Below are 113,310 nucleotides of genomic sequence, written 5' to 3' on the forward strand. Positions count from 1 at the left end.
GCATCTAAGTGGGAAACACGCCGCAAGACGAGTGCTCTCACAGCGTCAGGCTGGTAAGCCCCCCGGGAGATGACCGGGAGCAGCGGCCGGAGCTGGAGGCGGGGCGACCCGTAGAGGCGACCGGTGCGCAGGGGCGAGGGCTTCCCTCCGTCGTGACGAACGCGGGGCTAGACGGGAGAACTATCGCGTGAGGGGTGAAGGGACGACCGGGGTTGTCCCTTCAGCCACTGGGTGTGTGCAACGCGCGGCGGACCCACCCCGTCCCATCCCGAACCGGGTCGTGAAACGTCGCAGCGCCGATCCTACTGGCGGCAAACCGCTGGGAACCTAGGTCCACGCACCCCCCAACCGAAATCCACGCGAGGGCAGTCGCACGACTGCCCTCGTGGTGTGTTTGGGAAGGGTAGGGACAAGCCACCCGCAAGCGTCATGGCCGGTACGGCGGATTGTGCCAGGCTCTGTGGTTTGTGGTTTCTGTGGTAAACGCTATCACCTTTGTTAGTGCCCACCGGCTCATTACATAACCCAAGCACGCTTCGTATGTCGATCCGAGTAGATCTAGCCTGAGCACGCATTAGAGTATAGGTGTCATTGCGCTTTTGTTTTTGCGGCTACGAAGTGGGAAGTTTCTCGGCGTTTCAGAGCGTGTCATTATTCTCTTTCCTATTAAGGGCATGGCGGGGATACGGTAGTTTCTGCACTCTCGGTAGGGAGACTTACCACACTTATTGACACCTCCCGTTCAACTGTGGTATCATCGATGACGCAGCGTGTTATAACTTCACTATGAGGCGGGGCAGCACATGCGCTGGATCGGATGGTCTCTGGCAGGGGCGAGTGTAGCAGCGGCATCTGTCTTTACTGCTCGTCGTACATTATTAGCGCGCTTGCTCGGTTTGCGCCCTGCCGAACATCGTGTGACCGTGACCCGCGATGTGCCTATTCGTATGCCCGATGGGGTAGTGCTCTACGCCGATCACTATGCACCGCAAACCGGTGGCCCATATCCGACCATCCTCATCCGCACGCCGTATGGTCGCCCCAGTGAGCTAGGACCATTAGGGGTTTTTGAGCATACCGGCTGTCTACTTTTTGCCGAACGTGGTTACAACGTTATCGTGCAGAGTGTGCGCGGGCGTTATCGTTCGGGAGGTGTCTTTGAGCCGTTTGTTAACGAAGCAGCGGATGGGCGAGCTACTGTGGCTTGGATCGCCGAACAGCCGTGGTTTGAAGGAAACCTTGGCTTGTGGGGACCAAGTTACGTGGGATATGTTCAGTGGGGTCCGGCCATCGATGGTCCTCCCTATCTTAAAGCGATTGTGCCGGTGGTGACAAGCGCACGCTTTTCTTCCCTCTTTTACCCTGGTGGCGCCTTCGCGTTCGAGTCAACGCTGCGTTGGGTCTTTTTGATCGATGCGACTAATCGCCACCGTCAGTCCTTGAATCTGGCAGCGTTATGGCGGTTAATAGTGTTGCGCGAACGGATTTTGACTCGTGCATTGCGTCATCAACCTTACGCCGATGCTGATCGGATCGCTACCGGTGCGTCCGTTCCCTTTTTTCAACGTTGGCTGAACGAGACTGATCCACACGGTTCGTATTGGTCACAGGTTGATCAACATCGTGCTTTGCACCGGATCAATGCCGCGGTACATTTGGTGGCCGGTTGGTACGACATCTTTTTGCCCGGTCAGTTGGCCGATTACACGGCGCTGGTTGCTGCCGGTAAGCGCCCATACCTTACCGTGTTGCCCCGGACTCACACCGATCTGGCGCTCGTCTTTGAAGGGATGCGCGAGGGGTTGTGGTGGTTTGATGCCCATCTGAAGGGGCGCCGTGAGCTGCTCGCCCGTCGTCCGGTACGAATTGCGTTGATGGGGAGCAACGAGTGGCACGAGATGGATTTTTGGCCACCACCGGCAGTAATGACGCGCTATTTTTTGCAGCCTGCAGGTCGATTGACCCGTGAGATGCCGCCTGCCGATTGTGTCCCCAGCGTGTTTCGGTATCATCTCGCCGATCCTACACCTGCCATCGGGGGGGCAGTGTTGAGTGCAAAGGCCGGCCCACGCGATCAGCGTCCGCTTGAATCTCGTTCAGATGTTTTAACCTTTACCAGTGCTCCGTTGGCGAACGATCTTGATGTGATCGGGCCGATTCGTCTCTGTCTCTACGTATGTAGTGAACATGAGCATTTTGATCTTGTCGGTCGACTCTGTGATGTCTATCCCGATGGGCGGAGTATCAATATTTGTGACGGTATTGTGCGGGTACGGCCCGATGTAGGTGAAGTGCAGCCCGATGGTTCACGTCGGATCGAGATAGATCTGACGGCGACGGCTCAGCGCTTTCGTGTCGGTCATCGTCTGCGTGTGCAAGTTGCCGGTGGTGGCAGTCCACGGTGGGGGCCGCACCCCGGAGATGATCGTCCGTATGGGCAGGGATGCGGGGGGCCGATTTTGCTCCATCGGATTTGTCACGATGCCAACCACCCGTCGGCAATCATTTTGCCGGTGGTTGATGCCGCTGTGCGTTGGGCTGCATAGCTCACACAGGTTATTGGCAGTGGGCAGTGCCGAATCTTGGTGTGGAGTTTGGTAAATCGCACAGCCGTACCAGGGGAAGGTGGTGCCGTAGCGGTTGGAATGGGGCAAGTTAACTGTCGCACTCCAGATCGCATCGTGGTGTCGGTTAGGTTTCCGTATCTATTACAGCAAAGGAGCAGCACGACAATGGAGTACGAACACAGTCCAGAGATCAAGATGTTGCGCCAGACGGTGCGTGAGTTCGTTGACAAAGAGATCCGGCCTATCGCACGCGCTATTGATGAAGAGGAGCGTGTTCCCTTCGAGACACTGAAGAAAGCGGCTGAACTTGGCCTGCTTGGGGTACCGTTTCCCGAACGCTACGGTGGTCTCGATCTGGGCATTACCGGCTACTGTGTGTTGATGGAAGAGCTAAACCGAGCTTGCGCCAGCCATGCGACGATCATCGGGGCACATGCCCAGTTGGCTGCAATGAGTATTTATTTGGGCGGTAATGAGCAGCAAAAGGAGACCTATCTGCGGGCGTTGATCGAAGGCCGGATGTGGGGAGCTTGGGCATTAACCGAGCCAAATGCCGGCTCAGATGCGGCTCATATTCAGACCAGCGCCGAGCGGCGTGGCGATGAATGGGTTCTTAATGGGCAAAAGATGTGGATTACCAACGGAAGCTTCGCCGATGTGATCGTCGTGTTTGCCGTGACCGATAAGAATCTCGGTGCGCGCGGTGGGATTACCGCGTTCATTGTCGAGAAGACGATGCCCGGCTTCCGTGTTGGCAAAATTGAAGATAAGATGGGCTTGCGCGCTTCCCATACTGCCAGCCTCTACTTCGAGGACTGCCGGGTGCCGGCGGAAAATGTGTTGGGGCAAGTAGGGATGGGCTTTCCACTGGCGATGCGAACGCTCGACATTGGTCGTTGCGGTCTGGGTGCGAGTAGTATCGGCTCGGCCAAAGAGGCATTTGAACTGAGCCGTAAGTACATGATCACGCGCCACCAATTTGGTCGGCCCATTGCCGAGTTTCAGGCGCTACAGTTCAAGCTGGCCGATATGGCGGTGAAGCTCTATACCATGGAACAGATCGTCTACGATTGCGCCCGTCGTGTTGATGCCGGTCAGCAGGCGACACTCGAGAGCAGTATTGTCAAGTATTACTGCACCGAGATGGCGAGTCAGATTATCGATGAAGCGATCCAGATCCACGGTGGCATGGGCTTCTCGCGCGAATTGCCATTGGAGCGCATGTATCGCGACGCACGTGTAACGCGTATTTTCGAGGGTACGAACGAGATTCAGAAACACGTGATCGCCAGTGAATTGTTGAAACAGGTTGGATACAAAATCCGGTTATATTAATAACTGTCTCCCATCCCTCGATCAAGGCACCGCACAGTTGTGCGGTGCCTTACTTTACAGCGCTGTGATACCGATGATCATCGCTCGCGTGGATCGAGCGCATCGCGTAAGCCATCACCAAGGAAGGTAAACGAGAGCATTAGCCCCGCAATGAGGATCACCGGGAAACTCAGCAACCACGGTCCCGACGACAAATTGTTGTATCCCTCGGTCAGCATTACCCCTAGACTCGTCGGAAACGGATTGTCAGGATCGAGCGAGGGGCGCATTCCCACACCGAGAATAGTCAGCACTGCTTCCGCACTGATCAGGGCTGGAATACTGAACGATGTGGCGACAATAATGGGAGCCAGTGTATTCGGCAAAATATGTCGCCACAGGATCGTGGCGGTGGGAACCCCGATGGCCCGTGCCGCTTCGATAAACTCCTTCTCTTTCAGTGACAACACTTGTCCGCGCACGAGGCGGGCAATTCCCGTCCAACTCACCAGCGAGACGGCGATAAAGATGAGGAGTAGGCCATTAAATGTTCGGCCCAACCATGTTTCGCGGAAAGCGGTCGAGAGTGCAATGATGAAGAGTAAATCGGGAAATGAAGCAACGATCTCGGTAAAACGCATCAGCAGGTTATCGAGCCAGCTACCGGCAAATCCTGAGATCAAACCGATAGTGACACCGATCAGTAAAATTGCCACTTGTGGCACAATGCCGACGATGAGTGACACGCGGATAGCGTACATAAGGCGGGATAACACATCGCGGCCAAGTGTGTCGGTGCCGAGGAGGTGTTCAGGAACGCCCATGCGGTCCGGATTATCGGTTATCCACGCAGGTGGACGCAGGCTATTATTCGGGATTTGTTGCACCGGATTATACGGCGCCAACCAGGGTGCGGCTACTGCTACTATCACATACAGGATAATGACCACCAACCCAACCATGGCGGCCCGATTGCGTCGCAGCCGACGCAATGCGTCTGACCACAGACTGCGTGGTTTGGTATGCAGTGCTTGTAGATCAATCGGATTAGTCAAGGTGTTTGCCGGTGAGGTCACGGCTAGTCCTCACTACTATTTATAACTAATACGCGGGTCGAGAATCCCATACGCAATATCAACGAGCAAATTAGCAATTCCCAAGAAGAAGACGTAAATTAATGAACCGGCCATAATCATCGAATAATCGCGTTTGCCAATTGCATCAACAAAAGTGCGACCCATACCGGGTACTTGAAAGATCGTCTCCACAAAGAGGGTACCGGTAATCAGGCCGGCCAGCGCCGGCCCCAGAACGGTCACGACCGGTAGTAACGAGTTCTTCAACATATGTCGCCAGACAATGACCTGGCCGGATAGTCCTTTCGCTTGGGCGGTGCGAATATAATCTTGCCGTTTCACTTCAAGGACGCTCGCACGGGTTAAGCGAGCAATAAAGGCCATACTTGTCGAGCCGAGGGCTACGGTTGGTAAAATCCACGGCTTCACAGGATCGTTCCAGTCAGGGATGACGGTAAACCAGTTCAGGATAACGGCAAAAACGATGACGAGTATCAGACTAGTAATGAGCGTGCCAAGGGCAACAAAAATAGTTGAAGACAGTGATAAGAGATAATCAAGCCATGTATTTTGGCGCAAAGCAGCCAAAATGCCGAGAGGAATACCAAACACGACGGCGAAGATTAATGCTTGAATACCGAGGCGCGCTGAATAATAAAACTTACTAGGACGATTTGCCGTGCCCTCAAACAATTCCTGCTGTACGGTACGCGCTCCACGTGATGAATAGGTCGGGCCGAGGTTGCCGGCAATCGCGCCCCACTGAATCTTCCATTCACCAGTTTTGGGGTCGGGCACCACATCAAAAAACATATAGCGAGTAAATTGTCGCCAGAACGGTAAATCCATACCAAATCGTTCGCGCAAAATTGCCTCAACGCGCGGTGACAGTTGCCGGCGTTCGGGTTGGGTATCGAAGGGGCCGCCCGGTGTGAGTTTCGCAATCCCAAAGGTAATGAAGCCGACAATCACTAATACCGGAATATTCCACAGAACGCGCCGAATAATGTAAGCAGTCATAGTGGGTTAGTTTCGTGGGATATTGGGATAAACCGATAGATACCTTCAATAGGTCTTCTGGACAGTAGCTTGGGAGGGGCGGGTATCTTTCCCGCCCCTTGCTATGTCTAAGGCTGGACATCAACGTTTGGTAGGTTGAAGAAGCCGAGCCAGTAGTCGATTGGGGTGATCGTATCTGGCGTTACCCCCTTAACATACGGCTTCACCAACACCGGACCGCTATTGTTCATCATGAAGACAACCGGTGCATCTTCTACCAGAATCTTCTGCGCTTGGGCGTAGAGTTCGGCACGGCGGACCGGATCTTGCTCGACGTCTGCCTGCCGTACCAACTCATCGAGTTGTGGGTTCGAGTAGTTGACGCGAGCGCTAAGCAGACCATTAGTCTGGAAGAGCGAGATCCAGTTTTGCGGATCGGGGTAGTCGGCGCACCAGCCGAGTGAGAACATTTGCGGCGGATTGTCTTTAGTAGCCGCAGCAAAAGCTGTGGGATCGATTGGATCAAGAATCACATCGATACCGAGGTTCTGCTTAAACTGGTTCGCCACCCACTCGAAGCGGGCATTGTTGCGGGCCGTACCCGAATAAGTCAGCTTGATTTCCGGTAGTCCTTCGCCGTTCGGATAGCCGGCCTCGGCCAAGGTCTGCTTCGCCTTTTCAGGGTTGAGCTCCCATAGCTTCAGATCAGGTTGGTAGCCGGGGAAGCCGGGTGGGATAAAGCTATACGTGGGGGTTCCTAAACCTTGGAAAACATCACGCACGTAAGCCTCACGGTCGAGGGCTTGGGCAAAGGCTTGTCGCACCAGCTTGTTGTCGAACGGCGGCTTGGCGAGGTTGAAGCCGAAGTAGAAAGTGCAGGAGCCGGGAACATCAATCGTTTGCTTGCTTAGAACAGGATCAGACTTGACGGTTGCGAGGTCTTCGGCACCAACACCAAGCATGTCAATCTCGCCGTTCTGGTAAGCTTGGAACGCCACCTGACCATCGGTGATCATGTAGTACTCGACTCGCTTAAGCTTGACCGGCCCGAGTGGTCCGACGTAGTTGGGATTGGGTTCCCAGATCGCTTTGCTGTCATGTTCCCACTCTTTCAGAACAAAGGGACCATTTCCAACATAGTTTTCGGGGTAGTACCACCAGTCATCACCCTTTGCCACATCCTCTTCGCGTACTGGGGCGCCGATCCAGAGTGCAGCCATGCTAAGGAAGTAGGGCGCCGGCGCAACTAGTTCGATCTGGAGCGTGTAATCGTCAATTGCCTTGACCCCAAAATCGTTGCGGAGCTGCTCGAGATCGAGCTTCATCACCTCTTCCATCGACAAGCCTTGGCAGGCAGCAGCGCTGTATTCACTGTAGCCTTTAATAATGCCGCAGGGCAGCGACTGATACTCACCTGCCGTTTCCGGATCGGCCAGCCGTTTCCAGGCATACTCGAAATTGCGGGCAGTGACCGGTGTGCCGTCGCTATACTTGCCATCGCGGCGCAGAGTGAAGGTGTAGACAGTACCATCTGCCGAAACATCGACTTTTTCGGCAGCAGCCGGAATCGGGTTCATATCGAGATCAAACGTCATCAGGGCTTGATAGGCCATCATGATGAACTGGATCTCGTTGACAAAGCTGGCCTTCTGTGGATCGATATTGTCCGGCTCAGAACCGGTAACGAGCCGCAATACACCTGGTTGAGCAGTACCGGTGGTGACCGGTGCCGTCGTAGGTTGTGCGGCGGGCGCCGTTGTGGGTTGTGCGGCGGGCGCCGTTGTGGGTTGTACGGCGGGTGCACTAGTTGGCTCGGCGCTCGGTGTCGAACCGCCGGTACATGCTGCCAAGATGGGCAACAGTAATCCAAACAGTAGCGTGAGCGCGAGTGAGTGACGCCAGCGCGTGAAGTTCATCGCGACACTCCTTGTTGTATCTGTTAGCGAGGACACGATCAAACCGGGGAGAAACCAAATATGGATTTATGTGAGGATAGATTCTATGACTGCTATGGAGAGCAGTATCGGGCAAGTGTCGGTAAACTGACCTCCTTTCTAAATCATGCAACGCAGCATCCGATGTGTGGAAAATTCCCCGGTTGATGGCGGAATCGTAGCATGAGCAAAGATCATTGTCAAGGCAACTAATTGAGACAGGTGGCAGGGTTGTGGTTACGAAGCTAACACGGCAACAGCCGCAATGATGAAGAAGATCTGCGCGCCTAACGAAAAACTCTGCCAGAGGCGTGCAGCTAAGGCACTGCGTCGGTAGACGATGAGACCGCCGATTAAGTTGAAAAGGGCAATGAACGTGGCGGCTATTGGTAAGAAAAAGATCCGAAAGCGAGGGGCGAGTTCAGCCGAGGCGCCAATCTGATCACCACGCCATTCGATCTGCAACGGGAGTGAGGGATACATCACGGCGATCACTCCGAAGAGCAGCAGGTTGAGAAGCAAAGTACCAATCAGGATCTGGCGGTTAATCGGGTCGGCCCAGAAGTCGTAGACCAAAAAGCGGGCAACGTCAATTCCCGGTGTCAGCGACTGAATATGGCCTAACCGTCGTCGTTGTTCAAGTTCTTGGATAAAACCGGTTGGGTCGTGTGGCGAGATAGCGTAGGCTTCGCTACCCGCATACACGACTAGCGATTCGGCCAATGGGCGTGTCGTAAAACGATGAATGACAGTACCGTCAATCGCCGTTACACGGCCGTGATAATAGCCAATACTGGCAAGCGCCGTGCGCCAACCGCCGATAGCCAATGCCCCTTGCTCGATACGATCGATGAGGTTGAGTGGGATAACCGCTCGACTTCCTAGCCACTGGATGTATAAACCATTGCGGTCGATGGTGTAGCGAAGCGTGAGCGCAGCCGCAGTCCGATAAAGTAAGACACCGGCGATAATAATCAAGCTTAACGCCAGCACTGCTTGAAGGTACAGCCAACCATCAATCGGCCAGAATTCGGGAGGCCCGACGAGGACTGTGCTCAGGTGGAAGATCAACCTGCCGGCCACCGCCAGACTCAGCGTGGCGAGTATGAGACCAAGCCAGCGGCGGGTTGTACGGATGGGACGCCATTGTTGCATAGCGCGTAATCTAGTGAGTCAAGGTGGTTTGTGAGGTGCGCCGGAGTACTCATCCCCGGCGCACCGGCGAGGTTACGGTGTTGCGGTAGCAGTTGGTGTTGCCGTTGGTTCTGGCATCGTTTCCGGCGTTATTACAATCGTCGGCGCCAACGTCGGTGTTGGGAAGGGCGTCGGTGGGCCGGGTAGGTACGTTGGAACCGGCGTCGGGACCGACTCCGTTGGAACGAGTGTTGGTGTTGGCGTTGGTTCAGGGAAGCGTCGAATATCGGCTCTTGCCCGCTGTTCGGCGATCCATTCATCAAAAGCTTTCGTCCGCGCCTCTCGTAGCTGGTCGGCTTCAGATGGAACGATTCGGTTGGTTACTTCAAGGATATGCCAACCGAACTGCGTGCGCACCGGATCGCTGATCTGGTTGACCGGTAAAGCGAAAGCGGCTGCGACCAGTTCTGGTGGGTATGTGGCACCATTGTCGGCAAAGCCATTGCGATCGAAGGCACCAATGTCGCCACCATTATCACGTGAACCGGGATCGTCGGAATGTTCCGCGGCCAGCGCCGCAAAATCGGCGCCGTTGCGTAATTGGGTGACTAGCTCTTGCGCAGTGGGTAAGGCAGCAGCGAAAGCAGCTTCAATCTGTTCAGGTGTTGCTTCTGTCGGTGGTGTCACCGCGATCAAAATTTGTCGTGCCGTTACTCGTTCTGGCTCGGTACTGTACGTAAAACCATCTTCAGGCACGAGCTGAGCTTGAATCCGTTCGGTGAGAAGGCGGTCGCGGTACTGTTCCATCATTGCCATACGGAACTCTTCCTTGCTCAACTCCGGCTTTGTCTCGGTAACGATCAATTCAAGCTCGTAGCGACGGTAGATCTCGTCAATAATCTGATCGAACTGCACTCGTGCCTCTTCCGGCAGTGGTGTCGGTTCGGGGGTATTCGTTGGAATCGGCGTTGGCGAAGGCTCCGGCGTTAGTGTTGGACCACCGGGTGTTGGCGATGGAGTGGCCGTTGGTTCAGAAGTGGCCGTCGCCGAGGGATCGACGGTTGGTACCGGCGTCGCGTTGGCGTCAGGAGTTGGAGTGGGTTCAGGGAGCGCAGGGAGGAAGATAAATGCCAGATCGGCGACGGCTGTTTGCATTATTTCGTCATCGCTGATCGTAATCCCAAATTCAGTACTAGCACGTTGTTTGATCTGGCGATCGATCCATTCCGAAACCGTTTGTTCATTGATTTCGGCACGGCGCAAGGCACGGATCTGCTGGTCGATCACAATGCTACGGCCCTGAAATTGCTGAGCAATTTGGGGATTGTTACCAAACAGATCGAGCAGTTGAAAATTTTGGGAGATTTGGCGGGCGTAAGCAAGCCGTTGTTCACGCCAGTAATCGCTGCGCGTAAGCGTGCTGGAGCCAATTTGTGCTACCGGTCGGCTTGGGATCCAAACCTGTTCGTACATAACGCCGATTACTACGGCGAGCAATGCGATCGCTAATGCACTCGCCGTAGCAATAATCACAATACGCTGACGGCGTTCTTCTTCAAGACGGCGGCGCGATGGACGGCGCGGCGCAGGGGATTGGGCCGGCGTTGGCGCGCTCCGGGGCGACTTCGGTGTTTGTGACATAAGCTAAAACGGAATATCATCATCGCCGATATCTGGCGGCGGTTCACGACGTGGTGGGCGCGGTGGATCGTCAGATCGCGACTCACGTGATTCGAGCAAGATTATATCTTGGGCAATGACTTCGACTCGTGAGCGTTGTTGTCCACTCTGAGCGTCTTCCCATGTGCGTGTTTGCAAGCGACCCTCGATATAAACCCGCGCTCCACGACTAAGGTATTGATGACAGATTTCGGCTAATCGATTCCAAGCCACAACGTGAAACCATTCGGTTTCCTCGTGCAGATGACCATTCGGATCTCGCCACTGGCGGCTGGTAGCTACCCGAAATGTGGCAACCGGGGTACCGGCGGCGGTGTAACGAAATTCTGGGTCGGCGCCAAGGCGACCAATGATCGATACCTTATTTAAGTCTCGCGCCATGGCTTACTCCAATCCAACTGTGTGCCGCCGGCAACGTTTATCCAGTCGTACAGTGGCTGTTGGGCGAATGAGGACGAGTAACTGGTTTACTCGTCACTCAGCGCTGGTTCTGCTTCTGCCGCTGACTCTTCTGGCTCGATCGGTGCAGCTTGTGTCGTCGCATTCTCGACTAATACCAGCAAGTGACGCAGGATGTTATCGTTCAAGCGAATAGCACGGTCAAGCTCGGCGACTTTGGATGCATTGAGGGTGAGGGTAAAGAAGACGTAATACCCTTCAGTGAATTTACGCCGGCTCGCTTCACCAACGACGTACTCGCGGATCGGGTAAGCAAATTTGCGCCGACCCCACGGTGACGATTGGCTTACCGTATTGACCTGCCCACCGAGTTGCTCGACCGTCTGCTTAATCCGGTCGATGTTGGCGGTAATGCCCTCTTCGTTGGCATACAACGGGTTAATAATGATGACAAGCTCGTACTCTCGACGACGATCGCGCACACTATCCTCCTCTGGTGATGTTTCGCTCGTTGCTCGTCCGGTGCGCGTTCCGGGCGTAACGTCGAAACAGAAAGACTATCGGGAGCGTGTTCCATGGTACGCTCCCACGTGACATCACGAGATTATACCATAACCTCGTACCTAGGGATGCAGTGCTTGCCACGCTTCTGGGGTGTCGGCGTCGATAATAATAGCCGGATCGTTGGTTTGATACCAGATAATCTGGTCGGTGTAGCGTTGGAAGACGGTGCGTGCGCCGGTGTCGCCTTGGAGCGTTTGTAATTCAGCAAAGAGTGGTGCGCCGACAATGACCGGGTTGCCGCGTTGGCCTTGATACATTGGAACGAGCGCAAGAGCTGTAGGTGTAGCCCGATAGGCAGCGATAAGATCGTTGATGAGACGGCTGGTGACGAGAGGTTGATCGACGAGCAAGATCATCGCTGCCGTTGTGTCGGAGGGTAAAGCGCGGAGACCGGCTGCGAGTGATGTACTGATTCCTGCAGCGTAGGCCGGATTGGAGACAATCGTTACCGGTAGATCGCGTAGCGCAGCTTGTACATGTTCGCCGGCTGCACCGATCACTACGGTTAGTCCATCGAGTTGACTGTTGAGCGCTTCGTGAGCGATGTGGGCAACCAATGGCCGGTTTTTCCACAGTAATAACTGTTTCGGTTGCCCCATCCGTGACGATTGGCCGGCAGCAAGCAAGAGACCGACGATCTTCATCACAAGACCTCCACTGCAATGTTGCGTCACATGTTTCAAATCGCGTCGGCCACCGATGATCCCGGCTTGTGATCTTACAAGCGGCTTGTCGCTAACACGTGACTAAATCGGCGCCGGCAGCTCCACGCGCTTGGACAGTTGGCTCAGCCGGCAGGTCAAATTGCTACACAGAGACGAACAGTGTTGGTGTGAACCTGTAAGATCAGAGCGGCACGGTCGTGGTATAGATACGGTAGGTCGTGTCGGCTAAAAATGAATGTTTCACCGGCGTGTAGCACATCGTGGAGCCGAAAACTATCACCGATTTCAACCATCATGTACCGATACAACCGTGCTGCATTGCGCACCAAGTTGTGCGGATCGGCACGTACCGCATAGATGAGTGTATCAACGCCCGGTGAGTGGCGGAACGAACATGGTTCATCCTAACCCATCACGACTCGATTGGGTTAGCTCGAACGCTTTGCGTAATACATGTTCATAACTCGGAGTGAGTTCACGTTTCCGGCGGGCCATCACGATTCGTGCGACACTGATCATCGTATCGATACGGTATTCGCGAAACACCTCGCCACCCCATGTAAAATGGGGAACATTTTTTGGAGCGCTATGCATACCAAAGACGTTTGAACCGGTTCCGATCATAGTACCACCGGTTAGATGTAGGCCAATGCCTAGTTTGACGTGATCGGCGAGAAAGCAGCCCAACTTGAGAATCCCGGTGTCGATTTGGCCGATCCCTTCAAGGAAGACCCGCACTGAACCGTAATTATTCTTCAGATCGGAGTTGGTAGTCATAGCCCCGATATTCACCCATTCTCCCAGCCAGCTATGGCCGAGAAAGCCATCGTGATGCTTATTAGAATAGCCTTGAATAATTGAGGCTTCAACCTCGCCACCAACCCGACAGACCGGACCGAGGCAGGTTTCGGCACGAATACGGGCACTAGCGATGAGGGTACCTGATCCGATGTAGGCCGGACCTTGAATGTAGCTAAACGGCTCAATCTGGGCTGCCTCGATGAACACCGGCCCATCGCGACTATCGAGCACGACCGGCCCGATTAACTGTGCTGCCGGATCGACATAGACGCGCCGCCCATGGGTGATGACGTGCGGCTGATCGGCGGTGAAGAGTGGTAAGCGGCGGGCTAAGATCGGCTCGTCGCGGAGAAGTTGCTCACCGGCTTTGGTGATTAAATCCCACGGATATTCAAGTAATGCGTCAGTTACCTGTGGCTCGACGATACGGGCAAAGCGAAAGAGTTCGTCACGAGCGGCAGCAGCTTGCTGTTCACGCAGGTAGTAGATAATCGCACTGGCTAACGCAGGTGATACCTTAGCGCCGAGCAACGTCTCGCCTAAGATATATGCGGTATTGATCGGCTCACACTCAAGCGCCGTTACCCATTCGAGATTGAGGGATCGTCCATTCACAACCAGGATCGGATCACTGGTGGCAAGCAGTTCGGCTAAACCGCCTGCTGGTCCGAAGTGTGGCATCAGATGGGAACGGGCTAGACCATAGGCTGGTCGGCCAAGCAGGGCTACGACCCGTTCACGGGTGGTGAATGCGCCGCAGCGTAGCTCGAAGATCGGGCGGGCCTGCACGAGTGTAGCGAAATAGGGCCAACGTTCGTCTTCAAATAGGATGATGGTCATAGCTCTGTCGATGGTAAACCCGGCGTACTACCGGTGAGTTCAACTCAAGCATAGCACAGAATTGCGGTCAATTGAATGGTTGGTTGCAGCGTAGTGTTCTCTCATGTTGTCATCAACTTGTAATCCACCGATATGCAAAAGTTATCCACAACATTCACCGAGTTATCCACATTACGATGGTTGATTGTGGAAAAGTGTGGATTAAAAGAGAGGGGTACGGTGTGACGTACCCCTCTTGCGTGTGATCTGCTCGTGCCTACGATAGCATTGGAGACTCGGCGTGGTTTATGGTGCCACAAAGCGGCCCTGCCACGTCTTAATTTGGGCAATGGTATCTTGGGCACGCAAATACGACAATCGCGGACTCCAGTCAGGGTTGAGGATGGCAAACGCAGCTTGCTCGTGATTAGGATTACCCTGTTCTCCCCAGAGCACGGCAAAGTTAATGTTCCAGAGGAACATATTACCGACAAACGGATAATTATCGTACACCCGTAGCATTGCCGAGCGAATGTACTCGGCCTGCTGTTCCGGCGTCACATAGTTCCCAAACTCATAGCCCGGCGTATTGTTCGGTGTTGCCCAACCATACTCGGTAATCCAAATCTCCTTATCACCCATCCCGTACTCTTCCATCCACTTACGCACATTTTCGACGTGGCGGAAGTAGTGCGTTTCGTGGTCGTTCCAACAGCGATCAGGTGCCGGTTTGCAGCCGGGGATGTAGCTTGGGTTATCCGGCCAGAGTGTATCGGGTGGGTTAGCTGCACCACCGGGATGGACGGCTTGCACGTCGAAATAGTTACGTACTTCGCCGTTGTTGTAGGTGTACATCAAGCGGTAAAACTCTTGATCGGAGAGCGCGATGGCCGGGTTGGTTACCCCACTTGATGACGAAGCTGCAGCGAGCACAACAGCATTCGGATTGATTGATTTGATCCGGGTATACGCCGCTTTGAGGATCTCAACATAGTGACCAACATCCTCTGGGATAATTTCACCGCCATTCTCAACAGCGAGATTCGGTTCGTTCCAGATCTCATACGCCTTAATCTTATCGCCGTAACGGCGGACCATAAGCTCGAGAAAGTTGGCTAACGTCTCTGGATCATCAGGCAGACCATTGGTAGCATTGTAGGCCGTTGGGGAGCGTACTACGTTAACCAACAGTTTGATGCCGAAGCGGTCTACGGCTTCCACTATCCGATCCAGCTCATCCCAGCCATAAATACCCTTTACCGGGTCCTCAATGTCCATCCAGACTACCTGCTGGCGGAACCAGTCGAAGCCGGCATTCCTTGCCAGTTGTAATACGCGGTCACGGTCGGTGTAATACAAGTGACCGACGATCCCGAACTCAAGGTAGTCGGGGTTTATCGGGACGGGGGTCGGCTCCGGTGGAGCTGCCGTTGGTTCAGTCGTTGGGACGGCAGTCGGCTCGGCAGGGGCGGTGGTTGGGACGGTGGTTGGTGGGGTCGTGGTATCTGGAGTTGCAACGACGGCTGCCGTTGGGACGTTACTAACCGGCGTAGTTGTCGGTTCTCCGCCACATGCAGCGAGGATGGCGGCGATGATCATCATAATCAGCATCAATGCGGGCCAGCGTCGAGAATAGAGTTGTTTCATACAAACCTCGATGTAGTGTAATGTTATCGCCTGATTTAGAGCACCACAGTAGTCGTATCAAACTGTAAGCATCTATCGTGTGCTAAACCGGTACCGATCTCCACAAAGCCGACGTCGTAGGTACCACAAGGTTGGTCGGTGTGGCGAGTAGCTGCCCACCGAGTTTGCAGGTGGGCCTGCTCGCCGTGCAGGCCTGCACGCCGTGCGGGCCTACTAGTTTTTGGGCATTGCTTGGATTGCGTACCATGCCGGACGTGGGCTCCAATCGCCGTTGATCACACCGAATGATGCCTGTTCGTGTAACTCATTACCTTGCGCTCGCCACGGTACGGCAAAGTTTAGGTTCCAAAGGAACATTGCCCCAACCCATGGTGCATACTCACGGCGACCGATCTGGAAGGCCCGCACGATCCACTCGGCCTGTTGCTCGAACGAGATTGAATTACCGTACTCGTAGCCGGGGGTGTTGTTGCGTGTTGCCCACCCAAACTCGGTAATCCAGATCTGCTTGTCGGCTAAGCCGTTCTCAACCAGCACGTTGCGAATGTCCTCGATGCGGCGGAAGTAGAACTCACGGCTGGTTCGCCATTGGGGGCCGGGGCCAGGCCGGTCGGGCCAGAGTGTGTCAGGCGGATTGTAGTGCCCTCCCGGATGTACACCAATTGCATCGACATTGGTGCGGAACTTGGGATTGGACGCCATCGAGCGCATGTACGACGTATCGCTCAGTGCAATATTGGGGTTGTTGGTCTCGGTGCTCGTTGGTGCACCACTGACGACTATCGCCATTGGATCGTTAGCCTTGATCGCTTTATAAGCAACTTCAAGCAGATCGACGTAGTAACTCGCATCGGCTACGCGGCCGCCAACCCCACCATCGCGTGCGCAGTCGCCACCGTTTTCGCAGGCGCGGTTTTGCTCGTTCCAAATTTGGTACGCCTGTACTCGTCCTTTGTAGCGTTTGGCCATCTCACCCATAAAATAGGCGAAATCCTTGAAGTTCTCGCGTCGTGGCATGCCGTTGCTACCGTTTGCTGTTGCCCAACTGGGTGCGGCTACCACGCTGAGCAAGAGATTGACGCCCTGTCGGTTGGCGTCGGCCACAATGTTGTCGAGTTCAGCCCAGTAAATTGCGCCCGAACGGTCGTGCAAATCCATCCAACGTACCTGCTGGCGAATCCAGTAGATGCCGGCGTCGCGGCTCATCTGCAAAACCCGGTTGCGATCTTGCCATGCTGTGCCCTGACCATAGAGATGAGCGTTGAAACCGTAGATAAACTGACGTGGTAACGCCTGATCGGCTGGGCGATAGTTGAACGCCGGATTGTTACGGTGGCGCAGGTCTCGATACTCGTTCCCCAGCAGGCCGAGCAGTATCCGGTAGCGCGGATCAGGCTCGTCGGGGTGCCATTCCATCCGTTGGCGTTCAAAGTATTGTACCCAGTAGATCTCACCGGTTGCCTGATTACGTTCTTGGAATTGCTCGGAGAGCGGGTAGCCGAACACTTCAAGGCCACCGTTGTTCAACCAGAAGGTGCGGAATGGGGCTGGACTGTCGCGTAAGGTGTGGCCGGTCTGGGCGAACCACGTGCCATCGCCGGGGTCGGGTACGCGCTGGAAGGGTGGCTCATTTTCACGACCCTCAACGAGCCGCCGACCGAGCAGGCGACCTAGGATGTAGTAACGATTGTTCTGGGTGCCAAAATTTTCGGGATGCTCTTCGAGAATAGCCCGCTCAAAGTACTGAACGCGGTAGAATTTACCCGGCTCGGTAAAGCTTTCCTCAATAAACGGTTCTGAAATCGGATACCCCAATACAAACAGTGCGTTCGGGGTGTTCTTCCACGTCTCTAAAAACCAATTGACCGCGCTATGACCGGTTTCGGGAAAGTAACGGGCTTGATATGGTGGATAGGTGTCGGGCACACCGCCCTGGGCTGCTCCGGGCTGAGGCCACGTAAGCAGTGATACTGCGAGTACCAGCATTCCCAGCACTGCAACAATCTTTTGTGTCATGTACGGTCTCCCTTACGATTCGGTGTCGTTGCGGCATGATCGTGATGATCATCCGACATTATGGTAGCCAATCCCGTCTGAAAACACAGTAATAGACTCCTCTCAGCTTGCTCGCGAAAGGCACAGAAGCTGAGACAGTAGAGCGGGTGACCGCCGCGATTATACTCGTCTGTCTGATTCAACGTCAAGTGATAGGGAGTTGTTCCCGGGCAATAGTCATAATTTCGGTCTACAAAATAACGGTACGCTGCCTCGTTAACCGGCGACCATTTTGCACGATATATACGGTGCAACAGTAACCCATTGCCACCCCGCGTGCAGGTTCCTGAATGGAGAAGACATGGCACCTTACGTACCGGTACTCACGTGTATAATAATCACGTTAACCCTGTCTTGCCGGAAAAGCGGTCACGAAAGGGAACGCTTATGCCTACTCCCCTTCAGACGATTGGAATTCTCATCGCCTACCTCACTTCAGTAACTATCTGGATGCTCTTCAACCTCCACGGTCTCGTCTTAACGCTCCGTCAAGCCGCCGGGCAAGTAGTAGCCCAATGGCGCGGTCTCCGGCACGGTGTCGCCTACGATGAATCGTTTACCGTACAGTTACCGTTTCATGGACGCTGGAAGGTTGTCAATGGTGGGGTTGATCCACCAACATCTCATTCTTGGGAATTGATCGGCCAGCGATATGCGTATGATTTCGTTATAGGCGATGAAGCAACTGGTCTGAGCTATTCGGGTTGATCCGCGCCGACCGACCAATTACCTTGCCTTCGGGCAGCCGGTACTGGCCGCTGCCGATGGCGTCGTTGTTGCGCTGCGCAACGATATTCGCGATAGTCCCTGGGCGGGCACCGGATGGATCGATATTACCACACCTGATCTCCGCGGAAATTACGTTATTATCAAGCATCATGAGCATGTCTACACGCTCTACGCCCATTTGCAACGGGGTAGCATTAAGGTAACACTTGGTGAGACTGTGCATGCCGGGCAACCTATCGGTGCCTGTGGTCATTCCGGACATTCGAGCGAACCGCATCTCCACTTTCAACTGCAAGATCAGGCTGACTTCTTTACCGCTATTGGGTTACCGATCACCTTTCGTCGGGTGCGACGTAGTGATAGCAACAGCACAGTCTGTCTGGCTCAAGGCTTCATTCAGCGCGATCAGATGGTAGAGCCCGCCCCGGCAGATTGCCCCGCTCAACTCATCGAGTCGGTGGTAGTAGTCAAGCCAACACTTCGGGAATTGCTCGGGGGTATTATCACGTTCGGGTTGATCCTGCTCGGTGTCTTTGCCATTGTTGCGCGTATTATCGATACCGTCATCTAAATCTACGAGGCTACTTACGAATCAACTGTGCTCGTCGTAGGTACTGCTTGGCGCAGGCGTGGTACTTGTTCCCACAGCCGCTCGCGACGCATAAGGCGGACGAAGGTATCAACGATATGCGCATCCCAGTGAATGCCACGCCCGCGTTGCAAAATTTGCAATGCTTGTTCAGGATCAAGGGCTGCCCGATATGCACGATCGGCGGTCAGCGCCTCGAAAGCATCGGCGACGGCTAAAATGCGGGCACCTAGTGGAATTTCTTCACCGCACAGGCCATATGGATACCCATTACCGTCGACCCGCTCGTGATGGGCGGCGATAATCGGCAATACATCACGCAGTCCACGAATTTGGGCGAGAATGCGAACACCAATCTCAGGATGGCGCTGCATGACGAGCAGTTCTTCTGCGGTGAGGGGGCCGGGCTTGAGCAAGATGTCGTCGCGTACACCGATTTTGCCAATGTCGTGGAGTAAGCCGGCGTAATGAATCTGTTCGATCTCGGCATCGCTCAACCCTAATTCGCGCGCCAGTTTCACTGCATAGCGCGTTACTTGACGAGAATGGCCGTATGTATACGAGTCACGCGCCTCAATAGCTCCGACAAGAGCTGCGATGGTTTGCTCGTGTTGATCTTTGAGGGCGTGGTAGAGACGTGCATTATCGAGAGCCACCGCAGCCTGTGAAGCAAATACTTCTATGAGATGACGTTCGGTGGCATCAAAGACTGGTTGTGACTCAGAACGGCCAAGGGTGAGCATACCGATCGGTCGATCACGGCTGCGCAGTACCACTTCCAACAATCGGTCGGCGGGTACCGGTGGCACGTTGATTAGGTGGTGATGGGCAGTCCGCAGTTGATCTTCGTCGAAGGCGGTAATTGGTAAATGCTCGTGCTTTGCCGCGCCGGTAAGTGCCACTAAGGTTTCACCATCAGTATCGATCAGCGACAAGCCGATGTGGATGGGAGCGAAGCGTCGAATAATGAATTCGAGCAAGCGGTCAGTTTGTTCGGTAATATTGAGCGAGGTGGCGATCGCTTGACTAAACTGATACATCAGGACGAAATCGGAGAGGCGCTCCTTTTCGTGATGTACCCGGCGCAACTCAAGCGCGGTGCGGATTGTCTTCTGTAACTGTTCGGCGTCAACCGGCTTGGAGATATAATCGAGAGCACCGAGCTTGAGCGCCTCACGGGCCGTTTCGACCGTCGCATGCGCGGTCATAACGATTACGTCAGTTTCCAGACAGTGGGTACGCAGGTACTGTACCAACGCGAGACCGTCGAGGTGGGGCATCTGGAGATCGGTTATTACGAGGTCAAAGGTCTGGGTGTGCAGCAGCTCGATGGCGGCTTGACCATGTTCAGCAACGGTAACATCGTACTCGCGTCGAAGGAGGAGACGACAGAACTCCCGGATAGTAGTTTCATCTTCAACAACGAGGATCCGTGGGCGGGTGGAGGAGGAGGGAACGTAATCCGCCATATAAAGGCTCCTCAGGCTTGCAGTGGCTGATACATGTCTTACCGTCACGGTATATTTCCGATGTCACTCTGTCGATATGTCACATCGTATTACCGTTACAGAGTCGGTAATAGCATAGCAGAGCAATGTTGCACAATGACGATAGGTACGGTGTAGTGAATGACAAAATTGCAATTAGCAGAGGAATAACCTCCCCTCCTACGTAGAGTTATGAATCGTCTTGTTTGCGCCGTGAGAAATAACTCTGCAAACGTCGCTCAAGTTCATCGAAGTCGAATGGCTTGGTTAAATATTCGTTAACACCGATGCGCAGAGCGGTTTTCTCCGTATCAGGAGCGCCGTAAGCCGTAACCATAATCACATAGACCTGCGAATGATTTTGGCGGAGAGTACGCACTAGTTCAATGCCACCCATACGTGGCATATTCATATCGGTAATAATGACATCACATTCTTGCACTGCCAACTTCTCAAGCGCATCGATACCGTCTTCGGCTTCGATCACGTTATAACCGCTATTCCGCAAGAGAAATCGGTATAACCGACGGGTAGCAGGTTCATCCTCAACAATCATAATCGTGGGTGGCACGGCGCACTCTCCTCGACTGCTGGATTCGTCTTAACTTACCTGAGCGAGGTACTCTTTCAAAAGATTGGCCGAGCGTTGGAAGAGAGCGACTTCTTGGTCTGACAACGGTAGATTAAGCACCTCTTCTGCACCGTCACGACCAACAATGGTTGGCAAACTAATGGCAATATCGGTGACACCGTACTGGCCAGTCATCAAGCTACTCACGGTCATTACGGTGTGTTGATCGCGGAGAACGGCTTCGGCAATCGCCAACAAACCCAAGCCAATAGCATAGTATGTAGCCCGTTTACGCTTAATAATTTCGTAAGCGGCATTACGGGTTTGTTCGAGGATCGCATCGAGTGCAGCCTGATCGTAGCCTTGCCCGTTAGCACCAACAAAGTCGACTAAGCGAACGCCGGCAATATTGGCCAGGCTCCACAAAGCCAATTCGCTATCACCGTGCTCGCCGACGATGTAGGCATGCACCGAGCGCGGATCAACGCCGTAGTGCTGACCGAGTAGATAGCGGAAGCGTGCTGTGTCGAGAATGGTGCCTGAGCCGATCACACGGTTAGCGTCGGAACCGGCGATTTGCGCAGCGATGGTGGTCAGGATATCAACCGGGTTGGTTGCCACCACAATAATCCCGTCGTGATTGGCAGCCAGTATTGCAGGGATCATTTCCCGAAAGATAGCCGCATTACGACCGAGTAGATCGAGACGAGTTTCGCCGGGGCGCTGGTTAGCGCCGGCAGCGATCACGATCAGATCGGCGTCGGCAAGATCGGCGTAGTCACCGGCATAGATCCGCATTGGGCGGACAAAAGGCAGGCCATGGTTCAAATCCATCGCCTCACCTTCGGCGCGTGCCCGGTCAATATCAATGAGCACCAGTTCACCGGCAAGGCTGCGCTGCATCAGGGCATACGCGAATGAAGTGCCGACCATGCCGGTGCCAACCACGCCAACTTTACCGGTGCGTTTGCGTAAGCTCATGCGAAACCTCCTAAACGATTGCACCATTATGATACCATATCACGCTGGAGGTTGCGCGCAACGCAACGGTTGTCGGTGCATCGTATCACCGATGTCATCAATTTGTTATCTTGGGGTAGCCCTTACGAGCGATGGCAGATCATAACCGTCTCGCTGTATCAGCGATATGCAGCTAAATCTCGCTCTTCGATGGTCGGCATATAACGCGACATCTCAACCATCTTAAAGATTTTTTGATGGTGTGGTGTGACATTCATCGCAAACAGTTGGTAGCCAGCTTTACGGGCATTCACGACGAATTTAAGCAACGCCGAAATGCCGGCCGAATTGATGAACGATACTTCGCTAAAATCGAGTACCGTTATCGGACGCATCTCTTGGCATTCGGCAGCAATGGCGGCAGCCGAGATAGCATCAACACTGGTCGTCAAGATGTGGAGGACGACCACATCACCAAACTCTTCTCGTCGAATAATGTCACTCATTGTTGCCGATCCTTCCGATAGAGACGGAGTGTGAGCACCGTCCCTTGCTGTGATGAGACCACCTCGTAATCGTCGACCAGCGCGCTAATGAGATACATCCCGAAACCGCGCAGATAGCCGGCTTCGAGTCGTTCATCATCGATGACCCGCCGTGAAACATCGAGCTGTTCGATTCCACTGCCCTGATCACTTATCCGGATCTCGAGTTTATCACCGTCGATGTCAAAAATCACCCCGACCAGTTTGGCGGTATCGCCGCGATTACCGTGATCGATAGCATTATTGACCGCTTCACTAACCGCCAATTTCAGGTCTTCAACCTGTTCAGGGCTAAGGCCGGCGGCACTGCCGACTTCAGCAGCACTCGCGCGTACCACGCGTTCGAAGATCGGGATGGATGGAATGCGCAACTCGACTCGTTGCATGCTTGTGCCTCTACCTGTGTTGCCTGGTTCACCCTGATCTTAGTGTAGCGGATCGGGTGAACCATAGCATTGCCGGTTATGGTGAAGACAACTGTGGTTTAGGTAGTGATCGCGCCCGACTGCCGTTCGTTATTTCGGTTTGACGGATAAGATGATCGTACCGGCGCAGGTACGCCTTGCCGAGTGAGGTGTTGCCGACTTGGAGGTAGCATGCACCCAGGTAGTAGAGAGCTTGGGCGTGACGTGGATTGCGGCGAAGCACCTTTTCAAACAAGGGGATAGCGCGCGACGGTTCGAGCAGCTCTTTGTAGCATAATCCGAGCATGAACTGCGTTTCTATATCGTCGGGCCACTGTTCGAGTACTTGCTGGAACTCTTTCGCTGCAAGATCGTAACGACCCCGTCGGATGTACATGTAGCCAAGATCAAAGCGTAATGAATGCGCATCAGGGGCAAGCTGCACGGCTTTGCGCCAAGCAGCGAGTGCCCACGTGTCGCGTCCAATCGTATTGTACACAAATCCAAGGAAGTAATGGGCTTGAGCATCGGTCGGGAGCAATTGAACGGCGCGCTCGAAGGCGCGGACCGCTTGCTTGGTCATTCCCATATCGTAAAGGAGTTTACCCATCTGCAAGAAGAGCTGGCCGTGGTGCGGATTAAGACGGGCGCAGGCGAAAAGGATTTCATAGGCCTGTTTGGGCTTCTTTTGCAAACGCAAGATGGCACTCATGCGGAGGCATGCATCAACATAATGGCGATGTTGCGGTGGTATTTGCTCATATTCGGCGTAGGCTTCGTCAAACCGACGTTGGCGAGCCAAAAGGTTGCCCAGGAGGTAACGGGCAGCGTACTCTTGTGGACGCCACTGAAGCAAGGCGCGGTAGATCCGCTCGGCCTCTTCTTCATATCCTTGTTGCTTGAGGGCCTGGCTAAGCCGGTAATACCACTGAGCCACCTCTTCTTCGCTACGGTTGACGAGTGGCTCGTCGGGTAATGGTTCGGGTGAGACAAACGTCGGTTCAACGCGCAGCGCTTCGGCAAAGCAGCGTTGAGCTAGCTCGTGCGCACCGTGGCTTTGGTGCATCAAGCCCATATAGTACCGTGGCTCGGCAGCTTGCGGGCGTGCGTTGCAGGCGCTACTGAAGTGAATATACGCCCGACCGGCATCGTCGATTCGTTGGTAGCAGCGACCAAGCGCAAAGTGGGCTTCGTAGAGGTTGGGGTTGTGTTCGAGCGTTTCTTTGAAGGCGGCGATGGCCCGGTCGATTTGTCCGAGGGCGGCAAAGGCGACGCCGAGGTTGTAGTGGGCCTCAGCCAGTTGCGGATCGGTCTGTACCGCTTCGAGATATTCGCGCAATGCCTCTTCCCAATGATCTTGGAAGGCAAGCGAGTTGCCGATATAGAGATAGATAATTGCCCGTTCGCGCTCGTAAATTTGGGCTTGCTCTTCCCCATCAACGTATGCGGCGATGAGGGCAGCCTTAAAATGCTCGATTGCATCGGCGTAAGCCGCGCGCAGGTAGGAACGCATTCCCTGACTAAACGCTGCCCCTAGGCGGGTGCCGCTCATAAAGCGCTCGCTACCATTAAAGGTATCGAGGTCGAGGGGCATAAATTGAAGCTCATTGGTCGATGCCATAGCGCACCTCGGCGACCAGTGTCATACTGATATCTACTATAACATGCTCGTCGCCCTTCGTATATTGAAGAATTGCCATTTAAAGACATACGACAATATATAGTTTTCTTAAAGAGAGGAACTATTGAGCAGTGGTCATAGGGGTAGTTTGTAGAGAATGTCTCACGAGAGATGTTTTTTTTCGTTCACTCTTAACACTTGATGAGATGAAGAATGTGTAGAATATGCTGCGTGATGGAAGCCTGTCAGTTCTATCTTGCCGCCCAATGAGGTTGCGAACGGTGTAGATTATCAGCTAATTGCGCGATAATCATCGAGTGTTAGGCGGATTTGCTGGATCAGCTCACGTGCAAGGCCGCGACCGAGCGATGTTTGTGCGAGTGGTTGTAAACGGGGTAACGCTTCACGCCATTCCTCGACGTCGGTCGGTATATTACCGGCAAACAGAGTTTCCCACAGCATATCGACGCGCTCGACACCGATCACATCGGCGATCACGCTGCGGATTTCAGTGACCAGATCGAGTAGTCGTCTGCGTAGGATGACCATTGTAACGTCATCGCTTAGGATGCCGTTCGTCCACGAGCGCACTTCGTGGACAAGTGCGGCGGCAAGAGCGCGTGGTTTACGTTGGGGGTGGGCTACGATCAGATCAACGAGGCGCTCGAAGCTGAAGATCGTACCGTTCGGACTCTCGGCTTCGATCAGACCGTCGGTATAGAGCAATAAACTCTCGCCGGGAGCAATGATGGCTTGCTGTTGCCCGTATTCACTTTCGCTATCAATACCGAGCGGTAGTCCGGCAACTTCGAGTTCTTGTACGGTATCGGAAATTAATAACGGGAAGGTATGACCGGCGTTGGCGAAGCATACCTGTCCGGTGCGTGGCTCGAGCTGTAAATAAAGCATGGTTACCATACCGTGTGGAATCTCGCTTAATACACCCTGATTCACGGCGGCGAGGGTAGTGGCTGGGTTGATATTGCGACGTGCTTCGTGGCGAAAGACGGTGCGCGCCACGGCCATCCGCAGGGCAGCAGGGAGGCCTTTTCCACTGACATCACCGATCATGATACCGTGCCGACCATCGGTGAGCGGTAAGAAGTCGTACAGATCGCCACCGAGATCGCGTGCTGGTAGTGAGATAGCAGTGACTTCCCAACCGGGGAGGTGCGGGGCAGATTCGAGTAACAAGCCCTGCTGAATATCACGGGCTAATTGTAATTCCTGTTCGATCTCACGTGCCCGCTGCTGCGCTGCCTCGTCCATAGCCGGTGCAGCAGGTGATGGAGGAGGGGCGGCAGAAGGTGCGACATGCCGCCGTACACCGACGAGACTGCGCTGGCGGTGGGCCAGCAAACTCGGCCATGACCGGCGACGGTTCAGTAGTGTGGGTAGTATGTGACCGTTACGCGCAGGCATTATTGCTCCCCCTCGAGCCGGCGGATCCAACACCGACAACTCTCAGCCAGCCAATATACTGCAACTCCTTCGATGAGGTGATCGGGTGGTAACGAATGCAGTAAGCGCTCAGTATTGCGGTACTCGCGGATGGCATCGGCTACCCGATCGGTCTGACGGTAGCATTCGGCAAGATGGAAGGCAACGAGCGGAGAATCACTGTTCAGGTAGCGTGCTCGTTCGAAGTGGTGAATGGCTAACGTAAATTGTTGTTGGCGTTCGTAAATTAAGCCGAGCAAGATATGCGCTTCCGTCACGAGCGGATTGAGTTCTAAGGCACGGCGAGCTTCGGCCAGCGCGAGATCGAGTTCGCCACGGTTGGCATGGGCTTGGGCCGTTAAGGCCAGTACCGCCGGTGCGTGTCGTCCGGCAAGTGGTGCGTGGGCAAAGAGTTCGAGTGCCGCCTCGATCTGACCGCTTTCAATCATGCGCCGACCTTCAACAACGACTGTCTCGTCGGTAAAGAGTGGATCAGAGAAGGCAGGTGGAGATGTTGGCCGCCGCGTTGGCCGTGTTGGATGCAGGGTTGGGCGCGACGGTTTAGGCGATGATGCAACCATCCGTTGACGGGGCGGATCTTTGCGGTAGAGAAACGCACCATCAACGGACACCGGGCGTAGCCGATCAAAAATATTCCATAATGTCTCGGAAAAGCCGAGACACAGTGTACCACCGTCGGCCAAACTATCGTAGAAGCGCGCCATGAGTGTCCGACAGGTATCGAGCGAAAAGTAGATGGTCACGTTCTGACAGAAGAGAATGTGTGTACCGCGTACTGCCGGTGGAAACGGATCGAGCAGGTTATGCTGCATGAAGGTAACCAGTTGCCGCACTCGTTCATGGATGGTCAGCGCATTTCCCACCGGAGTAAAGAAGCGCAGTCGTTGAAGCGGTGTCAGATTGGTAAGGGTACGCCCGCGATAGATACCGGCGCGTGCCTTCTCAATTGCTGTAGCACTGAGATCGGTTGCGAGAATCTCGACCGGACGTGGTAAGGGTTCGCCAAGTGTCTCGAGTGCCGTAATCGCGATTGAATAAGGTTCTTCTCCGGTGGCACACCCGGCGCTCCAAATCTTGATCGGCATACCGGGCGGCAGCGTAGCGTGTAGAGTAGGTAGCAACGTCTTGCGCAAGGCTTCCATATGAGGCCGGTTGCGAAAAAAGACGGTCTCGTGGTTGAGGAACGGCTCGGCCAGATACAGTAGCTCGGTGCGATCTCGATTGGTCAGTAGATCGGCCAAGTATTGATCGGGCAAGCGCTTGAGAGCGAGCGCACGCCGTTCGACCGCAGTTTGCAAATGCGTGAGGCGAGAATCGTCGAGCAGGATACCGCAATAATGAGCAAGCATCTCGCGCAGCGAGCTGAGCGATTCGAGCGGCAGTGTCATAGTACCCTCTTTGGCGCCGAAAAGCGCTCGCGCAGGATCATCAATATCTGATCGGGTGGTAAGACCAACTCGGCGGCGCCGAGTTCAATCGCCGCACGTGGCATACCAAAAATCGTGCAACTGGCTTCATCTTGCGCAATGGTCAACCCACCGACGCGGCGGATGGCGCGCATTCCGACGGCCCCGTCGCGCCCCATACCGGTCAGCAACACACCGGCCGAATGCACGCCGTACAGTTCGGCGACCGCTGTCATTGTAATGTCGATTGAGGGGCGTTGAAGCAACAGTGGTGACATACTCAATCGGACCGTTCCGTCAGACTTGATCAACAGATCGGACTGATCAGGTGCGAGCAAGACACGTCCGGGTTGGAGAGCAAGACCATTGCGGGCCAATTCGACCGGCAGGGTACTGGTTTCGGCCAGCCATTCGGCCATTCCTTCACCAAAGCCTTGCGCGATATGTTGCACCACAATCACTGCGGCGGCAAAGGTGTTCGGTAGTCCGGCCAGTAATTGGCGGATCACTTTTGGCCCGCCGGTCGAGGCTCCGATCACCACCACCGGAAACTGACCAGGAGCAATGCGCGGACCGCGCACGTGATGGGGGGTATCGATCAAGGTTGTACGTACTTCAGAGGGTGGGTGACGGCGACCGCGCAGATGGGTGACAACTTTTACACGAGCCAGCAACTTGATACGTCGGATCAGGGTGCGGCGCAAATGATCGAGTGAATCGGCGTCAGTCAGACTTGGCTTTTCCATAACCTCGAGTGCGCCGGCAGCGAGGGCCTCGAACGCGATGTTGGCATCTTTCCCACTCACGGCTGCCGAAAGCACCAAAATTGGTGTTGGATGGTAGGCCATAATCTGGCGTGTCGTCTCTACGCCATCGAGAACCGGCATCCGTACATCGAGCGTGATCAGATCGGGTCGTAGTTCGGCGGTGAGGGCAATCGCGGTTTTACCATCGCCTGCTTCACCGACCACCCGGATCGTCGGATCACTTTCGAGCATCTGGCGCAACAAGCGGCGCATCAGTGCCGAGTCGTCGACGACAAGTACACGCAACGGATTCGTCATTGATTTTTACCTATCGTAGGTTTGGCATCAGTGTGACACACTTATTCCATATCTAGCACCAAGCGCACCCGATTGGGCAAGTTGAGGAGATCGATATCTTTGTTAAGATAATCATCAACACCGGCTTCAAATGCGGCTCGTTTGTCGTCTGATGACGTGAGCATAATAATCCGTAAATTATCCAACGCCGGATTTTCGCGGATGCGGCGGCAGACTTCGTAGCCATCAATGCCGGGCATCTGTACATCAAGGACTAACAAGTCGGGTGGATTCGCGGCAATTGCGGCCAGTGCCTCTTCACCGCTGTGAGCAAGTTGGACGGTGTAGCCGTACATCTCAAGCCGCATCTTGACAATATCGGTAACCAGTCGGCTATCATCGACGACCAAAATGGTTGGCATAACTACTCCTCGTGGCCGAGCAGTTGCTGAATCACCTTCAGCAAACTGTCTTGGTTAAACTGACTTTTTACAATGTAGGCCTGTGCCCCTGCTTCCAGACCACGACGACGATGTTCTTCAGAGGCAAGACTGGTAATCAGCACCACCGGCAGATCAGAGAGGGCCAACTCGCGCCGGATGCGAGACGTGAGGGTAAAGCCATCGACTCGCGGCATCTCAATATCGCTTACAACAAGATCGTAGGTCGTAGAACGGAGCATGTCAAGCGCATCGGCACCATCAATTGCCGCGGTAACTTCGTAACCGGCCGATTGCAAAATACTGCGCAATAATTCACGGGTTGTGAATGAATCGTCGACGACCAATAGGCGGGCCGGTCGTTGAGGTTGGGGTAACGGCTGACCGGGTACCGATGATGAGATTGCTTGGTGTTGGTTACTTTCGAGCAGATGCAGGGGGTTGATCAGCAAGACCAGCCCACCATCGCTCAACTGGACGGCACCGCTCAAAGCCGGACGACGGGCAAAGAGTGAGCCGAGTGGTTTGACGACCGCCTCGCGTTCGTCGATCAGGTCATCAACCAATAAGGCAACCCGTTGCTGGCGAGTATTGATCAAGAGGGCCGGGACACGCTGGCGTGTCAGCGGCGTGCCGGTCGTGATCCCTACCAGATCGGCCAAGGTCAGCAGGGCTACGGTGCGCTGTTGGTAGGCAACTGTCGGCCGACCATCGATAACTTGTACCTGATCGCGCTGCACCCAAAGGATGCTGCTCACGGTTGTGGCCGGTAATGCCAATATTTGACTTCCTACCTTTACCAGTAATACGCGGCTGGTAATGAGCGTGAGGGGGATGGTGAGCGTGATCGTTGTGCCTTGACCAACCGTGGTGTCGACCCATACCTGTCCACCTAGTTCAAGCAAATTGGCACGCACAATATCCATACCGACACCGCGCCCCGAAATCTCGGTGACGGTTGGCGCAGTTGAGAAGCCCGGTTGGAAGATAAGATTGAGCGTTTCTTGCAGATCGAGCTGGTTCGCGCGTTCGGTATTCAACATACCGAGGGCAACGGCCCGTGCCCGGATACGTTCAGGGTCGATCCCTCGCCCATCATCAATGATTTGGATTCGCACTTCGTTTCCCAGAGATGTAGCGCTGATCCGGATCAGGCCGGTAGGTGATTTGCCAAGGGCAATACGCTCTTCAGGTGATTCGATTCCGTGATCGACCGCATTTCGTACCAGATGTACTAAGGGGTCGCTGATTAATTCGAGAACCTTGCGGTCGAGTTCGGTGGTTTCGCCACCGATCTCAATCGTCACCTGTTTGTTAGTTAGGGCTGCTAGATCACGCACCAATCGTGGCAGATTGTTGAAGATGGTGGCAATCGGTAACAGCCGTACTGCCATCACTTCTTGCTCAAGGTCTTTAATCAAAAGCTGTTGGCGGGCCAAATGGCGGTCAAGCCGGTCGCTCTGACGTTGGGCCAGATCGTTAATAGCCGCTTGCACTTCGCGCAGGGCATTGATGCGGGTATCAAGCGCTTGCCGTTGTGACTGGGAAAAGCGGAGACGGGCCAATTCCTGTTCGAGTGCCTGCAATGCTCGTTGTTGGCGTTCAACAGTCTCTTGCAGCCGATACAGCTCTTGCCCAATTTCACCAAGCCATTGTTGGGTGATGACCAGTTCACCGGCCAAATTGAAGAGCCGATCGAGGCGGTCGACTCGTACCCGAACGGTTTGGCGGGTCGTGCGCGGTGGTTCGCTGTCTGACGGCTGGGACGACGGAGGCGGTGACGGTGATGGTGATAGAGGTGGAGTGAATGCCGTGGTGGTGTCGGTTGAGCTTAGTTGTTGCAGAAATTGTTCAACTGCCGACGATTCGGCTGGCGGTATATGTGGAACATGAGCCACCAGCCGCCCGATCAGATCGCCGCCGTGGAGCAACAGATCGGTCAGACTGCGGTCGAGGGTACGTTGGCCTTGCCGAACCTGACCGAGAATGTGTTCGAGTGCGTGAGCAGCTTGGGCAATCGGATCGAAGCCGAGCATACGAGCCGATCCCTTAATCGTATGGACGGCACGGAAGGCGCGATCCAGTTCGCTACGGCGACGATCCGCATCGGCATTTTGCTCAATAGTCAACAAAACTTCGCTCAACAGACGGAGATTATCGGCGATCTCATCGCGAAATTGTGCATAGAAGCTGGTTAGATCCATAAGATCATCGGCATTCTCACTAAGCGTGATCGGTGTCGATTTGGGCCAAGCCGTGCAAGCGAGCTGCTATAGCGGTGAGTTTTGCTGCCGATTCGGCCATATGGCGTGCGCTTTGTGCGGATTGACGGGCAACTTCCGCGATTTCGCGCATCGTCTCGACGACCTGCTCACTGGCGCTTTGCTGTTGAGCAGTTGCCAGCCCGATCTCGGCGGCAGCCTGAGCCGTGCGTTCGGCCACCATCACGATATTGTCCATAACCTGACCGGCGCGATGGGCCAGTTCAACACCGCGCTCAACCTCTTTGCTGCCCTCTTCGGCGGCCAATACGGCGGCGCTGGTCGCCTGTCGGATCTCGGCAATCACCCCTTTCACCTCTTTGGCCGCAGCAAGGGTACGATTGGCCAAACTCTTTACCTCAGCCGCCACCACGGCAAATCGGCGACCATACTCACCGGCGCCGGCAGCCTCGATGGCGGCGTTCAGCGCGAGCAAATGGGTTTCATCAGAAATATCGTCGATCAGGTCGATGATTTCGCCGATCTGCTGGGAACGCTCTCCCAAGCCGAGCACGCGGGTCGAAATATCTTGGACGCGCTGCCGGATGCGTTCCATTGCCTGAATACTCTCATCAACCGCATCTTGACCACTACTCAACTGCTCAAGCGTCTGTTGGGCAGCTTCCGAGACGTGTTCTGCCGCTTGGGCAATTTGGCGGGCCGTACTGCCCAATTCTTCAATCGTGGTCGAGACCTCAGAGACAGCGCTAGCCTGCTCGCTTGCTCCGCCGGCCTGTTGTTGGGAATTGGCCTGCAACTCGGCAGCCGCTGCGGCCAATTCGCTGCCTAGCTCAACCTGTTGAATATTTTTCTCCATCAACTGTTCGGTCTTGCGGAGTAGCTCGGTAGCACGCAAATGCGATTCGGCCAGTGCCCGATTGAGATCGCGGCTACTCAGCCAGGCTAATGTACCGATTGCACTAATGGTTGTAAGCAGAAAACCGGCATCAATCACAACATTATCGTCTAATAATGGTCGTAGACCACCGAGTTGTTCACCGAGTAGCAATGCCGCATACACCAAGATACCGCTGATAATCACAATAAGTGTATCGCGTCCGCTACCGAGGAGACCGGCGCTAATGATCGGTACCAGCAAGACAACGGTACGCGCTCCATCAGCACCACCGAACAGGATGATAACCATCGCTGCGCCGGTAATCATCGCCAAAAAGAGCCAGCGTCGGCTCAATGCGATGTGTTGGGATTGGAGAAGCCACCCTGCTAAGCCGTACATAGTTACGCCGATCAAGGTTATGGCGCTCGCGATTGCAAAGGAGAACGTGGTGGTGGACTGGTTCAACCACACAATCAGACCAACCACCCAGAAGAACACTAATAGTGTCGCGCTGACCAAGATGAGCCAGTGCAAGATCGTGCGGTTTTCGCGGAGAGCGGCAAGTTCAGTTGTAGCCGTAGTGGATGTTCCCGCTTTCATAGTGCTTCCTTATGGTGGGCTAGACGCAGACCGAGGGCCACATCGGTTGCGATCCGGCGGAGATCGAGGACAACGACCGGTTGATTGTCGAGCAGGGCCACGCCGTTGACCCATGGCAATTGTAAATGAGCCATGACGAACGGTGCGAGCGGAATGATTGACGGAGCAGTGACCAGCAGATCGACATGCGGTGCCGTCAATTCGACCACACGACGGCGCATGGCGATGGTCAGCGCATGCAAGCGACCGCTCGCCGGTGGATCGTTCGGATCAAGGAGCGGCCCTAGTTGGTAGCGCACAATCGGGCGACCGCGTTCATCGCGCTCGGCCGTGGTAGGTTGACTAATACTATCAACATCGTGTTGGCGGCATAGATAGCGACGGTAAACCGTTGTGATCAGTAAAATCACGCAGCCTCCTTAACAAAGGCAAAAACGGCAGCCAGATCGAGTAAGGCTACAGGCTGCTCTTGATAACGAAAGACGGCGTGAATCACTCGTTGGGCCGGGCCGGTGAGGTGGGCCGGTGGTGGTTCGAGGAGGGAAGATTCGATGGCAACAAGATCATCGACGGCATTGACCAGCAATGCAGCCTCGATGTCATCCTGATGTATCCAGATGAGGCGTGTCGCCCGATCGGGTATCGTCGCAGGCAAACCGAGTAAGAGTCGTAGATCGATCACCGGTAGAATCTGACCGCGTTGGTTAAGTAAACCGGGCAGGAGCGGTGGTGCGCCCGGTATCGGCGTTGGTGTATGCCAACGCACTACCTCGCGCACCGCTTTTCCGGGGAGAGCGTACAGTTCGTTGGCAAGGCGAAAAAGCAGATATTCTTTGTACGAAACGGTTTGCGTTGATGGCTGCATAAGACATCGGCCAAAATTCGTTATTGTCAGCGATTATAACGTGTTTCGGGTGAATCGATCAAAGGTAGATAACTTGCCGCCGCTGCCCAACTGTGTTATAATCGGGAACGGAATTGTTATCATCTGGCAGGCGGAGACAACGCCGCCTGCCAAATTTGTGTGTCAGGACGCCGTGCAGTCCCGCTCCCATGCGGGCGCCTGCCGGCATTAGGTGAAAGGAGCGACGCCGTGTCGCAGCAACTACTTGAAGAGCTAGGCCGGCGCCAGTATCGCACCGATATCCCCGAATTCCGCGTTGGTGACACGGTGCGCGTCGGCGTAAAGGTGGTTGAAGGTAACCGCGAACGAGTACAGGATTTTGAGGGTGTCGTCATTCGGCGTCGGGGTGAAGGGATTAACGAGAATTTTACCGTGCGCCGGATCGCATCCCATGGAATCGGGGTCGAACGTACCTTCTTGCTGCATGCACCGCGGATCGACTACATCAAGGTTATCCGGCAAGGTAAAGTTCGGCGGGCGAAGCTCTACTACCTGCGTGGGCGCACCGGCAAGGCTGCTCGGATCCGCGAGCGCCGCTAGTCGTGTCAGGTGGTATGAAACGATACCGATAGCACGGGTGATAATCAACCTCGCTATCGCTGGTGTGGGGTAGCCATCGTGGTATACCCCACACTAGTTTTAACACTTTCGCCAACTCCCATCCCGTTGCATTACGACGTTAGCGGCTGCCGGCCTCTACCCGCATCACCAGCTCGGTAAGGGCCAGGTTAAACTCGGCGGATCGCTCAATAGCACTAAGATGACCTGCTCCGGGAATGACGACAAACCGGCTACCGGGAATCGCTTCGTGCATCGTGCGAGCTTCGCTGGGTGGTGTAAGCGTATCTTCTGCTCCCACGACAACGGTGACTGGAACACGAATCTGGCTGAGTAACGAGGTAGAGTCGGGTCGAGCGGCCATCGCGTGGAGCGCGGCAGCAATACCTTCAGGCGGATTAGCCGCTGCTATTGCCTGCAATTCAGCCCGTAGCGATTCAACGGCTGTCGGCGCCAGCAGATTCGGCAAGAGGCGTTCGGCCAACGCTGCACTACCTTCGCGGAGCACAAGTTCGGCATTAGCCGCACGATTAGCGCGAGCTGTGTCTGTATCAGCCGTTGCGCGCGTGTTGGCCAGCAAGAGGCCGCCGATCCGTTCGGGGGCTTGGCGGAGGATAGCGAAGGCGATGTACCCACCCATCGACAAGCCGGCCACAACTGCTCGTTCAATACCTAATGCGTCAAGGAGCGCAATCACATCGGCAGCGTAATCGTCGAGCGATTGGGGCAGTGGTATGGGTGGTGAGTTGCCAAATCCGCGTAGATCGGGTGCGATCATCCGAAAACGGTCGGTCAGGGTCGTCATTTGGGCGCGCCACAAGGCTGAACTAAGCGGAAAAGCGTGTAGTAAAACTACTGGTAGACCGCTACCCACATCGGTGTAGTGGATTTGCGCACCGGTTGGAGAGCTGATGTTCATAGCCTCCTCCTGTTCACCATACGTGATGATGTATCGTATTGTGCCATAAAAACGAAAGAGGCGGGTAGCTCACCCGCCTGTATCGGGTCACAACGCGAGTTTCTCACCGCAACGAGGTCGGTATGAGGAACGAAGGGCGTCAACTCCAGGTGCTTTAGTCCTGGGATATACACCCGTTTCTCGCTTGAGCAGGATTAGACGTGACAGAAACACATGTTCTATGTTATACTGTAGCTGCGTATATACCATCGGCAGGATATGGAAGTCCGTCAAACGAGTACGCCTTATCATACGAAGCACAGCATTGACTCTCGTGACCAGTACCACGTTATCTTCTGTCCCAAGTTTCGCCGCAAGGTCTTGACGAGCGCGGTTGCTGAACGGATGCGCGACCTTGTGATGGCATAATCAGCAGGGTACGGCGATGTGGTGATGGATCACGTGGTGCAACCGGATCACGTCCATCTCCTGCTTGATGGTGATCCGCGGAGTGGAAGACATACGGTCGTCGCCCTTATCAACGGTCGTACCTCCCACGAAGTACAGGGCACGAGGTTCCCTCGTGGAACACGTGCATCCCGACGTAGTAGACGCGCAGTAAGATGACGACCTCGGTCGGCACGATGACTCGCAACGTGGTGCAGTAGTACCTTACAAACCAGCAGGGTAGCTGCTATTCCGCGGTACCTCCCAATTCCGGCTTGCGCCAACGAACGGTCACGGATGCCTGTTGGTACAGGTGCTTGACGCATGTCGCTGTTCAGACAACGATACGCTGGCGTACCACAAGGCCGGATGGGACAACGAACCGCGCCCGGCGGATGGGGACGACACCAAGCGGCGCATCCCAATCGGGAACGCGGCGCGTCCGTCGCTGCACACGGTTCACGCCCCGGTGGTGCCGCGCGTGACCAAACAGGTTGACCTGGCGTTCACGGCGTTCTTCCGGCGCGTCAAGGCGGGTGACACGCCTGGGGAGCTGCGTGTGCGCGGCAACGGCAGGTACGACTGCTTCACGTATCCGTATGTGGATGCGTACCAGATGAACGGGCAATGGCGTGACCGGTCGACAATCATCGCGCATCGTCCGCTTGCAGACACGAACACAACGCTCACGATCCGGCGCGCCAGGACGGGCACGCGGGACGCCTGGTTCAGCGTGGTCACCGAACCTGAACGGTTGCCCGAACGTCAACGCACCGTGGGGAGTGATGGTGGCGTGATGCATGTCGCTCCCTTGCCCACAGGCGAAACCGATTGCGAACCTGCACTTCTTCCGCACAGACGAACCGGCGGGCGCCAACGCACCGTGTCACTGGTCGAACACTGCAAAGGGAACGCCGGCACGCGCCCCACGACATACGGTGGTGGTGCATATTCACGAACGCATTGCGCACCGTCGCAACGACTTCGCGCATTCACTCAGCCGCCGTCTCGTGAATGAGGTCGAAATGACCGTCGCGGCAGACCTGCCCATCGCACGGCGATCAACCACCACACGCCGGCAAACCGTAGGGCCGATGCCACAAGGAACCACCTGCCAGGTCGACGCACTCCAAGGCTACGCGTGGCGGTAGGTGGTAGCTGGCAGTTGATCCACGCGGGACATCGCAACGCGGCAGCCAGTATCGCGCGGTGGTGAACAAGGATGTGTCCGTTCGCGTGATCAGTGACTCTCGTGCGGCGTGGCAATCGACCGTAATCGCCACGCCGCACGGAATAGAGTGGCTGTGGGGCTACACAGCCTGGGTGCAAATCCCTAGAAGCCCACGGTGCATACGTGGGAGTAGTCACGAACGAAGAATAGCTAATAGTCGATCAACAGACGACATCACCGACGGGGTCGGTCGGGGAGAAGGGGCCGGTGTGGGTTCGCGATGTACAGATTGCGCGTGCTCAAGCCGTACTAACCGTTGCGTAATGAGTTGCACGACGCCTTCCACAACATCAATTGCCGACCAGCGCAGCTCGGTGGCGAGGTCATCTAATCGCTTACACCCGTCAATTGCCTCAATCAGCACATGCAACGCCACACTCGTTTGGCATTTCGCTTCATTCTCAGAGACAACCAACACTGGTATCAGATTGAGTGAAGGTACGTGGTGCCAAAGTCGCCGCCAACGCAGGGCAGTGCGCTCGGCGTTACGAATGATACTCTCGTGATCGCCCCACACCGATTGATGCTCACTGCGCGCACCACTGATAACGTTAAACGTCCCATCCTGTACGTTTAACAAAAGACCAAGTGCTTCGCTGCCGATCTGCCCATCGCATTCGATATGATAGATTTGGCCGTTTAAAAAATAGATACGACCGGATCGCTCGCCGGTAATATCGAGTGATCCGGTAAGTGAACTGTACACTGCAAGATCGATCAACTCTCGTAACGATGCTTGTTGCAACGTACCGTGTAGTGCCATCGTGGGCCTCCCAGACTAGGTAGCATGGCAGCAGAGGAATGCCCTTTAAATTGACTATACCACGACACTACATGTGGCAACAAGATGACCAGAGTACCGTCGTTGACTAGGACACCCGAACAATCGTTTGTCACGAAACTAGCGTGCTGGCGAGCTTGAGACGATCGGTGTCGGCGTGACCACAACGGTGCCAGGTCGGCCTAACAACGTTGCTCCCAGCAGCACCAGGGCCAGCCATGCCAGATCGGCAAAGAGTAGATGCACCAACTGCATCCAAACCGGTGCTTTAAGGATTACGTTCAGCGCACCCAAGAAGATTTGGCCGACAAAGATCGTTGCCGTTATCCATGCCAGTCGCCGCGTCGTTGGCGAGGGGTCATGGCGTATTGCTTGTTGGGCAAGTGAGATCATCGCCAACCCGACCAGTGTGCCAAGTACCGGATGAATAATACGCATCAACACGAGCGGATGACTATCACGGTTGATCGGTTGGGAGACACCGCCGGGTAAAACCCCCAACTGTAACAGGGTGTCACCAAGTGCGGTCACTGCACCACTCGAACCGACGATTGCCGTGCCCACGAGGGCAGCTATCAGCATTGCCAACAGCCTACCCTTACCGCGTACTTCAGGAGCCGGTTTACCACTCGCATACCATGCCGTCAGGGCAATTGACCCAATGAGCAAGAAAGTATTCACCAAGTGGAGGCCGAGAGAGAGTGCGCGTGTCAGCGAGGCGTTGTGAGCAACCAATTGGAACAGTACCAATGCCGCACCGATCAGTGATTCGATAATCATGAACACCATTGCAGCAATGGCAGCGCGTCGTGCCGGGTGGCCGGCAGCAAACAAACGTAAGGCCCAAACCAGTAGGGCGATCACCAAGAGCAGGGCAATACCACTCGTCACCCGGTGCGAGAACTCGATCAGTTGGGCCGTATCAGGGGAACGTGGGATGACTTGACCATCGCATAACGGCCAGTGATCGCCACAACCGGCCCCTGAACCGGTGGCCCGCACAAACGCACCCCACAGAATCACCAGCAAGTTGTAGCCGACATTCAGCCACGCAAAGTTGACAAATGCACGGTGTCGGGAATCCATGCTGTAACCTCCCGCCGCGACCGTTGGCCGCGGGTTGCAAGAATAATGTGACAGTTCGCACTTTATTCTAACATGGTCTTCACACAACGCGCAGTAAACACCGTGTTATAATTCGTTCACCAAGCGGAATACGACGCTATTAGAGGGGCGATTCCGGTGACGATCCACGCACCGCCATCAACAGAACAGCTTGTCCGGGTGTTACGCCATCTCTGTCGGCAGCCATCGACTACCGGCCAGCCCGATGAGTTGCGCACTACTGCCGAACATATTGCGTTCCTTGTCCGTTTGCTCGGCATGCAGGTGCGGATTGTTAGCTCGGCACCTGCACCGGTGATCATCGCTCATCGCGTCGGTCGTCGCCCACAAACCCTCTTGCTGTACCACTATTACGATACACCACCGACCGGTCCGTGGCGCTACTGGTTATCGGAACCATTTGAGTTAGCCGAACGGGATGGGCAAGTGTTTGGACGAGGCGTAGCCGGTGGGAAAGGGGCACTGGCTGCGCATCTGGCTGCGTTGCAAGCTGTTGTGCAACGCGAAGGTAATTTGCCGTGTGGGGTGATCCTGGTGATAGAGGGTGCCGCCAACAGCGGTAGTCCGGGATTAGCCGAAGCGTTACGTTCACATGCCGATCTCCTGCAATGTGACGCGGTGCTGGCCAGTATTGGCGATCGTGACGCGAATGGGACACCAATTTGTGTTAGTGGTAGTAAAGGATGGCTCCGGCTGCAGCTCGTCGCCCGTGGTCCAGCGTACCCCTTACCGGCCGGGTTTGCCACTAGCGTTGCCAACCCACTCTGGCGCTTAATTTGGGCATTGGCTGCGCTGAAAGGCGACGATGAAGACGTGCGTATCGAAGGGTTCTACGATGCGGTTGAAGGTCCGTCGCGCGCCGATAATGCGATGATTCGGCAGTTGCAACTCGCTTCTGGCGCGCGTCGACAAGCCTGGCAGATCGATCAATTTCTCTTTGGTATCGATGGTGCAGCCTTGAGCCGGTCGGAGGTGACGCTGCCAACGTGCAATGTGAGCGCGCTGACGGTTGAGCCACACCATGATTTGCCGGGTATTCCATCGGCTGCAACAGCGTTGCTTGATCTGCAACTGGCGCCGCGCCAACAGCCCGATGCCGTCACCGAGTTGATACGGCAATTTCTCAATGAGAAGGGTTTTGGCGATGTGATCGTCGAACGTCTGCCTGGTGGCTATGCGCCATGGGTGACGGCAACCGATAATCCCTTTGTTAGCCGGGTAGCCACTATTGGTGCGACAGTATTTGAACGTCCGCCAGCAGTTGTCCCTGCCGGCCCCTATCCCATCCCATTTAGTGTGTTGACCGAGGTGCATCCGGTGCCTACGGTTAGTATCGGCTTTACCCCGGTAGAGAGTACCGTTTTTGCCCCAAATGAGCATATTGCCCTCGCTGACCTTAGTCGACACAGTCAACTGTTGATCGAGTTGCTCGACCGATTGTGGGTCTAACTTCGCCCCTTGCACAGTCAATTCACAATCTTTTTCAAAATATTTCAACCAAAATGTTCGTAAATTAGCTTGACTTTCACCGAACGTTAGCATATACTAACCCTCGACCTTGCGCAAGGTTGTGTCGATTTGTCACGAAGAACAACCAAGGTTGAGGAGTGATACCGTGAATCAGGTGACTCGTATAGGTGTGTTGATCATCGCTGCGCTTATGATCGCAGCATGTGGTAATCAGACAGCATCTACTCCGACGCAAACCCCGGCAGCATCTACTCCGACGCAAACCCCGGCGAAACTGGTCGTTTATTCTGGCCGCAGTGAGAGCCTCGTCGGTCCCTTCTTTACCCAATTCACCGAGGCTACCGGAATTCCGGTTGAAGTTCGTTATGGTGATACCGCCGAATTGGCGGCGACGATCCTTGAAGAGGGAGCCAATAGCCCGGCCGATCTCTTCTTTGCCCAAGATGCCGGAGCATTGGGGGCACTAGCTGCAGCCGATGTGTTGATCCCGCTCCCGACCGATGTACTCAATCAGGTTGAAGCACGTTTCCGCTCGTCGGATGGTCGGTGGGTTGGGATTAGTGGTCGCGCTCGTGTGGTTGTCTACAACACCAACAAGCTCACCGAGGCCGACCTACCACGTTCGATTACCGGTTTTGTCGATCCGCAATGGCGTGGGCGTGTTGGTTGGGCGCCGACCAACGGTTCATTCCAAGCCTTTATTACGGCAATGCGCGTACAGTTGGGCGAAGAAGCAACGCGCAAATGGTTAGAGGGGATGATTGCCAATGAGGTAAAGACGTATGAACGCAATGCGGCAATCGTGCAGGCTGTAGCTGCCGGCGAGATTGATGTCGGGTTTGTGAATCACTACTACCTGTACCAATTGCAGCGTCAATCAGGCGATACACTACCGGCCGCTAACTACTATCCGCCTGATGGTGATGTAGGCGCGCTGATCAATATTGCCGGTGTTGGCATTCTCAAGACGGCCAAGAATGTTGCCGAAGCGCAGCGGCTGATCGAGTATATGCTGTCAACCGATGGTCAGCGTTATTTTGCCGAACAGACCTTCGAGTATCCGCTGGCCGGTAATGTACAACCCGATCCGCGATTAAAGCCCTTGTCCGAGATCCAAACGCCTAATATCGATTTGAATCAGTTGCGTGATTTACAGGGTACGCTGCAATTACTCCGCGAGGTGGGCGCTTTGTAATCGTGTTCACGTGCCGCGATCCGCATACGATCGCGGCACCTTGTTGGATGTCTATGATCCGCCGTACTACCCTTGCTCCGACTGCTCTATCCACAGCGTCGCTCCGTCGGCAACCGTGGTTGCTGATCGGCTTGAGCTTGGCCGTTGTGATGTTGGTATTGTTGCCGATTAGCTACTTGATAGTGCGCGCGTTGGAAGCCGGACCCGATGCGTGGGCCGTGTTGCTTCGTCCGCGAACGCTGCGGGTGGTGTTCAACAGCCTGGGTGTGGCGATAGCTACGGCTCTGCTCAGTGTGGTTATCGCCGCGCCGTTGGCTTGGTTGACGGTATGTGTTGACATTCCAGGACGCAGGTTTTGGGCGATTGCTACTGCTTTGCCACTAGCGGTGCCGTCGTACATCAACGGCTTTGCGATTATTGTGGTATTAGGTCCGGTGGGTCTGTTGCAGCAGATGCTTGCCCCATTCGGTGTTGAGCGGTTGCCACCGATTTATGGGTTTGCCGGAGCAGTGTTAGCCCTTACGTTGAGCAGCTACCCGTATGTTTTGCTGAACATGCGCGCAGCATTGTTGCGCTGCGATCCGGCGGTGGAAGATGCAGCCCGGAGTATGGGTGATAGTCCATGGCTAGTGTTCTGGCGAATTTTACTGCCACAGGTGCGTCCGGCAATTGCGATCGGTGCTCTGCTCGCTGCCCTCTACAGCTTGAGCGATTTTGGTGCGGTCTCGTTGTTGCAATTTGAAACCTTCACGCGATCCATCTATGTGCAGTATCGTGGTTCGTTCGATCGAAGCGGCGCAGCCCTGTTGGCACTGGTGCTGATCGGGTTGACCCTCAGCCTGATAGGGATTGAGCACTTGATCCGGGGACGACCAAGTATGAGTCGGACGACGTGTGCCGTGGCGCGGTTGCGTCGGTTGGCCGATATTGGATGGTGGCGTTGGCCGGCTGCACTCTATGCCGGACTAATCACGCTCTTGGGCGTTGGGATGCCGCTAATCGCACTTAGCTATTGGTTGATCCGTGGTCTCTTGAACGGCCAAACCCTCACCACGCTCTGGCGTCCGCTGGGCAATTCGTTACTGGCTGCCGGTGGTGCAGCGCTCTTGACCGTCGTGATGGCCGTGCCGATTGCTCTCCTTGTGGCCCGCTTTCCGTCGCAACTGAGCCGTCTACTCGATGCCGCAGCATACACCGGTTATGCCCTGCCCGGTATTGTTGTGGCGTTAGCACTCGTATTCTTCGGGGCCAATTTTGTGCCATGGCTTTATCAAACGTTACCAATGCTACTGTTAGGGTTGGCAATTCGCTTTTTGCCACAGGCAGTAGGCGGGCTACGGACTACGTTACAGCAGATGAATCCACGGGTAGAAGATGCGGCCCGTTCACTAGGGCGTGCTCCGTTTACCGTCTTTATCGGGATTACATTACCGCTGATCATGCCCGGTGTGTTGTCGGCAGCAGCGCTGGTTTTTCTCACCTCGATCAAAGAGTTACCAACAACGTTACTACTTAGTCCAACCGATTTTCCCACTTTAGCTACAATGATCTGGAGTGCGACATCAGAAGCGATGTTCACACAAGCTGCTGCGCCGGCGTTAGTATTACTCATTGTATCGGCGGGAGCAATGGCGCTGATGCTGATCAATGAGCGGACAGAGTAGTGGTCAACAGCTTATGGGGCAGCCTACCACGACTGCCCCACTATTGTCTGCTCTCGATTATACACGGTATGTTACCGATTACGATAGGCTGCCAGCGCTGTTTCGCGGTCGGGGTAGATTTTGAAAAGGGTATCGAACCGGCTTTTGCGAAAGATTTCGGCGATTTGCGGTTGTAAACCGTAGAGTCGCAAATCACCTCCGAGCGGTTGGATTGCGCGGAGGTTGCTCAGTAGCATGCGCAGGGCCAAACTGGCGACAAAGTTAACGTTTGTCATATCGGCTAGAACCTTACCGCCGTGGCCGGTAATGGTTGATGCTAAATCCGACTCAATCGCTGCCACGCCCGCAGCGTCCAGTCGGGCGGGAAGCTGAATAATCAGCACATCGTCTACTTGCTCGGTGTTCACGCCGACAACTCCCTTTCTAGAGCGTTTGTTCATATGCTCCTACTTCGGAAAGGTAGAGGGTACAAGCATTATAGCACGCTCGTTAGACGGGCTATGCTTGTTCTGCCGGCAATCGCTCAACAACCAAGAGAGTGATGTCATCGGCCTGAGGTGCTCCGGCGGCAAACGCATCGACAGCGGCTACCACCGTAGCAACCAGGTCGTTCGCCGTCTGCGTGGCATGTGCTTGCAATACGTGATGCAATTGCTCATCACCGAATAACTCACCGGACGAATTCATCGCCTCGGTAATCCCATCGCTAAATGCAACTAGTTTTTCGCCATGGGCGATGTATAGCTCACGTACCTCGTAGGTTTGCTCGACGACAATCCCGATCGGTAAAACCCCTTCACTCAGCTCTTCGACAACGGTGCCGTCGTGATTGACCCGCAACGGTGGATTGTGACCGGCATTCGCGTAGAGGAGGCGACCGGTGGTCGGATCGAGCAGGCCATAGAAGAGGGTAACGAACATATTAGCTTCACCGTGCTCGCGGCAAATGTAGTCGTTGGTGAGACCAATGGTATGTTGCAACAGCGCAGCGCCGTTATCGGTGCTATGCGGGAGATTGGCAGCAGCCTGTGAAGTAGCGCGCAGAAGTGATCGGCTAAGTGCCACAAAGAGTGCGGCGGTAACACTTTTGCCGCACGCATCGGCGACGATCAATCCAATGCGGCCATCGGGAAGCGGGATGGTATCGAAGAAATCTCCACCGACGGCCTGTGCACCGCGGCTAAAAGCGGCGATACGCCAGCCGGGCGGTTGTGGTAAAACCCGGGGCAGAAACGATTGCTGAATCCGGCGGGCAACGTCAAGCTCTTCTTCAAGCCGGTTGTAGCGGATGAGTTCGGCTTGCGCCGCTTGCAACTGTTGATAGGCGGTAAGCAGCTCAGCATTCTTCCGTTCGAGATCGTGGATCATCCGTTGGTTCGTATTGCGCACCCGACTCACAATACTGCGCAGCATGTGCATTGCCAATGCGGGACTCGAACCGATCAACGTGGCAAAAACCTGTTCGTTGAGAGCGACCAGCCGACTCGGTTCAATTGCCCGCACCGTTGCCGAACGGGGGCTGTGATCGATCAAACTCATCTCGCCAATAATTTGGCCGCTGTGAAACACCTCTAAGCGCAGTTCAGCCCCGTTGACGAACGTAATCACCTCAACTGCACCGCTCAACACGACATAACATTCGTGACCAGTATCACCCTGATGAAACAATACTTCGCCGGGGGCCAACCGGCATTCGGCGAGGCGAGGCGCGAGCGCGGACAGAACCGCTTCAGGAACTGCCTGAAACAGGGGTAGGCTGCGCAGCCGGTCGAGCATCGTCATCGTTTTGGTGACGGTCAACTCATTCCAACCGCTATCGGGGTCGTGATGATAGGTGAGCGTATCGGCATATTCGCGCACAAAGAAGATACCTAGCCCGCCGAGAGTGCGTTGATCGGCGGCGGCGTGCAGATCGGGCGGTGGTGCAGTGAGTGGATCGAACGGCTGGCCGCGATCGCGGATCGTGATGGTCAAGATTCCCTGATCATACGTACAGCTCAGATGGATCTGATCGCGGTTATGATCGTGGTACCCATACTTAACGATATTGGTTGCGACTTCTTCAATCACCAGTCGCAGCAGATACCCATAATCGGCGGGCATGCGCCAATTGGCTTCCAGCTCATCGCTAAAGGCCAGTAACGTCGGGATCGCGTTCCAATCGGCGAAGACGCTGATGTACCGCTGCATGCCATCCTCTAGACTGCTAATGGCTCCGTGGGATGGCGGCTCTGCGTGAGTGGTAGGGTAGCGCGTAGCTTCCGCAGTCGAGCGATGGCATCAACTGCTGCCTCGTGGACATTAGGGTCAGCATCATCAACGGCCTGGGCAAGCGCATTCAGGACGGTAGCGGTCGCTGCAGCGACACCGAGACGACCAAGGGCGCGCGCGGCAGACTCACGAGCGTAAGCATCGACATCGTTGAGCATAACGAGGAGGTGATCGATCACCGGAGCGGTACCGGCTATCTCGCCCAACTGGCTCACCACCAATGCTGCTGCCGAGCGGACGAAGCTATCGGGATTTTTGAGGCATTCAACCAGATAATCGATCAATTGTGGTGAAGCAATACGGTCGCGCAGTTGACCGAGCGTGCGTGCGGCGGCGAAGCGGGTTTCCAGATCGCAATCGTGGATCGCAAGACGGATTAACGTCTTGACGAGGGGTTGTGGCGGTGTACCGGTGATGAGACCGAGGGTACGAGCTGCTGCTGCACGCACGTGTGAGGCACTATCACTCAGCCCATCGTGGAGCAAGACCAGATCGGCAGCAGTAAAATTGCCTTCGCGTACACGCAGACGGCGAATGGCTTCATAGCGGCTTTGCCAGCCGGGATCGTACAACTGGCGACGAAGTTGCTCGAAATCACCGGGTTCAAAGGTGTCAAGTTCGGCGAGCAGGGTCAGGCGTAGCCATTCGTCACGTGAGCTATTCAACCGTTGGCGGGCCAGATGGATCACGTTTAAGGCCATCAGAATCTCTTCGACGGTGATCCGCAATTCAGGCCGTGAACGCAGCTCACGTTCGATCAGGTGTGCCAATTGGTAGCGCCAGTGGAAAGCACGACGCACGAGATGGTTGGCGCCGGGACCACGTGAAATCTCGGCGAGGGTCAGTACAGCTGCTACCGGTTCGTCCTGAAATGCTTCGAGGAACGGTTCAAGCGCACGCGCAGCTAAGAAGCCAAGCACAGTGTTCACACCGGTGACTTGGATCTCCTGCCGAGGGTTGCGGGCGAAGTTGTTAAAGCGTTCGGCGATCCGCTGCCGCCACGTTTCGCGGTCAAACATCGGCAGCTCCTTTCTCCGTGCGCTATTGCGACCTAAAGATGACCGCGCCTACTTATGTAGTATACCATACTGCGAATAGATAACACAGTACTTTAGTACTAATCTCAGATTGCAAAACGATGACAGATCGTAAAGTGTGCGTGCTATGGTAAGATGGCGGGGAAGTGATACAAAATTAAAGGTAATGACCATGAAACAACCTCATGAAGACCCCGATGTTGCCGTCAGTGTACGGCGAGTGCGCCGTGGATGCATCATGATGGCAATTATCGTCATCGCGATGACGATCTTTTTGATCAGTGCGACCGGTAATTTAGCGTTTTCTCTCTTGCTATTGATAGCGATTGCGCTGCTGGCGATTGCATTTGTAGTTGTACGTGAGGAAACTTGATGCCACCGGTCTATCGTCGTGCGCTGTTAGCTATCCTCGGTCTGATATGTGTAGTGATCTCGGTTGTGGTCGCTTTTCAGCAACCGTTTGGTTGGTGGCACTGGGTGTGGTTGGCACTGGCCGGCGTGTTTCTCTACGCACTACGGCGGAACTAGACTATTTGCGCAATCGGCTATTCTTCATTATAATAGACAACGATTATTCCCCATCAATACGTTATTGGTTGATCGCAACGTTGCGCACAGCATCATTACGATTGCAAGATAAGCAGCGTACCGTTTATGTGACCCGTAGGTCAATGAGGATCGCATGACGCATCGTGATTCGGCAGTATTGCCTGCACCCCAAATGGAGATTGACCATATTGGTCTCAGTTTTGGTGGGGTGCGCGCCTTACTCTCAGTAACCTTCAACATCTACCCCGGCACGATCCAGGCGATCATTGGTCCTAACGGAGCCGGCAAAACCAGTCTCCTCAATTGCATCAGCGGTCTGTATCGCCCACAACAGGGACAGATTCGGTTTGAAGGGCGCAACATTATCGGTCTACCCCCACACCAGATTGCACGCCTTGGCATTGCCCGTTCGTTTCAGAATATCGAACTCTTCCGCCACATGACGGTCGTTGATAACCTCATGCTCGGTCGTCACATTCATATGCGGAGCGGCATTTTCAGTGGTGGTTTCTATTGGGGGCGTGCCCAACGGGAAGAGGTCGAGCATCGCGAATTTGTCGAGCAGGTGATCGATCTGCTCGAAATTCAGTCGATCCGCAAGAAGATGGTTGGATCGCTTTCGTATGGTCTGCAAAAGCGGGTTGAATTAGGCCGGGCGCTTGCAATGAATCCGCGCCTCTTGCTGCTCGATGAGCCGATGGCCGGAATGAATAGTGAAGAAAAAGAGGATATGGCTCGTTTCATCCTCGATATTAACGAGGAATACGGGACGACAATCGTGCTGATCGAGCACGACATGGGGGTGGTGATGGATATTAGTGATCGGGTTGCCGTGCTCGAGTTCGGTCAGTTGATCGCCTATGGCACACCGGACGAAGTGCGGAGCGATCCGAAAGTGATCGATGCCTACCTTGGTCGCGAACACGCAATACCCCTAGCGTAATCGGCACTCGTCTACCGGTGGGTTACCATATACGGTTGGGTGAAGCGATGATACAGATACCTGAGACGACGATCCCGCGCTTGCTGTTTCAAAATGCAGAACGCTTTGGTGATAAGGTAGCCCTACGGGAAAAAGACTTCGGGATTTGGCAGACGGTGACGTGGCGTCAGTTTGCCGAACACGTGCGTGCGTTTGCCATGGGTCTTCATGCGCTTGGTGTGCGACGCGGTGATGTCGTCGCGATTATCGGTGATAACCGACCTGAATGGCTCTACGCCGAATTTGCCGCTCAAGCGATCGGTGCGATGTCGATTGGGGTGTACCAAGATTCGGTAGCTGAAGAGGTCTATTACGTCGTCTCGGCGGCTGAAGCGCGGGTCATCGTGGTCGAAGACCAGGAGCAGGTTGATAAGGTCATTGAGATCTGGCCACGACTCGACGGCGTCCTCAAAGTGGTTTACTACGAACCAAAGGGCATGCGCAATTATCGCCAGCCCTATTTGGCGCACTTCCCCGACATCGAAGAGCTAGGGCGGGCCTATGACCGTGAGCACCCCGGTTTGTTTGACGCCGAACTTGCCGCCGGTAAACCCGATGACGTTGCGATCCTCGCGACCACTTCCGGCACGACCGGGAAGCCGAAACTGGCGATGCTGACCCACCGTAATCTGATCAGCCAAGGCGCCGGCCTGCTTTCAGTTGACCCACTTGGTCCTGACGACGAATTTGTAAGCTTTTTACCGTTAGCGTGGGTCGGTGAGCAGATGGTGACGGTGGCTGCTGGCATGCAGTGCGGTTTCACGATCAACTTCCCCGAATCGGCAAGTACTGTGCAAGAGAATATTCGCGAGATCGGGCCACGGGTGATGTTTTCACCGCCACGAATCTGGGAGAACATGCTCTCGCAGGTACAGGTGAAGATTCAAGACTCAACACCGTTGAAGCGCGCAATCTTTGAGTGGGCAATGAAGCAAGGGTATGCGATGGCGGATGCCCGCTTTAGCGGCCAACGACCGAGTCTTGGTTTGCGGCTACGGTATGGTTTGGCACGGTTGTTGGTCTTCGAGATGCTGAAAGATCATCTCGGTTTGCGGTTTCTCAAACGGGCCTATACCGGTGGTGCTGCTCTTGGCCCTGATGTGTTCCGCTTTTATCACGCAATTGGGGTGAATCTCAAACAGGTCTACGGTCAGACCGAAAGTGCCGGTTTGAGTGTGATCCACCGTGACGGTCAGATAAAATTTCAGACCGTTGGGACACCGTTGCCGAACACAGAGATTCGGATTGCCGAAAACGGTGAGATTTTAGTGAAGAGTCCTTCGGTCTTTGTCGGCTACTACAAGAACCCCGAGGCAACTGCCGAGGCGCTGGAAGACGGCTGGCTGCACAGCGGTGATGCCGGTTATTTCGATGAAGATGGTCACTTGATCGTCATTGACCGGGCGAAAGATGTCATGACTTTGCACGACGGAACGAAATTCTCGCCCCAGTTTATCGAAAACAAGCTCAAGTTTAGCCCTTATATCAAAGAGGCGGTCGTCTTTGGTGGTGACTGGCCGTTTGTCACCGCGATGATCAATATTGATTTCGCGAATGTCGGTAAGTGGGCAGAAAATGCCCAGATCTCGTATACCACCTACACCGACCTCGCTCAAAAGCCACAGGTCTATGCTCTGATCCGCAAAGATGTCGAGCGTGCCAATGCCGATCTACCGCCGGCGGCGCGTATTCGGCGTTTTCTGTTGCTCCACAAAGAGCTTGATGCCGATGACGGTGAGCTGACTCGGACCCGCAAAGTGCGCCGTCGTCTCATTGCACAACGTTACCAGGAGATCGTCGATGCTCTGTACAGCGATCAAAGCGAATTTGAGATTGAGACGACAATTACCTATCAAGATGGCCGGACAGCCTTGATCAGGACGCGCTTGCGGATTGAGGAGCTAGCCGACTCATCGGCGCCGGCACCGGCAGCGCGGGCGGTCGCTCGTTGAGGCAGGTACAGTGGCGACGTGTAATGTGATAGCGGAGAAGCGCATGGATCGGTTTATCCAATTAGCTCTGAGCGGGATTGCCAACGGTGCAATCTTTGCATTGGTGGCGCTGGGTTTTGTCCTGATTTACAAAAGTAGCGATGTGATCAACTTCGCCCAAGGGGAACTACTGCTGATCGGCGCCTATCTCACCTATGCAATGGTCGAACAGTTTGGCTTGTGGTGGCCGATAGGTGTCGTGGTTGCAGTGGTGTTGGCGGCAGTAGTTGGGGTGTTGATCGAGCAGTTGGTACTGCGTCCGCTCATCGGCGAACCGGTGATCTCGGTTATTATGGTCACGATAGGCCTCTCATCACTGCTCAGAGCGATTGTTGGTGCGATTTGGGGCGTAACGCCGCGCCCGGCACCGCAGTTTCTACCAACCGATACCGTGACGATCCTTGGGGCCAATGTCGGTGTCGACCGGCTCTGGGCCTTTACATTAGCGATCATCTTCTTCGTGATTCTCACGCTCTTCTTCCGCTTCAGCCGCGAAGGTATTGCGATGCGAGCAGTAGCCGATGATCAGCAAGCGGCGCTCAGCATGGGTATTAGCGTGAAGAAGGTGTGGGCAGTCGCGTGGGCGATTGCAGCGATTACTGCTGCAGTTGGCGGTATCCTGCTGATGAGCATTTTCGGTGGCGTTTCGGGCACGATTGGTCGCGTCGGTTTGCTGGTTTTCCCGGTGGTAATTTTGGGTGGTCTCGACAGTATTCCCGGCGCCATCATCGGTGGTTTGATCATCGGATTGCTGCAATCGTTTGCCGGTGGTTTGCTTCCGCCAGAATGGGGATTGGGTGAGGTGGCTCCGTTTGTGATTTTGTTGCTTATTCTGCTGGTAAGGCCATATGGTCTGTTCGGTCAGCGCATCATCGAGCGGGTGTAGCAGTTGGGCGAGAAGTACTTGCCCGTAGCGAGGAACGGTCAGCGCAATGCAGAGTGGAACCTTTCACACCACCTATGCCAGTGATGTGAGTCTGCGTCCGTATTGGCCGCAGCGGATTCGGATGGTGCTGGTATTGGTACTGGCCCTGGTTTTTCCTTGGTTTGCCGATCGGTATTGGCTCAATCTGGCAAATACGATTGCCATCGCTGCAATTGGTGCAATCGGGTTGAATATTCTGGTTGGGTATACCGGGCAGATTAGTATCGGCCATGGTGGATTTTTGGCGGTCGGTGCGTACACTGCCGGTCTGATGGCCGTCCACTTGGGTACGCCGATGTGGCTGACAATTCCGGTTGCCAGTTTCTTTACGGCAGCGGTTGGGGCATTTTTTGGCTTACCATCGTTGCGTCTGAAGGGGCTATACCTTGCGATTGCTACCCTCGCCTCGCAAGAGATCATCATCTGGCTGCTCACCCACGGGAAGTTGCTAGGAATCGGTGAGTCGTTGACGTTGCCGCGGGCGAGTAATAATCTGTTCGGTGTACCGATGGAATGGCTGGGCAACAATGATTTTGCCTTCTATTGGGTATGTCTGGTCTTGTTGATCGGTACCGTTATCTTCGTTAGTAATCTCTTTCGGACACGTGCCGGGCGGGCGTTTGTGGCAATCCGCGACCAAGACATCGCTGCGCAGGTGATCGGGGTCGATCTGTTTCGGTACAAACTGTTGGCGTTTGCCACCTCGTCGTTTTTCGCCGGTTTGGCCGGTGCGCTCACTGCTCACTACCGTGGTGTCATCTCGTGGGAGCGTTTCACCATCGACACCAGTATTCTGTACCTCGCCATGATTATCATCGGTGGGTTAGGGAGCGTCTCTGGTTCGATCTACGGTGCAGCCTTTATGACGCTCCTGCCAGCTTTGCTCTCGAATCTGGCCCGTGCTCTCAGTGATGTTGTGCCAAATATTAATTCATACCTACCGTATATGCAGCAGGGCGCGTTTGGTCTTGCGATCATCCTCTTCCTCATCTTCGAGCCGGAAGGCATTGTGAAGGTGTGGCGTAACGTCAAAGATTACTTCAGGCTATGGCCGTTCAGTTATTGAAGCGTCGAGTAAGGAGAATGGTATGGTCAGAAGGAAACGGGCATTTGAGTGGTTGGTGGTGTTGGCCGTGTTCGCGACCTTGCTAGCCGCCTGTGGCGGTGGTGGTGGCGGAGCTAGCACAGGTGGTGGTGCGAGCAGCGAGCCGATCCGGGTAGGTGCGATCTTCGATTTGACCGGTGCAACGGCAGACGTTGGTACGCCTTATGCGCGTGGACAGATTGCCTTTATTGACTGGAAAAACGAGCAGGGTGGTATCAACGGTCGGCGCTTGCAGTTGTTCAGTGAAGACTATGCCTATCAGGTGCCGCGGGCGGAAGAGTTGTATACCAAGTTTGTGACCCAAGACAAAGTTTTAGTCTTCTCGGGGTGGGGAACCGGTGATACCGAGGCGCTGCGACCCAAGATTACCGAGGACAAGATTCCATTCATCTCGGCTTCGTATTCGGCAACGCTCGCCAATCCAGCCGAAACGCCGTACAACTTCCTCGTGGCTCCCACCTATTCCGATCAATTGATTATCGCGATGAAGTGGGCAATTGAGGATTGGAAAGCGAAGGGGAACAGTGGCCTGCCGAAATTCGGCTACCTGATCAACGATAGCCCGTTTGGTCGCTCGCCACTGGCCGATGGGACGGCGTTTGCGACCTCACAAGGTATCGAAACACCTCTCGAGGTTCCCTCGCCGCGTGGTGCAACCGACCTCACACCGCAGTTGACCCAGCTTCGCGACTATGGCGCGAACTACATCTTCTTGCAAAATGTGTCAAGCCCGGCGGCGCTGGCGATCAAGAATGCCAAGAGCCTTGGCTATGACGTACAGTTTGTCTGTCTGAACTGGTGCGCGAACGAAATTTTGATCAAGCTGGCCGGGGCCGATGCCGAAGGTGTGGTTGGTGCGGTGCCGTTCAACCACGAGTCGGAGGGTGGCAAGATTGCGCTTGAATACGCGAAGGCGAAGAATATCGACTACGGCGGCGCCGATAGCACCTTTGTGCAGGGCTGGACGGCGATGTCGATTCTGATTGCCGGGGTCGAGAAGGTTGTGGCTGATGGCAAAGAATTGACCGGTGAGAACGTCAAGGCAGCGCTTGAGACGATGGGCCAGATCGATACCAAAGGTGTGACGCTGCCGGTGCAGTTTAGCTCTACCGATCATGCCGGCGTCAAGTCGCTCAAGATGTTCCGGGTTGAAAACGGCAAGTGGGTGCCGATCACCGACTTTATTAGCGCACGGTAGGAAGAAGGTTGGGTAGGGGCCGAGATGATAATCGGCCCCTTCTTCGGTTATCGCGCTACCGGATCAATTGCTTATGCTCTCACTCAACAATATCGAAGTCATTTACAACGATGTCGTGCTGGTGCTCAAAGGGTTGTCGCTCGAGGTGCCGGAGGGAAAGATTGTAGCTTTGCTTGGCTCAAATGGCGCCGGTAAGAGTACCACGCTGAAGGCGATATCCGGCTTGCTCAAGCCGGAGAATGGTGAAGTAACCGATGGAGAGATCCTCTTTCAGGGCCAGCCAATCCACAAAAAAGACGCCTCTGCGATCGTGCGGATGGGAATTTTTCAGGTTATGGAAGGGCGGCGGGTCTTTGAGCACTTGACGGTGGAAGAGAATCTGCGTGCAGGTGCATACACTCAGTCGCTCCGTCGGTTTGGCGAGGACCTGGCGTTGGTGTACGATTATTTTCCGCGGTTGAAGGAACGACGCAATCAGGTGGCCGGGTTCCTTAGTGGTGGTGAGCAGCAGATGTTGGCGATTGGGCGCGCCCTGATGGCCCATCCCAAGTTGATTATGCTCGATGAGCCGTCGCTGGGGTTAGCCCCGTTATTGGTAGCCGAGATTTTTGAGATTATTCGTCGGATTAATCGCGAACAAGGCACAACGATTCTATTGGTCGAGCAAAATGCTCGTTTGGCGCTTGAATCAGCCCATCACGCCTACATTATGGAAAACGGGCGGATAGTGTTAGACGGTTCGCCGGCAGATTTGAAGGATAATGCCGATGTGCGTGAGTTTTACCTTGGCCTCAATGAGATTGGCAGTCGCAAGAGTTATCGCGAAGTTAAGCATTACAAACGGCGCAAACGCTGGTTGTCGTAGATTATCGTTGCCGGTGGGGTAGGGATATGGACATTGAAACGTTCTATGCTGGGTTTGATCAGCGTGTGCGCGAGATTGTGGCATTTGGCTACGAGCATTCACCGGCATTTCGACGCCGGATGGAGGAGTCTAGCCTGACTCCGGCTGATATTCAGACAACCGCCGATCTGAGTCGGCTTCCGATCTTGCGCAAAGAGCAGTTGGTTGAGCTGCAACGGCAGGGGCCACAATTAGGAGGGATGCTGACCGTGCCGCTTGCGCGGTTACGACGGATCTTCCAGTCGCCCGGCCCGATCTACGATCCCGAACCCGATGAGCCAGATCCGTGGCGATGGGCGCCGGCCTTTCGAGCAGCCGGTTTTGGCCCTGACGATGTGGTGATCAACTGTTTTGGTTATCATCTCACTCCTGCCGGTGTGATGTTTGAAGAGGGAGCACGGGCGGTAGGCTGTGCGGTAATTCCGGCAGGGATCGGTAATCAGGCCCAACAGATTGAGGTCATGGCTCATCTGGGGGTGACGGCTTATGCCGGTTTGCCCAGTTATCTGAAGGCCCTGCTTGAGCGCGCGGTGGAGCAGGGGTACGCTCCCCGTTCATGGCCGTTGAATAAAGCGTTCGTTGCCGCCGAGCCGCTGCCACCATCGTTGCGGGCCTTGTTTGAAGAACAGTATGGGATTTTGATTTACGATGGCTATGGTACGGCAGAGACCGGCAATCTCGGCTACAATGGTCCCGAACGTCAAGGCTGGCACTTACCCGAAGATGCGCTCGTCCAGATTTGTGATCTGAACACGGGTGAGCCGGTACCGCCCGGCCAAACCGGTGAGGTGGTAGTGACCCTTTTCCGCCGCGATTACATTCTCATTCGCTTTGCAGTCGGTGATCTGTCGGCGCTGATGGTATCGGATACGCCGACCGTGATCCAGACGCCTCGCCTGGTCGGATGGCTTGGGCGCAGCGGTGAGAGCGTGAAAGTGCGCGGTCTGTTTGTCCATCCGCGCCACGTCGCCGAGGCGATTCGCCGGGTAGAGGGAGTGCAGACGTATCAGGCCGTCGTGGTGCGCGAACATCATCGCGACGAGCTTATCTGTCGACTGGTACCAACACCTGACGCTGATCACGCGATACTCCGTGACGCCGCTGCCCATGCCCTGCACGAAGCGCTGAAATTGCACTGCAAGGTAGAGATCGTCGCTGAGTTACCGGCTGATGCGAAACCGTTTGTCGATCTGCGCACGTGGGATTGAGCCGAGAGGGGTGGGTTCGTCCACCCCATCTCTTTTACCAGACCTCTTCCAGCATTGCCAACAACTGTTCGGGCGTGGCAGACCGCGGGTTATTGAAGATTGCCGGTTCGACGGCGGCCAACTCGGCCAATTCGGGCAATGCTTCGCGCGGTACACCAACATCGCGGAGACGGGTGGGTAAACCGCAATCGGCGGTCAAGGTGTGAACTGCGGTGATCCCGTCGGCGATGACTTCGGCATTATTGCGACCACCGACATTCACCCCCATCGCACGGGCAATTCGTACATAGCGTTCGGGGACAACCTCGCTGTTAAATCGCATACCCGGCGGGAGGAAGATCGCGTTGGCCGTGCCATGGTGTACCGGGAACTTGCCACCGACCGCATGGGAAAGGGCATGCACCACACCGAACAGGCTGTTACCGCAGGCGATGCCGGCCATCGTGGCCGCGATAAGCAACTGGCTACGCGCCTCCATATTCGTACCATCGTGGACGGCGTCGCGCAGATAATTGGCGATTATATCAATAGCGGCTAGCGCCAGGCTATCACTGAACGGATTATTCTCAGTCGAAACATACGTCTCGATGGCGTGTGATAGCGCATCCATTCCAGTCGCAGCGGTGAGGTGCGGTGGTAGCGTGCGGGTCATCAGTGGGTCGAGAATAGCGAGATCGGGGGTAAGGTAGTGACTAACGATACTAATCTTGCGCTGATCGGTCTCGTCGAGGATGACAGCAATAGGCGTAACCTCACTCCCGGTGCCGGCAGTGGTCGGGATCGCAACGAGTGGTGTGAGCGGTGTATCGATCACATTGTAGCCTTCGTAATCGGGGATCGTACCGCCGAGGGTGAGCAAAATCCGAATACCCTTTGCGGTATCGATAGGGCTACCACCACCAACCGCGATAATCAAGTCGGCTCCGGCATCACGTGCAGCCGCGGCACCCTCGGCCACTTTGGCGACCGAGGAGTTGGCCGGTACATCATCAAACAGACCAACAATCTCGACCGGGCTGATACCGGCTTTGATCGGTTTGAGGAGGCCGGCGTTGATCACACCTTTATCGGCCACAATAAAGGCACGGCGTTGTGGCAAGGCATTGCTAATCACTTGCCCTAATTCGGCGGCCAAACCGATCTGGTACAACACCCGTGCACCGAGGCTAAACTCGAAGAAATGTTGCATTACCCCATCCTTTACCCTTGCAAATGAGGACTGCTACATTCATTATACGACGAAAGGGAAGGGGGCCATCGGAAATAAACGCTCCCCATAGTCATCGGTATGGGGAGCTTGACCAGCGGTAGAGAGACACTCGAAGAAGCTGTACCGTATTAATTTAATCGTCGAGGGCAGTGAGAAGCAGATCGCCTTCGGCTGCCGAGATTCGGCCATCGGCAACCATTTGCAAAATGGCGGCACGTTGCCGTTCGCGATCTTCCTCGCTCAGTGGGGTGGGTGATGGGCGTAATTGGATCGTCTGACCGGTCGCCGGCGCGTGGGGTGGCGGCGGTGGAGCCGGCGGGTGGGGTGGCGGCGGTGCATGATGCGATGGTGGAGCCGGCGGGTGGGGTGGCGGCGGTGGAGCCGGCGCGTGGGGTGGTGGTTGGAGGCGGCTCAACGCCTGTTCGACAGCCTCAAGTGCATCGTTCAGACCGGCAGCGGCAGCCTGTCGAGCCTGCGCTTTGATCCGCTCGATCCGTTCGGGATCAAGGCGCCATTCCCGCTCGTTGATACGGATGCGCATCCGTTTGGGGCCGGCCTCTTCCCTGAGGCGACGGGCCTGCGCGGCAAAACGGTCGGTAGCAGCGCGTGCGCGGTCGGCGGCGGCGGGGTCACCACCTGCCAGTGCGTTACGCAACTCAGCGGCCAATTCACGGCCCAATTCGCTTAACTCACGCCCCAACTCGCGACCTAGCTCGCTTAGTTCGTGCCCGAGTTGCGTGGCAAATCCGCTGAACGTATTCGGTTGGGTTGCACCTTTGACGATCACGTCACCACCGACGTGGAGATGGAGACCGGCTGCACCGTTGCCGTAGCGTAGCTCTACGGTCTGACCGGGCGCTGAACGGTTCACACCGACGCCACGGATTTCGCCACCGGCAGTTGCCGTCAGTACCAGATCGGGATCTTTCGGCAACACAATCACTGCATCACCACCTACTTGTGCGCGGATCGTGCTGCCAGCAACAACCTCGGCGCGCAACGACAGATTGCCCCCAACCGCGTTGAGGGTCAGATTGCCGCCGGCGTGTTTGATGGTGCAATCGCCACCCACATTACCGATCATCAGTTCGCCGGTAACCTGCAACAATTCAATATCACCACCGACCGTTCCAATTCGCCCACCGGTGAGCACACCCACCTCGACATCGCCGGCCACCGTCTCGATAGCCAGTTGGCCGATAGTAGCCTCTTCGGCGTCAACATCACCGCTCACTGCAACACATTCCAGCACGGACACCTGCCCATGAATGGTCAGATCGCCGTTCACCTGCTGGAGGCGGAGGAGAGCATTGTTGCCGGTAACTTCCACATCGCCGTTCACCACGGCAACGCTCAACTGCTCGCGGAGGTCAGTAGCAACCAGATCGCCATCGAGTTGGGTCAAGGATAAACTCAGCACACCGCGCGTAGCGAGATCGCCGGCGACCGTGTGTAGATGGGCAACCGGAGTCGCGAATAAGGTGATATCACCGGAAAGCTGACCGGTCGTGTTCAATTCAGCCACTTCCGCTGCATTAAGATTACCGGAGAGCTGGCCGATAGTCACTTGTTCGGTGATATGGCGGATGACCAAATCGCCGTGCTGATGGTCGATAAGCAACCGATGCACCTGTGTCACTCGTGTATCGCCGTTGCAACTGGCGATCCGCACTTCAGCTATCGCCGGCACTGTAAGCCGGAGATCACCGTGGCATGGCTCAAGCGTCAGACCAGCTTCATTCCTGGTGAAGTTAACTTGTTCATCACACTGCCATTCAACACTCGGTTCATCCCAACCGTGGATCGTCAGATCACCGTCAACCGAGGACAGGGAAATCGTGAACGGCAGATCGACCGGAATACGTTGTTTCATCTTCTGCTCCTTCGCGGACAATATCTAGTACTTCTAAATATGGTCCATTCATTCGACTACAATCTCGATCCGCTCACCTTCTTCCAAATCTTGCCATTCGAGGAGCAAACCGGTGGTACCGCGTTCAACGCTCCGGATCAACTCTTCGAGGGCGCTACCGCTCAGTTGTGGGGCAAGGCGAGCACCGAGACGTAACCCAACATTAATCAAACTCACCGGAATAGACACCGAGGCTTTCAGGCGTTGGGAGGCCAGATCGGTCACGCGGATCCGTACCAAGCGTGCCCGACTACGTTCGAGTGGGCGGGGGTCGGCGCTCAACACATCGAGCAAGCGGGCTGCTTCGGCAGCGGACAACTGGTCCTGCTCAACCATCTGCAAAATGCGATGGCGCTCTTCATTTACGCTGTTCATAATCGGAGCCTTTCAGCAGGCGCAGGGCTTCTTCAACCGAAATCTCGCGGGCGGCCAACCGGTCAAGGATTTGGCGACGGTCGAGCCGTGGCTCGTGTTCAGGCGGACCGCCGAGCAGGGCGACGATTTCGTCGAGGCGAGCACGCGCGGTGTTATAGGCGATATCGAGTTCGGCGGCGAGGCGTTGAATATTGCCCCGATTCTTCACCAGCAGCTCGACAAAAGCCAGTTGTTCGGGGGTCAGACGACCGATCCAGCCAAGGCTAAACCGGCCCTCAATAACGATGCCGCTGCTCGGTGACTCGAGTCGGGTTACGATAAGCTCACTGCCGGTGATAGGATCACGAGTGAGAAGCGGGTTCATAGGGGTGCTCCTTTGAAGCTACCAGCATATGGTCTTGCAGCTAACGGACATACGAAGGACGACCGGTGTGACGCGCATGAGCGTAGCGCAGGAGACGCGCGCCGAGTCTGATCAGCAGAAGGCCGACCCAGCGTGCCATCCGGCGAATGGGGCGGAACGGAGGGAGGAGCCGGTCGTTAGCAGCGGTCGTCAGTCGTTCGTTGATCATTTTGGCAGATAATACCTCGAGGTGGTAGAGATCGCGCATCACAGATCGCCTCCTTTTTCAATTGGTTGATAGTATTTACCATTCCAAGAAGAATATTAGCACTCAGAACGGCGTTTGTCAACAACGTACATGGAGAAAATTATCAAATTAATGATTAAATTTGGTTTAGACCGAACGTGCATCACGAAACAGACGAATGAGGAAAGGAATGTGAGGCAGGACCGCGGGGGCTACCTGGTGGCACCCTACATCGGGTATGATAATGGCTATGGCGATCCAACTCTCTCGTTACAACCGGTTGGCGACGTGGGCCGGTGATGTCGTGCTGGCACTCATCTGTCTGCTCGGACTTATTGCATTTTTCTACCCATTCATGATGGGGCGAGAGGTAAGCGGATTTGAGCAGGCCCATGCTACGACGGCGCCGATCTTGTTTGCCATGCTCGGTCCGGCGATGCTGGTCTTACTCATCACCGAACTGAGCGCAGGGCGGCTTAATCCGCGTATCCTGGCCATATTGGGCGTACTTACCGGTCTGGTTGCGGTGCTCCGACTACCGGCAGGGCCGGGTGATTCACCGACCTTTTTCTTTCTGATCATCCTGGCTGGGTATGTGTATGGTGCGCGGTTTGGCTTTTTGCTCGGTGCATTAGCATTACTTGTCTCGGCGTTGCTCACCGGTGGTGTCGGGCCGTGGTTACCGTTTCAGATGTTCGTGAGTGGGTGGATGGGGATGAGTGCCGGCTGGCTCGCTCCGCTGGGACAGCGTTTACGGCCGGGCGGGTGGGGTGAAATGATCCTACTGGTTGGGTTTGGTTACGGATGGGGATTTTTGTTTGGAGCGCTGATGAATCTCTGGTTTTGGCCGTTTGCACCGCCTAGCGCCTTGGGCTGGGTTCCCGGTAGTGGGTTGGAGGCAACGATCCGCCAGTACCTTGTGTTTTACGCTGTGACCTCATTGGCGTGGGACGCAGTGCGTGCGTTCGGCAATGCCGTTTTGATTGCCCTCTTGGGACGGTTGGTATTGAAAGAGCTGCGCCGGTTTCGCAACCGGTTTTGGTTTACGGTCGAAGTTGCAGGAGCGGTGCACGAGTAAAATGTAAACCCTCCTCGCCGGGCAACGAGGAGGGGCATAATTCCGGTTAATTTGCCGGTACGCCACTTACGGTGCTGCCGGTTGGTACTGGCGCGAGATCTGGGTAAGCGACCATACCGTGCTCGCCGATGTCAAGACCGGCCTCTTCTTCGGCCTTGCTCACACGTAGGCCAATCGTTGCCTTGATCGCGAAGAACATCAGCGCCGCTGTCGCTACCGTCCACAGACCAATTGCCACTACACCGACCAGCTGCGAGATGAGGAGGGTCAGACCACCACCGTAGAACAAACCGGTCGTACCGGTATTACCGGGGATTGAGGCAAACAGACCAACCGCCAACGTACCCCAGATGCCGTTAACCAAGTGAACCGGCACTGCACCAACCGGATCGTCGATCTTGAGCTTCTCGAGCAATTCGGCCGAGAAGACTACTACCGGACCGGCAATAAACCCAATGATGATGGCGGCAAGGGGATCAACATAAGCGCAACCGGCGGTAATCGCCACTAAGCCACCCAGTACACCGTTGAGGGTTTGCCCCAGATCGGGCTTACCGTAGCGTAGCCATGCCGTGAAGAGTGCACCCAATGCACCGGCTGCCGCGGCCAGATTGGTCGTAACGGCGACCATTGCGACGGCATCGGCATTGGCTTGCGACGCGATTGCCAACTGCGAGCCGGGGTTAAAGCCGAACCAACCGAGCCAGAGGATAAAAGTACCGAGGGCGGCCAACGACATATTGTGACCGGGGATAGCGCGTGGTTTACCATCAGGGCCGAAGCGACCAAGGCGCGGGCCAAGGATCATTGCGCCGACGAGCGAAGCCCATCCGCCCACGCTATGCACAACGGTGCTACCGGCAAAATCGGTAAAGCCCCAATTGCCTTCGGTGCTTCCGCTGTACGTATTCAACCAACCTGCGCCGCTCCATACCCAGTGTACTACTACCGGATAGATAAAGAGCGAAATAATAAAGCTATAGATCAGATAAGCGACAAACTTCGTGCGCTCGGCCATCGCGCCGGCCACAATCGTAGCGGCGGTTCCGGCAAAGACAACTTGGAAAAACCAACTTGCCAATACCGGCACCTCCCCTTCAGCAGTGATATGCGAAAGGAAAAACTGGTCGGTCCCAATAAAGCCACCGGCCGACGTACCATAAGCCAAACCCCAACCAACTGCCCAAAACGCTATCGAACACATCACGAAATCCATCAAATTCTTAAACAGAATGTTGGTTGTGTTCTTCGCGCGGGTGAGGCCGGCAGTTAGCATCGCGAATCCGGCTTGCATAAAAAAGACCAACGCTGCCGCCACCAGCAAAAAGAAGGTATTCATTGCCACGGCCAACTCGGCGGTAGTTGGGCCTTCTTGGGCAAAAGCGCGTCCGCTACTTACCAACCAGAGACCGAGGCCAAAACCGAGAGCGAGACCGATTTTTGTGCGCCATGCAAGCTTCATGAGGGTAACTCCTTAACCATACTACACGTCCAGCGATTGCATGTCGGGTATGGATATAGCCTCCATACGTTTGGATAAAATGCACAAACCATCTGCCTCTGCTTCGTCGCAGGTCTAACCAGCATCATCGCGCTTGCAACTGGTTTACTACCGCTGCTATGCACTTGTGAAACATGAATAAGACGTATGTATACTGTGTAACAGGGGCAAATCAACGCTTGCTGTTCGACTGCCGAGTGTGAAACGTGAACAAGACGCACCTATTCTGTATAATCTTCCACCTTAACTGTACGACTCATGGCTGCAACGTTGCAGGTGATGCCCGCACAGTTACGTTCACCCCCTTCCATTGATCACATCGTGGTGCGCACTAATTTGTACAATCATTGATGCTGGTATGATAACAGCCCGCTGATAGCTTGCCAACAGATAGGATTACCAATCTTTGTGTAGGAGAGATTGGTATTTTTGCACAAGTCTACTGACCGACAGTGGTCGTTCTCCGAATATTTTGCGCAATGGTAGAAATTTGGTATAATCAACATTTAAAGATGGTACGGATCTGGTATGCGCGAGTGCTTCCCCGCTGAGCATCTCCTCGGTTGAGTTCGGACGCAACGCAGCCCCATGGCACCGGCCACATGACCCTTCGTCGTTCTGCTAGAGGAGTAGCGAGCCATGAGCTTCGCAGACAAGACCCTAACCTGTCGGGATTGTGGGATGGATTTCGTCTTTACAGCGGGAGAGCAGCAATTCTACGCTGCCAAAGGTTTTGTTAATGAACCGGTGCGTTGCCCGTCATGCCGCAAAGCGCGCAAAGCCCGGAAGAGTAACGTATCTGAGCGTCACCGTACCGTTAGCACAGCAGCACCGGAGCGTGAACGGGTGAATTATCGCGTTACCTGTGCTCACTGTGGTCAAGAGACGACCGTTCCGTTCGTTCCGCGTGGTACCAAACCGGTCTACTGTAGCTCGTGTTTTAACCGGATGCGTGGTAATGCTCGCATGATGGTTTAGTTGGTATTACCACCTCCTCCCCATCAGGGGGCAGGGTATGAATCCCTCTCTTGTGTCCTCCCCACCTCAAGGGGAGGACCGTTTTGTTTGGACGTTGTACCATCGTCTGTGCTCCTGATGAGATGTGCTTGCCCATACCTTGTGTTGTTGGGGGTGGGTGGTTTGATAGCGGGTTGCTCCGCATGTCCCTCACCACGGCGTGAAATGTCTCCGCTCCTGTGCCCTCTTGTGGCGGGGAGAGGGTTTCAATTCTAAGAAAATCTTTGCAATACATTGACAAAATATTTGCATTCGTGGTATATTACTTACCGGTCAGTAAAAATTCGAAAGATTGGTTTTGTGAAATGACCGAAGTACATTTGATGCCCGACCCGCGGGTTGTTGAAAGTCCGACGGCGCTCCGCATTATTGATGTAGCGACACAACTTTTTATGCAGCGCGGCTATCGGGCCGTATCGATCAGCGACATCATTCATACGGCCGGTGTGACAAAACCGACCCTTTATTACTACTTCAATGATAAAGAAGACCTGTTTGTGCAGATGGGTTTAAAGGTGTTGTGGACGATGAGTCGGCCACTGGCCGAGCTAGCTGCGTCCGAGCGGGCGTTGGTTGAGCGATTGCGCGCAATGGCCGATATTCTGATCTCCGGCTACGAAGGTGATATGCGCATTATGCGTCACGAGATGATGGAGCACCTCAGCCCGGCGGCGCGTAATCGTTTGAGTGCTGCATTCTATCAACACCTCTTCACGCCGTTAACCAAGATCATGCGCGAAGCGCTCACTGCCGGTGTAGTACGGGCCGATATGTCACCGGCAATGTTGGCGACGTTATTTCTCAGTCTGTGCGAGACGTTTCACGAGCTGACTTCAACCCATGCGACGATGGGGTGGGCGGGCAACGTCTCGGCGGAGTTGCTAGTCGACATCTTTTTGTATGGGGCCGGCATCCGGTCGGCAGGTAATCATTCAGTAGGAATGGCAGAAGTATGAGCACTCTTCCCCAGTCACGTTCCCGTTTACGAATCCCTCCTCGTCTATCGTTACCGATGTGGATCGCCGCCGGTTTGTTGCTGGCGGTGGTCGTGACCCTGCTGGTGCGGCTAACAACAACTTCCAATATCGATCCGTTAGCCAATCTGACCTTTGCTACGGTAACTCGTGGTGATCTGCGTTTGGCAGTGAATGCTACCGGTTCGGTTGAGCCGAACCAGACAGCCACGTTAAGCGTTTCCATTCCCGGTCGGGTACAAGAGGTGCTGGTGACGGTCGGGCAGACGGTTGCCGCCGGTGATCCGTTGCTACGGCTTGATGATCGCCAGTTACGGGCCGATGTAGCTGCGGCGGAGGCGGCAGTTGCGCTGGCCCAAGCCGATGTCCAGGCTTTGCGTGAGCGGGCTACACCCGAACAGCGGGCTGAGGCCGAGGCGCTGGTGGCGGCGGCGCAGGCTACGTTAGCCCAGACGCAGACGAATGTGACGCCGGCCGACATCGCGGCAGCACGTGTTGCGGTGACTGAGGCACAAGAACGGCTACAGAAGTTGTTGGCCGGGCCGACGAACGAACAGCGGGTGCGGGCGGAGACGGCGCTGACGCAGGCGAAGGCCGAACTTGAACGCCAGCGCGAGCTGTTGTCCGCAGCGAAGGCTGAGGCACAGGCGCGGGTTGAAGCACAGGCTAATGTGGTGCGCAACGCGCAAAGTGCCTACAGCGATGCGTATTGGAATTGGGAACATGTGAAGGCGAACGGCATCGATCCGCGGACCGGTCGTTCACTCAACGATATCGAGCAACGTGAGTATCAGCGTGCGTTTGAGCGGGCTGAGCGGGCGTTGGCCGATGCTGAAGCTGCACTAGCCCAGTCCCAGATCGCTTACCAGACCGCAGTCCAGAACGAAATCAGCGGATTGGCGGCTGCCGAGGCACGAGTTGCCAGTGCACAAGCCGATCTTGATGCATTGCTGGCCGGCCCTACTGCTGATGCTGTTGCATCGGCCCGTGCTCAGTTAGCGCGCGCCGAAGCCGAACTAGCCCGTTTGACCGGGGCTGCTCGACAGAACACTATTGCTGCGCAACAGGCTCAGCTCGAAGCAGCACAAGCACGTCTGGCCCAACTTTCTGCCGATCCGCGTGCCAGCGATGTTGCCCGTGCTGAAGCACGGTTAGCTCAGGCGCAGGCGCAGCTCGAAGCGGCGCGTATCCGGCTCGACGAAGCGACGTTGCGGGCACCGTTTGCCGGCGTGATCGCGGCCGTTAATGTTGCACCTGGTGAAACAGTGGGCAGTCAAGCGCCAATCGTATTGATCGACGTGAGTCGTTATCTGGTCAAGGTGACGGTTGATGAGGTTGATATTGCGCGGGTAGCCATCGGTCAGCCGGTCGAGATTACGGTAGATGCGCTCAATTCGCCACCGTTTACCGGTGAGGTGGTGAATGTCGAACCGTTGCCCACCGGTACGAATGGTGTGACGGCGTATCGGGTCACCCTCGCCTTTGACTCATCTGGTCAACCGGTACGGCCCGGCATGACAACGACAGCGGCGATTATTGCGGCCACGCGCAGCAATGTGTTGCAAGTCCCGGTCGCTGCGGTGAAGAATGTTGATGCGAAGACGATTGTTGAAGTGGTCACTGTTGATGAAAACGGCCAGCGTCAGCTTAGTGAGCGAGCCGTGTTGGTTGGCTTGCGGGTCAACGGTATGGTCGAAATTCAGAGTGGTTTGGCCGAAGGTGAGCAGGTTGTCGTGCGATGAGCCATCGCGTACCCGTAATGGTAAGAGCGGGTGATGAGCCCGCTCTCCTCTAGAAGGAGTGTTTCCGTGACAACAGAATATCTTGGCCGTCCGATTGTTGAATTGCGTCAGATCCGCAAGACGTTCCCCACCGGTGATGATGAATTTGTTGTGCTTGACGATATTAGCCTGACTATTGGAGAAGGTGAGATGGTTGCCATTATGGGGCCGTCGGGTAGCGGGAAGAGCACCCTCATGACCTTGCTCGGCTTGCTCGACACTCCCACGTCTGGTGAATATATTCTCGATGGGATCGATGTCTCACGCCTGAGTCGGCAGGAACAAGCGCGCATTCGCAATCGTAAGCTGGGGTTTGTATTCCAGAACTTTAACCTGCTGCCGCGCTTGACTGCGCAAAAGAACGTTGAGTTGCCGCTTGTTTACGGGCGGGTTGGTGCGCGCGAGCGGGCTGAACGAGCACGGGCCGCGCTTGAGGCGGTTGGTCTTGGTCACAAACTCAACAGTCTGCCCAATACGTTGTCGGGAGGGCAGAAGCAACGAGTCGCAATTGCCCGTGCGCTCGTCCATGACCCGGCGATTATTCTGGCCGACGAACCGACCGGTGCGCTCGACACGCGCACCGGAGCCGAGATTCTGGCGCTGTTCCGGGAATTGAACCGCGATCAGGGACGTACCATCGTAATAGTGACCCACGACCCCGAAATTGGTCGGCATATGGATCGGGTGATCGGCTTGCGCGACGGGCGGCTGGTTGACAACATCCTGAGCGAGTACTACGGCGTTGAGGTGTTGGAAGAGGTCGAGCGTACCCGCGGTCTTGAGCCGGTGCCGGTTGTGCGCCGTCCTTCGACCGATACCACCACGCCATAACGGTGTGAGGTTGGGGCATGGCGCGCTATAGTTATGTTGAACAATAGTTTTCGGTACCCAAAGCATAGCAGCGTGATGCCCATACGTTGAAAAAACTGTTGCGAATACACGAGGAAACCCTTATGTTCTCCGAATTAATCGCTATGGCCTTTGATAGCCTACGCGCCAATAAACTTCGCTCTCTGCTCACGATGCTTGGCGTGATCATCGGCGCAGGCACGCTTGTTGCGGTGCTCTCGCTCGGTAACGCCTTACAAGGCCAAGTCTTCGAGCAGTTCGTCGATCTCGGTACCCGCCGGATTGCAATTACACCGGGTGATCCGCGGGCCAAAGGTGCACGTGATGTGCCCGGCTATGGTCTCCTTTCCATACAGGATTATCAGGTATTAGCAGCAATGGCAACCAGCCGGCCTGATCTGTTTCGCGCCATTGCGCCGGAAATTACGGTCAGCACGCAAGCTCGGGCCGGTACGGTGGCGATCCAAACGTTGTTGGTCGGCACAACCGAGGATTATCCGCAAGTCCAGCGGACGCCGATGCTCTACGGGCGATTTTTGACCCCTGAAGATGAGGCAGAAGGGGCGCGGGTTGGGGTGTTGGGCTGGCTTGTGGCCCGTGATCTGTTTGGCTCTGATAAGGCTGCGCTGCGGAATGTGATCGGGCAGACGATAGAGGTCAACGGTCAACCGATTGAGATTGTCGGCATCATTAACGAAAACGGTGGGCCTTTCTCGACTGATGGCCGCATCTTTACGCCGGTCAGTACGATGCGCTTACGGCTGATCGGCAATCTTGATCTGCCGGGACGTGGTTTGCGGATGAGCAGTATTCTGCTCGGCTTGCAAAGCGAACAGCAGGTCAGTGAGGCGGTAGCCTTGATTGAGCGGACGCTGCGCGCCGCGCGGAATGTGCCTGATGGCATGATCAACGATTTCAATCTACAGACGCCGACGCAAGCGTTGAACGTATTGGCGGCGATCAGCACGGCGATTACCGGCTTTATTGCTGTGGTGGCCGGGATTAGTCTGGTGGTTGGTGGGATTGGGATTATGAACATCATGCTGGTTGCAGTCACCGAACGGACCCGTGAGATTGGGGTGCGCAAAGCATTGGGGGCCAGTGATGGTGATGTATTGGGCCAATTTGTGATGGAGGCGGTAGCCCTGAGCTTGGTTGGTAGTCTGATCGGCGTGATCGGGGCGATTGGTCTGGTAGGGCTGATCAGTGCTGTCGGCGGGATCAACACCGGCATCTCGTGGATCGGCATTGTGCTGGCGTTGGGGTTTGCGTCGGCGATTGGGATTGGGTTTGGGTATTACCCGGCCCGGCGGGCAGCGCTGCTGCCGCCGATTGAAGCGTTGCGGTATGAATAGGCGCGCCGCACAGCTGTGCGGCGCCACAGGGTGGCTGTTATGAGGGGGTAGTTGCCAATTCGGTGCCGGCGACCCACCCTTCCCGGCCGTCATTGGTGCGGATATGCCACCACGGATACCCGTCTTTTTCGTGGGGGCCGGCCAGGAGGGTCAGTTGGGTGCCGGGAGGTAGACCGTCGAGAACGGTTGAATCGAGGCCAGGTGCGTTGCGAAGACGGAGGTTTTTGCCACCTGCTTGTTGGACGTAGGCTACACCACCTACGTGGAGTCCACCGGGGGTTGATGTGGCTGCGGAATCCGATGTGCGCGGTCCGATTTTGACAACACCACTGCCACCGAGCGCGCCGGAGATGGCGCCGGAGACACTGCTGCTTTCAACGGTGGGGCTGACGCTTTTACCACCAGCGGTTGGCGCGGTGGTGGTTTCCTTCAATTTCTTAAGCTCAGCTTCCATTTGAGCGAGTCGTGCTTCAGCCTCGGCGAGTGCTTTGCGAGCTTTCTCGGCGGCAGCAGCATCTTGCTGGGCCGTTTCTAACTCCTCTTGTAGACGTTTGATCTCTTGAGCTTGTCGCCCAATCTGATCACTCATCGCGCGCATCGCCTGGCTGATGCCTTCGTTCTGTCCTCCCTCATCTTTCTTGCCGCCGAAGTTAATCATACGTTTGGCTCCTTCCCATAATGCGGCAACCATAGCCTCGGTTGTATACACCATTATATAGCTAGCGCAGTAGGTTTGGTGAAGTGTAAATGCACCCAACGACCGTTGGCACGTGACGGTTGCCTGAGGTATGCGGTGTGTTATCGTGCTACATCTTGCTGAATCGCTTCGGCACACCGCTCACCGCTAAGCATTGCTGCGTTGATGCTACTCGCTTCGGTGAGTTCACCGGCCAGATACAGGCCGCGCCGGGTAGTGCGATTGTCGGGTAGGTTAGGGTGTAAACCGGGTGGTTGCGGGAATTGAGCAAATGGAATGCGGTCTACACGTAAGATGCGCGCATTGGTGAGAGCAGTCGTGGCTGCGGCTTCATTGGCGAAGATACGATGGAGGTCAACCATCACGCGCGCGATCAGTGTGCTATCATCAAGCTCAGGCACACCGAGGATAGCTGCCGCGTAGAGATGCCATCCCGGCGGTGCGTACCCTGGCGCGACTGCGCTCATCGGGGCGAGGGTGTTGACAAAAGCGTTCTCCTCGGCGTTGAGCAACAGCTTTTTGCCGCGATACAGCGGTTGACGGGTCGCCAGCCACACACACGATGAACCGAGGCTTCCTTCCGGCACCGGTAAGTCGCCGAGTCGAGCTGTTTCGGGGGCCGGGGTTGCTAACACTACGGCATCGCTCTGTAGTTCACTCCCATCGGCAAGCCGCACACCGCTTACCTCGCCATCGCGATTGATTAGGGCTACAGCCTTGGTCTGCAAGCGTACCCTGCCGGCAGCAACCAACTCGGCAGCGAGTTGGTCGGCGATTGCACCCATCCCGCTATTGGGAACGACAGTCTGACCGTCGCTCATCATCTTAAAGTTGAACCGGAAGCATTTCGCACTTGTTTGCAATGAGCGGTCGAGAAAGATTCCACCGAAGAAAGGCCGGAAAAAGCGGTCGATCATCTGCTGACTGAAGCCAAGCGCTTGGAGTTCGGCTAAGGTTGTGCGGTCGGGACCGGTGAGTAGCTCATCAATCGTCTGCCGGTGCATCTGCACGGCGAGTTGGAGGGTGCGCAGTTTGTCGCCAATCGTGACTACCGGTGCGAGGATGGCCCCGATCAGCGCCGATGGATCGCGGTCGCGGAGGGGATCGGTTAGGATGTCACGTCGTCCACGCCATGCAACAATCGCGCCGGGATCGAAGGCGCGCAGGTCGAGCGCGGCTAGTTTCAGTTGGCGTTGTACCACCGGGTATGCGGTGAACAGCACCTGAAAGCCACGATCAAGTACAAACCCGTCGACGCGATCCGACCGTACTCGTCCGCCCAACCCATCACTCGCTTCGATGAGTGTAACCTGATGCCCGGCGCGGTGCAGGGTACGGGCACAAACCAACCCGGCTACGCCGCCGCCGACAACGATGATCTGCATACCACTTGTCCTTTCTGCCACATTGCTGAGGTAAGATGGTCTAGCAATAGTGCACCGCTGACGTTACCATATCGAGTATACTATGTTCTACAAAAAGCCTGTCGCAAGGAAGAGGGGACAAACCGATGACTCACAACTTCAACCCCGGCCCAGCAGCGCTGCCGCCAGAGGTTATCGCGCGTGTGCAAGCCGAATTGCCTGATTATCACGGTACGGGCATGTCGATTCTCGAAATGAGCCATCGCAGTAAGGAATACGAAGCGATTAATGCTGCTGCCGAAGCTAATCTAAAGGAACTACTAGGATTGGGCGACGAGTATCGGGTGCTCTTTATGCAGGGTGGCGCCTCGATGCAGTTTGCACTCATCCCGCTCAATTTCTTACCCACCGGCGGGGTCGCCGAATATATTGTCACCGGTTCGTGGGGCGAAAAAGCGTATGAAGAGGCGCAGCGCGTTGGTTCGGTTCATCTCCGGGCCAGTACTGCTGCCGATGGCTATCGGAGCCTGCCGAATGTTGAGGCCTGTACTCCTGATCCGAACGCGGTATATCTTCACATAACCACTAACGAGACGATCCAAGGTGTGCAGTGGCCGGCTGAGCTGCCACTATTCGGTGATGTGCCGTTAATCGCCGATATGAGTAGCGATTTTCTCTCGCGTCCCTTCCCGGCGACGCGCTTTGCCCTGATGTATGCCGGTGCGCAAAAGAACCTTGGGCCGGCGGGGGTAACGGTCGTTGTGATCCGGCAAGATCTGATCGAACGCAGTCGGAAGGATTTGCCGGTTATTATGCGCTATGCTACCTTCGCCAAGAACAACTCTCTCTACAACACACCGCCGGTGTTCGCAGTTTATATGGTTCATCTGGTATTGGAATGGATCAAGGATCAAGGCGGTTTGGCGGCGATGGCTGAGCGGAATGCGCGTAAGGCAGCGCTGGTGTATGCAGCAATCGATGCTAGCGAAGGTTTTTACACCGGTCACGCCGTTCCTTCAGCACGATCACTGATGAATGTGACCTTTCGCCTCTCGTCACCAGACCTGGAAAAGCAGTTTTTGGCCGACGCGAAAGCGGCAGGGATGGTGGGGTTGGCCGGGCATCGCTCGGTCGGCGGGATCCGCGCTTCGCTGTATAACGCAGTCTCTCCCGAGTCGGCGGCAGCGCTGGCGCACTTTATGCAGGATTTTGCCAAACGTTATGGATGAACAGCCTTACGCCGCCGCAATCACCTTTGTGCCGGTTGCCGATCTGCAAGCGAGCGCAGTCTGTTATGGGGCTGCGCTCGGCTTGCCGCTCGTCCTCGATCAAGGCGGTATTCATATCTATCGCGTGGCGTGTGGCGGTTACCTCGGTTTGTGCCAACAAGCTGCACCTCCCATTGCTGATGATCGTCTGATCTTAACCATCGTCACTGCCGATGTTGATGTGGTCTATCAACGGCTTGTCGCTGCCGGTATCACGACCGACGGCCCGCCACGCGAGAATCCGCGTTACCGGATTTATCACTTCTTTGCCTGTGATCCTGATGGTTACCGACTGGAGGTGCAGCGGTTTCTGCATCCGTTTGATGGCGATGAACGCCAGGCTCGCTAACCTATGCGCGTTGTTATGCTTTCCAAGGCTGTGGTTGCCGGTGCGTACCAGCGTAAGCTGGAGGAGATCGCGCGCCTCGGCGTTGAGTTGACCGTCGTTGCGCCACCGGCATGGCACGAGCCACGGGTCGGTCGCATCCCGCTTGAGCGCCGGTTTACCGCCGGTTATACGCTCATCACGTTGCCGATTGTCTTCAACGGCCATCATCACATTCATTTTTACCGAGGCTTGCAGCCGCTGCTGCAACGGTTACGCCCACAGGTCTTTCACATCGATGAGGAGAGCTTTAATTTAGCGACGTTTCTCGCCATGCGAGCCGGGTTGGCGGTTGGTGCGCGCTGTTGTTTCTACAATTGGGCCAATATCGACCGTCGCTATCCACCGCCGTTTAGCTGGTTTGAGCGGTACAATTTGCGTCACGCTACGCATGTGATTGCCGGTAATCAAGAGGCAGCAGCGATTATTCGCCGTCACGGCTATCGCGGTCCGATTAGTGTTATTCCCCAGTTCGGCGTCGATCCCGATCTCTTTGCACCGGCGGAGGAGCCACGTCAACGTGATACGTTGATCATCGGCTATGTGGGCCGGTTGGTGCCGGAAAAAGGGGTGGCCGATCTGGTGGATGCACTGGTCGGTTTGCCGTCGTATGTCCGGTTGCGGTTGATCGGCGACGGCATTGAGCGCCCGCGTTTGGTGCGGCAAGCTGTGGCCCTTGGGGTTGGTGATCGGGTTGAGGTTTTGCCGGCACTCAATAGCACTGCTGTCCCGGCTGCGTTGCGCGAATTGGATGTGCTCGTCTTGCCCTCGCGTACCCAACCGAATTGGAAAGAGCAGTTTGGTCGGGTATTGATCGAAGCCATGAGCTGTGGCGTCCCGGTGATCGGCTCAAGTTGTGGCGAAATCCCACAGGTGATCGGTGAGGCAGGGCTGGTCTTCCCCGAAGGTGATGTGAGCGCGTTGCGAGCAGCGTTGCAGCGTTTGATCGATCATCCCGAGCTGCGCGTTGAACTCGCCCGACGTGGTCGTGAGCGGGTGCTGGCTACATTTACGCAAGCAGCTATTGCCCGTCAGCACGTGGATGTCTATCAGACAATGGTAACGCAAAGGCGCGGAGGGCGCAGAGGCGGGGAGGGGTAACACAAAGGCGCGGAGGGCGCAAAGGCGGGGAGGGGGAACGCAAAGGCGCAGAGACGCAGAGGATGCGGGCTGACCTAACCACGCAATGCGGTGGAAAAAACGTATACGGGAGCGTTTGGTACTTAGAGAAACTCGTATATTCCACCACTGGAGGGACATTACCATCTGGACGCTACATGGCGAGGCAGAGACACTGCTAAAGAAACATATACACCCACTATAGGAGGGATATCACGATGCCGGTGAAATCGGATCGTTGGATTCGACGAATGGCGCTTGAATATAGCATGATCGAGCCGTTCGTTGATCATCAGGTACGGAAAGGCGTCATCTCGTATGGCCTTACCTCATACGGGTACGACATGCGGGTGACGAATCACTTCAAAGTCTTTACGAACGTCTACAATGCGCTGGTCGATCCGAAGAAGTTTGATCCGCGCTCATTTGTGGATATTAAAGCCGACTACGTTGACATCCCGCCCAACTCGTTTGCGCTTGCCCAATCGCTCGAATACTTTCGCATTCCGCGCACGGTGAGCTGTATTGTAATCGGAAAATCATCGTATGCGCGCTGTGGAATTATCATTAACGTCACGCCGCTTGAACCCGAATGGGAAGGGCATGTGACCATCGAGATTAGCAACACCACACCACTGCCGGCGCGGATCTATGCGCATGAAGGGATTGGGCAGGTGTTGTTTCTCGAAAGTGATGAGCCGTGTGAAGTCTCTTACGCCGACAAAAAGGGGAAGTATCAAGGACAGACCGGGATTGTTTTGCCGCGCATTGATCCGTGAGATACACAATGCCCGTACCATTTGGTGCAGTACGGGCATTGCCGGTCGCAGACCTAGACTTCCATCACCATCGGCAAGACCATCGGTCGTCGGCGCGTTTCGCGGTAGAGGAATTCACTCACCACATCGCGGATCTTACGACTGATGTATGTCACATCAACCGGTGAATTGCTCCCGTTTTTGGTCGCCAACGCTGCGCGCACCGTTTCCTTCGTTGCCTCGATCAGGTCTTGGCTCTGACGCATATAGACAAAGCCACGCGAGACGACATCCGGCCCGGCAACTAATTCGCCGGTGGCGCTGTCGATGCTTACTACCACGATCAGCATGCCGTCTTTCGCCAGTAACTGACGGTCGCGCACGACCACGTTCCCGACATCACCGACCGTCGTGCCGTCAACGTAGATATAGCCGACCGGTGCTTTGCCGACAATTTTGCCGAAGCCAGGCGAGAACTCCATAATCGAGCCACCTTCCACCAACAGCACCCGCTCGCTGTCGGGAACCGCACCCACAGTCGTTGCCAACTTGCGATACAGCATAAGATGGCGATAATCACCGTGGAACGGTACAATGTAGCTTGGGCGGAGCAACGCCAAGATCAGCTTCAACTCCTCTTGGGCGGCGTGACCAGACACATGCACTCGTGCTTCCGGGCCGTAGATCACATCGGCACCGAGCTTGAACAAGTTATTAATGACCTTGTTCACACTGACTTCGTTGCCGGGAATCGGGGTGGCCGAGAGCACGACGGTATCACCGGGCTTGATTTTGACGTTAGGATAGTCGCGGTTGGCCATGCGGTTGAGGGCAGCCATTGGCTCACCCTGACTACCGGTACAGACGATGGCGATCTCGTCGTCCGGATAAGCCGACATCTCGTGGGGACGGATGATCGTGCGCTCGTCGGCACGGAGATACCCCAGCTCGAAGGCGATCCGGGCATTGGTCTCCATACTGCGCCCGGCCAGCATGACCTTCCGCCCGTAGGCCTCTGCCGAATCGATCACCTGCTGTACACGGCTAATGTTTGAGGCAAAGGTAGCGACAATAATCCGACCGGGTGCAGTGGCAAAGATGTTATCGAACGCTTCGCCGACGGTTGCCTCGCTTGGCGTATAGCCTTTCGACTCTACCCGTACACAATCGGTAATCAGCACCAGTGGTTTGCGGTTCCCCAACTCGGCAATCTTCTCCAGATCGGTCGGTCGGCCATCGACCGGGGTATGATCGAGCTTCCAATCGGTGAGATAGATTAGTAAGCCGGCGGGTGTTGTGATAGCGAAGCCAACCGCGTCAGGGATGGAGTGCGCAATGTGAAACGCTTCGACGGTAAAGATGCCGACCTGGAATGGTTCACGCTCGGTAATTTGTACCGTCTTGACCTTATCGTGCAGTCGGTGTTCTTTCAGGCGATTGCTGAGTAACCCGAGGGTCAGCTTTGTCCCATAGACGGGTGGAAAGCCGAGATCGGCAATCAAGTGTGGTACAGCGCCGATGTGGTCTTCGTGACCGTGGGTGATGAGGATGCCCTTGATATGATCCGTCTTTTCGCGCAAATAGGTAATATCGGGCAAGACGAGATCAACGCCGAGCATATCGGCATCAGGAAACATGACACCGCAGTCGAGAATGACGATGTCGTCGCCATACTCAACCACCCACATGTTCCGGCCGACTTCCCCGGCGCCACCGAGTGGAATCACACGGAGACGTTGTTTGGCCATACGTTCCTGTTAGGGCCGATGGATGAGCGACCCTTGCTCCTTTCTGATACGTATCATCTTCAGTACAACTTGCGGGTGCATTGCGGTAGGCACCCAAACACCTTTATAACGACAGGGCAATGACACTGCCCTGATCAGTCCAACGTGGTGACGCTATGCAGCAGTCGTTGCGAACGATGAACGAGTTGCCGCCAGCGTCTGCTCGATCAATGCCACCAATTCAGCCCTTCGTTCGATGCCGGTGCCGATCACCAATCGGTTTGGGCCGTGATATTGCCGATGAAGCCAGCGTCGTAGCGGATGGGTGATCGTACTCGCCGGATCATATCGCAACCAAAGGACAACGTCTTCTTCGGCGCTTACCGGGGTCGGTTGTATGTTCACAATATCGTTCCATTGGCAACACAACCGTATCCCCATGGTGGTATAGCATAAGCCATCTTTGGTTGGCACGAAGGTAGCGTCCCATTCAGCCATCACGTTCCAGATGACCGGTGGTGTAGCGACGATCACCACCAGGAGGAACAATGCCGGTACAACTTGTTCGATAGCGGGTGGTTGGGTGAACAGCCGTTGCACATCGGCCCACATACCGGCCGGATGCAGTCGCACCTGTAGCGTGTTCGCCAGACTCCAGATGGCGAACAGCCACAGCATCATTACCACGGCGATGAGTACTAAATTATCACGCCGGCCAGCCGGCGAGAGGCGATACGAACGAGACATTGATTTGGTTACACCACCGGCGACATGCGGCCAACGGTCAGAAGAGACGGAGCTGCTCGGGCGGCTCATCGGCTGGCGGCGTTGCCGGGGAGGCTGCGCTACGTTGGCGTTCGGCATCGGCAATGATGGCAGGCAGGCGGCGAAAATCCTCTTCCAGCAACGGCCGGTTTTGGGGCTGGTGCAATGCAGCGGCGGGGTGGATCATCGGCACAATCAACCGTCCGTTGACGTAGCGCGGTTGGCCGTGGATGCGTGAAATCCGCTCGCCGGGCAGGAACAGGCCCATCGAGAAGCGGCCCAGCGTCACAATCACTATCGGATCAATGGCCGCAATCTGGCGCATTAAGAATAGCCTGGTACACGTCGCTATTTCATCAGGCTCCGGATCGCGATTCTGGGGCGGCCGGCACTTGACGACGTTAGCAATATAAACTTCATCCCGCCGTAGCCCGGCTAAGGCGAGCAAATCGTTCAGGAATTGCCCTGATGGACCGACAAAGGGTCGGCCTTGGCGATCTTCGTGGTAGCCGGGACCCTCTCCAATAAGCATGACGCGCGCATTCGCCGGCCCTTCACCGGGAACAGCCCGTGTCCGCCCACGATGGAGGTTGCATGCGGTACAGCGCTGCACCTCTTCGGCAATTGTAAACAGAATGTCACTCGCTGTCACACGCTGATCCTTGAATGGTTCAGCTTTACCCACTGTTATTATAACATACCGCGTGCATCTTTCTTGTTTGGAGTGGTACCATGTTCGGATCATAGGCAAGTATCTTGTGTTACACTAACCGCAATAGATCGATTTCCAGCGGGAAAGTAACCGATGACCGGACGTTCGTCTTTGGCCCAGTTGCCGTCCAACGCCGAGTCGCCGCAGTGGCAGCTCAATCGTGATATGTTGGCTGCAACCCTCGATACGTTGCTGGCGATCCCCAATCTTGCTGAGTTGCGCACCGCATTGGCAACATTGCAGCAACGGCTGCATGATCCCGGCGATCCGATCCACCGGACCGATGGATCGGTGGTGCTGTTCACTCCCGTCGTGTTGATCGCCGATCTCGAACAAATCGCGACGGCGCGCACCCTTGAGCGGGCGCGCTATTACCTGACTCGGCTGCGTCGTTCGCTCGACGAACCGCGGTTTGCCCCTACGAGCGACATTGATCTGCGACGATGGAAGGAGTATGATGATATTCTGACCGATAGTCTCTGGCTCATCGAGCGGCGTGATACGTCGGGTGTGCATCGGGCCGATTACTGGGGCAATTTTGTTCCCCAGATTCCTCGCCAATTTATTCGGCGGTATACACGGCCCGGCGAGTGGGTCCTCGATCCGTTTGCCGGTTCGGGGACGACCCTGATCGAAGCACGTCGCCTTGGCCGCCATGCGGTTGGGCTTGAGTTGCAGGCGACGATGGTTGAACACACCCGTGCGCTCCTGGCTACCGAACAGCCTGCTCAGGAAACGGTGGCGGCGATTGAGCAGGGAGACAGTCTGACAACCGATTTTGCTGCGCTCCTTGCGCGCTACGGTGCGCAGAGTGTGCAATTAGTGTTACTCCACCCACCGTACCACGATATTATCCGGTTTAGTGATGATCCGCGTGATCTGTCAAATGCCCCGACCATGGCGGAGTTTCTCGACCGCTTGACGAGCGTGACCGAGCGGGTGGCCGCCGTGCTTGACCGTGGTCGTTATTTGGCCTTAGTGATCGGCGATATGTATCGGCAGGGCGAGTGGCATCCGCTCGGTTTTTACGCAATGGAAGCGGTACGAGCGTGTGGGTTTAGCTTGAAGAGTATTATTGTCAAAAATGTCAGTGGTACGCTGGGCAAGCGGGGTAATAATGAACTGTGGCGGTATCGTGCGTTGGCCGGCGGATTTTACGTCTTTAAGCACGAGTATATCTTTGTATTGCGCCGACAGTAAGGCTATGGTAGTCTCAGTCCAAACGGTACACGGAACAGGCCGATATGCCGATGTTCCCGTGCCATCACGAGCCGGTACGTGCTCGGCGTCGGACAAGCTACCGTCGCGCAGGTGATGACGGCAAGGAGAAACCACAGTGATGACAACGTTCAGCGTGATCATTCCGGCTCTGAATGAAGCGGCCAATATAACAACCTGCGTCCGAGCGGTGCGACAGTGCGACCCGACGGTCGAGGTCATTGTTGCCGATGGTGGCAGCCGCGATGAGACGCCAGCGCTGGCCCGCGCTGCCGGCGCGCGGGTGGTGCTGGCACCGCGCGGTCGCGGCCATCAACTCAACGCCGGCGCTGCCGTTGCCACCGGTGATGTCTTTGTCTTTTTGCATGCCGATACGCGCCTGCCGGCCAATGCCTTCGCATTGTTGCGGGCGATGTTCGCCGATCCGCAGGTACACATCGCCAAGTTCCGGCTCTCATTCGACGATCCGAACTGGATGTTGGCTCTGGCAGCGCGTCTGATGTGGTTCGATTCGCTGCTCACCAGCTACGGTGATCAGTGCATGGTCATCCGGCGTGCCTTCTTCACTGCACTTGGTGGCTTCCCGGATTGGCCGCTGTTTGAGGATGTCGAACTCTTTCGCCGCGCCCGTGCCCGGACTCGCGTGCATGTCGTGCCGGCGCAGGTGGTCACATCGGCGCGACGCTTTCGGGCTAACGGGATCATTCGTCAACTGCTCCACGATTTCTGGCTCTGGCTGCAATATCTCGGTGGCGTATCGCCTTACGACATTGCCCGTCAGTATCGGTAGAGCAATGGTGGAGCGAGTAGCGGGATGGATGTTCTCACCACCATCTTGCCATCTCATCAGTTCATCAACACACATTTTCGCGAGTCGGTGTACAATAAGTTGAAGATACGTTACGCCGTGGAGCGCTATAGTATGCCATACACGTCCTTTGCATCGATCGACGAATTGCAGGCTGCCCTGGCTGAACACGCCTACATCGCCGATCGTGCTCTAACCACCGCTATTTTTCTGGCCCTCAAGCTCAACAAGCCGCTATTGCTCGAAGGAGAGGCCGGTGTCGGCAAGACCGAGATCGCCAAGACGCTGGCCCGTATGCAGGGGCGGGAGTTAATCCGGCTGCAATGTTATGAAGGGCTTGATGTCAATACGACGATCTACGAGTGGAACTATGCCCGCCAGATGTTGCAGATTCGCCTGCTGGAGGCGCAGGGTGCAGCACAAAACACCGCTGCGCAGCAGAGCATCTTCGGTCCGGAGTTTTTGATCAAGCGCCCGCTGTTGCAAGCGATTGAAGCCCGTGGCGATCATCCCCCCATCTTACTGATCGATGAGCTTGATCGGGCCGATGAAGAGTTTGAAGCGTTCCTGCTTGAGTTACTCTCTGACTGGCAGATTTCAATCCCAGAGATTGGCACTATTCGCGCCGAGACACCGCCGACCGTTATCATTACCTCGAACCGTACCCGCGAAGTCCATGATGCGCTCAAGCGGCGCTGTCTGTTTTATTGGGTTGATTATCCAACGCTTGATAAAGAGATTCAGATCGTTAAGGCACGTGTGCCCGGCGCAAGCGAGCGGCTGGCCCGGCAAGTGGTGCTGGTGGTGCAAGAGTTGCGGCGTATGGATCTGTACAAGCTGCCCGGCGTGGCCGAGACCCTCGATTGGGTGACAGCACTGGTTGCGCTTGATCAGACAGAGTTGACGCCACAGGCCGTCGAGGATACACTAGGCGCGATTTTGAAGTATCAAGACGACATCGCGCAGGTGCGTGGTCAGCGACTGAACGAGCTGCTGAAACGGGCGAGTGTGGGGGTGTCATGAGCGACGAGATTGATGTTGCGGCGACGTTGGCGGCGTTGCGGGCCGAGGTGCGGGCACAGCGCGCGCGATTACCAAACCTCGATCCAACCCCTGCCGAACGAGAGTTGCAGCGGGTGGTGGAAGAGTTGGAGTACACCCGGGTTGTGAGCGCCCATTGGCCACTCGAGGGCCGCACTCCTTTTGAGAAGGTCATCGCGTTCATCAACAAAGTGGTGCGTCGCTATCTGCGTTGGTACATCAATCCTATCGTCGAGCAGCAAAATGCCTTTAACGATACTGCTGTCCGCGCCATTCGCTTGCTGGTCGCCGAGAATACTGCCTTGCGGGCCGAGTTGGCCGCTCTCCACGCCCAATTGCAGCAATCACAACCTTCGTCATGAGCCGCATTCTGATCTGTGCCACGCAGGTACCCTTTGTTCGCGGTGGCGCCGAGTATCTGGTCGAAAGTTTACGTGACGAACTGCACTGTCGTGGTCATACCGTTGATGTCGTCGCCCTTCCCTTTCAGTGGCATCCGGTCGAGCGGATCGTTGATAGCGCACTGGCGTGGCGACTGCTGGATATTAGCCACGTCAACGGCGAACCGATCGATCTCGTGATCGCGACCAAGTTCCCGTCGTACCTCATCCGCCACCCACGCAAGGTGCTATGGCTCGTCCATCAGCACCGCCAAGCCTACGATTGGTACGGCACACCGCTCAGCGATTTTGATGGCTCACCCGCCCATCGTGCCGTGCGCGAACAGATCTTTCGCATCGACGGGCGCGCGCTGAGCGAATGCCAAGCCCGTTATACCATTTCGTGCAACGTCAGCCGCCGGCTAGAACGGTTTAATGGGCTGAGTAGCAAGCCACTGTACCCACCAAGCCGTTACGCCGAACGGTTGTGGGCCGGTCCGTATGGTGACTACATTCTCTCACCCGCCCGCCTCGACCGGGCCAAGCGGATCGATCTGCTGCTAACGGCGCTGGCCCATACCATCACGCCGGTGCGTGCAATTATCGCCGGCGCCGGCCCCGACCGCGACCGCCTCCAACGCCTCGCCGCCGAGCTTGGCCTCGGCGAACGAGTCACCTTCCGCGGCTTTGTCCCTGATGACGAATTAATCGATCTCTACGCTCACGCCCGTGCCGTGTATTACGCACCGGTTGATGAAGACTACGGCTTTGCGACGGTGGAAGCCTTCGGCGCTAGCCGACCCGTCATTACTACCGATGATGCCGGCGGCGTGCTCGAATTTGTCCGCCACGGTGAGAACGGCCTCGTCTCGCCACCCGACCCGGTGGCGATTGCCGCGCATCTCGACCGGCTGAACGCCGATCCGGCTGAAGCGGCCCGCTTAGGGTGCGCGGGCCGTCCGCTGGTTGAAGCGATCACGTGGGAAAGGGTGATTGCAGCGCTGCTCAAGGGCAAATGAATGCGTCAATCGGTAGGATGGCATCGCTGGGGGAGCACACCGTTGCGCTGAACATCCGAAAGGGTCATTGGACATCTTTAGGTAGTTGTGCCAAACCCTTGCGCCCCCCGCCGCCTTATGGTAATATCGCATACGGTGCGGGCAGGTCGCATAGTTGGTCTAGTGCGCGGCACTGGAAATGCCGTACAGCGGTAACGCTGTCGTGGGTTCGAATCCCACCCTGCCCGCCACCTATTTCACCCCCTTTGCGCCCTCTGCGGTCTTTGCGTGAGCAATCTTTGCGGCCTTTGCGCCCTCTGCGGTCTTTGCGTGAGCAATCTTTGCGGCCTTTGCGCCCTCCGCGCCTTTGCGTGAGCAATCTTTGCGGCCTTTTCGCCCTCTGCGGTCTTTGCGTGAGCATCGTGAAAGTCTCATCAATCGTATTGTATAATCAGGCAGCGCCGTGTGGGGCGCGCTAGTTTGCTCCACGCCAAAGGAGTCTGAGACGAAGATGCCGAAGCGCACCGATCTCCATACTATTCTTATTATCGGCTCTGGCCCGATTGTGATCGGCCAAGCCTGCGAATTCGACTATTCCGGCACCCAAGCGTGCAAAGCGTTGCGTGAAGAGGGCTATCGGGTCGTGCTCGTCAATTCAAACCCGGCCACTATCATGACCGATCCCGGCCTCGCCGACACCACCTACATCGAACCACTGACCGTCCCCAGTCTCGAACGCATTATTGCCCGTGAGCGTCCTGACGCAATCTTACCGACTGTTGGTGGCCAGACTGCACTCAATTTGGCGGTGGCGCTCCACGAGGCCGGCATCCTCGATAAGTACGGTGTCGAGCTAATCGGGGCATCGGTTGAGGCGGTGCGGATCGCCGAGGATCGCCAACGCTTTAAAGATAAGATGATCGAGATTGGGTTGCAGGTACCTCGTTCCGGTACCGCAACTACCCTCGATGAAGCGTTGGCAGTCGTTGCCCAGACCGGCTTCCCGGCGATTATTCGACCATCGTTTACCCTTGGTGGTGAAGGTGGCGGTATTGCGTACAACATGGAAGAGTTCCGCACGATTGTCGAACGCGGTCTCGATGCGTCGCCGGTCTCACAGGTGCTAATCGAAGAGAGTGTCCTCGGTTGGAAAGAGTTTGAGCTTGAGGTGATGCGCGACCGGAACGACAACGGCGTCATCATCTGCTCAATCGAGAATATTGACCCGATGGGGGTGCATACCGGCGATAGCATTACCGTCGCTCCGGCGATGACCCTCACCGACCGCGAGTACGAGCGGATGCGCGATATGGGGTTGGCGGTGCTGCGTGCCGTCGGTGTCGAAACCGGCGGTTCCAATGTTCAGTTTGCTGTTTCACCGACCGATGGCCGTATCTACGTGATCGAGATGAACCCACGCGTGTCGCGTTCGTCAGCGCTAGCCTCTAAAGCGACCGGCTTCCCCATCGCCAAAATTGCCGCCAAGCTGGCCGTCGGCTATACCCTCGACGAGTTGCCCAACGATATTACCCGCGAGACGCCGGCTTCGTTCGAGCCGACCCTCGACTATGTGGTGGTGAAGATTCCACGCTTTACCTTCGAGAAGTTTCCCCAAGCCGATCAGACGCTCACCACCTCGATGAAGTCGGTGGGTGAAGTGATGGCGATTGGCCGCACCTTCCCCGAAGCCTTCCAAAAGGCATGGCGTTCACTCGAACAGGGACGGGCCGGTTGGGGTGCTGATGGTCGCGATGCGATTGAGCCGGAGCGGCTGCGCGAGCGTTTGATTACGCCGCATCCCGACCGCATGTTTTATGTACGCTACGCGCTGCAAAGCGGGATGTCGGTCGAGCAGATTAGCGCGCTAACCAAGATCGATGCTTGGTTTATTCGCCAGCTCGAACAGCTCGTCAATCTCGAAGGGCGGTTACGGGCATTTGATCTCAACACCATTCCGCCCGACCTGTTGCGCCAGGCCAAGCGGATGGGCTTCAGCGATGCCCAATTGGCCCATCTCCTGCGCGTGCCACCCGGCCCACAGCGCTGGTCGGCGGAATTGGCCGTGCGCAAGCGTCGCCTCGAACTCGGTATTCGCCCCTCCTTCCACCGGGTTGATACCTGTGCCGCCGAGTTCCCGGCTTTCACGCCCTACCTCTACTCGTCGTATGAGAGTGAAGACGAGGCCGAGCCGACCGATCGCAAAAAGGTGGTGATCCTCGGTTCTGGTCCGAACCGGATCGGGCAGGGTATTGAGTTTGATTACTGCTGTAGCCATGCTGTGTTCGGGTTGCGTGTGCTTGGCTACGAGACGATTATGGTCAACTGTAACCCGGAGACGGTTTCGACCGACTACGACACCGCTGACCGGCTCTATTTCGAGCCGCTTACCTTTGAGGACGTGCTCAATGTCGTTGAAGAGGAGTGGCCCGATGGGGTGATTATCCAGTTTGGCGGTCAGACTCCGCTCAAGTTGGCGCGGGCGCTCGAAGCGGTTGGGGTGCCGATCTGGGGCACTATGCCTGAAGCTATCGATCTTGCCGAGGATCGTGACCGGTTTGGCGCGCTGTTGAAGGAGCTGAATATTCCCGCCCCCGAACACGGCAGCGCCACCTCGTGGGAAGAGGCGCTGGCAGTGGCCCGCCGGATCGGCTATCCGGTGGTGGTGCGGCCCAGCTACGTGCTGGGCGGGCGTGCCATGGCGATTGTCTACGATGATGCATCGCTCGAACGCTATATGCGTGAAGCGGTAGCCGCTTCGCCTGAGCACCCGGTGCTGATTGACCGCTTCCTCGAAGATGCGTTTGAGATGGATGTAGATGCGGTCTGTGATGGTGAGACGGTGGTGATCGCCGGGATCATGGAGCAGATTGAGCTGGCCGGTGTCCATTCTGGCGATAGCGCCTGTGTGATACCAACCTATATGGTGGCAGCCGAGCATGTGGCGACGATGCGCCGCTATACCGAGCAATTGGCCCGCGCTTTGGGTGTGGTCGGCTTGATGAATATTCAGTACGCCATGAAAGACGGCGTCGTCTACGTGCTCGAAGTCAACCCGCGCGCCTCGCGCACCGTGCCTTTCGTTGCTAAGGCGACTGGTGTGCCGTGGGCGCAACTGGCGGTGCAGTGCGCTGCCGGCGCTCGGCTGCGGTACGAGCATGGCCGCATTCAGATGGTGCATCCGGCCTTGGTGAATTCGCCTCGCTACCGACTGGATGTCACCAGCGAGCAGCGCTACCACGTCAAGGAAGTGGTGCTGCCGTGGTCGCGCTTCAGCGGCGTAGACACGCTGCTCGGCCCAGAGATGAAGTCAACCGGTGAAGGCATGGGCAGCGGTGCGACCTTTGGCGAGGCATTTGCTAAGGCACAGATGGCGTGCAACAGCCACCTGCCCACTAGCGGCAACGCCTTTCTCAGCGTCAACGACCGCGATAAGGCCAATTTGTTGCCGATTGCCCGTGATTTAGCTGCACTCGGTTTCAAGCTGCTGGCCACCAGCGGCACGGCCGCCTTCCTCCAGCAGCACGGCCTTGACGTGAAGCCGATCTATAAGGTGAACGAGGGTCGGCCCAACGCGGTTGACTACATCAAGAATGGTGAGATTGCTCTGATCGTGAATACACCTCTCGGCAAGGCGAGCTTCTTCGATGAAGGGGCCATTCGCCGGGCCGCGATTGTGTATGGCGTGCCGACATTGACGACCCTGTCAGGGGCTGCGGCGGCAGTGCAGGCGATCCAAGCGATACGTGCCGGCCAATGGACGTTGCTGTCGTTGCAGGAACGGTCAGCGTTGGAAAAGGTGTAGAGCCGGACGGCCGGCTCCACAGCCGCAGGGTTTGCAAAGACGCCAAGGCGTTACACGCAAAGACGCCAAGACCGCAAAGCGGCGCAGAGGGAACCATACGCGTCACTGGTCTATACATAGCTGCAACGACGGCACGCAAAGACGCCGAGACCGCAAAGCGGCGCAGAGGGAACCATACGCGTCACTGGTCTATACACAGCTGCAACGACGGCACGCAAAGACGCCGAGACCGCAAAGCGGCGCAGAGGCTTGGTCATGTACCGTCCTCCGCGCCGTTCCCTTCAGAAACTTTGCACTCTCTGCACCCTTCGCGTCTTTGCGTTAAGAATCTCTGCGTCTCTGCCTGCTTTGTACCTTTTATCTCTGGCCCGCCGCCTCGATGTATTCAAGGCTCTGGTGGCGGAAGTAGGTGTTGTACAGCTCGGCATAGTGCCCGCCGGTGGCCAGCAACTGATCGTGTGTCCCTTGTTCGAGAATCTCGCCGTGCCGCAACACGATGATCCGGTCAACTTCGCGCACCGTACTCAACCGGTGCGCAATGATGATCGCCGTCCGATCCCGCATCGCCTCGTCTAAACCCTCTTGAATCAAGGTCTCGGTTAGCGGATCGATGCTGGCCGTTGCTTCATCCAGAATGAGAATGGCTGGGTTTTGCAGTAAGACCCGTGCCAGCGCTACCAATTGCCGCTGGCCCATGCTCAAGCTGCTGCCACGCTCGCCAACCGGCGTATCCAGCCCTGCCGGCAAGCTTGCCAACCAGTCGCCATGGCCCACCCGTTGGGCCGCAGTCAGTACTTCCTCGTCGGTAGCGTCAGGTCGTCCGTAGCGAATGTTCTCACGCACCGTACCGTCGAACAAAAACGGCGTCTGCGTCACCATACCGAGTTGACTGCGGTAAGCGCTCAGATCAAGCCGCCGAATATCGTGACCGTCAATCTTGATGCACCCACCCTGAAACTCGTAGAAACGGGCGATCAGCTTGGCAATGCTGCTCTTGCCGGAACCGGTATGACCAACCAGTGCCACCTGTTCCCCCGGCTTGATGTGCAGGTTGAACTGGCGCAACACCGGTTCGTCCGGTTTGTACGCAAAATCGACCTGCTCGAACATAATCTCGCCGCGCAACCGGCCCGGATCGAGCCGGTCAATCTGCGTTACCCGCGGTTCGGCGTCAATAAGGGCAAAGACACGCTCACCGGCGGCCAAACCGAGTTGGAACTGACTCCAAAACGAGGCAATACTGGTCAGCGGGAACCAGAAGCTCTGCAAGCCTTGGATGAACAGAAACCACGTGCCGGTAGTGAGTTCGCCGGCATAGACCTTCTGCCCACCGAGATAGACCAAGAGCGCAGTGCCGATGGCGGCCAACAGATTAAGCAGCGGAAAGATGCTGCTGAAGGTGTAGCGCGTGTGCAGATTGACCCGTCGGCTCTTTTGATTGACATCGAGAAAGTCGGCGTAAACGGCCTGCTCTTGGCGGAAAGTTTTGGCGACACCAATCCCACTAACCGTCTCCTGAATATGATTGCTCACTTCAGCATTCACCCGCCGCGAGGCGGTAATGACCTTACGTGCGATCGAGCGGAAAGCCAGCGCCGCACCGATGATCAACGGCGCTAAGCCCAGCAGCACCAGCGTCAGCGACCAACTGACGGTGGCGAGATAGCTGACCAGCACCACCACCAGCAACAACCGGCTCAGCAGATCCATCGTCAGGGTCATTACCTGCGCAAACGCGGCTGTATCGGAATTGACCCGACTAACAATCTTACCGGATGGAAACTCGTCGTAGAAACTGAGATCGCGGGCTAGTACCGCATCGGCGGCGTCGCGGCGCAGCGCCAGCACCACTTCACCGATGGCTCGTACCGACATCGTTTGCCGGATCAGGTTAAACACCCACGACAAACAGGCGATCAGGGCCAGCGCGCCGGCCAGTATCGCCACCTGATTGAGCGAAGTCGCAGTCTGAATCTCGTCAATGCTGTACGAGATAAAGATCGGGATGAGCGCTTCGATTAATGCGGTGGCACTAATCATCAATGCGGCGGTGATGATCTTGGCGGCTTGCGGGCGAAAATAGTGCAGAATTCGCCGCACCAGTTCGCCGTCGCTATATTTGCGATCGTAGCCTTCTGCATCGAGGCCATCGAAGAGAAAACCCATAATGACGTTCCTTCTGTCGTGCTTATCTCACACTCCTAACAGATAAGCTTCTTTCGATCTACTGAGTGTGCATTGTCACCGCTGTCGGTGCTGGACGGACATGCTCCGGTTCGTAACGAGCAAAGATTCGCCGGTAGTGCGGTGATGTGCGCAGCAGATCCTCGTGGGTGCCCGTGGCCACTAACCGCCCGCCATCGAGCACCAGGATCTGGTCGGCCCACCGGATCTGCGCCAAGCGGTGCGTGATCAGCAACACCGTGCGCCCTTGCTGCGCCTGCCGGATCGCGCGCTGAATCTCGTCTTCGGTGGCGCTATCGATTGCGCTGGTGCTATCGTCAAGAATAAGAATACGCGGGTTAGCGAGAAAGGCACGCGCCAGTGCAATCCGCTGCCGCTGCCCACCCGACAGGGTCACGCCTCGTTCGCCAATGACCGTCTGGTAGCCGTGCGGCATACGGCTGATGAAGTCGTGGGCTTGCGCCGCACGCGCTGCTGCCTCGATCTGTTCAGGGGTCGCACCAGGAGCGCCAAAAGCGATATTCTCGCCAATTGTGCGTGAGAAGAGGAAGATATCCTGCTCGATCTTGCCGATTTGTGAACGGAGCACATCGAGATTCCAGTCACGCACATCTACTCCATCGATGAGCACCCGTCCACTAGTCGCATCGTAGGTGCGATTAACCAACTGGGTTAACGCACTCTTCCCGCTACCGGTCTGCCCGACGATTGCCACCGTCTGACCGGCGGCAATGCGGAACGAGATGTCGCGCAGCACTTGGTGCGGTTTTTCGCCGGGATTCGCGGTGAAACTGAAGCTCACATTCTCAAACACAATCTCACCACGCATCGGTGCGCGATAGCCCTTCGGATTTTCGTCAAGATCGGTCTCGGCATTGATGATCGAGAGAATACGGCGCGCACCGGCCAATCCGGCTTGAAAGACCGAGAAGGCGAAGAGCGAGATGAAGGTCGGGAATCGCAAGACATTCATCAACCCGATCACCGCCACGACTTGCCCCAACCCGATGTCACCGGTGCTATAGAGCCACAGGGCATGGAAGAACTCCGCACCTAGTGCAATCCCAAACAGCAAGAGCGGCAAATAGCGCGCCTCGATGTCACCTTGCTGCACAAACAGATCGCGGAATCGTTGCGCGTTACGCAAATACTTCGAGCGTTCGAGCGCTTCGCGCGCGCTGGCCTTCACCACCTCGATCCCGCTGATCGTCTCTTCCAGCCCGGCGTTCATCACCCCATACTGCTCGCGCTGGCGCTGGATCACCGGCATCAGCCGGCGCAGATACCAGCGTGCGGTGATGATATAGCCCGCCACAAAGATCAGCGGCACGATGATCAGGCGCGGTTCGGTGAAAAAGATGAAGGTCAGCGGTACGACGATGCCCAACACCGTCTCGGAGATCAGAGTCGCGCCGGGAACGATCATATTCGCTACCAGATTAGTGTCGTCGGTGGCGCGGGCCATCAAATCGCCGGTCCGCTGACGGTCGTGAAATGCCTTACTCTTCGCCAACAGACTCTCGTAAAACTCTTGCCGTACATCGGCTTCGACCCGCGCTGCCACATTTTCGGCCGATAAACTGCCGATCAACGCCGTCACACTATCCGTCACCATCACTGCCAATACTGCCAGTGCCAGCCCGGTTAAGGCCGCGTAATCGGGCGGTCTGCTCAGCACATCGGCGATATGCCCGATCAATGCCTGTGCCCCCGAATAAGCGGCCCATGCGGTGATGAAGCAGAGGTAGAAGCCCAGTACAAATGGCCAGTAACGCGCAACGTGTGAGAGCAGCCAACGCGCCACGCTTCGCCGGTCATAGGTGTGGGCTGAGGTAACCGTAAATTCACTGCGTTGCACGATTAAGTCTCCTTCCGTTTCATCGTAGCGCAGAGGTAGCTGCTGTTAAGGGATGAGGGCACTCCGTCCATACCTGGCTAGTCGTGAACATCGCCATCTGGAGCGACACAACACCATCTTGCAGACGTAGAACATTGTTGCGAGTATAGCTAATTGGTTGCAGCTTGCGATCGGTCGCAAGGTGTAACCTTTTTCCTATGTTCACCGTATAGATGACGTGCTACAATGCGATCGTATTCACGAAGCGGGGGAGAATCTATAGAATGGCTGCGCGGTTGATCGCTGTCAGTGGCTCGCGAGCCGGACACTCATTTCAACTCAGTGATACCCCGGTTACGATTGGTCGGTCGCCGGATAATAGCATCGTAATCGCGAGCCAGCTTGCTTCGCGCCGGCATGCCGAAATTCGGCGTGAGGGCGGAGTATATGTGCTGGTTGATCTAGGCAGCTCAAACGGGACGTTGCTGAACGGCAAACCGATACAGCGGCAGATTCTCCGAACCGGTGATACCTTTGCGATTGGCGATGAGGTCTTTCGGTTTGAAGAGCTGCCCGCTGCAACGATTGAACCGACGGTTCCGCTTGCCCCGACACCACCCCCGCCGGCAAGTTGGAGTACGCCATCCCCACCCGCGACACCACCTGCGGCAGGTGGGGGCACCCCACCGGCGCCAACCGGCGGTGACGTTCGTATCCCCGCTACTCCGCCTGCTGCTGCCCCACCGTTTTCACCGCAAGCACGCCGTTTCCCCGTCTGGCTGATACTCACCGGTCTGTTTACCTGCATCATCCTGGCTGCTGCCGTAGCCGGCGGCGTGTGGTTTGTGAACCGAGTTGGTACTGATGGTGGGGGTGTAGTTAGCTCCGGTGGTGGTGCGAATACTACCGGTGGTGAGAGTGTGAACGAATCTGGTTCACCCGTACCGATACCGGAGATCATACCAACCCGTGAACTACCACCCAATGCAGCCGATTGGACGGTGTTGGTGTATCTCGATGGTGATAACAATCTAGAGGCGGATGCGATTGAGGATTTTCTCGAAATGGCCCGAGTTGGATCGACTGAGCGTGTGCATATCGTCGTCGAGTTCGACCGCATCCGCTCGCCAGAGTTTTGGGACGACGAACGATATGGCAATTGGGAAGGAACGCTACGCTTTCGGGTTGCAGCGGGGATAAAACCAACCCGTGCGAATGCGATCACCGATCTCGGTGAGCGCAACATGGGTGACCCGGCGACCCTCACCGACTTTCTAGTTTGGGGAATTGAGACGTACCCGGCCCAACGGTATGCAATCATCTTGTGGGATCACGGCGCCTCGTGGCTAGGTATTGCCAGTGATGATACCGATAACGATGCGCTCAATCTGCCGGAGATCGGCTCGGCTTTCGAGACTGCGCTCAGGCGAACGCGGATCGGTGGCTTTGAATTGATCGGGTTTGATGCCTGTCTGATGGCCCAGATCGATGTTTTGCATACGGTTGCGCCTTACGGGCGGGTAGCCGTTGCCTCCGCCGAACTCGAACCGAACACTGGTTGGGCGTGGGATGCGTGGCTGGCGCAGCTGGTCAATAATCCGGCCCAGGACGGCTATGCAATAGCGCCGGTCATCGTTCAGACGTATATGGATTCGTTTAGCGCCGGCAGTGCTGACGGAGTCACGCTATCGGCTTTTGATCTGAGCCGGACCAATGAGCTGATCAACCGTCTCGACGCCTTTGCACAAGCGTTACAACGTGACGTGCAACAGAGCTACACGGCCATCGGGCAAGCACGTTCGTTTGTGAATGTCTATGCACCCTCTTACGCCGAAGAGTTTAACGCTATCGATCTCCCGCACTTTTTAGCATTGTTACCGCAGCAAGGGGCGAGCGGGGCGGTGCGTGAACAGGCCAATGAATTATTGCAGTTGATCGAGGAGGCTCGGCTTGCCAACGGTGTCGGCGCGTATCATCGCGAAAGTGGTGGCTTGTCGATCTACTTCCCCCAGCTCGCCGAGCTGTACGCGGAAGCCTACGAACGTATTTCGCCGACGCCACGGGTAACGGCGTGGGATGATTTCTTGGCTGCGTACTATCAGGTGGGGAGTACGGTTGTTCAGCGCCCAACCATTCGCGCTCTCCTGCTCAATCGTGAGGTAGTCAGCGTCAATGCACCGGTAAGCCTCACCGGTACGGTAGCCGGCAGTGATATTGCGTATGTCTTCCAGTTTATCGGTATTCCCAACGAACGCCGAGATACGGTCGATTTAATCTTGGTTGATTTTGTCTACCCACCCGGCACAACGCCCGGTAATCCAGTACCAGACTGGAGCGATGGTGAGTTTAGTCTGCGTTTAAATTGGGACGCAACCAATTGGTATTTGAGCAACGGCACCGATTCGATTGAGGTCTTACTTGGCCCGATTAAGTACGGTGTCGAGTTCTACGGCGTCGAAGGGGTGTATACATCTGCTGCGACCGGTGAACAGATCAATGCCGGTCTTATTTTTTCAATCCAAGGCAATGAAGCACAGTTGGTGCGGATTTGGGGTTTCCCCCGTCTTGCCGGTAAGCAGGAACCGCAGCCCTTCGAGCTGACGCCACGGGCCGGCGATACGTTCACCGCATACTACCGTTCATATACCGATACCGGTAGTGGGTTAGAGGCCAAGCGTTTTGAAGGGCAAACGATTACCTTTGGTGAGACGCCGCTAAAAGCCGTTCGTGGTCCAACACTGAGCGGTGATTATGTGATGGGTTTTCTCGTGCGCGACATTGCCGGAAATTATCACTACGATTACGTTGATATATCAGTAGGTAACACTAACGTCCCAACCACACCGACCGGTGCCGTCTTGCCATCGTCAAACACCCCACCGCCCGGTTTTCAACGCTACGAAAGCTCGCTCGGTTTTGCTATCGATCATCCCGAAACGTGGCGCGCATTTGATACCGGTAATGATCGTATAATCTTCTCCGATCGAGCTATTGACGATGGCGTGTATGTGGTTGTCGATGTGTATAAGTCGGTTGCCGATGATCCAACGGTGGCAACCCGCCTCTTGATGGAAGAGTTAAAGCAGTTGGTAAGGCAGAATGGCGAACTGCGTGATGACGTAAGCGATGTTAAGGTCGCCGGCTTTGATGGCTTAAAGATCGAATATGTCTACCAGACGAGTCAAGGGAGCACAAGCTATGTAGTAGCAATTGTCGTCACAAGCCCAAATACGCAATGGTCGTATCTACTACTCTTTGAAGCTCCGGAAACGAGTTTCGATAGTCAGCTAACCTTGTTCAATACGATGCTGAGCAGCCTCGTGATCGGGTAGTGCTTGCGCTACGCAGTGGGGAAGGAATGAGCCGTGGGGGGTAATCAACGTGAAGTGGGTGAGCGACCGGCAGTCCAGCTCATCCCAGACATTGCTCAGCTCAAATCATGTCTGCGGATGGGAGTAGCGGGCGGATATACGCCAGCGGCACTTATCCAACTGGCGCAGACGTTGAGTTATGCAACGCTTTCTGAGGGTGGGTCAGTGCTCGTTGCTGGCTCAGCCGGCGGTCATTGGGCCGATCTGGCCCTACAGGGCGTGGCGTTGCCGATTCAACGCAGTAATGTGGCGACTCAAGGTGTAGGAGTGGCGCTGGTTGGCGTAGGACCGCGCTACGGTTATGCCTTGGTCGCTATTCCGATGGAGTCGTTGGAACACGAAGCTGATCTGCAATTGCATGATGCCCATTGGAGCTGCGCTCCTGAAGATCTGTTGGCCCTAAGCGAGCAGCTCGAAAACTCCATCCCGATACTGCAACGCGCTGCATTGCAGCGTTTGCAGCCGCTGCCTAGCCATTTGCTCTTGCAGATCGCGCATCAGGCGCTCGATTTTGCTGCTCGCCAACACGTGACCTTGGCACTCGCCAATCGCGTGCTCACCGAACGGCTGCGCAATCATGAAGATCAGACCCGGATGATTGTGCATGATATGCGCGCGCCGTTGCATACACTTCTGATCAGTCTCAAGGCCTTGCAGCGTCAAGGCTTTGATGCCAGCGCGCGCGATGAATTGATTGAAGTGGCGCGCGAGAGCGCCAATTATCTGCTCAGTTTGACCGAGACGGTACTCGATTCGGCCCGGCTCGAGACGAGCAGTTGGTCGTTGCAGTTGCAGCCGACTAATCTCGTTATGTTGATCAAGACCGTGTGTGATCCGTTTCGCCAGTTGGCCCATCCTGATCAGCCACATGTGTGGGTGGAATTACCATCAGAGTTGCCGCTGATCCTACTCGATCAGCACTTGATCGAACGGGTGATCACGAATCTGGTCTCGAATGCGGTGAAGTTTACGCCGTCAGACGGTGAAGTGGTCGTGTCTGCTCGCCTGACCAACGATGGCCATAGCGTTGAGTTGCGGGTCAGCGATACCGGTATGGGTATTCCGCGCGAGGCGCAAGATCGGATCTTCGATCGCTTCTATCAAGCCCGCGAGAATGATCGTCGCTGGGGTACCGGCTTGGGTCTCTATTTTTGCCGGCTCGCAGTTGAGGCGCACGGCGGCAGTATTTTGCTTGAGAGCGAAGTGGGGCGGGGCAGTACGTTCATTGTGCAACTGCCAGTGAGCTAGGCTTCGCAAACATTGCACAAATGATGGAGTGTGGCAGTCCCACTGCCGCACGTAAGTCACTCGCCGCCTTACCGGTGGGGTAGGCTTCGCAAACATTGCACAAATGATAGGGTGCGGCAGTTCTCCTGCCGTATTTAACATCACTCTCTCCTTTACCGGTGAGTTAGGCTTCGCAAACGTCACGCTACAGTATGGACGATGGGTGCGACAGTCCCATTGTCGCAAGGTAAGTCACTCGCCCTCTCGCCGGTGGAGTAGGCTTCGCAAACGTTGCCGATGTTATGGAGTGTGGCAGTCTCATTGTCGCACTCTGTCATCATCCCGTCGCCGCAATCGTTGTCACGAGCGTGTTGGCTGCGCCGGCGGCCCGCAACGCGCCAGCGATCGTCGCCGCATGTTCCGGCGTGGTCAACGCCAACATCACGCCACCCCAACCGGCACCGGCCAGTTTGGCGCCTAATGCACCCGCCGCCCGCGCTGCGTCGGTTAGGCGGTTGAGTTCGGGTGAAGAGACACCAATCTCGCACAAGAGAGCGTGGTTGGCATCGAGTAATGGCCCTAATGCTGCGACATCGCCTTGCGCGAGCACCGTTCGTGCGGCTGTCACTATTTCACCTACTTGATCGAACAGTGCTTCATAACGCTCTGGCTCGGCTTGCCAACGTTCACGCACGGCACCAACCGGTAATCGCGTCGGACTACGCACACCACTGTCGCCGATCACCAGTGTTAACGGTGTACCAATGGTCACCGGTTCGATCAGGGGTGGTAAAGATGGACGGCGTTGAAACCAGATCGGCTGCTCAAAAGCGACCACTGTATTATCGATCCCACTCGGCGTCCCGTGGTAACCACGTTCGCTCTCGTACACCAGCTCAGCGATGGTCGCGGTGGGTACCGTGTGTCCGCCAACTGCAAGCAGCTCACGCACAATCGCCGTCGCAATCGCAGCTCCGCTTCCCATCCCACTGGCAATCGGGATCGCCGAATGGATGGTAATTTCAATGTCCGTTGGAATGTGAAACTGCTCAACGATCTTTAGTACTAACGCGCTGAGAGGTTCGTTGGGACATTCGGTGACCCGCCACTGTCCACCTAAGTCGGGCGCTCTGATGATCGGGCCACTCCCCGCCGGCGCCGGCGTCACCGTTGCCGTTGCGCGCAGATCGGTCAACGGCAAGGCAATCGCCGGTCTCCCGTAGACAACCGCGTGTTCGCCACAGAGGATCAGTTTTGCCGGTGCCGTTGCCATAGCCTAACTGCGGATGGTTGCGCCTAGTTCGCGTTCAAGATTACCGATAATCTTCTTGCGAATCTTGGCTAACGTCTCGTCGAGGAGGGTGCGGTCAGATGCGCGGAAGACGAGGTGATACGTCAGACTACGCTTACCCTCCCCTACCTGTGGCCCGCTATAGCGGTCGAACAGGTTTAAGCTCTCAAGATACTCACCGGCGCTGCGTTGGATGACGGCGCGGATCTGAGCTTCGCTCACCGTTTCATCGGCCACAATTGACAGATCTTGCACACTGGCCGGGAAGCGTGAAATGGCTCGATAGGTCGCTTGTCCGGCGTGAGCGATGAGTGTTTCGAGATCGATCTCGGCGAGCAGCACACGTGGTACGTTCACTTCGAGGCGGGCGCGCACCTGCGGATGCGCTTCACCGAGTACGCCAACCGGCTGCTGATCGACCGGGCGTCCCCGGCTATCGCGTTTATGTACCAACATGAGCACCGCTGATCGTCCGGGATGGAAACGTTCATCATCGGTCAGTGGTGCAAAGGTCAGTTGATCACTCAATCCCAGCCGTTCGCCGAGCAGTTCGACGATACCCTTCAAATCGTAGAAATCGAGCCAGTCGCGGTCGGTGCTCAACCAACTTTCGGGCTGACGTGGGCCGGCGAGGGCTATTGCCAGACGGCGCGGTTCATCGGGGAGCCACCGATCATCCTTGCCCGGTTCGGCTGGGGGCAGGTAGACGCGCCCAATCTCAAAGACCAGCGATCGCTCGCGTTCACGTAAGTTGAGCGCTAACGCTGCTGCGAGCGACGGGAGGAGCGAGCGTCGCATATATACATGTTCTGGTGTACCAGGATTGCTGATCTTGAGATACCGTTCGGGCACCGCTTCAGAGGGTTGAACGCGGGCGACCAGTGCCATGTCGATCAAGGAGTAGGTGATCAACTCGGTCAGTCCGGCCCCAACCATCAAGTCACGCACCTGATCTTCGAGTTCAATGGCTTTCACCGTCATCGGTGGGGGTAATTCGTCGGCTAGGCGCGTTGAGGGGATGCGATCATAGCCATAGACACGCGCTAATTCTTCGCACAGATCGGCGACCATGGTAACATCTTGGCGGAAAGAGGGCACTTCTACCCGCACCACCGGTTCGGCAGCTAAGATCGCAAAATCGCCGACCGTCGACCCACCTTGGATCGAGCAGGTAAAACCGAGCCGACCCAAAATCTCAGCAATCGAGTGAGCATCGAGATGAATACCGAGCAACCGGTGAACCTCCGATGACAGCAGTTCGATCGTTACCGGCTGCCACGGACGAGAATAGACATCGATAAAATCGGCAGCAATCGTCGCTCCGGCATACAGTCGCATCAACTCCAAACAGCGGCGCAGAGCAATCGGTGGCAGTGCGTAATCAACCCCGCGCTCAAACCGGCGCGACGCCTCGCTCGGCAATTTCAGGCTGCGTGCCGTGCGCCGAATCTGCACCGGTTCCCAAATGGCCGCCTCGAGCAACACATTTGTCGTCGCATTGCTGACTTCCGAATTGGCCCCTCCCATCACACCGGCTATCGCCAACGGCCCGGTTGCATCGCATACCAACAGTGGCGGATGCGACAAGCCGCTTTCAGGGCTGGGGGTCAAATCCCGATCGCGGTCATCGAGGGTCGTGAGACGTTCACCCGGTTGGGCCAGTCGCACGATCAGATGACGGTCGGCGACACGGTCGGCATCGAAGGTGTGGGTCGGCTGTCCCCACTCAAGCATCACATAGTTGGAAATATCAACGATATTGTTAATCGGGCGCATCCCGGCGTTGATCAGCCGGCGTTGCATCCAGAACGGTGATGGACCGATCTTCACCCCTTCGGCCAGCCCCACCATAAAGCGTGGGCAGAGGTCAGGTTCGTGGACTGTCACCTTGGCGCGTCCGATGATCGACGGTCCCTCGGCAACGACTTGTGGATCGGGCAGCTTGAGCGGCGCACCGGTCAGGGCAGCGACTTCGCGGGCTACACCGACAATCGAGAGGCAGCGGGCAAAATTCGGGGTGAGATCGATCTCAAGGATCACCTCACCCAAATAATCACGTAACGGCATCCCTACCGGTGCATCGTCAGGCAAGATCAAAATGCCTTCGTGATCCTCACTAAGCCCTAGCTCCTTCTCAGAACAGAGCATCGCATCGCTCATCACGCCACGCACCGGGCGACCCTTCAATTTTGTAATCACCCATCCCTCGGCGTGACCATCGTACAACTGCGCACCTTCACGGGCGAAGGCTGCCTTGAGCGGATGCGGCAGGCGACCCTGATCGCGGTAAGGGAAGAGATTCGGTGCACCGGTGACGACCGTATGTGGCTGGGCGGCGCCGTAATCAACATCGGCTAACACGAGCCGGTCGGCGTTGGGGTGCGAGCGCACTTCTAGCACATTCGCCACGACAATCAATTCGGGATCCCAGGGCAGCGGCGACCCCTCAACACCAATGCGGTGGATCTGCGCAACTTCCATACCACCAAAGGTGAGGCGACGGGCCAATTCCTCGACCGGCAGATCAATCGCAACAAATTCACGCAACCACGACAGTGGAACTCGCATACGACTTCCTCAGCAAAGCAATCCGGCTGCTGCGATTGTAACGAGCGACTTGATGACTGTCAAATAGGTACGGCATTGTGTCTTAGATCGGGCATGTTACAATAGGCTATGGAATTCGCGTTCATGACATTTTGATAGTATGACCCAATCAAACACCAATGAGCTACCGCCGACAGCATCGGCAACGTCCACGTCCCGATCGCGTAGTTGTTTCAGTCGATTCCTCAGTTTTTTCGGTTGGCTGATGACGCTGATCCTGGCTGTGGGATTGGCACTCGCAGCCGGTGCCGGACTCCTCTATCTGTCGGGGCTTGATCTCTCGACGCCACAACAACTTCGGCAAGCGAGCAGTGATGTACAGCAACTCCAAGCGATAGCTACCGCGCACGCTGAAACATTCGTCAGTTTGCAAACGGCGCAGGCGCAAACCAATCTTGAGCTAAACAATGCGCGTGAGCGGATTGACGAGCTTGAGCAACAAACCGAGCGATTAGCGGCTTTTGCGACTGCGCAGGTCGGGCAAGCAGCCACGGCGGTAGCGCTAGGACGTGCCTTGCAGACCGCGGTTGCAGAGACGGTTGCGTTGCAAGATCGGTTGCGTGAAGGGCAAGTGTTGGTCGCGGTTGTAGCAACTGTGCAGGCCGAACAGCAAGCGCGTATTCGCGAGGTGGAACGTCGCAGCGAGCGGTTGACCCGTTTTCTCGACCGACTAAGCAATATTGCCGGCGATACGGTTGATGACGTAGGGTTGCCAACTCTGACACCGGTTCTCACCCCAACTGCAACAGCCTTCACACCAACCCCAAGCCCGACGGGTTCACCGGTAGCAACGCCTACACCATAACAGGAATTGGTTCGGTGATAGGCAATGGCAAAGAGTAGTGAGACTTCTCACGCGCTCTTTGTCAACTCCGCCCCCGTCCACGAAAATAGCCGACTCGGAACGCAAGTGCAGCGACGACCGTCACCAATAGTAGAATAATGAGACATTCGGTGATACCAATGGTACTCATGAAGGTACTCGCATGTTATCTAGACGGTAGTTCCGCCGTGGCATCAGTATACTCCAAGCTCTTGCGTTGCCGTGCTACAATAATTGCATTATGGAGCGGCTTTTGGCGTTACACAGTCGGTTGCAACTGACGATCTCTGTGGTGATCGTGGTCGGTTTACTTTGGGCGTTAGTGGTAGCTTGGCGTAACCGTGGTGGGATGCAACCGCTCAGTGGGATTCTGCAATTACTCATTCTTGCCCAGTCTGCGATTGGGATTCCGTTGCTTTGGAATACCGATTTGGTTGTAATGGCATTACACCTCATCTATGGTGTGGTTGCGGTGGCACTTATCCCGGCTACGGCGTTTGCGGTGCGTGATCGGCAGCCGAGGGTGGTGGGGTTGGCCTATACCGGTATCTTGGTGATGCTCTTCATCGTGGTGGCCCGCTTATTCGAGACCGGAAGGTAGAGGGTGCATGTCTGACCACTTCGATGTCATCATTGTTGGTGATACCGCTGCCGAGGCAGCACTCGCTGCGCTGCTTGCTCGTGATGGCCGCGCTGTGCTGCTCGTGAGTGCCGGGACGACGCGGCCACGGGTGTGCTGGCGCGGTATGCAGTACGATGCCTTCCCTCCACAGTGGGCCGGTCTGAATGACGGGCCATACGCTCGTATTGCCGCGCATGTAGGGGTTTATCTCCCTGTTGTCCGTCGTGAGCCGGCATGGCGGGTGCATCTACCTGCGCGCACTATTGATGTGCCGAGCGATATAGGACAGTGGCGACGGACGCGCCGGGCACTCTTTCCGGCGCAGACCGATGCGGCAAGTCGCTTTTGGCAGGCCCAAGAGACCGCAGCAATGGCTGCGTTACGGTTGGCCGAGCGGTTTGATCCGCTCGCTCAAATTCAGGTGCTGCGTCAGCGACGAATCACGGTGGCCGATATGCTGCGGCGCTATGGGTTGGTCGACCCGGCGTTACGTCATTTCATCGATACCATGCTCATGGCCTATGGTCTGCCGGTCTGTGACCATTGCGCATGGTCGGCCGGTAGTGTTGCGTTGCTGCCACCGGCAGAAACGTTAGTCGGTAATGCTGCGACATTGTCCTGGCTGTTCGGTGATGCGTTGATACGCGCCGGTGGTGAATGGCGACGGCATCAACGTGCAGTGACATTGCTCACGACGCCAACCCGAGTTGTGGGTATTGGTTTGACCGGTGGTGAAAAGGTAACAGCGCGGGTGGTTGTGCTTGGCGTTGCTGCGTGGCAATTAGCTCATCATCGTCATAACGCGCTGCCGGCATGGGCTACGAGCTACGTTGCACTTGATAATGCGCAGGTACCGGAATGTCTCCCATTGTGTCAGATTGTAGCCGTTGGGGGTACGCCGGTATTAATCAGCGTATCACCGACCGATGATCAAGCGGCTTGTCGTACTCTCACCGTTGCGATGCGGTTATCCGCCGCCGAATCGGCTCAGTTACGTTCCGCCTCTCGCCATAAACGCGGTCAATTCCGCACTCAGCTTGCTAATGTCTTGCAAAAAGCGATTGCTAAGGTGCTACCCCAGGTCGCAACGACTCTGCCGGACATTGAGGTTGTTGCGCCGTTGCCCGATCCGGTAGTGCCGCGTGCTCGACCTCCGGCAGCACAGGCTGGCTTGTGGCTGTTGCGTCCGCCGGCGTGGTTACCACCCGGCTATGATAATGGCAGTGGCGTATTACGCCTCTACCGACAGTTGCGTGGCTTAATAGGGTAAAACGTGGCTTGTTATAATAGGGTTACTATTTGGCTTAATGTGTGTGGCATCTAACCACCCCCAGCACTGTGAGGAACAATTCATGGACGATGTAGTCATCGTGAGTGCGGTGCGTACACCGATCGGACGCTTCAATGGCGCCTATAGTGGTTTGAGCGCGATTGATCTCGGTGCTGCTGCCGTACAGGCGGCAGTGCAACGTGCCGGTATCGATCCGGCCATGATCGATGAATGTATTATGGGATGCGTTGTCACTGCTGGGTTGGGTCAATCACCGGCACGACAGGCGGCCTTACGCGCCGGTTTACCGGAAACGGTCGGTGGTTTGACCATTAACAAGGTATGCGGAAGTGGCCTAAAGGCGGTAATGGTAGGGACTGCGCTGATCAAAGCCGGTGAGGCAGAGGTATTGGTTGCCGGTGGTATGGAACATATGAGTGGAGGTCCTTACCTGTTACCCCAAGCGCGGCACGGGTACCGACTCGGTCATGGTCAGATTATCGACGCAGTTGTTCACGATGGGTTATGGTGCGCATTCGAGAATCACCATATGGGCGCGGCTGCGGAATGGATTGCGCGCACATTTCACGTTACCCGTGAACAGCAAGACAACTACGCATTGCAATCGCACCAGCGTGCGATTGCCGCGCAAGATAGTGGGGCGTTTAACGAAGAGATTATCCCCGTGAAGGTAGCAGGGCCGAAGGGGCAAATTAATGTAGTGACGGTTGACGAAGGGCCACGGCGCGATACCTCATTAGCTGCGTTGGCGAAACTTAAACCGGCATTCGTTGCCGATGGCACGGTAACGGCGGGAAACGCGCCTGGTATCACCGATGGTGCTGCCGCGGTTGTCTTGATGCGGGCCGGTCGTGCTGCCCAGCTAGGCTTACAACCGTTGGCCCGTATTGGAATTGCGGCACAGGCTGCCGTGAAGCCGCTCGAAGTCTTTACGGCACCCGCTTTTGCAATTGAACAGTTGATGAAACGCGCCGGGCGTACCTTTGACGATTACGATCTATTTGAGATTAATGAGGCCTTTGCAGCTCAGGTGATTGCCAATCTGCGCGCTCTGTCGCTCGATGCCGATCGGGTTAATGTGCATGGTGGTGCGATTGCGCTTGGGCATCCGATCGGTGCTAGTGGGACGCGAGTATTGGTAACACTCATCTCGGCATTGCGGCAACGTGGTGGTAAGCGAGGTATTGCCGCGCTCTGCCTTGGTGGTGGTGAAGCGGTTGCGTTAGAGGTCGAAGTCATGTAATCGGTGTTGGCGGTTAGTCGGTACGACACCGGCATACCGCCAACATGGTCAAATCATCGGCAGGTTGCGGTTGGCCGGTATATATCATCACTGCCTGCTGGATGACATCGAGGCGAAAGGCTTGATTGTGGGCTGTAGCGATGGCGCTGAGCAGTCGTTCCTCTCCAAACAACTCGCCATTGCGTGTGCGGGTCTCGGTGACGCCGTCGGTGTAGGCAAAAAGGATGTCTCCTGCACGCAATGTGGTTGTCTCGATGGTGAAACAGGCATCTGCGATCCAACCGACGGCTGGCCCTGTGGTGGTGAGGTGCGAAACGCTACCATCTGCTCTGATAATGAGCGGTTCTGGATGACCGGCGTTTACATACTGTGCAAGTCCACTTTTAGGCTCAAACATAATACAGAAGATGGTCGAGAAGGTGCGGCTGGCGCGATGGTGACGGGCAATATACTCATTGGTCATTGCAACCGCACGTAGCGGATCGGTACCATTGGCCGCAGCTTGCTCGATAAAGGCACGTAAAAGTGAACGGGTCAGTGCCATAAACAATGCTGCGCCGACCCCTTTATCACACACATCCCCCACAAAACAGACTAACCGCTGATCAGGCAAGAGAAAAGCATCGTAGAAATCACCGGCCACATCCCGCGCCGGCACAAACGCAGCCGTAATTTCCCAACCGGTCAGTTGTGGTAAGCTGGTGGGCAAAAAGTCTGCCTGTGTCCGCCGACCCAACTCTAGTTCGTAGCGAATAGCGTTGAGATACGCTTGTTCGCTATCGCGTAGTCTTTTTCGTTCGAGGCAGGCGTTAATTTTCGCGTACAGCAATGTTTGGTTGAATGGCTTGGTTAAATAATCTTCAGCGCCTGCCTCGATACAACGTACTACATCGTCGATTTCATTAATTGCCGAAATCACGATCACCGGAATGTGGTGGGTCTGGGGAGTATGCTTGAGCTGATCGAGCACAGTGAATCCGTCCATTTCCGGCATCATCAGATCGAGCAGAATGACATCGAAGAGTTCACGTTGAGCATATTCCAACCCTTGCCGACCATGAGCAGCAGTAACAGTGCTGTGCCCACGCCGTTCAAGCTGGCGGGCCAACAAAGAGCGATTGTATTCACTATCATCGATGATGAGGATCCGGCCGGTTAGTTGATCTGCCATAGGTATGGTTTGGAAAGCGGTTACGCTGATTGAGCATCATCATACCATGGCACTGGATTTTTATTGACAGACGGTTTGGCGATAGGCGGTTTCCGCAATAAGGGCGAGGTTATCCCAATGGAGGCGATGGGCCGCCGCGAGAGCGGCGGTACGGAGTTTGGCTCGTGCCGTTGCATCGTCAAGCAGATTAATGACGGCTGCCGCTAGTGCGTTCGGATTGCCGGGTGGCACAAGAATACCGGCATCTGGAGCAAGATAGTCACGTGCCGTACCTACATCACTGGCGACAATCGGTAAACCGGCAGCAAGTATTTCAACCAATTTGGCCATTCCGCGAGCACGGTTGATTAATGTATCGCGGATGGGTGCTAGCGCCACATCGGCTTCGGCGAGTAACGATGGGATAGCGGTTGGTTCTTGCCAGCCGCGATAATCGACCATTGTGAGCCATCCCTCGGCTGCCGCTTGCGCTAACAGACGCTGCTCTTCACCGCGTTCACCTTTGCCGATCAACAACAGACGAGCTGTCGGTCGAGCCTGGTGAATCGTTGCCAGCACCGTTGCCACCTCGGCCACATCGAGTTCCCAGAAGCGGGTATAGAGCACAATGGTTGGTCGTTCGGTTGGTCGCGGCGGGAGTAGTTCGTTCGGGACTGCACCATTAGGTAGGTAGAAAACGCGCTGTGGTGGCACGCCCATTGCCCACACCAGTGTTTCGAGCGTGTGGGAAACAACCGTAACTGCATCGGCGCGGCGCGGCAAATCGCGCTCTTGCCACGCGAAGAGCAATTTAGCCGGTTGTGGATACGGCAGGAGATCATTCCAGCCACCTGGCCCCTCCCAGTCGTCGCAATCGACAACGAGTGGAACCCGACCACGTGCCAACACTGCCAGGCCGCCAAAACCTTTTGGTTTGAATAGATGAATCACATCAGGACGAAGCCGGCGTGTCTGCTGCCATAGCGCCATCGTATGCCAAAGCGCTGCCGGTAGCCCACGCAGCGGTGGTGTGGCCGTGTGGATAACGATCACTCCATCGTAGGAGCGGTGTGTTCCGCCATCGGTGGGGTTATGTACCGGCGGGGCCACAATGGTCACGGCATGGCCCCGTCTGTGCAGTGCCTGTGCCAACGGCAACATGCGGGCCAAGAGCGTACCCTTCGGCCTGATCCCGAAGGGCGCAATCATCACGATTCGCATTAGCGGCCGGCGCGAATAATATCCAACATCTCCTCAACGCGCGTAACCTTGACCCGTGGGCGACCTTGGGCGGCACCTTGTGCCGTCTCGTACTCGTTCAGTCGTTGCCAATCGGCGTAGCTCACGAAATCAACACCACGCTCGCGCAAGAGATCGGCAATATCATTATGTTGTGGCGCACCGGGCAACGTTGGCAGATCGGCCAGCATACTGTTCACGGTCTCTACGGCGTCGGGCTTATTCGTGCCGATCACTCCCGACGGGCCGCGCTTGATCCACCCAACCACATACTCACCGGGGATCGGCTCGCCATTTGGTCCATTGAGAACACGCCCATTACGGTTGGGAATGGTGCCGCTTGCTTCGTCGAATGGCACATCGGGCAGAGGGACACCACGATAACCAACTGAACGGAGGATCATACCGCAGCTAATCTCTTCGGTCACACCGGTACCGCGTGGGCGCAGACTGCCGTCGGCGGCCTGTACCAGCCGGTTGCGTTCGATGGTCACTCCGGTAACACGGCCATCAGCACCGTGGATTGCAATGGGTGAAACGAGGAAACGCATAACAATTCGCCGTGGTGCGCCGGTACTACCACGTGCAGCATATTCGCGGAGCAGCTCAACATTCCTCGCCGCTGTCTTATCGTTGGCCATTGCGGCCTCACTCAGCGGATCAAGCTCAAGATCGGCCGGATCAACAATGACGTCAACGCCTTTGAGTTCACCGAACTCCTTCAACTCAGGATTTGTGAAGGCTGCCTGCACCGGCCCACGCCGACCCAGCATCACCACTTCGCGAACTTTGCTCTGGCGCAGAGCAGCGAGTGCATAGTCGGCAATATCGGTTTTTGCCAGCTCATCAGGATCGCTGACTAAGATGCGGGTGACATCCATTGCCACGTTTCCATTGCCAACTACCACTACCCGCTCAACGTTCAAATCTACTTCGAGGTCACGGTAATCAGGACGGCCGTTGTACCAACCGACGAAGGCGGTTGCCGGCATACTACCAAAGAGATCCTCACCCGGGATGCCCATTCGTCGATCTGATTGTGCGCCAACGGCGTAGACGATCTGATCATAGCGTGTGCGGAGATCGGCGTGGGTAATATCAACGCCGAAGGTGACGTTGCCGAAGTAGCGTACACTGGGGTGGGCTGCGAGTTTGTCGTAGATACGTGTGACCGCCTTAATCGACTGATGATCAGGAGCAACTCCCTCACGTACCAGTCCATAGGGTGTGGGGAAGCGATTAAAAATATCGATCTGGCAGACGAGATCTTTTTGCTTTAGTAAAGCCTCAACAGTGTAGAAACCGGCCGGACCGGCGCCAATAATAGCGACGCGCAGCGGGCGTTGGGCGCTTCCCAAAGTTTCACTCACGGCGCACTCCTTTGTCGTCTGGTTACCGATTGAGCCATTTGTGATATACAGCACAGATCGGGTTGCAATGTACCATGTCTATTACGTCATGTCAAACGTCTTGTGATGGCAGTTCGAATTCTCTTGTGTAGAACATCATGAAGCCAAGATTGAGCGGCAATTGGCCTGCGATGGTTGGCGAAGTAGCCGGTGGGTTGGTGAGACTGGCTATTTTCAGTGATAGGTTTGTTGTGGACAATTATAGAAGAACAGAATAATAATTATGCTTGTTACCGATATTATCTTGCTTAGGTCGATGCAGGCTTGTTGTGTGCATGCAAAGGGTGTAACGCAAAGGCGCAGAGAGTGCAAAGGGTGTAACGCAAAGGCGCAGAGAGTGCAAAGGGTGTAACGCAAAGGCGCAGAGAGTGCAAAGGGTGTAACGCAAAGGCGCAGAGAGTGCAAAGGGTGTAACGCAAAGGGTGGGGATATATAGCTGGGGGAGTGGTTGCTATCGGTTAGTTGGTGGTGTAATCCTAGAGAGGAAAATTGCTGGTTGCCTCTCCTTTTGCAATTGGGTTGCAGTGCATATATACAAGGGATAGGGTTTAATTTGTATATGTACAAATGTTTTGCTTTTCATTTTAGTTCATCGTTTATACCTACGTCCAAAGTCCATTTGTGTATGCGCAGGTCATTCACTCTTCCCCTGCCAACTGCACCATCACCGGCTCATCATCGCCACTTACCAGCAACGCCCGTCCCGGTGGTTGCTCAAACGTGCGCTGGTCGGTGAGTGGCAGGTTTAAACCCAGCAATCGCGTGCCGGTGTCATAGCGGCCCGGCCAGAGTATAATGCCATTACGAGCACTGTCGAGTGCTCGGAGCAGCGGATCATCGGCATAACTTATCGTGGCAGCAATTAAAAGGTGGAACGGTTCGTCACCGGTTTGCGCCAGCTCTACCAGTTGGTTGAATACATTGGGGGTTGGACTATAACTCTGCGTGAAGTGATCTCGCCATCGCTCGCGGCAGAGATGATAATCATCAATAATGATCAAATATCGTTCGGTTGGATGATGACGTAACTCGGTTAGTTCGACGCTAAAAGCGATGAGACCGGCTTCATCAGCGATATAACGCACTGTTTGTGGTACGGTGCGCAATTGACTGAGACTGCGCCGTGGCCCATCGATAATGATCATGCGCACGGTTGCTTCCGTTTGAACTTCGTGGGCCACGGTAAGCAGCGTGCTACTCTTACCACTTCGGCGTGGCCCGATAATAAGTGCGTGGGGTGTTGCTGAGCCGAGGTGTAGGAAGGCCGGACCAGGTGGTTCTGCCGACCAGCCACAAGGTATGATCAGACCGACGTCACCTCGTCTGACTGTCGGTAATTGTTTACGTGACAATCGCTCGGGGAGGATTGCTAGCGGTGGCGGTCCGCTACAAGCCGATGCAAGACCGTTCATTGCTGCTACCTGCGTTCGAATTGCATGGGTGATTTCGCGACTATCACTACTGTCGCCCCACTCTTCTGGTAATCCAACTTGTAGTTCTAGCAACCCCTCATCGTTGTGCAGCCAATAACCCCGTCCTGGTGTTAATGGGGGTAGTTGGGTTGCCGGTCGAATCCCAAAAACGTCGGTGTAATCGTTGAGTTCAGGCATCCGCAACGCTACCCGCTGCTCGAATTGGGCGGCCAAGCGGTATGGCAGGTCTGATGCTCGCTCAGCACTGATGATGATGTGTAATCCAAGGTCGCGTCCATGACGGGCAAGCCGTACCAACTCCACCAGATCACTTTCTCCATAGGTGTCACGCAGCTCATCGCGCACTGCTGCTATGCGGTCGATGGCGAGGAGCAATGGTGGTCCCGGTGATTGCCCGGCAGCAACCCGTGTTCTCCGCTCGCGTAGATGGTTGTCGAGTTGACGGAAGAGTGCGAGCAATGCTTCTCGCTCGAATGGGCGCACAAGTGCTCCGACATGCGGCAGACCGGTGAGTGCATTGAGCAAGCGACCATCGCCATCGATCAGGTAGCACCAGAGAGCGTCGGGTGGTAATCGAGAGGCTAGATCAAGCACGATCCGGGTCAGAGCGACGCTTTTACCACTTGCCGGCCCACCAAAAATGACAAGATGACCGGCTTTCAGATCGATAAGTAGTGGTGTTTGTCGGGTTTGTTGGGGAATATCGAGTAATCCAATCGCGACTTGTAGGCCACTGGCCGGTGCGATTGTCGTCAAACGCGCTGGTAAGGGTGGTTGCCAAATCGGTGATGGTTTCCAGTTCAGCGCATTGAGATACACTTGACCGGCATTACACAATTGTCGTGTGACCGTCTCGAGATCACTCTGACCATTAGCTTGTGTCGTGAGCCGAGCAACCTGGACCAGTCGTGCTTCGCTGCCACTCCGCATATAGGCGCGGCCCGGTAATTGTGGTGGTAAAAAAGCCGCATCAGGTCGTTGTAGCATTTCACGACTGTCTTCACTGCTCCCAAGACGCAGCGCTATGAAGTAGCTCAATTGACTACGGATTTCATCACTTACGACGCGCGCCGGTTGTTGGGTTGCAATCAGTAAATGGACGCCTAGTGAGCGGCCTTGCTTTACGACGCGGACGAGAGCACTGACAAAATCGGGACAACTGCGGGCCATTTCGTCGAATTCGTCAAGTATAATCAGCAAATTAGGCAATGGTTCTAGCGTATATTTGTCGGCTAAGGCTCGATAATCGGCGATATTTTCAACATGCACACCGTAGGATTCGGTGACGGTGCGTAACATCGTTTTGCGTCGTCGCAATTCGCTCGTGATAGCTGCAATTGCACGGGTTGCCATCCTGCCGTCAAGATCGGTGATAAAGCCGGTGGTATGCGGCCAAGGAGCGAAGGGTGCAAGCGCAGCGCCACCTTTAAAATCGATAAGTAGTAAGTTCAACCGATCTGGACCGTGGGTTACAGCAAGGGCAGTGATAATACTCTGTAGCAAGACACTTTTCCCTGCACCGGTGGTGCCGGCAATAATCCCATGGGGGCCGTGTTGTTGTTCATTAAGATTGAGGTGTAATGGCTTTCCATCACCAACCGATCCAATAGGAACGTCGGCACACCAGGCATTGGTCGGTAATTCTTGCCAGCGTGTAGGAACAGGATGGTTAGCGCTGAAATACTCTGCCAGCAAATCGAGCAATCGCACGTGGCGCGGTAGATTTTGTCCAACGCCGACCTCGTTGAGACGTATTGTCGCCAGACGACGGGCTAGCTGTTCGATCCCACTGCGATCTAACCGATCGGGCTGGAAGGGGGTTGCAGGCCATGCTTCGCCGGCTCGTGTCCATCGTCCTATCCGTTGATCGACTTCTACCATTGCTGCACAGTGCTCTGGCATATTGGCCCAATCGTCAGTCAGGACGACAACTATGATGCCGTATGCTCCACCGTCACGCAGCAATTGACCGAGAGCAGTATGTACGGTAACTAACCCTGCACCATCGACGATAATCAAGATAGGTAAAGAGTTAGCCGACGCCAGTTCACGTCGTCGGCTCAATTCATCGAGTAAGAGGGTCAGGAGACGTTCGATGGCTGCCGGCTCTGTCGCTGCCAATACCCGTCCGGTTGCAGTTTCGTCGGCGAGTTGGGTGTGGGGTAGGCGTACTATCCATTGCCAGTCGGGAGCAGCAGGGGGTGTTGCAATCAGAGCGATCCGCAGTTCAGAGGGAGCATGCAGAGTTGCTGCCTGTGCTAGTAGGGCATAGGCCAAACCTAAAACAGCAGAGCGTGGTCCGGCAATGCCTAATGAACCGAGCTGACGTAACGGCAGGCAGATCGGTACGTGCTGGAGATGGGCATATTCGGCGAGCAGGTGATCGATCCGACGGTCGGCCGGTGTACCTGGTGGAATCACAGCTCGGCTAGCCGCAGGTAACATTCCGCTACCCAATCGCAACTCTAGCGCGTCATCATCGTGTAGGCGTCGTTCCCATAAGCGTGGTTCAGGTGTGCGAAGACGTTCGCCCGCACCGGCGATCTGTAATAGCTCGACCGGATCAGGTGCAAGATAGCGTCGGGCGGCTCGCTCTGCTTCGTGTAGTCGGCGGAGACGGGAGCGCGCGGCTGCGAGGCGATCACTGAATAGCGCCTCTTGTTCGGTGTGTGCTTGGGTGTTACGCCGTGCCGACTCTCGCTCGTGGAAGATCGTGACGCTGCCACTCAATAACGCCAACACTAATGCCGGCAGCGACATAAGCCACGAGCCGTGACCAAACCAAGCACCGGCACTAAACATGAGCGCAGCAATCACCGGCAACAATGCCTGTAACCAGATCGTGGTCGTTCTGGACGGCGGTGGGGTTGGTGGGGTTGGTAGTTCCACCGTCTCGGCGTGCCAACGCGGTCGTAAGCGTGGTGGCCGATTAAAATGACTGTAGTTGTCCGGCATTGTTCGCTACCTGCTAACGTTGTTGTTGTGCGAGACGCTCTTGTTCGGCACGAATGTGATTGATCCGATCTTGTTCAGCGCGGGCGCGATCACTGGCCTGCGCGATAGCATTTGCCACCTGTAAGCATCGTTCACGTAACCGGATGGACGCGGTCTGCATAGTCGCATAGCGTGCTAGCCATTCTTGTTGGCGCGGTCCTTCCCAGCTACCGAGCAATTCGGTAGTTGCTCGTGCGCGGCGGTTTGCTGCCGAGTCTATTTCACCGGCTAACCGGCGTAATGCCCCAATCGCATCGTTAGCGGCTCCCCAATCCCAATACACGTCGTGCGGCCCTGACATTGTGGTTGCCTCCTCTTAAGCCGAAAGTGGAGGTGCTTCCGGCCACTCAATCTCAACGGCGGGTGGTTCGGATAGGATCGGGATCGGTAGTAGCTCGAACTTCATCGGATCGATGGTAAATGGCATCGTTTGTACCTCGTCGGGTAGACGGGTATAGTCGAATGTTTCGTAGGCGCTATGCGCAACGCTAGGTTGATCGATAGTTTGATTGTTTAAGGTATACACGTTATCGCGATACCGCAAATCGTCATGTCCGGCGCCAACCGCTTTTGCCAACGCATCGTCGCTATCAACATAGTGACGGACTGTGACGGCTTGAGCATTGATTGAGGAAGGTACGTCACTCCATTCACCTGCCGGACGAACGGCACCTAAGGTAGTAACGCTGGCTAATCGGATGTTGCGTTGCGCCAATGCGGTCTGTACCTGCGGATCGTTACTTAGCAGGATGCACATGCCACCGCCCATACTGTGCCCGGTAAGGTGAAGGGTACTACCTTCCGGCAGGTTCTCAATCACGTAGAGAATCCGGCTACGTACTGTCTGGTAGTAGGCATTTTCTGCGACGTACTCTTTGCCCTCAGCAGTGTTAATGACCGAAACAAGGCCGTTCGTGCCATACGCCATATTGTCCAGGTTAAGACCACTGATTCCAACAACATATTCTGTTTCGCCGACCCGAGCAGCGCGCACCTCCTCGCCGAGGTACGGACTGATCAGGCTGTGGGCATTGGCCTGCAATGCAGCCGGCGTGATCTGATAGGGCTGAGTGGGATCAAGATTACACTCAAGCGGTGGAAAAACGGCTGTTGCCGAGACGTGACCATCTGGTTCGGCGTCTGGACCGGTTGTTGAGCGAGTCAATGGACCGAGTGATAAATTCATCCGGGCAGCATAATTAAGCTGCTCGAGCCGAATAGCGAGTTCGCGAATTTTATCCGGGGGTAGGTTCTCAAAAGCATTGATCCAAAGATCGTTTTCGAGTATTGCCAGTACCTCAACTGGATTAGAAACAGGTAGGCTTGGTCGCAGGCGATCAAGCTGTCCACTAGCTAACATTGCGAGTAAGGGAGAGGAAAGGATTAGCGTGGTTGCTAACGCACTGTATGGCCCCAGCCTCCATTTGAGAGGCTGCCAATGCTGGGCGAAACTGGTCACGATAGGCAATATCGTGTACAACTGTTGGTATTGCCCCACAATACTCGCACGCCGTTGAATCTGCTCAGCGAGATGTGAGAGAGACGGAGGTAAGTTTGTGACCAACCCCAAATCGGCGATAGATACAGCGAAATGTCCCAACGAGCTGAAGGGGAGCGGCATAAACCGCGTCAACCACGCGATAGTGTGAAGCGGAGGCAGCCCTAATGTGGTAATGACCTCCAAGTGACCTATCGTGCGCCAGATGTAATAGCGATAGGGTACCGCGGCAAACGTATCCCAATGGTGTTGCCAGGCTAAGAGTGACGGATAATACAACAGTGCTTGCCGGTGAAGCTGTTGTCCAAATGCGCCAAACAAATGTCGTATGGTCGTTCCGGTCAGTACCGACCAAGAGCGTGACAAATGCAAGGTTGGTTCAATCACTCTGCTGAACCACCCTGAAGTTGTCAGGGACGTGCGAAGTTGTGGTTGCCAACGTGTCGGAGAGCGTAGCTCCCAGATAACACGCAATGCCATCCTCGCACCGAGATCGAACGCCGTCCAGGCAAGTCGATGAGGTGACAGCATTGGTTGACGGCTATTGCCAACGATGATAGTTAGACCGTTACTCAGGGTCCTGACGTGCAAAACACCTTGATCTGCCGCCTCTAATCGGTCAGCCGTCGTGCGCACCCAAGCTGCCAGATCACCGATCGAGCGATAGTGTGCAAACAACTCGTCGGTCAATCCATGCACTGCGGGAACACTGTATTCACGGCAACGAGACTGAAACCGATTAAGTATCGTTGAGAGATGGCCGGTTATTGCTTGCAAATGGTCGAGATCGGTAGTGACAACCGTAGCAAACCGGCGTAAATGCTCTGGAATAGCAGCGACGGTATTCATGCGGCCTCGCAGATCCAAGCCCCAAACTCATCTACCCGTGAACGTAAACCCTTGACGCCAACCGGCCACAGTGCCATGAGATCGGCATGCTCAGGTGCCGGGGCAGCCCACCAACCACCGTAACGTCCGGCGATAACCAAAGCACCGCGCGCTTCAGGCTGAGGTTGTCGCATATGCCGGATCGCGGCTAGAGCGTAGCGCGAGGGTTTTGGGCCGATAGTCTCAACCAACTTCTGGGCTATCGCCAATGAACTACCGTATTTCTGTAACGCCCACACGGCCATTTGGAGGTCGTTGTGATGCAGCGCATTAAACGCGGTCAACACCGCTTCACCATTCAAGAGCACAGGTGTTTCATTGTCCGGTTCGCGGAAGTTCGCCGGTGCGAGCAGATCAAGCATTGTGTCGGTCACTTGCTTTGCATCGCTGATTGCCTGAAAACGGTGTACATCTGGTAAAGGACTGCTGTGGAGAACGAAGCGCTGACCAAACCGACTAATATGACCAAGGCGCGTGGGTGGACCGCTGGCGACGATAAGTAGACTGTCGGCGAGTGCTACTGTGCGCAGGAGCGTGGCAAGCTCAGGGTGGGGTAACGGTGGCTCCCCAGATTCTGGTGATAAGGTCAACAAATCACGTGCAGCGAGACTACTCATTGCGGTATTCAACATGCCTTCGAGCAGTGGACGTTCGGGCAGAGTACCTTGTCCGAGCGAAAAGGGGCGTGGCAACTCGAGTAACCCGAGCAACAACAACAACTCTGCGTGATTGATTTGGAATATCGATGTCATCCGTCTTCCTCCATATCAAATACTTGAACAGAAGCCGGCAGAACGAAACCTGCCGGCTTCAGCTTGTGTTTATTGACCACCGGCCTGCATAATGTTTTGGTTAATCTGAGCGACTTGCCGGCGCAACTCTTCAAGTGAACCCTGAATAGCCAACAACTTCTGATGCGTCTCAGCCCAATGCGATCGGAACTGAGCGGCAAGGCGTCCATCCCAGTTGTTAGGATCTGAAAGAACCTGCCCTTCACGGTTCAGATCGCTAATTTGCTGCAGCAGTGGCCCTTGTACAATCCGTTGAAACCGTTCTACCGCTTCTCGTGCAGTTGCCGTCGAGAGTACCCGGTCACTCATTGTCAACCTCCTTTCGATAGGACGAAGAACACCTGGCATATATAAAACCGTTGCAACATGCAAAAAGACTCGCGAAAATTGTCGGCAATCTTCGAGACGACCGGTGATTGACCTCGATGGTTAAGATCGCGTTGTAATGAGACAAAACGTGATCGGAGGTATGCGCTTGACAAATCGGGAGGGATTCGCTATACTACGCAGCGTTGCAAGGGCAACGGTCTCACCACCGAGCGGCGGTAGACCTGACAACTCGCCAGGCGCGCAGTCGCCGACTAGGGTCACACATCCGTGGCGCTAGTTTTTTCATCCCTTGCACCCCGCACCTTGACAAGCAAGCGTGGTGAACCAACGCGCACGTAGTCCATCT

General features: G+C 55.8%; 97 protein-coding genes, 1 tRNA gene and 2 rRNA genes. 44 read left to right on the forward strand and 56 right to left on the reverse strand.

Annotation, left to right across the window (positions count from 1 at the left end; translation table 11 throughout):
- The 4 genes from AC01ZF_RS07815 to AC01ZF_RS07830 all read left to right on the forward strand — a co-directional run.
- A 23S ribosomal RNA gene (locus AC01ZF_RS07815) occupies nt 1–149 on the forward strand; the annotation flags it as partial.
- An 80-nt stretch (nt 150–229) separates the two neighbouring features.
- Nucleotides 230–344 (forward strand): 5S ribosomal RNA (rrf, locus tag AC01ZF_RS07820).
- A gap of 459 nt (nt 345–803) precedes the next feature.
- Entirely contained in the window at nt 804–2,546 is a 1,743-nt protein-coding gene (locus AC01ZF_RS07825; RefSeq protein WP_424675895.1) for a CocE/NonD family hydrolase, read from the forward strand.
- A gap of 186 nt (nt 2,547–2,732) precedes the next feature.
- A complete protein-coding gene (locus AC01ZF_RS07830; protein WP_287905781.1) occupies nt 2,733–3,902 on the forward strand; it encodes an acyl-CoA dehydrogenase family protein in 1,170 nt (389 codons plus the stop codon).
- A 77-nt stretch (nt 3,903–3,979) separates the two neighbouring features.
- Here AC01ZF_RS07830 and AC01ZF_RS07835 read toward each other — a convergent pair whose 3' ends face one another.
- From AC01ZF_RS07835 to AC01ZF_RS07890, 12 genes are all read right to left on the reverse strand, one after another.
- Nucleotides 3,980–4,957, reverse strand: coding sequence for an ABC transporter permease (locus tag AC01ZF_RS07835; protein WP_424675897.1), 978 nt, complete (start codon nt 4,955–4,957; stop codon nt 3,980–3,982).
- A gap of 15 nt (nt 4,958–4,972) precedes the next feature.
- Nucleotides 4,973–5,977: an ABC transporter permease gene (locus AC01ZF_RS07840; protein ID WP_424675898.1), complete on the reverse strand. Its 1,005-nt coding sequence runs from the start codon at nt 5,975–5,977 to the stop codon at nt 4,973–4,975.
- Between the two features lie 107 nt (nt 5,978–6,084).
- Nucleotides 6,085–7,872 (reverse strand): peptide ABC transporter substrate-binding protein, encoded by a 1,788-nt coding sequence (locus tag AC01ZF_RS07845; RefSeq protein WP_476575261.1) that lies wholly within the window; start codon nt 7,870–7,872, stop codon nt 6,085–6,087.
- Nucleotides 7,873–8,127: 255 nt separating this feature from the next.
- Entirely contained in the window at nt 8,128–9,045 is a 918-nt protein-coding gene (locus AC01ZF_RS07850; RefSeq protein ID WP_424675900.1) for a PH domain-containing protein, read from the reverse strand.
- A 72-nt stretch (nt 9,046–9,117) separates the two neighbouring features.
- On the reverse strand, nt 9,118–10,665 hold the full coding sequence (locus AC01ZF_RS07855) for a peptidylprolyl isomerase (RefSeq protein WP_476575262.1): 1,548 nt from the start codon (nt 10,663–10,665) through the stop codon (nt 9,118–9,120).
- 3 nt (nt 10,666–10,668) lie between these two features.
- Nucleotides 10,669–11,085, reverse strand: a complete 417-nt coding sequence (locus AC01ZF_RS07860; protein ID WP_428112520.1) for a single-stranded DNA-binding protein — start codon at nt 11,083–11,085, stop codon at nt 10,669–10,671.
- Nucleotides 11,086–11,171: 86 nt separating this feature from the next.
- A complete protein-coding gene (gene rpsF / locus AC01ZF_RS07865; protein WP_424675902.1) occupies nt 11,172–11,585 on the reverse strand; it encodes a 30S ribosomal protein S6 in 414 nt (137 codons plus the stop codon).
- Nucleotides 11,586–11,726: 141 nt separating this feature from the next.
- A complete protein-coding gene (locus AC01ZF_RS07870; protein ID WP_428112526.1) occupies nt 11,727–12,311 on the reverse strand; it encodes a nucleotidyltransferase family protein in 585 nt (194 codons plus the stop codon).
- A 155-nt stretch (nt 12,312–12,466) separates the two neighbouring features.
- Entirely contained in the window at nt 12,467–12,628 is a 162-nt protein-coding gene (locus AC01ZF_RS07875) for a hypothetical protein (protein WP_424675903.1), read from the reverse strand.
- Between the two features lie 103 nt (nt 12,629–12,731).
- On the reverse strand, nt 12,732–13,973 hold the full coding sequence (locus AC01ZF_RS07880) for a putative sugar nucleotidyl transferase (protein WP_424675904.1): 1,242 nt from the start codon (nt 13,971–13,973) through the stop codon (nt 12,732–12,734).
- A gap of 285 nt (nt 13,974–14,258) precedes the next feature.
- Nucleotides 14,259–15,599, reverse strand: coding sequence for a glycoside hydrolase family 5 protein (locus AC01ZF_RS07885; protein ID WP_428132029.1), 1,341 nt, complete (start codon nt 15,597–15,599; stop codon nt 14,259–14,261).
- 213 nt (nt 15,600–15,812) lie between these two features.
- Nucleotides 15,813–17,615, reverse strand: a complete 1,803-nt coding sequence (locus AC01ZF_RS07890) for a hypothetical protein (protein WP_424675906.1) — start codon at nt 17,613–17,615, stop codon at nt 15,813–15,815.
- Nucleotides 17,616–18,041: 426 nt separating this feature from the next.
- On the opposite strand from AC01ZF_RS07890, the gene AC01ZF_RS07895 reads away from it, so the two are divergent.
- On the forward strand, nt 18,042–18,362 hold the full coding sequence (locus AC01ZF_RS07895) for a hypothetical protein (protein ID WP_428132027.1): 321 nt from the start codon (nt 18,042–18,044) through the stop codon (nt 18,360–18,362).
- Between the two features lie 43 nt (nt 18,363–18,405).
- Entirely contained in the window at nt 18,406–18,954 is a 549-nt protein-coding gene (locus AC01ZF_RS07900; RefSeq protein WP_476575277.1) for a M23 family metallopeptidase, read from the forward strand.
- Nucleotides 18,955–18,968: 14 nt separating this feature from the next.
- Here the strand turns inward: AC01ZF_RS07900 and AC01ZF_RS07905 are convergent, their stop codons facing one another.
- From AC01ZF_RS07905 to AC01ZF_RS07970, 14 genes are all read right to left on the reverse strand, one after another.
- On the reverse strand, nt 18,969–20,441 hold the full coding sequence (locus tag AC01ZF_RS07905; protein WP_424675908.1) for an HD-GYP domain-containing protein: 1,473 nt from the start codon (nt 20,439–20,441) through the stop codon (nt 18,969–18,971).
- A gap of 208 nt (nt 20,442–20,649) precedes the next feature.
- Entirely contained in the window at nt 20,650–21,030 is a 381-nt protein-coding gene (locus tag AC01ZF_RS07910; protein WP_424675909.1) for a response regulator, read from the reverse strand.
- A gap of 30 nt (nt 21,031–21,060) precedes the next feature.
- Entirely contained in the window at nt 21,061–22,011 is a 951-nt protein-coding gene (locus tag AC01ZF_RS07915; protein ID WP_424675910.1) for an L-lactate dehydrogenase, read from the reverse strand.
- 158 nt (nt 22,012–22,169) lie between these two features.
- Complete coding sequence (locus AC01ZF_RS07920; RefSeq protein ID WP_424675911.1) at nt 22,170–22,496, reverse strand: STAS domain-containing protein; 327 nt, start codon at nt 22,494–22,496, stop codon at nt 22,170–22,172.
- Complete coding sequence (locus AC01ZF_RS07925; protein ID WP_015941130.1) at nt 22,493–22,921, reverse strand: ATP-binding protein; 429 nt, start codon at nt 22,919–22,921, stop codon at nt 22,493–22,495. Before AC01ZF_RS07925 ends, AC01ZF_RS07920 begins: the two co-directional genes overlap by 4 nt.
- 76 nt (nt 22,922–22,997) lie before the next feature.
- Complete coding sequence (locus AC01ZF_RS07930; RefSeq protein WP_424675912.1) at nt 22,998–24,560, reverse strand: tetratricopeptide repeat protein; 1,563 nt, start codon at nt 24,558–24,560, stop codon at nt 22,998–23,000.
- A gap of 291 nt (nt 24,561–24,851) precedes the next feature.
- The gene (locus AC01ZF_RS07935) at nt 24,852–25,982 is read right to left on the reverse strand and encodes a PP2C family protein-serine/threonine phosphatase (protein WP_428112512.1); all 1,131 of its coding nucleotides are present in this window, start codon (nt 25,980–25,982) and stop codon (nt 24,852–24,854) included.
- Nucleotides 25,982–27,409 carry a CheR family methyltransferase gene (locus tag AC01ZF_RS07940; protein ID WP_428112510.1) on the reverse strand — a complete coding sequence of 476 codons (1,428 nt, stop codon included), beginning with the start codon at nt 27,407–27,409 and terminating at the stop codon, nt 25,982–25,984. The genes AC01ZF_RS07935 and AC01ZF_RS07940 overlap by 1 nt, the downstream gene beginning before the upstream one ends.
- Nucleotides 27,406–28,491, reverse strand: coding sequence for a chemotaxis-specific protein-glutamate methyltransferase CheB (gene cheB, locus AC01ZF_RS07945; protein WP_424675915.1), 1,086 nt, complete (start codon nt 28,489–28,491; stop codon nt 27,406–27,408). Before cheB ends, AC01ZF_RS07940 begins: the two co-directional genes overlap by 4 nt.
- A gap of 41 nt (nt 28,492–28,532) precedes the next feature.
- Nucleotides 28,533–28,892 carry a response regulator gene (locus tag AC01ZF_RS07950; RefSeq protein ID WP_015941135.1) on the reverse strand — a complete coding sequence of 120 codons (360 nt, stop codon included), beginning with the start codon at nt 28,890–28,892 and terminating at the stop codon, nt 28,533–28,535.
- Between the two features lie 2 nt (nt 28,893–28,894).
- On the reverse strand, nt 28,895–31,114 hold the full coding sequence (locus AC01ZF_RS07955) for a hybrid sensor histidine kinase/response regulator (RefSeq protein WP_424675916.1): 2,220 nt from the start codon (nt 31,112–31,114) through the stop codon (nt 28,895–28,897).
- A 19-nt stretch (nt 31,115–31,133) separates the two neighbouring features.
- Complete coding sequence (locus AC01ZF_RS07960) at nt 31,134–32,609, reverse strand: methyl-accepting chemotaxis protein (protein ID WP_424675917.1); 1,476 nt, start codon at nt 32,607–32,609, stop codon at nt 31,134–31,136.
- Complete coding sequence (locus AC01ZF_RS07965) at nt 32,606–33,019, reverse strand: hypothetical protein (protein ID WP_428132023.1); 414 nt, start codon at nt 33,017–33,019, stop codon at nt 32,606–32,608. Before AC01ZF_RS07965 ends, AC01ZF_RS07960 begins: the two co-directional genes overlap by 4 nt.
- Entirely contained in the window at nt 33,016–33,474 is a 459-nt protein-coding gene (locus AC01ZF_RS07970; protein WP_424675919.1) for a chemotaxis protein CheW, read from the reverse strand. Before AC01ZF_RS07970 ends, AC01ZF_RS07965 begins: the two co-directional genes overlap by 4 nt.
- A gap of 228 nt (nt 33,475–33,702) precedes the next feature.
- Here AC01ZF_RS07970 and rplS point away from each other — a divergent pair, with 228 nt between their 5' ends.
- On the forward strand, nt 33,703–34,053 hold the full coding sequence (gene rplS, locus AC01ZF_RS07975; RefSeq protein ID WP_015941140.1) for a 50S ribosomal protein L19: 351 nt from the start codon (nt 33,703–33,705) through the stop codon (nt 34,051–34,053).
- A 139-nt stretch (nt 34,054–34,192) separates the two neighbouring features.
- On the opposite strand, the gene AC01ZF_RS07980 is transcribed toward rplS, so the two are convergent.
- Nucleotides 34,193–34,990 carry an alpha/beta fold hydrolase gene (locus AC01ZF_RS07980; RefSeq protein ID WP_476575263.1) on the reverse strand — a complete coding sequence of 266 codons (798 nt, stop codon included), beginning with the start codon at nt 34,988–34,990 and terminating at the stop codon, nt 34,193–34,195.
- Between the two features lie 432 nt (nt 34,991–35,422).
- Between AC01ZF_RS07980 and AC01ZF_RS07985 the strand changes: the two genes are divergently transcribed.
- Entirely contained in the window at nt 35,423–35,596 is a 174-nt protein-coding gene (locus tag AC01ZF_RS07985) for a transposase (RefSeq protein WP_424675929.1), read from the forward strand.
- Between the two features lie 154 nt (nt 35,597–35,750).
- On the opposite strand, the gene AC01ZF_RS07990 is transcribed toward AC01ZF_RS07985, so the two are convergent.
- Nucleotides 35,751–36,218, reverse strand: a complete 468-nt coding sequence (locus tag AC01ZF_RS07990) for a hypothetical protein (RefSeq protein WP_428132021.1) — start codon at nt 36,216–36,218, stop codon at nt 35,751–35,753.
- On the opposite strand from AC01ZF_RS07990, the gene AC01ZF_RS07995 reads away from it, so the two are divergent.
- On the forward strand, nt 36,217–36,567 hold the full coding sequence (locus tag AC01ZF_RS07995; RefSeq protein ID WP_424675922.1) for a hypothetical protein: 351 nt from the start codon (nt 36,217–36,219) through the stop codon (nt 36,565–36,567). The two genes, AC01ZF_RS07990 and AC01ZF_RS07995, sit on opposite strands and share 2 nt — an antisense overlap.
- 213 nt (nt 36,568–36,780) lie before the next feature.
- On the opposite strand, the gene AC01ZF_RS08000 is transcribed toward AC01ZF_RS07995, so the two are convergent.
- Together AC01ZF_RS08000 and AC01ZF_RS08005 are read right to left on the reverse strand one after the other, a co-directional pair.
- Entirely contained in the window at nt 36,781–37,410 is a 630-nt protein-coding gene (locus tag AC01ZF_RS08000; protein ID WP_424675923.1) for a DUF4388 domain-containing protein, read from the reverse strand.
- A gap of 138 nt (nt 37,411–37,548) precedes the next feature.
- Complete coding sequence (locus AC01ZF_RS08005; RefSeq protein WP_424675924.1) at nt 37,549–38,514, reverse strand: COX15/CtaA family protein; 966 nt, start codon at nt 38,512–38,514, stop codon at nt 37,549–37,551.
- Between the two features lie 156 nt (nt 38,515–38,670).
- On the opposite strand from AC01ZF_RS08005, the gene AC01ZF_RS08010 reads away from it, so the two are divergent.
- From AC01ZF_RS08010 to AC01ZF_RS08020, 3 genes are all read left to right on the forward strand, one after another.
- Nucleotides 38,671–40,002: a M20/M25/M40 family metallo-hydrolase gene (locus AC01ZF_RS08010; RefSeq protein ID WP_424675925.1), complete on the forward strand. Its 1,332-nt coding sequence runs from the start codon at nt 38,671–38,673 to the stop codon at nt 40,000–40,002.
- A gap of 166 nt (nt 40,003–40,168) precedes the next feature.
- Nucleotides 40,169–41,218: an iron ABC transporter substrate-binding protein gene (locus AC01ZF_RS08015; protein WP_428112502.1), complete on the forward strand. Its 1,050-nt coding sequence runs from the start codon at nt 40,169–40,171 to the stop codon at nt 41,216–41,218.
- 53 nt (nt 41,219–41,271) lie between these two features.
- The gene (locus AC01ZF_RS08020) at nt 41,272–42,882 is read left to right on the forward strand and encodes an ABC transporter permease (protein ID WP_428112500.1); all 1,611 of its coding nucleotides are present in this window, start codon (nt 41,272–41,274) and stop codon (nt 42,880–42,882) included.
- 71 nt (nt 42,883–42,953) lie between these two features.
- On the opposite strand, the gene AC01ZF_RS08025 is transcribed toward AC01ZF_RS08020, so the two are convergent.
- The 3 genes from AC01ZF_RS08025 to AC01ZF_RS08035 form a co-directional block, all read right to left on the reverse strand.
- Nucleotides 42,954–43,289, reverse strand: coding sequence for an STAS domain-containing protein (locus tag AC01ZF_RS08025; protein ID WP_015941149.1), 336 nt, complete (start codon nt 43,287–43,289; stop codon nt 42,954–42,956).
- 91 nt (nt 43,290–43,380) lie between these two features.
- On the reverse strand, nt 43,381–45,072 hold the full coding sequence (locus AC01ZF_RS08030) for a SpoIIE family protein phosphatase (protein WP_424677401.1): 1,692 nt from the start codon (nt 45,070–45,072) through the stop codon (nt 43,381–43,383).
- Between the two features lie 8 nt (nt 45,073–45,080).
- On the reverse strand, nt 45,081–46,172 hold the full coding sequence (locus AC01ZF_RS08035) for a HEAT repeat domain-containing protein (protein ID WP_424677400.1): 1,092 nt from the start codon (nt 46,170–46,172) through the stop codon (nt 45,081–45,083).
- Nucleotides 46,173–46,362: 190 nt separating this feature from the next.
- On the opposite strand from AC01ZF_RS08035, the gene AC01ZF_RS08040 reads away from it, so the two are divergent.
- The 9 genes from AC01ZF_RS08040 (at nt 46,363) to AC01ZF_RS08080 (ending at nt 55,052) form a co-directional block, all read left to right on the forward strand.
- The gene (locus tag AC01ZF_RS08040) at nt 46,363–46,563 is read left to right on the forward strand and encodes a hypothetical protein (RefSeq protein WP_424677399.1); all 201 of its coding nucleotides are present in this window, start codon (nt 46,363–46,365) and stop codon (nt 46,561–46,563) included.
- Entirely contained in the window at nt 46,563–46,718 is a 156-nt protein-coding gene (locus tag AC01ZF_RS08045) for a hypothetical protein (protein ID WP_424677398.1), read from the forward strand. Before AC01ZF_RS08040 ends, AC01ZF_RS08045 begins: the two co-directional genes overlap by 1 nt.
- 154 nt (nt 46,719–46,872) lie before the next feature.
- Nucleotides 46,873–47,682 carry an ABC transporter ATP-binding protein gene (locus AC01ZF_RS08050; protein WP_424677397.1) on the forward strand — a complete coding sequence of 270 codons (810 nt, stop codon included), beginning with the start codon at nt 46,873–46,875 and terminating at the stop codon, nt 47,680–47,682.
- Nucleotides 47,683–47,729: 47 nt separating this feature from the next.
- Nucleotides 47,730–49,673, forward strand: coding sequence for a long-chain fatty acid--CoA ligase (locus tag AC01ZF_RS08055; protein ID WP_428112495.1), 1,944 nt, complete (start codon nt 47,730–47,732; stop codon nt 49,671–49,673).
- Between the two features lie 43 nt (nt 49,674–49,716).
- A complete protein-coding gene (locus AC01ZF_RS08060) occupies nt 49,717–50,598 on the forward strand; it encodes a branched-chain amino acid ABC transporter permease (protein ID WP_424677395.1) in 882 nt (293 codons plus the stop codon).
- A gap of 46 nt (nt 50,599–50,644) precedes the next feature.
- A complete protein-coding gene (locus tag AC01ZF_RS08065; protein WP_424677394.1) occupies nt 50,645–51,703 on the forward strand; it encodes a branched-chain amino acid ABC transporter permease in 1,059 nt (352 codons plus the stop codon).
- Between the two features lie 22 nt (nt 51,704–51,725).
- Nucleotides 51,726–52,940, forward strand: a complete 1,215-nt coding sequence (locus AC01ZF_RS08070) for an ABC transporter substrate-binding protein (protein WP_424677393.1) — start codon at nt 51,726–51,728, stop codon at nt 52,938–52,940.
- 73 nt (nt 52,941–53,013) lie between these two features.
- Nucleotides 53,014–53,805 (forward strand): ABC transporter ATP-binding protein, encoded by a 792-nt coding sequence (locus AC01ZF_RS08075; protein WP_424677392.1) that lies wholly within the window; start codon nt 53,014–53,016, stop codon nt 53,803–53,805.
- Between the two features lie 26 nt (nt 53,806–53,831).
- Entirely contained in the window at nt 53,832–55,052 is a 1,221-nt protein-coding gene (locus tag AC01ZF_RS08080; protein WP_428132015.1) for a phenylacetate--CoA ligase family protein, read from the forward strand.
- A gap of 34 nt (nt 55,053–55,086) precedes the next feature.
- Here AC01ZF_RS08080 and AC01ZF_RS08085 read toward each other — a convergent pair whose 3' ends face one another.
- From AC01ZF_RS08085 to AC01ZF_RS08105, 5 genes are all read right to left on the reverse strand, one after another.
- A complete protein-coding gene (locus AC01ZF_RS08085) occupies nt 55,087–56,241 on the reverse strand; it encodes an iron-containing alcohol dehydrogenase (protein WP_476575264.1) in 1,155 nt (384 codons plus the stop codon).
- A gap of 154 nt (nt 56,242–56,395) precedes the next feature.
- Complete coding sequence (locus AC01ZF_RS08090; protein WP_428112492.1) at nt 56,396–58,135, reverse strand: DUF4097 family beta strand repeat-containing protein; 1,740 nt, start codon at nt 58,133–58,135, stop codon at nt 56,396–56,398.
- A gap of 48 nt (nt 58,136–58,183) precedes the next feature.
- A complete protein-coding gene (locus AC01ZF_RS08095; protein ID WP_476575265.1) occupies nt 58,184–58,549 on the reverse strand; it encodes an SHOCT-like domain-containing protein in 366 nt (121 codons plus the stop codon).
- Nucleotides 58,533–58,913, reverse strand: a complete 381-nt coding sequence (locus AC01ZF_RS08100) for a DUF2089 domain-containing protein (protein ID WP_424677273.1) — start codon at nt 58,911–58,913, stop codon at nt 58,533–58,535. The genes AC01ZF_RS08095 and AC01ZF_RS08100 overlap by 17 nt, the downstream gene beginning before the upstream one ends.
- Nucleotides 58,914–58,953: 40 nt before the next feature.
- On the reverse strand, nt 58,954–59,163 hold the full coding sequence (locus tag AC01ZF_RS08105; RefSeq protein ID WP_424677274.1) for a hypothetical protein: 210 nt from the start codon (nt 59,161–59,163) through the stop codon (nt 58,954–58,956).
- A gap of 226 nt (nt 59,164–59,389) precedes the next feature.
- Here AC01ZF_RS08105 and AC01ZF_RS08110 point away from each other — a divergent pair, with 226 nt between their 5' ends.
- Complete coding sequence (locus tag AC01ZF_RS08110; RefSeq protein WP_424677275.1) at nt 59,390–60,217, forward strand: ECF transporter S component; 828 nt, start codon at nt 59,390–59,392, stop codon at nt 60,215–60,217.
- A gap of 46 nt (nt 60,218–60,263) precedes the next feature.
- Here AC01ZF_RS08110 and AC01ZF_RS08115 read toward each other — a convergent pair whose 3' ends face one another.
- Complete coding sequence (locus AC01ZF_RS08115) at nt 60,264–61,679, reverse strand: ammonium transporter (RefSeq protein WP_424677276.1); 1,416 nt, start codon at nt 61,677–61,679, stop codon at nt 60,264–60,266.
- A gap of 678 nt (nt 61,680–62,357) precedes the next feature.
- Between AC01ZF_RS08115 and AC01ZF_RS08120 the strand changes: the two genes are divergently transcribed.
- From AC01ZF_RS08120 to AC01ZF_RS08140, 5 genes are all read left to right on the forward strand, one after another.
- On the forward strand, nt 62,358–62,696 hold the full coding sequence (locus tag AC01ZF_RS08120) for a zinc-ribbon domain containing protein (RefSeq protein ID WP_424677277.1): 339 nt from the start codon (nt 62,358–62,360) through the stop codon (nt 62,694–62,696).
- A 344-nt stretch (nt 62,697–63,040) separates the two neighbouring features.
- Nucleotides 63,041–63,691: a TetR/AcrR family transcriptional regulator gene (locus AC01ZF_RS08125; protein ID WP_424677278.1), complete on the forward strand. Its 651-nt coding sequence runs from the start codon at nt 63,041–63,043 to the stop codon at nt 63,689–63,691.
- Nucleotides 63,688–65,451 (forward strand): efflux RND transporter periplasmic adaptor subunit, encoded by a 1,764-nt coding sequence (locus AC01ZF_RS08130; protein ID WP_476575266.1) that lies wholly within the window; start codon nt 63,688–63,690, stop codon nt 65,449–65,451. Before AC01ZF_RS08125 ends, AC01ZF_RS08130 begins: the two co-directional genes overlap by 4 nt.
- Before the next feature lie 33 nt (nt 65,452–65,484).
- Nucleotides 65,485–66,321 carry an ABC transporter ATP-binding protein gene (locus tag AC01ZF_RS08135; RefSeq protein WP_428112484.1) on the forward strand — a complete coding sequence of 279 codons (837 nt, stop codon included), beginning with the start codon at nt 65,485–65,487 and terminating at the stop codon, nt 66,319–66,321.
- Nucleotides 66,322–66,443: 122 nt separating this feature from the next.
- Nucleotides 66,444–67,694, forward strand: a complete 1,251-nt coding sequence (locus AC01ZF_RS08140; protein WP_424677281.1) for an ABC transporter permease — start codon at nt 66,444–66,446, stop codon at nt 67,692–67,694.
- A 37-nt stretch (nt 67,695–67,731) separates the two neighbouring features.
- Here AC01ZF_RS08140 and AC01ZF_RS08145 read toward each other — a convergent pair whose 3' ends face one another.
- The gene (locus AC01ZF_RS08145; RefSeq protein ID WP_424677282.1) at nt 67,732–68,352 is read right to left on the reverse strand and encodes an SH3 domain-containing protein; all 621 of its coding nucleotides are present in this window, start codon (nt 68,350–68,352) and stop codon (nt 67,732–67,734) included.
- 140 nt (nt 68,353–68,492) lie between these two features.
- Nucleotides 68,493–69,776: an NAD(P)/FAD-dependent oxidoreductase gene (locus AC01ZF_RS08150; RefSeq protein WP_476575267.1), complete on the reverse strand. Its 1,284-nt coding sequence runs from the start codon at nt 69,774–69,776 to the stop codon at nt 68,493–68,495.
- Nucleotides 69,777–69,901: 125 nt separating this feature from the next.
- Between AC01ZF_RS08150 and serC the strand changes: the two genes are divergently transcribed.
- From serC to dcd, 4 genes are all read left to right on the forward strand, one after another.
- A complete protein-coding gene (gene serC, locus AC01ZF_RS08155) occupies nt 69,902–70,984 on the forward strand; it encodes a 3-phosphoserine/phosphohydroxythreonine transaminase (RefSeq protein WP_476575268.1) in 1,083 nt (360 codons plus the stop codon).
- Entirely contained in the window at nt 70,977–71,372 is a 396-nt protein-coding gene (locus AC01ZF_RS08160) for a VOC family protein (protein WP_424677285.1), read from the forward strand. Before serC ends, AC01ZF_RS08160 begins: the two co-directional genes overlap by 8 nt.
- Nucleotides 71,373–71,387: 15 nt before the next feature.
- Entirely contained in the window at nt 71,388–72,509 is a 1,122-nt protein-coding gene (locus AC01ZF_RS08165; RefSeq protein WP_476575269.1) for a glycosyltransferase family 4 protein, read from the forward strand.
- A 236-nt stretch (nt 72,510–72,745) separates the two neighbouring features.
- Nucleotides 72,746–73,306, forward strand: coding sequence for a dCTP deaminase (dcd, locus tag AC01ZF_RS08170; RefSeq protein WP_428112939.1), 561 nt, complete (start codon nt 72,746–72,748; stop codon nt 73,304–73,306).
- Between the two features lie 53 nt (nt 73,307–73,359).
- Here dcd and AC01ZF_RS08175 read toward each other — a convergent pair whose 3' ends face one another.
- From AC01ZF_RS08175 to AC01ZF_RS08185, 3 genes are all read right to left on the reverse strand, one after another.
- Nucleotides 73,360–75,033, reverse strand: coding sequence for a ribonuclease J (locus AC01ZF_RS08175; RefSeq protein WP_424677550.1), 1,674 nt, complete (start codon nt 75,031–75,033; stop codon nt 73,360–73,362).
- Between the two features lie 153 nt (nt 75,034–75,186).
- Nucleotides 75,187–75,759, reverse strand: coding sequence for a hypothetical protein (locus AC01ZF_RS08180; protein ID WP_476575270.1), 573 nt, complete (start codon nt 75,757–75,759; stop codon nt 75,187–75,189).
- A gap of 37 nt (nt 75,760–75,796) precedes the next feature.
- Nucleotides 75,797–76,429 (reverse strand): uracil-DNA glycosylase, encoded by a 633-nt coding sequence (locus AC01ZF_RS08185; protein WP_287905727.1) that lies wholly within the window; start codon nt 76,427–76,429, stop codon nt 75,797–75,799.
- A 153-nt stretch (nt 76,430–76,582) separates the two neighbouring features.
- Between AC01ZF_RS08185 and AC01ZF_RS08190 the strand changes: the two genes are divergently transcribed.
- The 7 genes from AC01ZF_RS08190 to carB all read left to right on the forward strand — a co-directional run bounded on the left by AC01ZF_RS08190 (nt 76,583) and on the right by carB (nt 84,736).
- Nucleotides 76,583–77,689 carry a TRM11 family SAM-dependent methyltransferase gene (locus AC01ZF_RS08190; RefSeq protein ID WP_428112938.1) on the forward strand — a complete coding sequence of 369 codons (1,107 nt, stop codon included), beginning with the start codon at nt 76,583–76,585 and terminating at the stop codon, nt 77,687–77,689.
- Nucleotides 77,690–77,828: 139 nt separating this feature from the next.
- Complete coding sequence (locus AC01ZF_RS08195; protein WP_428112936.1) at nt 77,829–78,497, forward strand: TIGR04283 family arsenosugar biosynthesis glycosyltransferase; 669 nt, start codon at nt 77,829–77,831, stop codon at nt 78,495–78,497.
- A 132-nt stretch (nt 78,498–78,629) separates the two neighbouring features.
- Nucleotides 78,630–79,538 carry an AAA family ATPase gene (locus AC01ZF_RS08200; protein ID WP_424677500.1) on the forward strand — a complete coding sequence of 303 codons (909 nt, stop codon included), beginning with the start codon at nt 78,630–78,632 and terminating at the stop codon, nt 79,536–79,538.
- Complete coding sequence (locus AC01ZF_RS08205) at nt 79,535–79,918, forward strand: hypothetical protein (protein ID WP_424677501.1); 384 nt, start codon at nt 79,535–79,537, stop codon at nt 79,916–79,918. Before AC01ZF_RS08200 ends, AC01ZF_RS08205 begins: the two co-directional genes overlap by 4 nt.
- Nucleotides 79,915–80,955, forward strand: a complete 1,041-nt coding sequence (locus tag AC01ZF_RS08210) for a glycosyltransferase family 4 protein (protein WP_424677502.1) — start codon at nt 79,915–79,917, stop codon at nt 80,953–80,955. Before AC01ZF_RS08205 ends, AC01ZF_RS08210 begins: the two co-directional genes overlap by 4 nt.
- A gap of 139 nt (nt 80,956–81,094) precedes the next feature.
- A tRNA-Ser gene (locus AC01ZF_RS08215) sits at nt 81,095–81,185 on the forward strand.
- A gap of 260 nt (nt 81,186–81,445) precedes the next feature.
- Nucleotides 81,446–84,736 carry a carbamoyl-phosphate synthase large subunit gene (gene carB / locus AC01ZF_RS08220; protein ID WP_476575271.1) on the forward strand — a complete coding sequence of 1,097 codons (3,291 nt, stop codon included), beginning with the start codon at nt 81,446–81,448 and terminating at the stop codon, nt 84,734–84,736.
- Between the two features lie 357 nt (nt 84,737–85,093).
- Here the strand turns inward: carB and AC01ZF_RS08225 are convergent, their stop codons facing one another.
- On the reverse strand, nt 85,094–86,902 hold the full coding sequence (locus tag AC01ZF_RS08225; RefSeq protein WP_428112934.1) for an ABC transporter ATP-binding protein: 1,809 nt from the start codon (nt 86,900–86,902) through the stop codon (nt 85,094–85,096).
- A gap of 58 nt (nt 86,903–86,960) precedes the next feature.
- On the reverse strand, nt 86,961–88,778 hold the full coding sequence (locus tag AC01ZF_RS08230; protein ID WP_476575272.1) for an ABC transporter ATP-binding protein: 1,818 nt from the start codon (nt 88,776–88,778) through the stop codon (nt 86,961–86,963).
- A 263-nt stretch (nt 88,779–89,041) separates the two neighbouring features.
- Between AC01ZF_RS08230 and AC01ZF_RS08235 the strand changes: the two genes are divergently transcribed.
- Entirely contained in the window at nt 89,042–92,089 is a 3,048-nt protein-coding gene (locus AC01ZF_RS08235) for a clostripain-related cysteine peptidase (RefSeq protein ID WP_476575273.1), read from the forward strand.
- A 33-nt stretch (nt 92,090–92,122) separates the two neighbouring features.
- Entirely contained in the window at nt 92,123–93,376 is a 1,254-nt protein-coding gene (locus tag AC01ZF_RS08240; RefSeq protein ID WP_476575274.1) for a sensor histidine kinase, read from the forward strand.
- 316 nt (nt 93,377–93,692) lie between these two features.
- On the opposite strand, the gene mvk is transcribed toward AC01ZF_RS08240, so the two are convergent.
- Both mvk and pheT read right to left on the reverse strand, forming a co-directional pair.
- Nucleotides 93,693–94,628, reverse strand: a complete 936-nt coding sequence (gene mvk / locus AC01ZF_RS08245; RefSeq protein WP_424677439.1) for a mevalonate kinase — start codon at nt 94,626–94,628, stop codon at nt 93,693–93,695.
- A gap of 3 nt (nt 94,629–94,631) precedes the next feature.
- The gene (gene pheT, locus AC01ZF_RS08250; RefSeq protein WP_428112929.1) at nt 94,632–97,214 is read right to left on the reverse strand and encodes a phenylalanine--tRNA ligase subunit beta; all 2,583 of its coding nucleotides are present in this window, start codon (nt 97,212–97,214) and stop codon (nt 94,632–94,634) included.
- Between the two features lie 244 nt (nt 97,215–97,458).
- Here pheT and AC01ZF_RS08255 point away from each other — a divergent pair, with 244 nt between their 5' ends.
- From AC01ZF_RS08255 to AC01ZF_RS08270, 4 genes are all read left to right on the forward strand, one after another.
- Complete coding sequence (locus AC01ZF_RS08255; RefSeq protein WP_424677450.1) at nt 97,459–98,058, forward strand: hypothetical protein; 600 nt, start codon at nt 97,459–97,461, stop codon at nt 98,056–98,058.
- A 259-nt stretch (nt 98,059–98,317) separates the two neighbouring features.
- Nucleotides 98,318–98,677 (forward strand): hypothetical protein, encoded by a 360-nt coding sequence (locus tag AC01ZF_RS08260; protein WP_424677449.1) that lies wholly within the window; start codon nt 98,318–98,320, stop codon nt 98,675–98,677.
- Between the two features lie 7 nt (nt 98,678–98,684).
- Nucleotides 98,685–99,968 carry a hypothetical protein gene (locus AC01ZF_RS08265; RefSeq protein ID WP_428112927.1) on the forward strand — a complete coding sequence of 428 codons (1,284 nt, stop codon included), beginning with the start codon at nt 98,685–98,687 and terminating at the stop codon, nt 99,966–99,968.
- A gap of 82 nt (nt 99,969–100,050) precedes the next feature.
- Entirely contained in the window at nt 100,051–101,232 is a 1,182-nt protein-coding gene (locus AC01ZF_RS08270; protein WP_424677447.1) for a thiolase family protein, read from the forward strand.
- A 13-nt stretch (nt 101,233–101,245) separates the two neighbouring features.
- Here the strand turns inward: AC01ZF_RS08270 and AC01ZF_RS08275 are convergent, their stop codons facing one another.
- The 8 genes from AC01ZF_RS08275 to AC01ZF_RS08310 all read right to left on the reverse strand — a co-directional run bounded on the left by AC01ZF_RS08275 (nt 101,246) and on the right by AC01ZF_RS08310 (nt 112,943).
- The gene (locus tag AC01ZF_RS08275) at nt 101,246–102,403 is read right to left on the reverse strand and encodes a PP2C family protein-serine/threonine phosphatase (RefSeq protein WP_476575275.1); all 1,158 of its coding nucleotides are present in this window, start codon (nt 102,401–102,403) and stop codon (nt 101,246–101,248) included.
- Between the two features lie 60 nt (nt 102,404–102,463).
- Nucleotides 102,464–103,591, reverse strand: coding sequence for a glycosyltransferase family 4 protein (locus AC01ZF_RS08280; RefSeq protein WP_424677445.1), 1,128 nt, complete (start codon nt 103,589–103,591; stop codon nt 102,464–102,466).
- 11 nt (nt 103,592–103,602) lie between these two features.
- Nucleotides 103,603–104,991, reverse strand: a complete 1,389-nt coding sequence (locus AC01ZF_RS08285; protein ID WP_476575276.1) for an FAD-dependent oxidoreductase — start codon at nt 104,989–104,991, stop codon at nt 103,603–103,605.
- 677 nt (nt 104,992–105,668) lie between these two features.
- A complete protein-coding gene (locus AC01ZF_RS08290) occupies nt 105,669–109,418 on the reverse strand; it encodes an FtsK/SpoIIIE domain-containing protein (RefSeq protein WP_428112924.1) in 3,750 nt (1,249 codons plus the stop codon).
- 13 nt (nt 109,419–109,431) lie between these two features.
- Entirely contained in the window at nt 109,432–109,758 is a 327-nt protein-coding gene (locus AC01ZF_RS08295; protein ID WP_428112922.1) for a hypothetical protein, read from the reverse strand.
- 15 nt (nt 109,759–109,773) lie between these two features.
- Complete coding sequence (locus AC01ZF_RS08300) at nt 109,774–111,822, reverse strand: alpha/beta hydrolase family protein (protein WP_428112921.1); 2,049 nt, start codon at nt 111,820–111,822, stop codon at nt 109,774–109,776.
- The gene (locus tag AC01ZF_RS08305) at nt 111,801–112,595 is read right to left on the reverse strand and encodes a hypothetical protein (protein ID WP_428112919.1); all 795 of its coding nucleotides are present in this window, start codon (nt 112,593–112,595) and stop codon (nt 111,801–111,803) included. The genes AC01ZF_RS08300 and AC01ZF_RS08305 overlap by 22 nt, the downstream gene beginning before the upstream one ends.
- 69 nt (nt 112,596–112,664) lie before the next feature.
- The gene (locus AC01ZF_RS08310; protein WP_015941204.1) at nt 112,665–112,943 is read right to left on the reverse strand and encodes a hypothetical protein; all 279 of its coding nucleotides are present in this window, start codon (nt 112,941–112,943) and stop codon (nt 112,665–112,667) included.
- Between the last annotated feature and the right edge of the window lie 367 nt (nt 112,944–113,310).

The sequence above is a fragment of the Chloroflexus sp. genome, assembly GCF_056331925.1.

Coding starts and splice junctions, on each gene's coding strand:
- AC01ZF_RS08110 (WP_424677275.1), top strand. CDS start 59,390: ATGGCGATCCAACTCTCTCGTTACAACCGGTTGGCGACGTGGGCCGGT.
- AC01ZF_RS08165 (WP_476575269.1), top strand. CDS start 71,388: ATGCTTTCCAAGGCTGTGGTTGCCGGTGCGTACCAGCGTAAGCTGGAG.
- AC01ZF_RS08175 (WP_424677550.1), bottom strand. CDS start 75,033: ATGGCCAAACAACGTCTCCGTGTGATTCCACTCGGTGGCGCCGGGGAA.
- AC01ZF_RS07855 (WP_476575262.1), bottom strand. CDS start 10,665: ATGTCACAAACACCGAAGTCGCCCCGGAGCGCGCCAACGCCGGCCCAA.
- AC01ZF_RS08005 (WP_424675924.1), bottom strand. CDS start 38,514: ATGGATTCCCGACACCGTGCATTTGTCAACTTTGCGTGGCTGAATGTC.
- AC01ZF_RS08055 (WP_428112495.1), top strand. CDS start 47,730: ATGATACAGATACCTGAGACGACGATCCCGCGCTTGCTGTTTCAAAAT.
- AC01ZF_RS07885 (WP_428132029.1), bottom strand. CDS start 15,599: ATGAAACAACTCTATTCTCGACGCTGGCCCGCATTGATGCTGATTATG.
- carB (WP_476575271.1), top strand. CDS start 81,446: ATGCCGAAGCGCACCGATCTCCATACTATTCTTATTATCGGCTCTGGC.
- AC01ZF_RS07905 (WP_424675908.1), bottom strand. CDS start 20,441: ATGGCGGATTACGTTCCCTCCTCCTCCACCCGCCCACGGATCCTCGTT.
- AC01ZF_RS08000 (WP_424675923.1), bottom strand. CDS start 37,410: ATGGCACTACACGGTACGTTGCAACAAGCATCGTTACGAGAGTTGATC.
- AC01ZF_RS08235 (WP_476575273.1), top strand. CDS start 89,042: ATGGCTGCGCGGTTGATCGCTGTCAGTGGCTCGCGAGCCGGACACTCA.
- serC (WP_476575268.1), top strand. CDS start 69,902: ATGACTCACAACTTCAACCCCGGCCCAGCAGCGCTGCCGCCAGAGGTT.
- AC01ZF_RS07880 (WP_424675904.1), bottom strand. CDS start 13,973: ATGACCATCATCCTATTTGAAGACGAACGTTGGCCCTATTTCGCTACA.
- AC01ZF_RS08305 (WP_428112919.1), bottom strand. CDS start 112,595: ATGACATCGATATTCCAAATCAATCACGCAGAGTTGTTGTTGTTGCTC.
- AC01ZF_RS07825 (WP_424675895.1), top strand. CDS start 804: ATGCGCTGGATCGGATGGTCTCTGGCAGGGGCGAGTGTAGCAGCGGCA.
- AC01ZF_RS08140 (WP_424677281.1), top strand. CDS start 66,444: ATGTTCTCCGAATTAATCGCTATGGCCTTTGATAGCCTACGCGCCAAT.
- AC01ZF_RS08065 (WP_424677394.1), top strand. CDS start 50,645: ATGCAGAGTGGAACCTTTCACACCACCTATGCCAGTGATGTGAGTCTG.
- AC01ZF_RS07895 (WP_428132027.1), top strand. CDS start 18,042: ATGCCTACTCCCCTTCAGACGATTGGAATTCTCATCGCCTACCTCACT.
- AC01ZF_RS08180 (WP_476575270.1), bottom strand. CDS start 75,759: ATGTCTCGTTCGTATCGCCTCTCGCCGGCTGGCCGGCGTGATAATTTA.
- AC01ZF_RS08200 (WP_424677500.1), top strand. CDS start 78,630: ATGCCATACACGTCCTTTGCATCGATCGACGAATTGCAGGCTGCCCTG.
- AC01ZF_RS08045 (WP_424677398.1), top strand. CDS start 46,563: ATGCCACCGGTCTATCGTCGTGCGCTGTTAGCTATCCTCGGTCTGATA.
- AC01ZF_RS07935 (WP_428112512.1), bottom strand. CDS start 25,982: ATGCCTGCGCGTAACGGTCACATACTACCCACACTACTGAACCGTCGC.
- cheB (WP_424675915.1), bottom strand. CDS start 28,491: ATGACGAATCCGTTGCGTGTACTTGTCGTCGACGACTCGGCACTGATG.
- AC01ZF_RS08135 (WP_428112484.1), top strand. CDS start 65,485: ATGAGCCCGCTCTCCTCTAGAAGGAGTGTTTCCGTGACAACAGAATAT.
- mvk (WP_424677439.1), bottom strand. CDS start 94,628: ATGGCAACGGCACCGGCAAAACTGATCCTCTGTGGCGAACACGCGGTT.
- AC01ZF_RS08295 (WP_428112922.1), bottom strand. CDS start 109,758: ATGTCAGGGCCGCACGACGTGTATTGGGATTGGGGAGCCGCTAACGAT.
- AC01ZF_RS08090 (WP_428112492.1), bottom strand. CDS start 58,135: ATGAAACAACGTATTCCGGTCGATCTGCCGTTCACGATTTCCCTGTCC.
- AC01ZF_RS08080 (WP_428132015.1), top strand. CDS start 53,832: ATGGACATTGAAACGTTCTATGCTGGGTTTGATCAGCGTGTGCGCGAG.
- AC01ZF_RS08260 (WP_424677449.1), top strand. CDS start 98,318: ATGGAGCGGCTTTTGGCGTTACACAGTCGGTTGCAACTGACGATCTCT.
- AC01ZF_RS07990 (WP_428132021.1), bottom strand. CDS start 36,218: ATGCATCACGCCACCATCACTCCCCACGGTGCGTTGACGTTCGGGCAA.
- AC01ZF_RS07985 (WP_424675929.1), top strand. CDS start 35,423: ATGGATCACGTGGTGCAACCGGATCACGTCCATCTCCTGCTTGATGGT.
- AC01ZF_RS08145 (WP_424677282.1), bottom strand. CDS start 68,352: ATGATTAACTTCGGCGGCAAGAAAGATGAGGGAGGACAGAACGAAGGC.
- AC01ZF_RS08255 (WP_424677450.1), top strand. CDS start 97,459: ATGACGCTGATCCTGGCTGTGGGATTGGCACTCGCAGCCGGTGCCGGA.
- AC01ZF_RS07830 (WP_287905781.1), top strand. CDS start 2,733: ATGGAGTACGAACACAGTCCAGAGATCAAGATGTTGCGCCAGACGGTG.
- AC01ZF_RS07980 (WP_476575263.1), bottom strand. CDS start 34,990: ATGAACATCAGCTCTCCAACCGGTGCGCAAATCCACTACACCGATGTG.
- AC01ZF_RS07995 (WP_424675922.1), top strand. CDS start 36,217: ATGTCGCTCCCTTGCCCACAGGCGAAACCGATTGCGAACCTGCACTTC.
- AC01ZF_RS08060 (WP_424677395.1), top strand. CDS start 49,717: ATGGATCGGTTTATCCAATTAGCTCTGAGCGGGATTGCCAACGGTGCA.
- AC01ZF_RS07930 (WP_424675912.1), bottom strand. CDS start 24,560: ATGGCATCGACCAATGAGCTTCAATTTATGCCCCTCGACCTCGATACC.
- AC01ZF_RS08085 (WP_476575264.1), bottom strand. CDS start 56,241: ATGCAACATTTCTTCGAGTTTAGCCTCGGTGCACGGGTGTTGTACCAG.
- AC01ZF_RS08195 (WP_428112936.1), top strand. CDS start 77,829: ATGACAACGTTCAGCGTGATCATTCCGGCTCTGAATGAAGCGGCCAAT.
- AC01ZF_RS07860 (WP_428112520.1), bottom strand. CDS start 11,085: ATGGCGCGAGACTTAAATAAGGTATCGATCATTGGTCGCCTTGGCGCC.
- dcd (WP_428112939.1), top strand. CDS start 72,746: ATGCCGGTGAAATCGGATCGTTGGATTCGACGAATGGCGCTTGAATAT.
- AC01ZF_RS08020 (WP_428112500.1), top strand. CDS start 41,272: ATGATCCGCCGTACTACCCTTGCTCCGACTGCTCTATCCACAGCGTCG.
- AC01ZF_RS08270 (WP_424677447.1), top strand. CDS start 100,051: ATGGACGATGTAGTCATCGTGAGTGCGGTGCGTACACCGATCGGACGC.
- AC01ZF_RS07850 (WP_424675900.1), bottom strand. CDS start 9,045: ATGCAACAATGGCGTCCCATCCGTACAACCCGCCGCTGGCTTGGTCTC.
- AC01ZF_RS08265 (WP_428112927.1), top strand. CDS start 98,685: ATGTCTGACCACTTCGATGTCATCATTGTTGGTGATACCGCTGCCGAG.
- AC01ZF_RS07925 (WP_015941130.1), bottom strand. CDS start 22,921: ATGCAACGAGTCGAGTTGCGCATTCCATCCATCCCGATCTTCGAACGC.
- AC01ZF_RS08030 (WP_424677401.1), bottom strand. CDS start 45,072: ATGCAGCGGTACATCAGCGTCTTCGCCGATTGGAACGCGATCCCGACG.
- AC01ZF_RS08070 (WP_424677393.1), top strand. CDS start 51,726: ATGGTCAGAAGGAAACGGGCATTTGAGTGGTTGGTGGTGTTGGCCGTG.
- AC01ZF_RS08290 (WP_428112924.1), bottom strand. CDS start 109,418: ATGCCGGACAACTACAGTCATTTTAATCGGCCACCACGCTTACGACCG.
- AC01ZF_RS08210 (WP_424677502.1), top strand. CDS start 79,915: ATGAGCCGCATTCTGATCTGTGCCACGCAGGTACCCTTTGTTCGCGGT.
- AC01ZF_RS07920 (WP_424675911.1), bottom strand. CDS start 22,496: ATGAGTGACATTATTCGACGAGAAGAGTTTGGTGATGTGGTCGTCCTC.
- AC01ZF_RS08115 (WP_424677276.1), bottom strand. CDS start 61,679: ATGAAGCTTGCATGGCGCACAAAAATCGGTCTCGCTCTCGGTTTTGGC.
- AC01ZF_RS07875 (WP_424675903.1), bottom strand. CDS start 12,628: ATGATGGTTGAAATCGGTGATAGTTTTCGGCTCCACGATGTGCTACAC.
- AC01ZF_RS08130 (WP_476575266.1), top strand. CDS start 63,688: ATGAGCACTCTTCCCCAGTCACGTTCCCGTTTACGAATCCCTCCTCGT.
- AC01ZF_RS07840 (WP_424675898.1), bottom strand. CDS start 5,977: ATGACTGCTTACATTATTCGGCGCGTTCTGTGGAATATTCCGGTATTA.
- AC01ZF_RS08125 (WP_424677278.1), top strand. CDS start 63,041: ATGACCGAAGTACATTTGATGCCCGACCCGCGGGTTGTTGAAAGTCCG.
- AC01ZF_RS07870 (WP_428112526.1), bottom strand. CDS start 12,311: ATGAAGATCGTCGGTCTCTTGCTTGCTGCCGGCCAATCGTCACGGATG.
- AC01ZF_RS07955 (WP_424675916.1), bottom strand. CDS start 31,114: ATGGATCTAACCAGCTTCTATGCACAATTTCGCGATGAGATCGCCGAT.
- AC01ZF_RS07960 (WP_424675917.1), bottom strand. CDS start 32,609: ATGAAAGCGGGAACATCCACTACGGCTACAACTGAACTTGCCGCTCTC.
- AC01ZF_RS07915 (WP_424675910.1), bottom strand. CDS start 22,011: ATGAGCTTACGCAAACGCACCGGTAAAGTTGGCGTGGTTGGCACCGGC.
- AC01ZF_RS08035 (WP_424677400.1), bottom strand. CDS start 46,172: ATGTTTGACCGCGAAACGTGGCGGCAGCGGATCGCCGAACGCTTTAAC.
- AC01ZF_RS08095 (WP_476575265.1), bottom strand. CDS start 58,549: ATGAACAGCGTAAATGAAGAGCGCCATCGCATTTTGCAGATGGTTGAG.
- AC01ZF_RS08120 (WP_424677277.1), top strand. CDS start 62,358: ATGAGCTTCGCAGACAAGACCCTAACCTGTCGGGATTGTGGGATGGAT.
- AC01ZF_RS08190 (WP_428112938.1), top strand. CDS start 76,583: ATGACCGGACGTTCGTCTTTGGCCCAGTTGCCGTCCAACGCCGAGTCG.
- AC01ZF_RS08040 (WP_424677399.1), top strand. CDS start 46,363: ATGAAACAACCTCATGAAGACCCCGATGTTGCCGTCAGTGTACGGCGA.
- pheT (WP_428112929.1), bottom strand. CDS start 97,214: ATGCGAGTTCCACTGTCGTGGTTGCGTGAATTTGTTGCGATTGATCTG.
- AC01ZF_RS08150 (WP_476575267.1), bottom strand. CDS start 69,776: ATGCAGATCATCGTTGTCGGCGGCGGCGTAGCCGGGTTGGTTTGTGCC.
- AC01ZF_RS08205 (WP_424677501.1), top strand. CDS start 79,535: ATGAGCGACGAGATTGATGTTGCGGCGACGTTGGCGGCGTTGCGGGCC.
- AC01ZF_RS08280 (WP_424677445.1), bottom strand. CDS start 103,591: ATGATTGCGCCCTTCGGGATCAGGCCGAAGGGTACGCTCTTGGCCCGC.
- AC01ZF_RS08225 (WP_428112934.1), bottom strand. CDS start 86,902: ATGGGTTTTCTCTTCGATGGCCTCGATGCAGAAGGCTACGATCGCAAA.
- AC01ZF_RS07940 (WP_428112510.1), bottom strand. CDS start 27,409: ATGACACTGCCGCTCGAATCGCTCAGCTCGCTGCGCGAGATGCTTGCT.
- AC01ZF_RS07890 (WP_424675906.1), bottom strand. CDS start 17,615: ATGACACAAAAGATTGTTGCAGTGCTGGGAATGCTGGTACTCGCAGTA.
- AC01ZF_RS07845 (WP_476575261.1), bottom strand. CDS start 7,872: ATGAACTTCACGCGCTGGCGTCACTCACTCGCGCTCACGCTACTGTTT.
- AC01ZF_RS08160 (WP_424677285.1), top strand. CDS start 70,977: ATGGATGAACAGCCTTACGCCGCCGCAATCACCTTTGTGCCGGTTGCC.
- AC01ZF_RS07950 (WP_015941135.1), bottom strand. CDS start 28,892: ATGCCAACCATTTTGGTCGTCGATGATAGCCGACTGGTTACCGATATT.
- AC01ZF_RS08275 (WP_476575275.1), bottom strand. CDS start 102,403: ATGGCAGATCAACTAACCGGCCGGATCCTCATCATCGATGATAGTGAA.
- AC01ZF_RS08075 (WP_424677392.1), top strand. CDS start 53,014: ATGCTCTCACTCAACAATATCGAAGTCATTTACAACGATGTCGTGCTG.
- AC01ZF_RS07970 (WP_424675919.1), bottom strand. CDS start 33,474: ATGCAGCCATCAACGCAAACCGTTTCGTACAAAGAATATCTGCTTTTT.
- AC01ZF_RS08310 (WP_015941204.1), bottom strand. CDS start 112,943: ATGAGTGACCGGGTACTCTCGACGGCAACTGCACGAGAAGCGGTAGAA.
- AC01ZF_RS08100 (WP_424677273.1), bottom strand. CDS start 58,913: ATGAACCCGCTTCTCACTCGTGATCCTATCACCGGCAGTGAGCTTATC.
- AC01ZF_RS08050 (WP_424677397.1), top strand. CDS start 46,873: ATGACGCATCGTGATTCGGCAGTATTGCCTGCACCCCAAATGGAGATT.